The organism is Psychrobacter sp. NPDC077938 (assembly GCF_044542635.1).
GTDB lineage: Bacteria > Pseudomonadota > Gammaproteobacteria > Pseudomonadales > Moraxellaceae > Psychrobacter.
This window is the reverse complement of record NZ_JBITUW010000006.1, coordinates 115,343-230,685: the sequence shown is the minus strand read 5'-3', so window position 1 is coordinate 230,685 and position 115,343 is coordinate 115,343. Positions and strand designations below refer to the sequence as shown.

90 protein-coding genes and 1 tRNA gene (2 of these 91 running past the window's edge) are annotated in these 115,343 nt (G+C 42.9%); 64 read left to right on the top strand and 27 right to left on the bottom strand.

Annotated elements, in window-relative coordinates:
* A protein-coding gene (locus ACIGBM_RS11585) for a DUF1176 domain-containing protein (RefSeq protein WP_397477844.1) crosses the window boundary here: on the top strand, positions 1-1,079 show its 3' portion. Its footprint begins 49 nt before the window's first position; only the last 1,079 of its 1,128 coding nucleotides appear in the window; its start codon lies beyond the left edge, outside the window; the stop codon is at positions 1,077-1,079.
* 166 nt (positions 1,080-1,245) lie between these two features.
* Here ACIGBM_RS11585 and ACIGBM_RS11580 read toward each other — a convergent pair whose 3' ends face one another.
* Positions 1,246-1,464 (bottom strand): DUF2788 domain-containing protein, encoded by a 219-nt coding sequence (locus tag ACIGBM_RS11580; protein WP_101205310.1) that lies wholly within the window; start codon positions 1,462-1,464, stop codon positions 1,246-1,248.
* A 378-nt stretch (positions 1,465-1,842) separates the two neighbouring features.
* Here ACIGBM_RS11580 and argS point away from each other — a divergent pair, with 378 nt between their 5' ends.
* The 3 genes from argS to ACIGBM_RS11565 all read left to right on the top strand — a co-directional run bounded on the left by argS (position 1,843) and on the right by ACIGBM_RS11565 (position 5,786).
* Positions 1,843-3,672: an arginine--tRNA ligase gene (gene argS / locus ACIGBM_RS11575; protein WP_397477843.1), complete on the top strand. Its 1,830-nt coding sequence runs from the start codon at positions 1,843-1,845 to the stop codon at positions 3,670-3,672.
* Between the two features lie 87 nt (positions 3,673-3,759).
* Positions 3,760-4,566, top strand: a complete 807-nt coding sequence (locus ACIGBM_RS11570) for an SPOR domain-containing protein (protein WP_397477842.1) — start codon at positions 3,760-3,762, stop codon at positions 4,564-4,566.
* 125 nt (positions 4,567-4,691) lie between these two features.
* A complete protein-coding gene (locus ACIGBM_RS11565; RefSeq protein WP_397477841.1) occupies positions 4,692-5,786 on the top strand; it encodes a PTS transporter subunit IIC in 1,095 nt (364 codons plus the stop codon).
* Positions 5,787-5,947: 161 nt separating this feature from the next.
* Here ACIGBM_RS11565 and ACIGBM_RS11560 read toward each other — a convergent pair whose 3' ends face one another.
* The 3 genes from ACIGBM_RS11560 to clpP all read right to left on the bottom strand — a co-directional run bounded on the left by ACIGBM_RS11560 (position 5,948) and on the right by clpP (position 9,349).
* Positions 5,948-6,934: an SDR family NAD(P)-dependent oxidoreductase gene (locus ACIGBM_RS11560; protein WP_397477840.1), complete on the bottom strand. Its 987-nt coding sequence runs from the start codon at positions 6,932-6,934 to the stop codon at positions 5,948-5,950.
* Between the two features lie 327 nt (positions 6,935-7,261).
* Complete coding sequence (clpX, locus tag ACIGBM_RS11555; protein WP_057761822.1) at positions 7,262-8,536, bottom strand: ATP-dependent protease ATP-binding subunit ClpX; 1,275 nt, start codon at positions 8,534-8,536, stop codon at positions 7,262-7,264.
* 186 nt (positions 8,537-8,722) lie between these two features.
* Complete coding sequence (gene clpP / locus ACIGBM_RS11550) at positions 8,723-9,349, bottom strand: ATP-dependent Clp endopeptidase proteolytic subunit ClpP (protein WP_197411852.1); 627 nt, start codon at positions 9,347-9,349, stop codon at positions 8,723-8,725.
* A 925-nt stretch (positions 9,350-10,274) separates the two neighbouring features.
* Here clpP and ACIGBM_RS11545 point away from each other — a divergent pair.
* The 7 genes from ACIGBM_RS11545 (at position 10,275) to ACIGBM_RS11515 (ending at position 17,039) form a co-directional block, all read left to right on the top strand.
* A complete protein-coding gene (locus ACIGBM_RS11545) occupies positions 10,275-11,303 on the top strand; it encodes an urease accessory protein UreD (protein ID WP_397477839.1) in 1,029 nt (342 codons plus the stop codon).
* 118 nt (positions 11,304-11,421) lie between these two features.
* Positions 11,422-11,724 (top strand): urease subunit gamma, encoded by a 303-nt coding sequence (gene ureA / locus ACIGBM_RS11540; protein ID WP_057761815.1) that lies wholly within the window; start codon positions 11,422-11,424, stop codon positions 11,722-11,724.
* A gap of 56 nt (positions 11,725-11,780) precedes the next feature.
* On the top strand, positions 11,781-13,970 hold the full coding sequence (gene ureC, locus ACIGBM_RS11535) for an urease subunit alpha (protein ID WP_397477838.1): 2,190 nt from the start codon (positions 11,781-11,783) through the stop codon (positions 13,968-13,970).
* Between the two features lie 90 nt (positions 13,971-14,060).
* Positions 14,061-14,705: an urease accessory protein UreE gene (gene ureE / locus ACIGBM_RS11530; protein ID WP_397477837.1), complete on the top strand. Its 645-nt coding sequence runs from the start codon at positions 14,061-14,063 to the stop codon at positions 14,703-14,705.
* A complete protein-coding gene (locus ACIGBM_RS11525; RefSeq protein WP_397477836.1) occupies positions 14,695-15,489 on the top strand; it encodes an urease accessory protein UreF in 795 nt (264 codons plus the stop codon). The genes ureE and ACIGBM_RS11525 overlap by 11 nt, the downstream gene beginning before the upstream one ends.
* A 57-nt stretch (positions 15,490-15,546) precedes the next feature.
* Positions 15,547-16,236 carry an urease accessory protein UreG gene (gene ureG / locus ACIGBM_RS11520; RefSeq protein ID WP_397477835.1) on the top strand — a complete coding sequence of 230 codons (690 nt, stop codon included), beginning with the start codon at positions 15,547-15,549 and terminating at the stop codon, positions 16,234-16,236.
* Between the two features lie 50 nt (positions 16,237-16,286).
* Positions 16,287-17,039, top strand: coding sequence for a HupE/UreJ family protein (locus ACIGBM_RS11515; protein ID WP_397477834.1), 753 nt, complete (start codon positions 16,287-16,289; stop codon positions 17,037-17,039).
* Positions 17,040-17,237: 198 nt separating this feature from the next.
* Here ACIGBM_RS11515 and tig read toward each other — a convergent pair whose 3' ends face one another.
* Together tig and rdgB are read right to left on the bottom strand one after the other, a co-directional pair.
* On the bottom strand, positions 17,238-18,581 hold the full coding sequence (tig, locus tag ACIGBM_RS11510; RefSeq protein WP_201579833.1) for a trigger factor: 1,344 nt from the start codon (positions 18,579-18,581) through the stop codon (positions 17,238-17,240).
* 534 nt (positions 18,582-19,115) lie between these two features.
* Positions 19,116-19,769 (bottom strand): RdgB/HAM1 family non-canonical purine NTP pyrophosphatase, encoded by a 654-nt coding sequence (gene rdgB / locus ACIGBM_RS11505; protein WP_397477833.1) that lies wholly within the window; start codon positions 19,767-19,769, stop codon positions 19,116-19,118.
* 552 nt (positions 19,770-20,321) lie between these two features.
* Here rdgB and ACIGBM_RS11500 point away from each other — a divergent pair.
* A complete protein-coding gene (locus ACIGBM_RS11500; RefSeq protein WP_114701857.1) occupies positions 20,322-20,951 on the top strand; it encodes a superoxide dismutase in 630 nt (209 codons plus the stop codon).
* Between the two features lie 236 nt (positions 20,952-21,187).
* Here the strand turns inward: ACIGBM_RS11500 and ACIGBM_RS11495 are convergent, their stop codons facing one another.
* The 3 genes from ACIGBM_RS11495 to ACIGBM_RS11485 form a co-directional block, all read right to left on the bottom strand.
* The gene (locus ACIGBM_RS11495; RefSeq protein ID WP_397477832.1) at positions 21,188-23,974 is read right to left on the bottom strand and encodes a hypothetical protein; all 2,787 of its coding nucleotides are present in this window, start codon (positions 23,972-23,974) and stop codon (positions 21,188-21,190) included.
* Positions 23,975-24,144: 170 nt separating this feature from the next.
* The gene (locus ACIGBM_RS11490; protein WP_397477831.1) at positions 24,145-24,963 is read right to left on the bottom strand and encodes a DUF72 domain-containing protein; all 819 of its coding nucleotides are present in this window, start codon (positions 24,961-24,963) and stop codon (positions 24,145-24,147) included.
* Positions 24,964-25,034: 71 nt separating this feature from the next.
* Positions 25,035-26,102, bottom strand: a complete 1,068-nt coding sequence (locus ACIGBM_RS11485) for a polyprenyl synthetase family protein (RefSeq protein ID WP_397477830.1) — start codon at positions 26,100-26,102, stop codon at positions 25,035-25,037.
* A gap of 799 nt (positions 26,103-26,901) precedes the next feature.
* On the opposite strand from ACIGBM_RS11485, the gene fadB reads away from it, so the two are divergent.
* The 4 genes from fadB (at position 26,902) to ACIGBM_RS11465 (ending at position 32,188) form a co-directional block, all read left to right on the top strand.
* Entirely contained in the window at positions 26,902-29,061 is a 2,160-nt protein-coding gene (fadB, locus tag ACIGBM_RS11480) for a fatty acid oxidation complex subunit alpha FadB (protein WP_397477829.1), read from the top strand.
* A gap of 230 nt (positions 29,062-29,291) precedes the next feature.
* Positions 29,292-30,464 (top strand): acetyl-CoA C-acyltransferase FadA, encoded by a 1,173-nt coding sequence (gene fadA, locus ACIGBM_RS11475; RefSeq protein ID WP_057761795.1) that lies wholly within the window; start codon positions 29,292-29,294, stop codon positions 30,462-30,464.
* A 285-nt stretch (positions 30,465-30,749) separates the two neighbouring features.
* The gene (locus ACIGBM_RS11470; protein WP_101205330.1) at positions 30,750-31,325 is read left to right on the top strand and encodes an isochorismatase family protein; all 576 of its coding nucleotides are present in this window, start codon (positions 30,750-30,752) and stop codon (positions 31,323-31,325) included.
* A gap of 233 nt (positions 31,326-31,558) precedes the next feature.
* Entirely contained in the window at positions 31,559-32,188 is a 630-nt protein-coding gene (locus ACIGBM_RS11465; RefSeq protein ID WP_397477828.1) for an HD family hydrolase, read from the top strand.
* Between the two features lie 84 nt (positions 32,189-32,272).
* Here ACIGBM_RS11465 and asd read toward each other — a convergent pair whose 3' ends face one another.
* Positions 32,273-33,106, bottom strand: a complete 834-nt coding sequence (gene asd / locus ACIGBM_RS11460; protein WP_165597216.1) for an archaetidylserine decarboxylase — start codon at positions 33,104-33,106, stop codon at positions 32,273-32,275.
* 274 nt (positions 33,107-33,380) lie between these two features.
* Here asd and dtd point away from each other — a divergent pair, with 274 nt between their 5' ends.
* The 3 genes from dtd (at position 33,381) to phoR (ending at position 35,800) form a co-directional block, all read left to right on the top strand.
* Entirely contained in the window at positions 33,381-33,833 is a 453-nt protein-coding gene (gene dtd, locus ACIGBM_RS11455) for a D-aminoacyl-tRNA deacylase (protein WP_397477827.1), read from the top strand.
* A gap of 112 nt (positions 33,834-33,945) precedes the next feature.
* Positions 33,946-34,650, top strand: a complete 705-nt coding sequence (gene phoB, locus ACIGBM_RS11450) for a phosphate regulon transcriptional regulator PhoB (protein WP_057761786.1) — start codon at positions 33,946-33,948, stop codon at positions 34,648-34,650.
* Between the two features lie 58 nt (positions 34,651-34,708).
* Positions 34,709-35,800 (top strand): phosphate regulon sensor histidine kinase PhoR, encoded by a 1,092-nt coding sequence (gene phoR, locus ACIGBM_RS11445; RefSeq protein ID WP_191114286.1) that lies wholly within the window; start codon positions 34,709-34,711, stop codon positions 35,798-35,800.
* A gap of 107 nt (positions 35,801-35,907) precedes the next feature.
* Here phoR and ACIGBM_RS11440 read toward each other — a convergent pair whose 3' ends face one another.
* Positions 35,908-36,498: a M23 family metallopeptidase gene (locus ACIGBM_RS11440; RefSeq protein ID WP_397477826.1), complete on the bottom strand. Its 591-nt coding sequence runs from the start codon at positions 36,496-36,498 to the stop codon at positions 35,908-35,910.
* Between the two features lie 197 nt (positions 36,499-36,695).
* On the opposite strand from ACIGBM_RS11440, the gene ACIGBM_RS11435 reads away from it, so the two are divergent.
* Positions 36,696-37,418, top strand: a complete 723-nt coding sequence (locus ACIGBM_RS11435) for a putative quorum-sensing-regulated virulence factor (RefSeq protein ID WP_397477825.1) — start codon at positions 36,696-36,698, stop codon at positions 37,416-37,418.
* Between the two features lie 48 nt (positions 37,419-37,466).
* Here the strand turns inward: ACIGBM_RS11435 and ACIGBM_RS11430 are convergent, their stop codons facing one another.
* A complete protein-coding gene (locus ACIGBM_RS11430) occupies positions 37,467-38,354 on the bottom strand; it encodes an alpha/beta fold hydrolase (RefSeq protein ID WP_397477857.1) in 888 nt (295 codons plus the stop codon).
* Positions 38,355-38,735: 381 nt separating this feature from the next.
* Here ACIGBM_RS11430 and ACIGBM_RS11425 point away from each other — a divergent pair, with 381 nt between their 5' ends.
* Positions 38,736-39,419: a TIGR00730 family Rossman fold protein gene (locus tag ACIGBM_RS11425; protein ID WP_397477824.1), complete on the top strand. Its 684-nt coding sequence runs from the start codon at positions 38,736-38,738 to the stop codon at positions 39,417-39,419.
* A 131-nt stretch (positions 39,420-39,550) separates the two neighbouring features.
* Here ACIGBM_RS11425 and ACIGBM_RS11420 read toward each other — a convergent pair whose 3' ends face one another.
* Entirely contained in the window at positions 39,551-41,170 is a 1,620-nt protein-coding gene (locus ACIGBM_RS11420; RefSeq protein WP_397477823.1) for an FAD-dependent oxidoreductase, read from the bottom strand.
* 557 nt (positions 41,171-41,727) lie between these two features.
* Here ACIGBM_RS11420 and ACIGBM_RS11415 point away from each other — a divergent pair.
* Positions 41,728-42,165 carry a hypothetical protein gene (locus tag ACIGBM_RS11415; RefSeq protein WP_397477822.1) on the top strand — a complete coding sequence of 146 codons (438 nt, stop codon included), beginning with the start codon at positions 41,728-41,730 and terminating at the stop codon, positions 42,163-42,165.
* A gap of 154 nt (positions 42,166-42,319) precedes the next feature.
* Here the strand turns inward: ACIGBM_RS11415 and ACIGBM_RS11410 are convergent, their stop codons facing one another.
* Together ACIGBM_RS11410 and ACIGBM_RS11405 are read right to left on the bottom strand one after the other, a co-directional pair.
* On the bottom strand, positions 42,320-43,411 hold the full coding sequence (locus ACIGBM_RS11410) for a GNAT family N-acetyltransferase (RefSeq protein ID WP_397477821.1): 1,092 nt from the start codon (positions 43,409-43,411) through the stop codon (positions 42,320-42,322).
* A 224-nt stretch (positions 43,412-43,635) separates the two neighbouring features.
* On the bottom strand, positions 43,636-44,241 hold the full coding sequence (locus tag ACIGBM_RS11405; protein ID WP_397477820.1) for a YceI family protein: 606 nt from the start codon (positions 44,239-44,241) through the stop codon (positions 43,636-43,638).
* Between the two features lie 503 nt (positions 44,242-44,744).
* On the opposite strand from ACIGBM_RS11405, the gene ACIGBM_RS11400 reads away from it, so the two are divergent.
* Positions 44,745-45,023, top strand: a complete 279-nt coding sequence (locus tag ACIGBM_RS11400) for a type B 50S ribosomal protein L31 (RefSeq protein ID WP_057761772.1) — start codon at positions 44,745-44,747, stop codon at positions 45,021-45,023.
* A gap of 111 nt (positions 45,024-45,134) precedes the next feature.
* Here the strand turns inward: ACIGBM_RS11400 and ACIGBM_RS11395 are convergent, their stop codons facing one another.
* From ACIGBM_RS11395 to ACIGBM_RS11380, 4 genes are all read right to left on the bottom strand, one after another.
* Positions 45,135-45,995 carry an SGNH/GDSL hydrolase family protein gene (locus tag ACIGBM_RS11395; RefSeq protein WP_397477819.1) on the bottom strand — a complete coding sequence of 287 codons (861 nt, stop codon included), beginning with the start codon at positions 45,993-45,995 and terminating at the stop codon, positions 45,135-45,137.
* The gene (locus ACIGBM_RS11390) at positions 45,989-47,386 is read right to left on the bottom strand and encodes a nicotinate phosphoribosyltransferase (RefSeq protein ID WP_397477818.1); all 1,398 of its coding nucleotides are present in this window, start codon (positions 47,384-47,386) and stop codon (positions 45,989-45,991) included. Before ACIGBM_RS11390 ends, ACIGBM_RS11395 begins: the two co-directional genes overlap by 7 nt.
* A gap of 198 nt (positions 47,387-47,584) precedes the next feature.
* Entirely contained in the window at positions 47,585-48,652 is a 1,068-nt protein-coding gene (locus ACIGBM_RS11385) for a bifunctional nicotinamide-nucleotide adenylyltransferase/Nudix hydroxylase (protein WP_397477817.1), read from the bottom strand.
* Between the two features lie 139 nt (positions 48,653-48,791).
* Entirely contained in the window at positions 48,792-49,781 is a 990-nt protein-coding gene (locus tag ACIGBM_RS11380; protein WP_397477816.1) for an alpha/beta fold hydrolase, read from the bottom strand.
* A 583-nt stretch (positions 49,782-50,364) separates the two neighbouring features.
* On the opposite strand from ACIGBM_RS11380, the gene nfuA reads away from it, so the two are divergent.
* Both nfuA and ACIGBM_RS11370 read left to right on the top strand, forming a co-directional pair.
* A complete protein-coding gene (gene nfuA, locus ACIGBM_RS11375; protein ID WP_057761762.1) occupies positions 50,365-51,048 on the top strand; it encodes a Fe-S biogenesis protein NfuA in 684 nt (227 codons plus the stop codon).
* A gap of 256 nt (positions 51,049-51,304) precedes the next feature.
* A complete protein-coding gene (locus ACIGBM_RS11370) occupies positions 51,305-52,627 on the top strand; it encodes an O-acetylhomoserine aminocarboxypropyltransferase/cysteine synthase family protein (protein ID WP_397477815.1) in 1,323 nt (440 codons plus the stop codon).
* Between the two features lie 116 nt (positions 52,628-52,743).
* Here the strand turns inward: ACIGBM_RS11370 and ACIGBM_RS11365 are convergent, their stop codons facing one another.
* Together ACIGBM_RS11365 and rsmI are read right to left on the bottom strand one after the other, a co-directional pair.
* Entirely contained in the window at positions 52,744-53,763 is a 1,020-nt protein-coding gene (locus ACIGBM_RS11365) for an adenosine kinase (RefSeq protein ID WP_397477814.1), read from the bottom strand.
* A 53-nt stretch (positions 53,764-53,816) separates the two neighbouring features.
* Entirely contained in the window at positions 53,817-54,773 is a 957-nt protein-coding gene (rsmI, locus tag ACIGBM_RS11360; RefSeq protein ID WP_397477813.1) for a 16S rRNA (cytidine(1402)-2'-O)-methyltransferase, read from the bottom strand.
* Between the two features lie 143 nt (positions 54,774-54,916).
* Here rsmI and ACIGBM_RS11355 point away from each other — a divergent pair, with 143 nt between their 5' ends.
* The 8 genes from ACIGBM_RS11355 to hisC all read left to right on the top strand — a co-directional run bounded on the left by ACIGBM_RS11355 (position 54,917) and on the right by hisC (position 62,986).
* Entirely contained in the window at positions 54,917-55,402 is a 486-nt protein-coding gene (locus ACIGBM_RS11355) for a YraN family protein (RefSeq protein WP_397477812.1), read from the top strand.
* A 213-nt stretch (positions 55,403-55,615) separates the two neighbouring features.
* Entirely contained in the window at positions 55,616-56,416 is an 801-nt protein-coding gene (locus ACIGBM_RS11350) for a BON domain-containing protein (protein ID WP_397477811.1), read from the top strand.
* Positions 56,417-56,653: 237 nt separating this feature from the next.
* Positions 56,654-57,649, top strand: a complete 996-nt coding sequence (locus ACIGBM_RS11345) for an alpha/beta hydrolase (protein WP_397477810.1) — start codon at positions 56,654-56,656, stop codon at positions 57,647-57,649.
* A 164-nt stretch (positions 57,650-57,813) separates the two neighbouring features.
* Positions 57,814-58,065 (top strand): BolA family protein, encoded by a 252-nt coding sequence (locus ACIGBM_RS11340; protein WP_102091608.1) that lies wholly within the window; start codon positions 57,814-57,816, stop codon positions 58,063-58,065.
* Positions 58,066-58,176: 111 nt separating this feature from the next.
* Positions 58,177-59,445: a UDP-N-acetylglucosamine 1-carboxyvinyltransferase gene (gene murA / locus ACIGBM_RS11335; protein ID WP_114701832.1), complete on the top strand. Its 1,269-nt coding sequence runs from the start codon at positions 58,177-58,179 to the stop codon at positions 59,443-59,445.
* Between the two features lie 94 nt (positions 59,446-59,539).
* Positions 59,540-60,232 carry an ATP phosphoribosyltransferase gene (gene hisG, locus ACIGBM_RS11330; protein ID WP_057761746.1) on the top strand — a complete coding sequence of 231 codons (693 nt, stop codon included), beginning with the start codon at positions 59,540-59,542 and terminating at the stop codon, positions 60,230-60,232.
* 250 nt (positions 60,233-60,482) lie between these two features.
* Entirely contained in the window at positions 60,483-61,778 is a 1,296-nt protein-coding gene (gene hisD / locus ACIGBM_RS11325; protein ID WP_191114270.1) for a histidinol dehydrogenase, read from the top strand.
* Between the two features lie 74 nt (positions 61,779-61,852).
* Positions 61,853-62,986 carry a histidinol-phosphate transaminase gene (hisC, locus tag ACIGBM_RS11320; RefSeq protein ID WP_397477809.1) on the top strand — a complete coding sequence of 378 codons (1,134 nt, stop codon included), beginning with the start codon at positions 61,853-61,855 and terminating at the stop codon, positions 62,984-62,986.
* Between the two features lie 155 nt (positions 62,987-63,141).
* On the opposite strand, the gene ACIGBM_RS11315 is transcribed toward hisC, so the two are convergent.
* Together ACIGBM_RS11315 and ACIGBM_RS11310 are read right to left on the bottom strand one after the other, a co-directional pair.
* The gene (locus ACIGBM_RS11315) at positions 63,142-64,875 is read right to left on the bottom strand and encodes an anthranilate synthase component I family protein (RefSeq protein ID WP_397477808.1); all 1,734 of its coding nucleotides are present in this window, start codon (positions 64,873-64,875) and stop codon (positions 63,142-63,144) included.
* Positions 64,876-64,878: 3 nt separating this feature from the next.
* Positions 64,879-66,114, bottom strand: coding sequence for a beta-ketoacyl-ACP synthase II (locus ACIGBM_RS11310; RefSeq protein WP_102091614.1), 1,236 nt, complete (start codon positions 66,112-66,114; stop codon positions 64,879-64,881).
* 499 nt (positions 66,115-66,613) lie between these two features.
* Between ACIGBM_RS11310 and ACIGBM_RS11305 the strand changes: the two genes are divergently transcribed.
* The 15 genes from ACIGBM_RS11305 to ACIGBM_RS11235 all read left to right on the top strand — a co-directional run bounded on the left by ACIGBM_RS11305 (position 66,614) and on the right by ACIGBM_RS11235 (position 87,285).
* Complete coding sequence (locus tag ACIGBM_RS11305) at positions 66,614-67,735, top strand: EcsC family protein (protein ID WP_397477807.1); 1,122 nt, start codon at positions 66,614-66,616, stop codon at positions 67,733-67,735.
* A gap of 411 nt (positions 67,736-68,146) precedes the next feature.
* On the top strand, positions 68,147-68,521 hold the full coding sequence (gene rpsL / locus ACIGBM_RS11300) for a 30S ribosomal protein S12 (protein ID WP_011281154.1): 375 nt from the start codon (positions 68,147-68,149) through the stop codon (positions 68,519-68,521).
* A gap of 218 nt (positions 68,522-68,739) precedes the next feature.
* Positions 68,740-69,213, top strand: a complete 474-nt coding sequence (gene rpsG / locus ACIGBM_RS11295; protein ID WP_057761735.1) for a 30S ribosomal protein S7 — start codon at positions 68,740-68,742, stop codon at positions 69,211-69,213.
* 343 nt (positions 69,214-69,556) lie between these two features.
* Positions 69,557-71,683 (top strand): elongation factor G, encoded by a 2,127-nt coding sequence (gene fusA, locus ACIGBM_RS11290; protein WP_057761733.1) that lies wholly within the window; start codon positions 69,557-69,559, stop codon positions 71,681-71,683.
* A 223-nt stretch (positions 71,684-71,906) separates the two neighbouring features.
* Entirely contained in the window at positions 71,907-73,097 is a 1,191-nt protein-coding gene (gene tuf, locus ACIGBM_RS11285; protein ID WP_057758488.1) for an elongation factor Tu, read from the top strand.
* Positions 73,098-73,427: 330 nt separating this feature from the next.
* Positions 73,428-73,503 (top strand) — tRNA-Trp (locus ACIGBM_RS11280).
* 51 nt (positions 73,504-73,554) lie between these two features.
* Positions 73,555-74,040: a preprotein translocase subunit SecE gene (gene secE, locus ACIGBM_RS11275; RefSeq protein WP_057761731.1), complete on the top strand. Its 486-nt coding sequence runs from the start codon at positions 73,555-73,557 to the stop codon at positions 74,038-74,040.
* A 71-nt stretch (positions 74,041-74,111) separates the two neighbouring features.
* Positions 74,112-74,642: a transcription termination/antitermination protein NusG gene (nusG, locus tag ACIGBM_RS11270; protein ID WP_057761729.1), complete on the top strand. Its 531-nt coding sequence runs from the start codon at positions 74,112-74,114 to the stop codon at positions 74,640-74,642.
* Between the two features lie 90 nt (positions 74,643-74,732).
* Entirely contained in the window at positions 74,733-75,164 is a 432-nt protein-coding gene (gene rplK / locus ACIGBM_RS11265; RefSeq protein ID WP_057761727.1) for a 50S ribosomal protein L11, read from the top strand.
* Complete coding sequence (gene rplA, locus ACIGBM_RS11260; protein WP_397477806.1) at positions 75,164-75,865, top strand: 50S ribosomal protein L1; 702 nt, start codon at positions 75,164-75,166, stop codon at positions 75,863-75,865. Before rplK ends, rplA begins: the two co-directional genes overlap by 1 nt.
* 457 nt (positions 75,866-76,322) lie before the next feature.
* Complete coding sequence (gene rplJ / locus ACIGBM_RS11255; protein ID WP_057761724.1) at positions 76,323-76,850, top strand: 50S ribosomal protein L10; 528 nt, start codon at positions 76,323-76,325, stop codon at positions 76,848-76,850.
* Between the two features lie 120 nt (positions 76,851-76,970).
* A complete protein-coding gene (rplL, locus tag ACIGBM_RS11250) occupies positions 76,971-77,342 on the top strand; it encodes a 50S ribosomal protein L7/L12 (protein WP_057761722.1) in 372 nt (123 codons plus the stop codon).
* 764 nt (positions 77,343-78,106) lie between these two features.
* Complete coding sequence (gene rpoB, locus ACIGBM_RS11245; RefSeq protein ID WP_201568644.1) at positions 78,107-82,225, top strand: DNA-directed RNA polymerase subunit beta; 4,119 nt, start codon at positions 78,107-78,109, stop codon at positions 82,223-82,225.
* 151 nt (positions 82,226-82,376) lie between these two features.
* Complete coding sequence (gene rpoC / locus ACIGBM_RS11240) at positions 82,377-86,594, top strand: DNA-directed RNA polymerase subunit beta' (RefSeq protein ID WP_057761718.1); 4,218 nt, start codon at positions 82,377-82,379, stop codon at positions 86,592-86,594.
* Between the two features lie 166 nt (positions 86,595-86,760).
* On the top strand, positions 86,761-87,285 hold the full coding sequence (locus tag ACIGBM_RS11235; protein ID WP_296208234.1) for a DUF6586 family protein: 525 nt from the start codon (positions 86,761-86,763) through the stop codon (positions 87,283-87,285).
* Positions 87,286-87,443: 158 nt separating this feature from the next.
* Here the strand turns inward: ACIGBM_RS11235 and ACIGBM_RS11230 are convergent, their stop codons facing one another.
* On the bottom strand, positions 87,444-90,080 hold the full coding sequence (locus ACIGBM_RS11230; RefSeq protein WP_397477805.1) for a penicillin-binding protein 1A: 2,637 nt from the start codon (positions 90,078-90,080) through the stop codon (positions 87,444-87,446).
* Positions 90,081-90,273: 193 nt separating this feature from the next.
* Here ACIGBM_RS11230 and pilM point away from each other — a divergent pair, with 193 nt between their 5' ends.
* The 11 genes from pilM (at position 90,274) to ACIGBM_RS11175 (ending at position 107,249) form a co-directional block, all read left to right on the top strand.
* A complete protein-coding gene (pilM, locus tag ACIGBM_RS11225; protein ID WP_394124751.1) occupies positions 90,274-91,329 on the top strand; it encodes a type IV pilus assembly protein PilM in 1,056 nt (351 codons plus the stop codon).
* Positions 91,329-91,988 carry a PilN domain-containing protein gene (locus ACIGBM_RS11220; protein ID WP_397477804.1) on the top strand — a complete coding sequence of 220 codons (660 nt, stop codon included), beginning with the start codon at positions 91,329-91,331 and terminating at the stop codon, positions 91,986-91,988. Before pilM ends, ACIGBM_RS11220 begins: the two co-directional genes overlap by 1 nt.
* Positions 91,985-92,704 (top strand): type 4a pilus biogenesis protein PilO, encoded by a 720-nt coding sequence (locus ACIGBM_RS11215; protein WP_296208228.1) that lies wholly within the window; start codon positions 91,985-91,987, stop codon positions 92,702-92,704. The genes ACIGBM_RS11220 and ACIGBM_RS11215 overlap by 4 nt, the downstream gene beginning before the upstream one ends.
* On the top strand, positions 92,704-93,237 hold the full coding sequence (locus ACIGBM_RS11210; RefSeq protein WP_296208227.1) for a pilus assembly protein PilP: 534 nt from the start codon (positions 92,704-92,706) through the stop codon (positions 93,235-93,237). Before ACIGBM_RS11215 ends, ACIGBM_RS11210 begins: the two co-directional genes overlap by 1 nt.
* A gap of 27 nt (positions 93,238-93,264) precedes the next feature.
* Positions 93,265-95,616, top strand: coding sequence for a type IV pilus secretin PilQ (pilQ, locus tag ACIGBM_RS11205; protein ID WP_397477803.1), 2,352 nt, complete (start codon positions 93,265-93,267; stop codon positions 95,614-95,616).
* A gap of 203 nt (positions 95,617-95,819) precedes the next feature.
* Positions 95,820-96,383, top strand: a complete 564-nt coding sequence (gene aroK, locus ACIGBM_RS11200) for a shikimate kinase AroK (protein ID WP_341610504.1) — start codon at positions 95,820-95,822, stop codon at positions 96,381-96,383.
* A 72-nt stretch (positions 96,384-96,455) separates the two neighbouring features.
* Positions 96,456-97,562 (top strand): 3-dehydroquinate synthase, encoded by a 1,107-nt coding sequence (aroB, locus tag ACIGBM_RS11195; RefSeq protein ID WP_394124752.1) that lies wholly within the window; start codon positions 96,456-96,458, stop codon positions 97,560-97,562.
* A gap of 129 nt (positions 97,563-97,691) precedes the next feature.
* Positions 97,692-98,780: a hypothetical protein gene (locus tag ACIGBM_RS11190; protein ID WP_397477802.1), complete on the top strand. Its 1,089-nt coding sequence runs from the start codon at positions 97,692-97,694 to the stop codon at positions 98,778-98,780.
* Between the two features lie 864 nt (positions 98,781-99,644).
* Positions 99,645-104,108 (top strand): glutamate synthase large subunit, encoded by a 4,464-nt coding sequence (gene gltB / locus ACIGBM_RS11185; RefSeq protein WP_397477801.1) that lies wholly within the window; start codon positions 99,645-99,647, stop codon positions 104,106-104,108.
* A 218-nt stretch (positions 104,109-104,326) separates the two neighbouring features.
* Positions 104,327-105,748 (top strand): glutamate synthase subunit beta, encoded by a 1,422-nt coding sequence (locus tag ACIGBM_RS11180; RefSeq protein WP_057761694.1) that lies wholly within the window; start codon positions 104,327-104,329, stop codon positions 105,746-105,748.
* Positions 105,749-106,037: 289 nt separating this feature from the next.
* On the top strand, positions 106,038-107,249 hold the full coding sequence (locus tag ACIGBM_RS11175; RefSeq protein WP_397477800.1) for an FUSC family protein: 1,212 nt from the start codon (positions 106,038-106,040) through the stop codon (positions 107,247-107,249).
* Between the two features lie 83 nt (positions 107,250-107,332).
* On the opposite strand, the gene ACIGBM_RS11170 is transcribed toward ACIGBM_RS11175, so the two are convergent.
* Positions 107,333-108,466 (bottom strand): PotD/PotF family extracellular solute-binding protein, encoded by a 1,134-nt coding sequence (locus ACIGBM_RS11170; protein WP_397477799.1) that lies wholly within the window; start codon positions 108,464-108,466, stop codon positions 107,333-107,335.
* 374 nt (positions 108,467-108,840) lie between these two features.
* Here ACIGBM_RS11170 and ACIGBM_RS11165 point away from each other — a divergent pair, with 374 nt between their 5' ends.
* The gene (locus tag ACIGBM_RS11165; RefSeq protein WP_397477798.1) at positions 108,841-109,668 is read left to right on the top strand and encodes a 3-oxoacyl-ACP reductase; all 828 of its coding nucleotides are present in this window, start codon (positions 108,841-108,843) and stop codon (positions 109,666-109,668) included.
* A 223-nt stretch (positions 109,669-109,891) separates the two neighbouring features.
* Here ACIGBM_RS11165 and ACIGBM_RS11160 read toward each other — a convergent pair whose 3' ends face one another.
* Entirely contained in the window at positions 109,892-110,722 is an 831-nt protein-coding gene (locus tag ACIGBM_RS11160) for a Cof-type HAD-IIB family hydrolase (RefSeq protein ID WP_397477797.1), read from the bottom strand.
* Positions 110,723-111,021: 299 nt separating this feature from the next.
* Between ACIGBM_RS11160 and ACIGBM_RS11155 the strand changes: the two genes are divergently transcribed.
* The 4 genes from ACIGBM_RS11155 (at position 111,022) to ACIGBM_RS11140 (ending at position 113,895) form a co-directional block, all read left to right on the top strand.
* Positions 111,022-111,528, top strand: coding sequence for a hypothetical protein (locus ACIGBM_RS11155; RefSeq protein ID WP_394124759.1), 507 nt, complete (start codon positions 111,022-111,024; stop codon positions 111,526-111,528).
* Positions 111,529-111,981: 453 nt separating this feature from the next.
* The gene (locus ACIGBM_RS11150; RefSeq protein ID WP_397477796.1) at positions 111,982-112,455 is read left to right on the top strand and encodes a BLUF domain-containing protein; all 474 of its coding nucleotides are present in this window, start codon (positions 111,982-111,984) and stop codon (positions 112,453-112,455) included.
* Between the two features lie 373 nt (positions 112,456-112,828).
* Positions 112,829-113,308, top strand: coding sequence for a BLUF domain-containing protein (locus tag ACIGBM_RS11145; RefSeq protein ID WP_397477795.1), 480 nt, complete (start codon positions 112,829-112,831; stop codon positions 113,306-113,308).
* 107 nt (positions 113,309-113,415) lie between these two features.
* Positions 113,416-113,895 carry a BLUF domain-containing protein gene (locus tag ACIGBM_RS11140; protein WP_397477794.1) on the top strand — a complete coding sequence of 160 codons (480 nt, stop codon included), beginning with the start codon at positions 113,416-113,418 and terminating at the stop codon, positions 113,893-113,895.
* A gap of 127 nt (positions 113,896-114,022) precedes the next feature.
* On the opposite strand, the gene parC is transcribed toward ACIGBM_RS11140, so the two are convergent.
* A protein-coding gene (parC, locus tag ACIGBM_RS11135; RefSeq protein WP_397477793.1) for a DNA topoisomerase IV subunit A crosses the window boundary here: on the bottom strand, positions 114,023-115,343 show its 3' portion. 986 nt of this gene lie beyond the right edge of the window; the window shows 1,321 of its 2,307 coding nt (coding positions 987-2,307); its start codon lies beyond the right edge, outside the window; it ends in the stop codon at positions 114,023-114,025.

Below are 115,343 nucleotides of genomic sequence, written 5' to 3'. Positions count from 1 at the left end.
TACCTGCTATGGCAGGTTATGGGGATGTATCCGAAGGCTGGGGCTTTGTACAAGACGACTGGCAAGTGGTTTGTGATAATACGCGCACTTGTCGAGCTGCTGGATACGCTAGTGAAGCACTCATAGATGAGCCTGCCTCAATATTGCTCACAGCATTGCCAAAAGTAGCTCTACCAAAAGCGCAAATTCAGTTTGTCTCAGAAGTGCCGCTAGATGATCTTAAGCCTGCTGAGCTTTGGCTAAACAATAAAAACTATGGACTGCTGCAACCCAATAAAGAAGACAGTCTACTATACGACTTGTCAGCCAAGCAGACCCAAGCACTGCTTGATCATGCTCGTATAGCGACCAAGATAGCGATTAGAGCGGGCGACAACCACTGGCAGATCAGCGATAAAGGCATGTCGGCAGTATTGCTCAAACTAGACGATGTACAAGGTCGAGTAGGGACGCCGATAGCATTGGTCAGTAAGCATAATCTAAATCGTCAACGTCCTAAAGTAGCTTTGCCAAAACCAATCATTCAAAAAGCATTTGCATATTCAGCAAAAGACAACAAAACACTTGCTCCATCAAAGCTGGCGTATTTTCAGAAAAATATTGATAACTGGGTCGATATTAACGATGAGCAGCTTATAGGGTCCAAAGACATAATGGGCGACTGTGAGCTAATCAACCCAAAAACTGAAACATATCAGCGAATGTCAGAGTATGGCTCTACGATGCTTGGTTGGGATTTTATACCGGTTGATGATAGCTATACGTTAGCCGCGCATAGTTGCTGGCTAGGCGCTTACAATTCCAGTAACGGCTATTGGCTCATTGATAATGCAAAACCTAGCAAACCTACGCTTATCACGACAGCAGGAAATGATTATTTTGATGGTGAGATTTCCGCTACTCACAAAGACCGAGGTATCGGTGACTGCTGGAATCGTACTACATGGACGTGGAATGGTGAAACGTTTGCTAAGAGCGAAGAGTCTAGTACGGGCATGTGCCGAGGTTTTGCTGGTGGAGCGTGGGACCTACCAACGTATGTGAGTCAGGTCATAAAAAATAATACTAAGGCTCAGTAGCTTCTTTTATTTAGAAGACTTTGATTTGAGGGGCTTTGATTCAAAAGACTTTGATTTAAATGACTGACACCTTATCAAGCGCAGCAGTCATAGGCTGTATATTACGTTTTTAGTTTTGCTACTTATGTCCTAAGCGATATCAAAGGATAGTGATAAAAATGGCCAATTAGATTAACCATTTTTTGAAAGCGACTTCCATGACTATCTTAAGGATAAAACCAACAGAACCTGCGCCTAGGGCTAAGAATATCCAAAAAGTACCAGCGCGCCCAGCTTCAGACGTTTTAGAGATATCCCACATAATAAAAAACAAGAAAGCGATGAATATCGGCAACAAGACGTACAGTCCCCAACTGGTGACAGTACTGGCGGCAATAGCAAACATGGCGTAATCCTATAATAGAGTAGTAACGCGTCTTCTATATCTTAGAAGAGCCGTACAAACCATTATTATAACGTGGAAGCAGTCAGGTATAAACGACTGCCCAGTATTGAGCAACAGTAACGCTACAATTCCTGTTATGAGTTATTTATCAGTTTTGGATCATTGATATTAGTCAGCCCAAATCCTGATAACGGTAAGATTTTAGTGCTAATTTTGGCGCAAATGGTGCAATAAAGCGCAAAGATTGTTATATTTACAGGTTACTTATCTTTTTACATTATTCTATCCCTGCAATGTCGGTCGCTATTATAATAAGCCGTTATCGATTGCTCGCATTCGCACCGTTTTTGTTGTTTATTTAATTGAGTTCAAATTCTTATGTCACAAGCCCAAATTGATACGCTTGCATCCCTATTTAACGATGCAATTCAAACCCTACAAGCAGATGGTACGCTACCAAGCGATTGGCAAAACAACAGTCAAATTACCCGTACGAAAGATTTAAGTCACGGTGATTTTGCCAGTAATATCGCACTAACGGCAGCGAAAGCAGCCAAGGCCAATCCGCGTCAACTTGCTGAAAAAATCGTCAGCGCATTGCCTGACAATCAAGACATTCGCCAAGTAGAAATCGCAGGACCAGGATTTATCAATGTATTTTTAAACTCGGAAGCTAAGTTTTCTGTATTGGACGATATTTTCACGTTGCAAGATCGCTTTGGCTTGAGTAATCAGTTTGACGGTCAAAAAGTTCAAGTTGAATTCGTTTCTGCCAATCCAACGTCAAGTCTGCACGTCGGTCACGGTCGCGGTGCTGCATTTGGCATGAGCGTCGCTAACTTGTTAGAAGCTATTGGCTATGACGTCACGCGTGAATATTATGTCAATGACGCTGGTCGTCAAATGGACATCTTAGCCACCAGTACATATTTGCGCTATCTACAGCTAAATGGTGAAGAGATAACTTTCCCAGTCAACGCCTATCAGGGTGATTATGTCAGTGACATCGCACAGACGCTAAAAACCCAGCATGGCGATAGCTACGTACATAGTTTCGCAGACGTTGCCAAAGATGTGTCAGAAGACGCTAAGTTTGAGATTAATGCTGATGGCGAAAAAACCGTTATCTCAGGTGATAAAGAAGCACACATTGATGGCTTGATTGCCAATAGTAAGTCTTTGTTAGGTGACAGCTACGCGTTATTTTTAAACGCGGCATTGAGCAGTATTTTGGCAGATATCAAAGACGACTTAAATGACTTTGGTGTGAGCTACGAGTGCTGGTTTAGCGAAAGATCTATCGATAGCGAGATTGAGCCTGTCCTACAGATACTAGATGACAAAGGCTACCTATACGAAAAAGATGGCAATATCTGGTTTAAATCGACTGATTTCGGCGATGAAAAAGACCGTGTGGTACGCCGTGCCAATGGCCAGTCGACGTATTTTGCCTCTGACATCGCTTATCATAAAAATAAGTTCGATCGCGGCTTTGATAAAGTCATTAACGTTTGGGGCGCAGACCATCATGGTTATGTCCCACGCGTAAAAGCAGCGCTACTGGCTCTTGGTATCGATGCAGAACGTCTAGATGTAGTGCTTGTACAGTTTGTCGCGTTATGGCGCGGTAGTGAAAAAGTACAAATGTCTTCGCGTTCTGGTCAGTTTGTGACCTTGCGTGAGCTACGTGCAGAAGTCGGTAACGATGCTGCACGATTCTACTATGTAGCGCGTAAGCCTGAAGTGCATGTAGATTTTGACTTAGAACTTGCCAAATCACAAAGCAAAGACAATCAAGTGTATTATATTCAGTACGCTCATGCGCGCGTTTGCCGCGTGTTAGAAAAATTGGCAACCTACGATTTGACCGTAGATGATGCCATTGGTTTGGCACATCAAGACTTGCTAAGTGCGCCAAACGAAGACGAGCTGATTAAACTGTTAGCAGGATATCCAGCGACGTTACTTCGTGCAGCGACTGGTTATGAACCGCACGTCTTGACCAACTACCTAAAAGAGCTGGCGGCATTGTTCCATGGTTGGTATGACACCAATCGTATCTTGCCAATGAGCTTGACGTCAGGTGAAACGCCAAGTCAGGATGAGCTAGACTTAATGCAAGCACGTTTGCGTCTGTCAAAAGCCGTTAGACAGGTATTGGCAAATGGCCTTAGTCTGCTAGGCTTGTCTGCACCGTCTAGCATGTAGTACTTTTCTAAAATGTGACATGAGTATAGACAGCTGATAGCATTAATTCGATGATGATAGTTAAATCCAGTAGGGAGAACGAGATCCATGCTAGCCAAAAAACCTAAAGGCGCAACAGAAAAGCGCAAATCAAGTAGCGTATCAGGCTTATTGTGGATGTTTGTTGGGGCCGTATTGACCCTTATGATCGGGGTGTTTATCTACCTCTCACCATTATTCAATTTCAGCCCCGCTGATGGTAGTGCTGAGAATGACCCTGATCGCCAAGTACAGCCACGTGTGGATACTGATACCGACAATGGCGATTATGAGTTCTACGATATTTTGCCAAATCAAGAGATGGCAACCATCCCTGATGAAGATATCGCTGATATTGATAATGATCAAATAGGCGATATCGGTGCGTTTGAACCAGACGTCGTCGTTACTCAACCAGAGAGCAATGCAGGCAGTACAGAAACCGGCAGCTTCGGTAGTTCGGAAAATGCGACTGTCGAACCTGCTGGTAGTAATAATGCTGGGTCTAGTGAGGATATCGTTGTCGTTGAAGAAGATGCAACTTATGATGGTACGCCGCCTGCTACTAGCAACGCTACAACCCGCAATAATAATAATACAGCAGCAGGTACGGCCAGCATCCAAGCTGCCAAACCTGCAGCGACCTATATCTTGCAGATTAATAGCTTTAGTGATGCAGATGAAGCGGATCGTCGCCGTGCGCAAGTACTGATGGCAGGTGTCGATGCTCGCGTGGTCAAAAACACAACGGGTAATGGCTTGCCAATTTATCAAGTCATCTCGCGTCCTTTGAATAACCGTCAAGCAGTGACGACGGCACAGCAGCGCCTACAAAACAATGGTATAGATTCTATTATCGTTGAACAGCGTCGCTAGGTTCAGTCGTTTACAGTTATTGTATTTATTAAAAAAGCGTCGTAGTGACGCTTTTTTTATCTCTTTATTTTATCAAAAGCTTTCTAGCTGTTTTATCCTATTAAATATCCATTAAGAGTATGGTTATGACCGTATCTAACTCAGTAACACCGCAAGCAAGCATTATTAAAGCGTTCTTTCAAAAGTACTTTATCGATGCTTTTACTGGTATGGCTTTAGGGCTATTCGTCACGTTGATTGCAGGTCTGATTATCTCGCAAATCGGTGGCTGGTTAGATTTGCCAGCATTAGTCGCGGTCGGGAAGCTTGCCTCGATATTGATGGGTGCTGGCATCGGTGTAGGTATCGCTTACTATCTCAAAGCGCCAACGCTAGTGATGCTCAGCTGCCTTGTGGCAGGTATGCTTGGTGCCCATTCCGAAGCACTAATGGCAGGCACGCTTTTTACGCCGCAAGTGGGTGGGCCTGCAACTTTTGTAGCACTGCCGGGCAATCCAATTGGCGCTTATCTGACTTCTGTGTTTGCTTATCGTGCTGGCACTTGGGTCGCTGGTAAGACGAAGCTTGATATTTTATTGGTACCATTGGTTGTATGCGGTATTGCTCTCTTAATTTGCGCACTGCTTAATCCGCCTATCGTAGCAGGGGTCGCAGCTATCGGTCAGGGTATTCATGCCGCTACTGAATTACAGCCACTGCTAATGGGTATCGTCATTGCCGTAGTGGTTGGTATTTTATTGACCCTACCAACGTCGAGTGCAGCCATTTGTATTGCTATTGGGCTTGGTGGATTGGCGGGCGGGGCAGCAGTGGTAGGATGTGCAGCGCATATGGTTGGTTTTGCTGTCGCAAGTTTTAAAGACAATGGCGTTAGTGGCGTCATCTCTCAAGGATTGGGTACCAGTATGCTGCAAATCCCTAACGTGCTCAAAAAGCCTATCGTTCTGCTACCTGCTGTCATTGCTAGCGCTATCGTCGGGCCTATCGCAACCGTTGGTTTTGGATTGGCTTGTACCGCGACAGGTGCGGGTATGGGTACTGCTGGTTTGGTTGGTGTGTTTGGGGTGATTGAAGCGTCACAAGAGATTATGAGCACTAGTCAGCTGTGGACAGCGATTATTCTATTGATGTTTGTATTGCCTGCGATGATTGCAGGGTTAGTGGCTTATATCATGCGCCGTATGGGCTGGTTGGTCGCTGGTGATATGAAACTGCCTTAATCTTTGAAGTATTGAACTGAAATATCATCAATAGTCTCAAAATTCAGTCTTATCCTTAATCAGCAACAACAACGCTTAAAAGAGCCCAGCTACAACTATAGCTGGGCTTTTTATATATAAATTCATCAATTTCCCATGAAATAGGGAGTGTTTATAAAATATTATTCGACCGTCTTTAGCTTCTTATGACGACGTGGTTTTAGTTTGCGGGACAGTTGATGGAAGTCGTTCAGCACTTGGCTATAGTGTGATGGAAATACCCGCTGAATGGCATCAATCATCTTGGCATCGTTACCAATTAAACAACGCTGCTGGTTGGTCGCTGCTGCCTGTAGGATAATCCAAGCCGCTTCATTGGCATCGAATTTTAAGAACTTATTAAAACTTCTGATGGCTTTGGGCCCAGTGCTCATGCCAATATCATGGATGCTCTCATTACCGCGCGCGCTGTTGGCAATATTGGTTTTGATGCCGCCCGGATGGATACAAGTTGCTGATACCCCGCAGTTCTGAATGTTTAGCTCTTGGCGTAAGCTCTCCGTGAAGCCGCGTACGGCAAATTTGCTAGAGTTATAGGCTGACTGTGATGGTTGAGCGGTCAAACCAAACAGACTTGAGATATTAATAATATGTCCGTGCTCGCCAAACTGGCTCTGTTTAACGCTGTTTCTGATTAACGGTAAAAATGCCTTAGTACCATAAACCACGCCCCAAAAATTAATGTTCATTACCCATTCAAGCTCACTAATACTACTGCCTTCGACGGTAGAGTAGAGTGCGACACCTGCATTGTTAAAGATGAAATTTACTTTGCCATGATCGCTCATCACACTATCAGCCCATGCTTCCACGGCTTTATTGTCTGATACATCGAGTACGGTCATAGTGACGTTGACATCATAATTGGCAAGTAACTGTTTGGTCGCTGCTAGCTGTTCAGGATTGATGTCCGATAGTGCAACATGACAGCCCATTTTCGCTAAATGAATGGCCAGCTCACGTCCCATACCAGAGCCTCCGCCTGTAATGGCAGCGACATGGTTGCGATAGTAGGATGCAACGTCCGAGTCATCCAACGAGGTACGGTTAGAAGAAAACGGTAGATGTTGGCGCAATGAAGTCGCCATAGCGGTCACATGGTTGAGCATAATAAACAATCCTTTGTCTTATTAATCATATGAGTTTACGGACTATATATAGTGGTATATAGAAATAAAGTATAAAGGTCAAGACAGACTATCTACATTAGCATGGTTTGCACTGATGCTTACTCGCGATTGATAAACGCTACTGTCATTTCGGAGCAGGTGTAATGAAAGTCGCCAATTTTCAGTAGGCAAGTTATCTAGTAGGCAAGCTATCTAACAGATAAATTGGTTAAATAATAGGCATAAAAAAAAGCGCCTGAGCTTATTCAGCCAGACGCTTTTTTAGTAGTCCGTTAATAATAACGGAATATTCATATCAATTATAAATTAAGCAATTTTAGGCACTTTACCTTCATTGATAACGTCCGCATCAACCATTACAGTTTTAGCATTTTCCATAGAAGGTAGCTCATACATAGTCTCAAGCAGGGCGTTTTCTACGATAGAACGTAGACCACGTGCACCAGTTTTACGCTCCATTGCTTTTTTGGCGATGGCATCTAGAGCTTCTTGAGTAAAGCTAATCTCAGCACCTTCCATATCGAACAAGTACTTGTACTGTTTTACCAGTGCGTTCTTAGGTTCAGTCAGGATTTGTACTAGGGCTGCTTCATCTAGCTCTTGCAGTGCCGCAAGTACTGGCAGACGACCGATTAGCTCAGGAATCAGACCAAACTTGATCAAATCTTCTGGCTCGACTTCTTGTAGCAAGTCTGAGCTGCGACGGCTATCGTCTTTTGAGCTGACATCAGCGTTAAAGCCGATACCGCCTTTTTCGGTACGTTGCTGAATGACTTTATCAAGTCCAGCAAATGCACCACCAACGATGATTAGGATATTGCTAGTATCAACCTGTATCAGCTCTTGCTGCGGGTGCTTACGGCCACCGTGCGGCGGGATAGCAGCCACAGTGCCTTCGATTAGCTTTAGCAACGCTTGCTGTACGCCTTCACCTGACACATCACGAGTGATAGATGGGTTGTCACCTTTTTTACTGATTTTGTCGATTTCATCAATGTAGATGATACCTTGCTCAGCTTTGGCTACATCATAGTCAGAAGCTTGGAGGAGCTTTTGTACGATGTTTTCAACGTCTTCACCAACATAACCAGCTTCGGTTAAGGTCGTGGCATCAGCCATCGCAAAAGGTACATCTAACAGACGAGCCAAGGTTTGCGCAAGTAGCGTCTTACCAGAACCAGTTGGACCGATTAGCAAGATATTACTCTTAGCCAATTCTACCATTGCATCGTCAGCGCCAATTTTAGCTTTTTTGCTGTCGTTGGCTAGCGTCTGGCTAACTTTTAGGCGTTTATAATGGTTATAGACGGCCACAGCCAATGCTTTTTTGGCAGCGTCCTGACCGATGACGTATTCATCAAGCTTGGCACGCAGCTCTTTTGGCGTTGGTAATTTTTTATTGACCCAAGAAGTATCTACTTCGCTATCGTCATCACCGTGCTCTGCGCTGTCTGCGATTAAGTCAGTACATAGCTCGATACATTCATTACAGATGTTGGCATCGTCAGCAGCAATCAGTTGCTGTACATCGCTTTTGGCTTTACCGCAAAACGAACACTGCGGGGTATTATCTTCTGCCATAAAAGGCGCTCCTAAAATTTAAAACTGGTTAGTTTATTTGTAGTATGTCGATTATCGTATTTATTCAATAGTCATACCTTCTAATGGTCAGGTATGACATTGATAACGGTTTACTGTACGGCAAATAAACTATAAAAGGTCTTATGATTGCACTCTTAATTAAGAGGCATCACGTTAATGCTTAGATTACAAAGATTCAGGGCGACGCTCTAATACTTCGTCAACCAAACCATACTCTTTGGCTTCTTGTGCATCTAACCAATAATCACGCTCAACGTCTTTTTCGATTTTCTCTACTGGCTGACCAGTGCGCTCAGCTAAGATACTATTTAGACGTGCACGAGTTTTAAGGATTTCACGAGCGTTGATTTCGATATCTGTTGCTTGACCCTGCGCGCCGCCTGAAGGCTGATGAATCATAACGCGAGCATTAGCCAGTGAATAGCGCTTGCCTTTTTGACCAGCAGCCAATAGGAATGAACCCATGCTGTAAGCACCGCCCATACAGATAGTAGACACTTCAGGTTTGATGAAGTTCATGGTATCAAAAATAGCCAAGCCAGCGCTTACTGAGCCGCCTGGTGAGTTGATATACAAATGGATATCTTTGTCAGGATTTTCAGCTTCTAAGAATAGCAACTGGGCAACGATAAGGTTAGCCATATTGTCTTCGACTTGACCGGTCAAAAAGATAACGCGCTCACGTAATAGACGTGAAAAAATATCAAACGAGCGTTCACCGCGTGAGGACTGTTCAACCACCATAGGTACTAAAGCCGCTTGCGTGGTCTGTACTTCTTTGTGTGCACTCATCAGCATATCAAAATGCGGGTTGGCAGTGATGCGATCATAATCTGTCATAGAAAAGTCCTATCGATAAATGTATAAAATAAAAATGGATTGAATGATTTTATTGTCTAGTAGTTTTTGACTAATGGGTTGTTTATAAGGGGGCTGCGCTCACTATTCAAGCCTATAAAACGGGTTTGTGCATAAAATAGCTGAAAAAGTGACCCTCCGATATGTCTAGGACTCATTGCTTATATTGAAACTTGCACTAAAAATACGTCTAAAAGTAGATAAATACTATCTTATCTATTATCAAGTCGGACGGATATTGATAGTATCTGTATCGACAGTATCTGTCTTGATACAAATAGCGTAAATCATGTTTGACCTGACTTTTTAACATAGAATACCTGATTAATAGCCCTACAATCTACCTATCTTACTGACTAAGCCTGCAAATAGTTATGCGTTTAGTATTTTTGCTTATCTAAAATCTTCATAAAGTATTGCGCTAACAATAACGCTAAAAAATGCACTATTATGGACAAAATGTACTGTTTTGGTGCAAATATCTGCTGATTTTATAAATAGATAAGGCTCAAAAAACGTTTAGAAAATAGTTGGAAATATACGGTTATTTTTATCGTCTAATCCAAAAAAGAAAAAGCGCAGACAAATCAAAGTTTTGAGTTGGTAAGGTTGTCTATTTGATTATCTGCTATCAAGGGTTGGCACAATGCTTGTATCAATAAAAATATTGACGCTTTGATTTATCATGGTGCGCTAGGCACGATAAATGGTGTAGGCTATATCCCTCCGTTATTATTCTGATATTACTGTCGCTAATGAACTGTAATTAACGATTGGCAATAGAGTTCTTAACACATAGCAAATGATAGCTGCCACATAAAACACTGAAACATATTTAATTGGTAAATGAGTATATAAAATGAGTTGGGCCTCTTCTTTAGCATTAAGCTTTGACACTGTTAGCAGTACAAGTACGGCCAAAGAAGGTACGGCTGATAACTCAAAAACGCGGCTTTATCATCGTAAGCACACGGGTGCCTTGATGGTACAGCGTGCTCTGTATCCTGAGCCAAGCGTGCAGCAGGGTATTTGTCACATACTGATGTTGTACCCGCCAGCCGGTATCGCAGGCGGTGATACGCTGACCATAGACCTAAACTTAGATAGTGGTAGCCATGCTGTTATCACCACACCAGGGGCAGGTAAATGGTACGGCAAAGACAGTGTTAGTCAAAAACATAAAGCTCCGTTGAGCGACAACGACACTCACCAAAGTATGAGTCAAGACGAGATAGCTGATTATGCTAGTCAACATGTACAAGCCAACCTCGCAGCAGATACCCGTTTAGAATGGCTGCCGCAAGAGAGTATCATTTATAACGAAGCCAATATGCATGCAGTGAGCCGTTTCGATTTGACGGATTCATCTAGTCTACTGACATGGGAGATTAGCGTATTTGGGCGGCAAGCTTACGACGAGCAGTTTTTGCAAGGGCGTTATCATACTGGATTGAATATTTATCGAGATAGTAAGGTTATCGTTGCTGAGCGAGTGGCACAGGCAGCACAAAATCGCTGGTTTACCTCAAATTTAGGATTAGCGAACCAGCACATTTATGGATCGTTTTGGGCAGTCCCAAGCTTGAGCGACGTCCATGACAATCTTGCACTCTCTGCATCACAAACCACGCAATCGACCGAAACGGCCCAAGCAACTATCAAACAGTCATTAACCCGCTATCTAGACAATACCGTAGCAGCATTGCGCCAAGTCATTGCTCAAGCACAACTGCCTGTCTACTGCACTCATAATTGCCAAGCGATCAATATCCGCTACATCGGCTCAGATGTACGTGGTTGTTTTGAGGCGTTTTATCAGCTGAGAGAAGTCTTACGAGACCATTGGTGGCAACTTGAGCCCTGTCGCCCACGTATTTGGGACACTTAATACGGCCACCTTAAATAATGAAACTAAGATATATTGCGACTATTTTTAATCGATATCAAATGCTTTGAAAGCCTCTAATCTGCTATAAATATAATGATAAGTACAACAAGGAACAGTCATGCACCTGACCCCAACAGAAAAAGATAAACTCATGCTATTTACGGCTGGTATGGTAGCAGAGCGCCGCAAAAACCGCGGTGTTAAGCTTAACTATCCTGAAGCTATTGCCTATATCAGTATGTTGCTGATGGAAGGCGCACGAGATGGCAAAAGAGTTGCCGAATTAATGAGTGAAGGTGCTACGTATTTGTCTGCTGATGATGTCATGGAAGGTGTTGCAGAGATGGTAGATGAAGTGCAAATTGAGGCGACCTTTCCTGATGGCACCAAACTGGTCACGGTACATAATCCCATCGTGTAACGCTGTATACCATTGTTATAGCACTGAAATGCTCACTATAAAATAAGGCGGCTACCATGCAAGCAGGCGAATACCATATCCAAGATGGCGATATTATCTTAAACCAAGGTCGACAGGTGCAGACTATCAGTGTCAGTAATACTGGTGATAGACCTATCCAAATCGGCTCGCATTATCACTTTTATGAAGTCAATGATGCCTTGAGTTTTGAGAGAGAGCAGACTCGAGGTTTTCGCCTGAATATTATCTCTGGGACTGCCGTACGTTTTGAACCTGGTCAATCGCGAGAAGTCGAATTGGTAGCATACGCTGGCAAGCAAGATGTATATGGTTTTGCTGGGCGCGTCATGGGCGCCGCTCATCCAGACAAAATATCAGAGAGCACTACTGATAAAAAGGCAACTGCTACTTCGCAGAAGCGAGTCAGTCGTCGCATTTATGCTGAGCATTTTGGTCCTACCACAGGTGATAAAGTCCGTCTTGCCGATACCGAGCTTTGGCTACAGGTTGAAGCAGATTTAACCAGTCATAAAGATACTGCTGTTGACCAAGCGAATACGTCACAAAGTAGTGAAAGTAGCAGCAAGCCTATTGAAATCAAAGGTGAAGAAGTTAAATTTGGCGGTGGTAAAGTCATCCGTGATGGTATGGGACAAGGACAGTTACTAGGCGCGGAAGTTGCCGATACAGTTATTACCAATGCATTGGTCGTTGACTATACAGGCATCTATAAAGCGGATATCGGTATCAAAGATGGTCGCATCAGTGCCATTGGCAAAGCGGGCAATCCTGATATCCAGCCTGCTATTGATATTCCTATTGGCGGTGCTACCGAAATCATTTCTGGCGAAGGCAAAATCCTCACAGCAGGTGGCGTCGATAGTCATATTCATTTTATCGCGCCTCAGCAGTGTGAGACGGCGCTTATGTCAGGGGTAACTACAATGCTGGGCGGCGGCACAGGGCCAGCTCAAGGTACGCTTGCCACCACCTGTACACCAGGGGCATATCATATTGCCTCAATGCTAAAGTCTACTGATAGCATCCCTATGAATATTGGACTACTGGGTAAAGGCAATGTGAGTGTACCAGAACCCATTGCTGAACAAATCGAAGCAGGTGCCGTGGGGCTAAAGCTACATGAAGATTGGGGTACAACGCCGCAAGCCATCGATAACTGTTTGAGCGTCGCTGACGACTATGATGTGCAAGTGGCCATTCATACCGATACTTTAAATGAAAGTGGCTATCTCGAAAGTACGCTCGCTGCTTTTAAAAACCGCTGTATCCATACTTTTCATACTGAAGGGGCAGGCGGTGGCCATGCGCCCGATATTCTAAAGGCTATTGGCGAGTCGCATGTTTTGCCATCTTCGACTAACCCAACGCGCCCATACACTGTAAATACCATTGATGAGCATCTCGATATGCTGATGGTTTGTCATCACCTGAGTCCTGCTATTGCTGAAGACGTGGCCTTTGCTGAAAGCCGTATTCGTCAAGAAACCATCGCTGCAGAAGATATCTTGCATGATTTGGGCGCAATTTCGATGATGAGTAGTGATTCGCAAGCGATGGGACGGGTGGGTGAAGTGGTTATTCGTACTTGGCAAACCGCGCACAAAATGAAAGTGCAACGTGGCCATCTAGCACCAGATGCAACAGCGACCATTGAAGATGAGCAACAGTACATCACTTTGACAGACTATGACCAAAGCGCGGACAACGATAACTTCCGTATCAAACGTTATATCGCAAAATATACAATAAATCCTGCGATTACTCACGGTATTGGCGATATGGTCGGCTCACTCGAAGTGGGAAAATGGGCAGATATGGTGCTATGGTCGCCCAAGTTTTTCGGGGTAAAACCTGAGTGCATTATAAAAGGCGGGCTTATCGCTGCGGTACCGATGGGCGATATTAATGCCTCTATTCCCACCCCTCAGCCTGTGCATTATCGTCCTATGTTTGCTACATATCCAAAATCAGTCGCTCAAACTAGCATTACCTTTATGTCGCAAGCAGCGATCGACAAACAAGTGGATAAGCAGCTTGGATTGACCAAATTCATTCAGCCAGTACACGGCATCCGTAAAATTCGTAAAAGTGATATGCGTTTTAACAGCTACTGCCCAGATATGGATATCAATCCTGAGACCTATGAAGTACGTGCGGATGGTAAGACACTCACCTGTGAACCAGCTGATGTACTACCCATGGCGCAGCGTTACTTTTTATTCTAAACACTTTGTTATTCTAAGTGTTTTAGTATTCTAAAATTTTAAGTTTTATACCTTAATAGTTTGAGCAACAGTAAACAGAGCCTTATCTTTATGAAAATATTTAATACCCGTCTAAGTACGCCTAGCGATGTCCAAAAAACACAATTGGCAGAACAGTATAAAGCCGACGATTACCTGCTATTGGATTTTGATACTCGTCAGCATTCCCGCTTTAGAGCCATTACTGTCTCAGGTGAGGCAGTTGGTGTTGACCTGCCTCGTACAGGCGTATTGAAAGGCGATGATGTCCTTATCAATGAATCAGGGGAGTTGATGCAAGTCATCGCCAAGTCGCAAGCGGTGACCAAAGTGACTGCTGACAATGACTTTCTACTAATGAAAGGCGCTTATCATTTGGGCAATCGTCATGTGCCATTGATGTTTGACCACAGTTTTGCTCAGGGTGAGGCAGGCTATGCGCTATATTTTGAAAACGATCATGTGCTGGCACAAATGTTAGAAAATCTTGGTTTACATATCGAGTCTACCTCAGTGCCATTTGAGCCTGAAACAGGCGCTTATCAAACGGGCCAAGGGCATGCGCATGGACACTCTCACTCCCATGCACACTCGCATAGTGACTCTCATAGTCATAAGGAAAGTCATGACCATAGCCATGATAAAAGCCACAGCCACGGACATCAACATAGCCATAGTCATCATGATGCGCCTGTAGGTCGTTCAAATGATGGTTGATACCAGTGCTCAGCCTACTCAGTCTGCCCAACTTGGACAGCTACTGATGCTGGCATCGAGCAATTTGCCGATTGGTAGCTATACCTATTCGCAAGGTGTGGAGTCAGCGATTGAGTCAGGGGTTGTCTCTGATGAAGCTAGTACGCTTACATTTATGCAGGACTACCTAGCGCTTGCGGTTGTTGGCTACGAGCTGCCTGTATTAGGGCTGATAATGTGCGCACTCAGCCAAGGTCATGAAGCGCTAGCAGCAAATTTAGCACATGATTATCACGCTGGTCTCGAGAGTAAAGAGTTTGTACTGGAGTCGCAGCAGTTGGCACAGGCGATGGTGTCTTGGCTCAACGAAGTGCTGAGTCTTGGTATACCTCCCGAAATACCTGAAAATGGATTTTTGCCGCTATTTGCTCATGTTGCTCAGCATTGGCAGCTGCCATTAGCGCAGTCGATGACTACCTATGGATTTGCTCAACTAGAGAATATGGTGCTTGCTGCTGTCAAGACCGTACCGCTAGGACAAATGGCAGGTCAGCGTATCTTATGGCAATTGCAAAGCGATTTGGGTGCTCAGGTTGATGCTCTAAGCGATGATGTACAACAGGCCTTTGATGCTCTAGTTATGTCGATAAACACTACCAATACTGTAGATAAAAGTGAAGAACCAGACTGTCAGCAGTTATGCCAAGACCTCTATGAATCGCTTAATATCTCGAATAACTTGCCCAATTTGGCTATTCTTTCGAGCATGCACGAGGAGCAATACAGTCGGTTGTTCCGCTCATAAATGTACCTTTATTTCTATTTATACTTATTAATATACAAACTGTTTTAGGAAATTAATATGTCTCTAACTCCGCTTAAACTACAAAACTCTCACGCTGCGTCAGACGTGCAGACTGATAGCGACAGCCAGAAACCATCTTCTGCCTTATCGTGCTTACGCCTTGGTATTGGTGGGCCTGTTGGTAGTGGTAAAACTGCTTTGACATTAAGACTATGCCAAAACCTGCGCGATACGGTCAATATGGCAGTGGTGACCAATGACATCTATACCAAAGAAGATTCAGAGTTTCTGACCCGCAATGATGCCATGCCTGCTGAGCGTATCCGCGGCGTAGAGACGGGTGGCTGTCCGCATACAGCTATCCGCGAAGATGCTTCTATTAATCTGACTGCGATTGCTGAGCTACAATCGACTTTTGAAGGTTTGGAGTTGATTATCATTGAGTCAGGTGGCGACAATCTAGCCGCGACATTTAGCCCGGAGTTGTCTGATTTGACCTTGTACGTCATTGATGTCTCTGCAGGCGATAAGATACCTCGTAAAGGTGGCCCCGGCATTACCAAGTCTGATTTGTTGATTATTAATAAGACCGACCTTGCACCAATGGTTGGTGCTTCGCTTGAAGTGATGGAACGCGATGCCAAAAAAATGCGTGGCGACAAACCTTTTGTTTTCAGCAATATGAAAACAGGTGATGGGCTAGACGAGATTATCGCCTTTATTAAAGAACATGGCATGCTTGCCTAAAGAGCAAATAAGCTTTTACCATTAAAATATAAAGAATAAGGAAAAACCGCATGACACAGTATACAAAAGGTCTTCACACCCAAAATTCTCGCTTCTCACAAGTGCTCTCAGCTCGTCATATCATGTCTGGTTCGGCTGTGATGATGACATCACTAATGCTACCGTCATTGGCACAAGCACACTCAGGTCATATTCACTCGACTACCGCGCAAGCGTCATCATTTTTAGGTACGTTGCAAGCAGGACTGATGCATCCAGTGACTGGCTTTGATCATCTGTTTTTGGCAGTAGGCATGGGCATGTTGTTTTATGGGCTACAAAAGCAGCGCTTAGGCATGATGTCATTGACGGCAGGGTTGTCATTAGGCGCGATATTGGGCACGGCTGGCGTTCTAATTGGCGGTATCGCATTTGCTGCATCATCTGGGCTAATTGAAGTGGCGATATCACTGTCGGTGGTTGTATTGGCTATGGTCTTAATGAGCCAAAAAAGCAGACAAGAGGCATTCTCTGCGCAGACTCATACAGCATGCACGCCAAGCATTCAGCAGCTATCGTTATTTGGCTTTGGTGGTCTGGCGGTGTTTCATGGCATGGCACACGCGATGGAAGTACCAGCGAATGTCGGTGTGAGCGGTCAGCTGGGATTTTACGCAGGGATGATGGTCACGATGCTAGCGCTATATGCAGTTGGTACGCTGGTTAGTCAGCAGTTGCAGCAACGCTTTAGTGATAGCTTGTGGTTACAGCGCGGGCTAGTGCTGCTAGGATTGAGTGCTGTATTTGCGCCTGTTTTGGTGTAAAACGTGCTTTATATTACAAGTACGATGCTTGTAGATTCGATGTTTATAGGTTCGATGTTTGTAGAGTCGATAATTGTAGCTGATTTTATTTAGTTAACGAACGCCATAAAAAATGCGCCCCCGATCAAAAGGTCGGGGGCGCATTTTAGTTTTGATAACCGACTACAGCATATCTAAAAAGATAGCCTGTCGTATCAATTACATTGCTTGCTGCTGTTGTTGCTGAGCCGCTAGCAAGTCTTGGTAGCTAACTTCTTTATCAGTTACTTTGCCTTGTGCGATCAAGTAATCTACTACTTGGTCTTCTAGTACAACAGACTCAATGTTAGCGCGCTGCTGCTTGTCATTGGTGTAGTACTCGATAACTTCTGCTGGATCTTCGTAGTTTTCAGCGGCTTCTTTGATGAAGGTTTCTACACGCTCTTGATCTACTTCTAAGCCTTTAGTGTCGATAACACGGGCAACGATGATGCCAAGACGGGCAGCACGTAGTGCTTGCTCTTCAAATAGCTCATTTGGCAGCATGTCTTTATCGAAGCTATCAGCATTCGCGCCGAACTGCTGAGAAAAACGTTGCATCATCATGTTGCGTTGACGCTCGATTTCTTGCTCTAGCATCGCGTTTGGTACGTCAAACTCGTTCTTTTCTAGCAATGCGTCAAAAGTCGCTTGCTTAACTTGGCTACGTGCAGCGTTTTTGATTTCGCGTTCCATGTTTTTGCGCACGTCTTCTTTCAACTTCTCAACGCCGCCTTCTTTTACGCCGAATAGCTCAAGGAACTCTTCGTTGATTTCAGGTAGCTTAGATTTTTCAACCAATTTTACGTTGATTTTGAACTGAGCTTCTTTACCAGCTAGGTTCTCAGCTTGGTAATCTTCTGGGAAAGTTACGTCGATGATTTTTTCTTCGCCAGCTTTCATGCCTTTGATACCCGCTTCAAAGCCAGGAATCATTTGGTTGCTACCGATAACTAGTTTAAAGTCTTCAGCAGAGCCGCCTTCGAATTTTTCGCCGTCGATAGAGCCTTCAAAGTCAAAAGTCACTTGGTTGTCTTTCGCAGCCATGCCCTTTTTCTCAACGAACTCTTCACGTTGCTTTTGTAGATTTTCGATCATAGTGTCAACGTCTTCTTCACTAACTTGTGCAGTGTGACGCTCAACTTCGATCTCATCGATACCTTGTACATCTACTTCTGGGAAGATTTCAACAGTGGCTTGATATACCAAGAAATCGTCTTCAAGTTTTACGTCGTCGATGTTAGGCATGCCAACAGCACGGATGTCTTCAGATTTGATCGCTTCAAATACAGTATCACGGATGACATCGTTGATAACTTCTTGTTGAATGCCAGCACCGTACTGAGAGCGGATGTGTGACATAGGGACGTTACCTTTACGGAAACCGTCAATCTTGGCAGTTTTCGCAACTTGGCGAATACGGCCTTCAACTTTGTTTTGAATTTTTTCAACGGGCACTTTAACCGTTAGCTGGGTTTCTTTATTAGATAGCTTGTTGGTTGTGACTTGTAAATCTGTAGCCATGTTAATTACACCTTTAGGATTAAGTAGTACGTTTGATTAATGAAATAGTACTTAGGGTTAAATTGTAATAGACAGACCGCGCCTCAAATTACGGGCATGTACGACGGGCTGCCGTTGAAATAAATAGGGAATAGCGATAGCGCACAACGTCAAATTCAGTGCCAGTAGCAATCGCCGCTGATACCAAAAGGTGAACCTGCTGAGGTTGTCCATGCTATCAAATATCGATAATAAACCGTTAATGCACCGCATAATAACGCTTTTTGGTGAATTATACAGCCAAATAACGGATTTCAACAAAATTTTAAAAGTAGAACAGTATAATCTATCTGTTTATTAAAGTAAAAATTATCTCTTTGACAGCATGTTTCCTTATGTTGCTTGCTCTTATATAGCTTAATTTTATATAAGGGGTTAGCCATATTCGTATTCAATAAATCAGATAATGGATAAAAAACAGCGATAAGGTTGTAAGCGCACTATGAGCATTAAGCGCACTTACGGATAGTTATGGATAGAACCGCTATAAAATACTTATAAAGGTAGCTGCGCCAATAGCTGCTGGATTGCCTGACCACGATGGCTGATGCTGTTTTTATCAGCAGCGCTCAGACTAGCCGCACTGGCTTGCAAGTCAGGTAACCAAAACAATGGATCATAACCAAAACCACCGTCACCATGTAGCGTATCCAAGATTTCGCCATGCCATAATCTTTGGGCGACAATCGGTAGCGGGTCATCGGCATGACGCACCATTGCCAGTACGCAAACGAACATACCTTTAATAGGAACATCTGGCTTCGCTGCGCGGATAGGCTGCAAGTCGGCGATGAGCTTGGCGTTGTTTTTACTATCGTTACCGTGCTCACCAGCGTAGCGAGCAGAGTAAATCCCCGGTGCATTACCTAGTACAGGCACGCACAGTCCTGAATCATCCGCAATCGCAGGCAGTCCACTGATACGGCTCGCATGGCGGGCTTTGATAATGGCGTTTTCTACAAAGCTTAAACCATCCTCGATGGCGTCTTCAATATCGAGCTGACCTTGCGGGACAATCGTCACGTCCAAGTTCGCTTCGGCAAATAGCCGTTTAAACTCAGCCAATTTGCCTTTATTGTTGCTGGCCAGTACCCATTGGTTACCAGATGTCGGATGGGTAGCAGTTAACGAGGTATCAGTGGTGCTCATAGAGTCAGTCCGTTATATGAAAATGATGAAAAATTATTATTCGAGTGAGCTTTATTTATCTTCTGTAGCGTTAATTGATAAATTGTTTGTCGATTGAAGTAGTTATACTAATCATGATAGCGCATGAGTTTAGAGTGAATGCAGTTACCGTTTAATAAATAACCAATCGCTATACAGATTGTACGGGCTATAACATTTGGTAACTGATATTATTGGTCACTATTGCTATAATAGATACCAAGCTACAGTGAATTATATCTTATAGCTTGTGAATATTAAGTTAATAAAAGTCTATAAAGTCAGAGACTTGACTTTTTGGCGAAGAATAATAGCAATAAGTAACCGCTAGGTTAATTTTGGATTCATAATGATACGTGATATTGTATTGAGCAGTACCGTGTATCAAGCGATAAAGTTCATTTCAAACAATAAACTCAGCCAATTTAGTCCGCTATTTTATAGTGTTTTTTGCGGTGTAAAAATAGCGTAAAATTCAGTTTCTATAAGCAAGTTTTTATAAACTAACGGCTAAACAGCAAGGATAAAATAATTATGTCAAACATTACTTTACCAGACCTACCATATGCAAAAGATGCACTAGAGCCACATATCAGTGCCGAAACGCTAGAGTATCATCATGACAAGCATCATGCTGCTTATGTAAACAAGCTAAAAGACATGTTGCCAGGTTCTGGTCTAGAAGACAAAACATTGCCAGAAATCATCGTAGCGACTGCTAAAGATGACAGCAAGCAAGGTATGTTCAACCAAGCAGCTCAAGTATGGAACCACACGTTCTACTGGAACTGCATGACGCCAACGAACGGCGGCGGCGAACCTACTGGCGATCTAAAAGCAAAAATCGAAGAAGATTTCGGTAGCTACGATAAATTCCGTGAAGAGTTCAAAAACGCAGCATTGACTCAGTTTGGTTCAGGTTGGGCATGGCTAGTTGCTGATAAAGTCGGTGGCAAATTGTCAATCGCCAAAACTGCTAACGCTGACACCCCACTTGCACATGACCAAGTAGCGGTATTGACTTGTGATGTATGGGAACACGCGTACTATGTAGATTACCGTAACCGTCGTCCTGACTATGTTGACACGTTCCTAGACAAGCTAGTGAACTGGGACTACGCAAACGCAAAATATAAAGGTCAAGATGCTGGCGTTGAAGCATAATATTCAATAGCTAAGTATTTGATTAATAAAAAAGGACACCGAGAGGTGTCCTTTTTTTATTCTACAATATCTAGAATAAAGTTACAGTATAATGGTGAAGCTGATTTACTGTAGATAAGTATAATCATTTTGAGTAAAAACTACTTGTTCTCTTTGTACCTTTAACTCAAAAAACAATCCATACTCATTAGTGAACTATACCGACGCTGAATAATATCTCCATTTGAAATTGGTTGTTAGCAACTAGCTTGCCAACTTAAAATTTTACTTTCCCAAGCTTTTTTTGTTTTAATATTATTTTGTTTATCTATTGCGTCAGTGAGTACTTCTATAGCTTTTTCTATATTTCCTTTATATAATATTTCTGCTTTATCATTTAAAAAGCTAGATAAAAACCAATCACCACACTCTCTGCGTCTAAGGCCTTCAATTGCACTGTCAATTGCTTCAAGAGCACTTTCAGTATCACCACATCCTTTCAGTTGTTTTGCACGATTTTGATAATAAAAAGGGTCTTTCTTTTCTATCTTTAGTAGGTACTCCTCCGCTTTGCCAAATTTACCTAATTCATTATAAAATTTTGCTACTTTAAGGTTATCAAAGTCATTAGTTGGTTGAGAATCAACATAGTATTTTTCTGCTAAATAGGAGGTTTCACTTAGCTTCTTATCTTTGTACTCATAGTTATTATATTTGTATAAGCGATATAGCGCCATCTGAATATCAGCATATGACATCATAAGCTTATTATTTTGGCTACCATTATCAGGGGTCGGTAAATTTGTACAGAGTGACACGAACGCATCTGGCAAGTTATAACCAAGATGGCCTGACAAAGAGCTTAATACTCTATAGGGATGGTCAAATGAAGAAAGCAGTGTTACAGAGATATCTGATATAAATTCTTCAATCCTATTATCTATATACTTCTCTCTAGAGGTTTTGTATTTAGAATTAGATATCAAGTCGTAAAAAGAAAGAATTATAGAGTGAGATGACTCAGCTCTGATATTACCTAAGACTTCGTCTATGTATTTTTCAGCTTCCTTATACTGTTTTTTATTATCCGCAATCCTTGCAAGTTGTAGCATGCATTGCTCGCTATTTGGGAATTTTGAAAGTAGTTCATTAAATAGTCTCTCAGAAGTAGAAATATCTCCTTTCCAATAGTAAATCTTTGCAATATGATGCTCAATAAGCAATTTGATGTTGTTTTCTTCTTTAACTTCTAAATTGATTCTTTGAAGCTCTTCAACTGCTTTAGTTGATTCTATCTGATATCGTCTTTCATCAGTTTTTCTATCTATTGATATTAGTTCTAATTCAAACTTTTCAATTAGTAACAGAAGATCCTCTAGAGTGTTCCTACTTAAATCAAAGCTCTCTACCTCACTAATAAGATTTGCTTTGAAGACCAAATTATCTGTGGTTTGAATAATTGCATACAATAGAGCTTTGCGATAATTAGCACTCAAATCATCTTGATATAGGTCATTTAAGAGCTTATTGTGCGTTACGCAAAAGTTGTAATATCCAGATTTTTTGTATTCATTTTCAACTAAAAGAAGGTTGCAAATATTTTCTTTTAGCTCTTTTATTGTAGGGTTTTTTCCAATCAAATTATTGATAGAAAGCAACACAATCGAATGGATGTTTGAATGATATAACCCTGAACGAACTATGAGGGAGGCTTTTTCAAGATTCCTAATCGCTTTCATTCCAAGAAGTTTATTGAATATATAGTTACTAATTAGCTCTGAATCGATTAGTGATATGAGAGAGAACTCTTTTTGGAATTTATCTACGTACTTTCCGATGATTAAATCTGATATAGTTTGAGACTTTCCACGAACTATTTCATTTGGAATATCTTGAATTTCTTGGAGAAATTGCTGCATTTCGGACTCGTTGTACTTTTCATCTCTAATTATTTGGCATACAAGTTCCAAGCATAGAGGGTGCCCACCTATATGAGCAATAATTTTATTCACATACCTACTATCGATATCTATTCGTTTATTTATAACTTCCTTAGATTCATCAGCACTCATTTCAGAAAGATGAATGCAGCTTGCCCCTTCAGTAGATTTGTCTAATGAAGTAATTAAAACTCTGCTGTCATCCTGTGCAAATAATTTGAATTCATCTTCAATGTCAGTTACGTTTCCAAAAAAATTATCTAATATAATTAAGGTTTTATACGTTGCGCAAAGATTTGCTACATTTAAATTTTTATCAAAATCACTAACTTTAACCGAGCTAAAGTTGAATTCCTTTTGCTCATTCAAGCCAACCCAGATTATCGAATCAAATTCACTCGTTAGTTTATGAGCAATACCAAGGACTATTTTACTTTTCCCTATACCACTGACTCCATGAACAACAGAGACTTTATTCTTGCTTATCATTTCAATAATAGAAGGTTCCTCTTTTCTAACCACAAAGTCAGAGGGCAATGGCGGAAGTTTATTATGCATTGAAATTGCTGAGTAAACTGTACTAGCCGTAGGGAGATAGTCAATTAGTGATAGAATGAATTTTTGGTTGGAGATATTATCAACAATGATGTTAGCAATGCTTTCAGAGTCAACAACAATAACTTCCTGTTTGATATCTAAGTACCTAATTACTTTATTTATATTATCTAGCCGCCCAGCCTTTGCTTCTTGATTGGCAAATAGAATGATTTTTGAGCATTGATCACTATTTTTTAACGTAGAATATATATCCTTTACTGGCTTCGTATTTTCTAGCTTTAATTTTAAAAGCTCATCATATTTTTTGCTAAATACATCGAAGTAATCATTATCTGTCCCACATTGCCCAACAGTTTCAAAATTATTAGTTGAAAAGTCAACTGTTCTACTGATCGGTTTCGCATAAAGGTTACTTCCTTTATGAATAGATACTTCGTTAACAATTAAATCAAATATTGGTTTACAAAAATACTCGAACTCGGTTCCATTTAACGAAATGAGATCATCTACAACTTTTTTTATAAATGCTCTTTTTAAGAAATCCATATTAGTTACTATCCTTCTTAGTTTATCGAAAAATTTATACTATAAATATTATTTGGTTGATAGCAGGTATTGAATAGATCTTGCAGAGATATGCAATAAAAAAGTGATTTTTGATTACAGAGTAAATGAAAAGGAACAGATGGGTTTTTCTCATGGAATCATAAATAAGTTTACCGTACCTCAAACCCAAATCTACCCAACGCTTCTCGCAGCATCGCAATATTATAATAAGCGTGTGCATTGACGGTGTTTTGAAAGAAAATATAGAGCGTATCAAAGTGCTGACGCTGATTAGCAATCGCTTGCGCCCAGTCCTGCATCTCCGACTCACTATAGCGATAATCATGGCGATCAGCCGCGCTCATCGCATCCCACCAGTTTAGATTATTGCCGTGCATACGTAGATAGCCAGTGCGCTCAGTGAATATCAATCGTGATGGTGGCAGTCCGCTAATCTTGGGATAATCGACGCTGCACCAAATCAAACCTTGCTGCCGAAAGCTATCAACCACTTGCGGTGTGTGCCAGCCGTTATGACGAAATTCAATGGCGAGCGGATAGTCTTGAAACCAGCTAACGAGGTTTGCTAAATAGAGACGATGTTCACGAGTACGGTCAAAGCCGTGTGGGAATTGGAGCAATAATAGCGCTAAAGCATTTGCTTCGATAAGTGGAGATAAGGCGTTTAGAAATGCCTGTGCGTGCTCGGCAGTGCCTTTGCGTGCATGAGTGAAATCTTGGTGCAGTTTGACGGCGAACTTCAACTGACTGTCTGCTTGTACATAAGCTTTATCAACCATCCCAGCAAAGGCTTTTTGTCCGATGGGCGCATAAAATGTACTGTTGATTTCGACTGCGCCGTATTGTTTGGCGTATTCACGTAAGAAGTCGGTTTTTTTGGTACCGGTGGGATAAAGCGTACCGAGCAAATCGGTATCGCTATAGCCACCAGTGCCAAGATAAATGCGCGGGGTAGGGGAACTGTCCATGTTGACCACTCACTGCCGTTTTGGGTAATAAAATTTACTACGATATCTGTTATCGGCTGCTATTCGACAAGCTACTTTTTACGCGACCAGAGCCATTCAATCAGTGCCAGTAGCGCATCATTAGCTGTGCCAATGTTATCTTCATTGTCGCTAAGCTCACGACTATTTAGTTCATGAGAAATGGCTGCACGTCCCTCATTAAATAGTGATTGCGCATAGCTGGTCGCGTCATCGACACCCATTAGTTTTACATAGGTAGATTTGTCTAGTTTTTCATCGCTACCTGCAGGCTTACCAAGTGTATCAGTCGTCATCGTGACGTCTAGTACATCGTCTTGAACTTGAAATGCCAGACCAATATGCTGCGCGCACTCTTGCAATGCCATGCGTTGTGGAGCCGTTGCACCAGCACAGATACCGCCCATGAGCATTGCCGCTTCAATCAACGCTCCTGTTTTATCACGATGGATGGCTTCCAAATCATCCTGCGCAATACTGGTACTGGCTTCGGCATTGAGGTCTAGCATTTGACCCGACACCATGCGTCTGGCGCGCGGCGCAAATATTGCCATAAGCTGACTTGCGATATTTGCATTAAATGGCGCAAAAGTTGGCATCTCCGCGGTTAGGACTTCAAAGGCTAGCGTCTGCAATACATCTCCTGCCAGTAGTGCCGTCGATTCATCAAAGGCGATATGCGCAGTCGGCTGCCCACGGCGCAGCTCATCATCATCCATACACGGCAGGTCATCATGCACCAATGAGTAGGTATGTAGCAGCTCTACCGCCAATGCAGCACGGCGCGACATATCGTAGTCTGAGTCGTTTTCTAGTAGTGCGTCTAGATCAGCATCAATGTCGTCATTAGGCTCGTCTGTACGTGCATTATTACTGCTATTAATACTGGCAAAAGCGCTGGCAACCATCAGTGGGCGTACCAATTTACCTTGTCCAGTCATGACATAGCGGCAAGCATCTACTAGCGGGCTAGGGAGCTTGGCATAATCAAACAACACCTCAATATCTTGCGCCAATTGCTCGCGCACAGCACCATGAAACTGCTCAGTGCTTTGAAAAGAGACAAAGTTAGAAGGGATGAAGCCAGTAGAGGTAGTGCTAGAAGTAAGGGAAACAGTCATAATCCAACCATTTATCAGGGATACAGTAAAACTTATTAGGGATAAGGAAAAAACGCTATTAGTGTAGCATGATAGGTCATATCGCTTATGTGACACACCGTATCAATTGATTGTTTTTTGCATTTTTCTACCGAAGTTTATTTAAAAGTAGAGCAATCTTAGCTGCAATATAACGACAAGATTTCGTTACCGATGGATGATGTCACTCTCTGGTTGAATATGTTCTGATAAAAGAGCAAGCTAAGCGGGGTGCATTAATCGTATCGCATCAACGGCCTATCATCTTTGAGGCGGTAGGCATGAAAATGAGCAACACGAAATAAATCTAAAATAACAATTCAGTATACATTTATTCACTAAAACACTTTTATCGTAAGGTAAATGCCTGTAAGTGATTTAAGAGTGACTTGCGAGTATGGTATTAGCTTGTGACAGTTAGGGGCATAATCCCCTACACTAATTGACGTGAAAATGGTCTGATGGTGACCCTACTGGGTTTTTTCTCAGGATGTTCAATCGTCGATACCGAGTGTTAGACCAAGTCTCAGTCAATATTTTGAACATCAGTACCTGCAACAGCAGTACATAAATGAAGCGTCATATGATGTCATGCAAGAGATGCAAAATACGTGCATCATGATGAACGCTGGATAATAAAGACATCTTCACTTGTGAGCTGGTTATATGTTTGTCTTTATAACATGACAAGCGCACAGTGCTATTACCCATTTTACTAACAGTAACTGGCTATTTATTTTAATTCAAAACGTAGCTTTCGTTATATAGAAAGGAGTTTCAAATGGTATACCAAGGAAATCGCATCACGGTGACAATGCTAGAGGATGGCATCGCCAACATGCAGTACAACGCCGAAAATGAGAGCGTGAACAAATTTGATGCCGAAACCAACAAGCAGTTCGGTGAAGCAGTTAGTGCGTTAGAAAAAGCCGACAACGTAAAAGGTCTTATCGTTACTTCAGCCAAAGGCGTGTTTATCGCTGGTGCTGATATCACAGAATTCGTCGGTTCTTTCAAAAAATCAGAAAGCGAGATCAAAGATTGGGTCGTTCATGTTAATGACGCTTTCAATCGTTTTGAAGACCTACCATTCCCTAAAGTTGCGGCTATCAATGGCGCGGCGATGGGCGGCGGTTGTGAAATGACTTTGGTTTGTGAATACCGTGTCATGAGTGACAAAGCCATCATCGGTCTGCCAGAAACTCAGCTAGGTATCTTCCCAGGTTTTGGCGGTACAGTTCGTAGTACGCGTATTATCGGTATCGATAACGCACTTGAGCTGATCGCGACTGGTAGCCCAAAGAAAGCATTGGCAGCATTGAAGCTAGGCTTGGTTGACGCGACTGTACCTGCTGACGACTTACAAGATGCAGCAATTGATCTAGTCAAAAAATGTATCTCAGGTGAGCTTGATTGGAAAGCAAAACGTGAAGAAAAACTGGCTCCAGTTAAGCTAAACCAACTTGAGCAAGCAATGGCGTTTAACAGTGCTAAAGGTGCTATTTTCGCTAAAGCCAATCCTAAGCAGTATCCAGCACCAGCGCTAGCAATCGAAGCCATTGAAAAACACGTTAACCTACCACGTGACAAAGCGATCGAAGTAGAAGCGGCTGGTTTTGCAAAAGCGGCTAAAACCCCACAAGCAGAAAGCTTGGTTGGTTTGTTCTTAAACGATCAATTGGTTAAAAAGTTAGCGAAACAGCATAGCAAATTAGCACATGAAATCAATGAAGCCGCCGTACTAGGTGCTGGCATCATGGGTGGCGGTATCGCTTATCAGGCAGCCAGCAAAGGCTTGCCAATCATCATGAAAGACATCAAGTCTGAGCAATTAGACCTTGGTATGGGTGAAGCCAGCAAGCTACTTGGCAAAATGGTTGATCGCGGCAAGATGACCCCAGCAAAAATGGGTGAAACCTTAAGCCGTATCCGTCCTACTTTGAACTATGGTGATTTTGCTGAGACTGATATCGTTATCGAAGCGGTCGTAGAAAATCCAAACGTGAAGCGTGCGGTACTTAAAGAAGTAGAAGGTCTAGTAAAAGACGACTGTATCCTAGCGTCAAACACCTCGACTATCTCTATTACGTTCCTAGCAGAAGCGCTTGAGCGTCCAGAAAACTTCGTTGGTATGCATTTCTTTAACCCAGTACACCGTATGCCATTGGTAGAAGTTATCCGCGGTGAGAAATCATCTGAAGAAGCCATCGCGACTACCGTTGCACTTGCTTCTAAAATGGGTAAAGTGCCAGTAGTGGTTAACGATTGCCCAGGTTTCTTAGTTAACCGTGTATTGTTCCCATACTTTGGCGCTTTTGACTTGCTACTGAAGCAAGGTGCTGACTTTGCTCATGTTGATAAAGTTATGGAAAAATTCGGCTGGCCGATGGGTCCTGCATACCTAATCGACGTAGTCGGTCTAGATACAGGTGTACATGGCGCAGCAGTGATGGCTGATGGTTTCCCTGATCGCATGAAGCCGGACTATAAAGGTGCTATCCAGCATCTATATGACAATGAGCGTCTGGGTCAGAAAAACGGTATCGGTTTCTATAAGTACGAAATGGACAAGCGCGGTAAGCCGAAGAAAGTTGCTGATGAAGCCACTTACGAGCTGCTAAAAGCCACGACCGATAGCGAAAAGCAAACGTTTGATGATCAAGCAATCATCGATCGCACTATGATTGCCTTCTGCAACGAAACCGTTCGCTGCCTAGAAGACAACATCGTAAGCACCCCAAGCGAGGCCGATATGGCGATGATTATGGGCGTAGGTTTCCCTCCATTCCGTGGTGGCCCATGCCGTTATGTCGACCAAATGGGTCTAGATAACTACTTGGCACTATGTGAAAAATACGCACATCTTGGCAAAGCTTATGAAGCGCCACAAAAGATTCGCGACATGGCAGCCGCAGGCGAGACTTTTTACGCAACAGCGTAATAGTCAGTCATTACTAGGATGAAGTGCAGTACGTTTGCTATTTTGCATGAAAGCAATTGAGACATGAACCGTCTCCAATAGCGAACGTACGATTATAGTTGGTTCGGTTTAACGCTAGTACGAGGGAATCAAGCACAAATGTACCTATTGTACTTTGAGCGGGATTGACAAGGTAATAGGCGTAAATTGGGCTGACTACACTGACAATAAAAATTGAAAAGGAATATGGTATGACAACTTTAAGTCCAAAAGATGTGGTCATCGTAGATGGCGTACGCTCGGCAATGGGCAAGACCAAAAACGGTATGTTCCGTCATGTACGTGCTGATAGCATGTCAGCGGAACTAGTACGTGCGCTAGTAGAACGTAATGACTTTGACACCAATGATATCGAAGACATTATCTGGGGTTGCGTCAACCAGACGCTAGAGCAAGGTTTGAACATCGGTCGTAACATCGGTTTGCTAGCTGGTATCCCAAAGACTGCTGGTGGCCAAACGGTTAACCGTCTATGTGGTTCTTCTATGCAGGCGCTACATACTGCTGCTGCACAAATCATGACCAACCAAGGTGATGTATTCATCATCGGTGGTGTTGAGCACATGGGTCACGTAGGCATGATGCACGGTGTTGATTTGAACCCTGCTGCTTCTAAGCATTATGCAAAAGCGTCAAACATGATGGGCTTGACTGCTGAAATGCTAGGTCGTATGAACAACATCACGCGTGAAGAGCAAGACGCGTTTGGTCTTGAGTCACATCGCCGTGCATGGGCAGCAACCACTGAAGGTCGTTTCGACAATGAAATCATCGGTATCGAAGGTCATGATGCTGCTGGTCGTCTGCAACTATGTACGGTTGATGAAGTGATTCGTCCAGACGCAACGATGGAGCAAATGCAAAAGCTACGTCCAGCGTTTGATCCAAAAGGCGGTACAGTAACAGCGGCAACCTCATCTGCATTATCCGACGGTGCTTCAGCGATGCTAGTAATGAGTGCACAAAAAGCCAAAGATCTAGGTCTAAAGCCACGTGCCCGTATTCGTAGTATGGCTGTTGCTGGTTGTGATGCCGCTATCATGGGTTATGGTCCTGTACCTGCTACCCAAAAAGCATTGAAGCGTGCTGGCATGAGCATCGATGACATGCAAACCATCGAGCTAAACGAAGCATTTGCTGCTCAAGGTCTATCAGTATTGAAAGGTCTAAACCTATCTGATAAGCAAGACATTGTTAACATCAACGGTGGTGCCATTGCTCTAGGTCATCCACTAGGATGTTCAGGTGCTCGTATCACAGTGACATTGCTAAACGCGATGGAGCAGTCAGATACTGAAATCGGTCTAGCGACCATGTGTATTGGTCTTGGCCAAGGTATCGCTACTATTATTGAGCGTGTTTAATCTTATTGATACAAACAAGTTTATTTGAACACTCAATAAACAGCTACTCGCTAACGGAAAACCTCTAGTCATAACGGCTAGAGGTTTTTTTATGGGTTAAATTAATAGTTAGCCAGTTAGTAAATCACAGAGTCGAAAAACACAGTATTACGGCGATTAAAAATTATCTCCATTGACGCATTCATGAAACTATGACTAAATAAGAGAAAGATGAACCATGGCACTGTTTATGATAATTCTAAAATAGTTTTTAGTTGCAACTGTCAGCCGTACAAGGAGTGTACTATGTCTACTATGATTAATGATCGCACCTATCGAATCGCTCGTGAGAATACCCAAGCGATGATTGTTGATGTGCAAGAGCGCTTAACGCCGCATATCTATGACCACGAAAATATCGTCAAAAAAACCGTTACCTTGATTAAAGGGCTGCAAGCGCTCAATATTCCAATCATGCTCAATGAACAATATAAAAAAGGCTTGGGCGATACCTTACCAGAGCTGCGCGACGTACTTGAAGGAGATAATGCCAAGAGCTTTGAAAAGGTTACCTTTAGTGCCTGCGATAATAATGATTCATGGCACCATCTAGCGCAGCAGAACCGTAGTACTGTTCTGCTTTTTGGTGCTGAAGCTCATGTCTGTATTATGCAGACGGCACTGGATTTATTGGATAATGGTATGCAGCCTGTCATTATTGGGGATGCGGTGGGTTCTCGTTTTCCTTATGACAAAAAGCAAGCAATTCGCCGTATTCGCCGTGCAGGTGGGGTGATTAGTACTGTCGAATCAATCTTATTTGAACTGTGCCGTAGCAGCGAAGATCCTGCGTTTAAAACCATTATTAATTTGATTAAGTAGGTGGTTAAGCTTTAGTTGCTTAAAGACTTGGATAAATGTCAATTTAACCATTTATCTTCTAATTTATAATAGATAGCGCTTGGTAAAATAAGCGCTATTTTTTTGATAACGGTAATAGTCTTTTAATCATTGCTAGATATCAAACTAACCATAATACCTTGAGCAATGAAATTTAAAATCGCCAGAAATTATAAGTATTAAAACCAATAACTAGAGAAAGCCAGAGAAAATCAATGTCGCAAGCCAGCTCTATATCACTCACTCATTCCGAATCTACTTCATCTATCGATATCGATGATGTCACTCACTTCTTATTGGAGTTAGATGCGCTCAAACGCGTGAATCGCCGCAGCTATGTGACACAGACCACTCGCAAAGAAAACTCTGCCGAACACTCTTGGCATTTAGCGATGGCCTGTTGGTCGATTGCTGAATTATTTGCGCTAGACGTCAATCATGAAAAGTTGCTGAAGATGGCATTAGTCCATGATTTGGGTGAGATTGATGCTGGAGATACTTTTTTGTATGCTGATACGCGTACTGATGCACACGTCGAAGAGCGTGCAGGCATTGCCAGATTGCAACGTGAGCGAGGCAATGGCATTAGTGATTTGAGTGAGGTTTGGGAAGCGCAAGAAACAGGAAGTAGCAAAGAGAGTCAGTTACTCAAAGTGGTCGATCGCTTATTGCCGTTTTTACTCAATCTAAATACCAACGGTAAAACGTGGATTGAGCTTGGCGTTACGCGCTCGCAAGTGGCGGATGCGCATGCATTTATCAAAGACAGCTTTCCTCCTATTCATGATTGGCTCTCACATAATATTGCATACGCAACTCAGAAAGGCTGGTTAATTGACGCGTAAGTCTGCATAAAAAAAGCCCAATTAAGCATGATAATTTACGCTTAACTGGGCTGATATTTTAAGTGCTTTTATACAAGCATGTTATTAAGCGTTTGCCATTCCTAGCAATTGACCCATTTGCACGACGCTATTGGCTTGCATACCATCTAGCCAGTCAGCCTTTGCTGCTTTTGGTAATACTACGATAGCCGTTGAGCCTAGATAGAAGCGTCCGAGCTCTTCGCCTGCTGCAAACTGCATATCATGATCAGACTCGAATATGTCGTCAGTACGAGCAATCTTGCCTGTCGCGACGGTTTCGATACCAGCGACAATCATAGCACCAACCATCACAACAGCTGCTTTGCCATACTTGGTATCAAACATACAGACCAGACGTTCATTACGCGCAAACAAGTCTGGCACGTTAGCCGCCGTAGTATTGTTGACCGAAAACAGGGTGCCAGGCACATAGCGAGTCTTGGTCAATGTGCCAGTAAACGGCATATGCACACGGTGATAATTGCTAGGTGCTAAGTAGATAGTTGCAAAACTACCATCAGCGAAATAACTGCCATCTTCACTATCAGCAAGTAATTGGCCGACATCATAGTGACGACCTTTTGCCTGTAGTAGTTTGTGGTCTTCGATTTGTCCTAGCTGAGAGATAATACCGTCTGCAGGGCTCACGATACCATTTGCAGTGGCGTCGATAGTACGAGCATCTTCTTTTAACTCGCGGGTAAAAAAGTCATTAAAACTTTCATAAGCGTTGAGGCTTTGGCGTTCGTACTCGTCTAAGCTGATATTATAAGCTTTGGCGAAGCTACGGATAAAGGTGCGTTTGACATAAGGATGACGACTGGCGGCCAAACGTCCAGCGACTTTACTGAGCTTTTGCTGCGGCACAAGCTGTTGTAAGGTGGTAAATACATTCATAATAAGGCTACCAAAATAAGGTGTAATGTAATAGGGGCGTGTTGGAAATTCGACCATGGCACTGACAGTGGATAAAATTGCGCCATACTACGTTGTAAATCTAGATAAGGCATGAGCATTATCGTCGTTTTACACCTTGTCTGGAACAGTTTTAGCGATCCGCAGTACCTATTTGTGAATATCAAACACGCCCTAATAATAGTTAAGTTAATGACGGTATTTTATCATGGACAGCATATTATTGTATGGCCATAATCTGTTAAGGAATTAGTAAATGAAAGCACTCATACAACGGGTGAAGCAGGCTAGTGTGGTCGTCGATCAGCAGTGTATTGGCGAGATTGAACATGGGGTGTTGGCATATATTGGCTTAGGGCACGAAGACGATTTTGCCACTGCCCAGCGTATGATTGACAAAATACTGACTTATCGCATTTTTGAAAATGACGATGATCCGGCCAAATTTGGTAAACTGGATAAAAACGTTCAGCAGGTTGCTGGTGGGTTGCTTTTAGTTTCACAATTTACCCTAATGGCAAAAACAGACAAAGGGCGCCGACCAGACTTTGGTGGAGCGATGGCACCTGCTGCGGCGCAAGCGTTATTTGAAAAACTGGTCGACTATGCCAAAACGAAACACCCGAACGTGGCAACTGGTCAGTTTGGTGCTGATATGCAAGTGTCGAGCGTCAATGATGGGCCGCTTAATTTTTTACTAGAAATCTGATTTTAGAGTGTCATCAAGCTGTCATAATTAATCCGTTTAATAGGTAGAGACTGGTGAGTATATATCGCCTTTTTACATGCTAGATTTTGTCCGCTAACACCGAGAATGTCCTATGTATAATGAGCAAATTTTGATTGTTGAAGATGAGCCTGCGATTCGTGAAATGGTTGTCATGACGCTAGAGATGGCTGGGTTTGATAGCTTGCAAGCGGCTGACGTATCAGAGGCGCATCAGCAAGTGGTCGATCATAGACCGTCACTGATACTGTTAGATTGGATGTTGCCGGGTGACAAGAGCGGTGTGGATTTTTGTCGTATGCTCAAAAACGATGAGCTACTCTCTGAAATACCAGTCATTATGCTAACAGCAAAAAGTGAAGAAGACAGTAAGGTGCATGGTCTTGATGCAGGCGCAGATGATTATATGACCAAGCCTTTTTCGACTCGTGAGCTGATTTCTAGAATCAAAGCCGTACTACGCCGCAGTAGCGCGATGAGCAGCGACAAACCTATCGAAATTGGACAGTTAAGTCTAGATACTAAGAGTCAGCGCGTGACAGCTGCAGGTAAAATCGTTGATGTTGGGCCCACAGAGTATCGTCTATTGGCATTTTTTATGAGTCACCCTGAGCGCGCCTATACACGCACGCAGCTGCTCGATCAGGTATGGGGCGGCAATGTATATATCGAAGACCGAACCATTGATGTGCATATCAAACGTCTACGTAAATTACTGCGACCTTATGACTGTGATACATTGATACAGACGGTACGTGGAACAGGCTACCGATTTTCTAGCCTGATTGAGCCAAGTTAATCTTGTACAAATAATGCCGCAGCAATATTGAGGCAGCGGATAGTGGTAAGGATAAAAAATGGACAAGATAGCGCCAGCACAAAGTGAGCAATCAGCTCTACTAGAGCAAATATCTACTCAAAGTACAGCGGAGCAACTCAAAAAAATCGGCAGTGCACTACGAGCCCTGCGTGATGCAGTGATTTTGCTCAATAATACTGACGGTTTAGAGTGGTGGAATCAGGCAGCACAAGACTTATTGCTGCTACAGCCAGAGGACAAAGGTCAAAATATTTTTGACTTTATTACTGTACCTGAGTTCCGCCAGTACTATGAAGGTACAACGATACCCAACGATGGCGTCCATATAGAATCATGGCGAGATCCTAGTCGCTACTTAAAGTGCGAATTGACCCCTTTTGGCGATGAAAAATTGCTGTTTGTATATGACGTGACTCGCCTGCGGCACTTAGAGCAAATGCGTCAGGATTTTGTGGCGAATGTCTCGCATGAGCTTAGAACACCGTTAACTGTGATGATGGGCTATCTGGAAAATTTCTCCGATCAGCCAGATATGCCGCCGCAATGGCGTCGCGGTTTTGAGCTGATGACCCAGCAAACTGCCCGTATGAACAGAATTGTGAACGACTTGCTGCTACTGTCTAAGATCGAAATCGAAGAGTCACACGAGCTGCATTATATAGATATGACTAAGCTACTGACCAATATCTACGACGATGCACAGGCCTACAATCAAGCGTACAAACATATTATTCATTTGCATATAGATACGTATGATGGGCTGTACGGATCAGAGATGTACTTGAATAGTGCGCTATCCAATTTGGTAATCAATGCAATCAAATATACACCAAAGGGTGGCAATATTACTATTAGCTGGACAAGGACGTCTGATGGCTGCCGTTTCGCGGTCGAAGATGATGGGATCGGTATTGCGTCAGAGCATATCGCCCGTTTGACAGAGCGTTTCTATCGTATCGACAAAGGTCGTAGCCGTGCGACAGGTGGTACGGGGTTGGGATTAGCGATTGTAAAACACGTGTTGCACCAGCACGAAGCGCAATTGCAAATCGATTCAGTAGAAGGGGAAGGGTCGACATTCAGTGTGGTATTTCCCTCAAACTATGTCAGATCCGTCACAGCCAATTAATATGATTTCTAGTCTGTATTAGCGTTCGTTTTTCGGCTTCAGTTTTGTGATTAATATAAACCTAGCATGACTTCAAATTAGGATAACGACATACTTTTCTATATTCGTTAATCCTTTTGCAAAAGCGGATAAGGGTTGACCGCACTGCCATTAATATAGATACCATAATGTACATGTGTCGGTGTACCTTTTGCATTACCGCTATCACCTACATAACCTATCACATCGCCCTGATTGACCCAGTCATTGGGGGAGATGTCAGCATAGTCTTCTAGATGAGCGTAGTAATGTCCTGCGCCACCAGGCCCTACCACCACGACTACGCGTCCACCCAAGGTGTTTTCACCAACCTTGCTTACTACGCCTTGCGTGGTCGACTGCACGGGAGTGTTGCGCGGCGCAAAGATATCGATACCTTCGTGGGAGCGGCCTTGACTACGTGCCGCGCCCCAAGTGTCTGTCAGGTTTCGTTCTGGTAGTGGACTGGGCAAGCTGTTTTCGGTCGGCAGTTCTTGTTGCAATAGACTCAATTGTTGCCATTTGGCAACCACAAATGACTGCGTTTGTTGACTTATACTGGGTAGTAGCTTATCGAAGACAAATAACAGTGCTAGCAATACAACAGCCTTAATCAATAGGCTTATTAAACGACTGAAAAAAGAAGGTCTGGGAGGCTGGTTATTTCCATCTGCTAGCATTGATGTCTCATATATATTTGATGTCATTTGAGTTTTTATTATAAAAGCTTCGTTTGATAACGTATGTATCGCATTGTTATCTATCGTTTTTACCCCCATAGATATTCTTATGGTTAAGGATATAGACAGCAAATACAGTTTTATCTACTTAACATTTCTGCTGAGCATAGATAGTTGCTACTGATGGTTAATACTTTATGAATGATGCTTTTAAGCCTGCTGATATTTCTACCATGCGCGAAACGGCGCTGGTTATCGATACCGAAACAGATCAGGGCAGTGATCCTAGACCTATCCAAGTTGCTACTATCAATGTAGCAACTGGTTTTGAGTGGATGAAATACTTTAACAGTGGTCGATCTATTTCACCTATTGTCATAAAGGTGCATGGTATTACCGATAATGACGTAGCCGGTCTAGAACGTTTTGAGCTAGAACAGTTTGAATTACCAGAGTACTTGATTGGTCATAACGTACGTTTTGATTGGCGAGTGATTGGCAGTCCTTCTGCTAAGCTGATTTGTACGGTGAGACTTGCGCGGGCAGCTTTTCCAGAATGGCGTGCTTACGGTCAGTCCAAATGTATCGAGCAGCTGTTGGGCAAGGGTGAGGCGAGTGCAATGACGATTGCCGCTCATGATGCGCTTGGCGATGCTCGGATGTGCTATCTGCTGTATCAAGCATGCTGCGAGCGTCTAGAAATTGCGCCGACAAATTTTGCAGCGGCACATGCTATCTCCAATAAGGCGACTCCTGTGAACAAGATGCCGTTTGGTAAGCATAAAGGCAAGCCGATCAAGGATGTGCCTATCAGCTATGTTAAATGGATGATAGGCAATATTCATAACATGCAACCTTCGCTGTATTCGGCACTGACTAAGCGCTTAAAACTGGAAGAAGCAGAAAACGCGAAAAAGTAATCTAAAGTATCATGGGTCTGCTATGTAAGGTGCGACATGCTGCTAAGCTTATGGTTGGTCGTGCAACCATGTCACCGCCATCTGCCATAGCTGCGGCGCTTTCATATTGGTCTTACTGCTAAAATAGCGCATATGACCGATATGATTTAGTCCAAAATCTTCAGGGTCCAAGAAACGCTTTTCGACAGGCATTTTTGTAAATACCCTTATCATATCGTCCATGTTTTCACTGTTGGCGATATCGTCATCGCTAAAGCCAAGCCATAGTGCTGGCATGCTGAGCTCATCATAGAAATGCGTATGTATGCTTTTGCCAAATGCGGTTTTGATATAGCCTGCGCCATTGCACCATTCACGCCATTGACGAGCCACACCGCGTGGCAGCGGCTCACCCATACCGATTTTGTCTGATGGCGTATAGCCCAGTGTTAAATTAGTGAATGGAATAAACGCATCCATAAATCCCATGGCTTTGAGCTTATATGGCATGCCCATGTTTTTGATACGTCCTGACGAGCAAGCGACATTGAACACTGAGCCAATCGCCTGATAGTTGGGCATCAAGCCGATGAGTTGACCACCTGCGCTATGACCGATGAGATGATAAGTCGTATCAGGAAACTCATCTTGTAAGGCATCAAGTACAGCCGGCATGTCATGGCGACCCCAACTGATCAAGGAAGCGCTACATTTTGCCAGATCGGTCGATAGTGACTCACCGATTCCTTCGTTATCAAAGGTCAGCACCCCGAAGCCGCTTTCTGCTAGGTAGGTCGCAAAATTATGATAAAAGTGGCGCTTAATACCTGTGGCGGGTGCCATCATGATAGCTTTTTTTGTCGCACCTTTAGGGCGATAGACAGTGGCTGCCAATGCTTGGTTGCGATCGGTCATGATGCTTAATGAGTAAGTATCAATATTGCTCGCGTCATTCATATTACTTTTATTAGTGAGAGTGCCATTAAGCACAGAGCTTGATAGCTCGGCAGTGGGAGAGGCGTTGTGATTATCCATGGGTATACCTTAGTATTTTTATTAGTAGATAATGAATATCGGGCTATGATGAACAATAAATGCGCACCTTGAAATTGTAGTCGTTGCGTAGTGATAAATCGTTGTGACTATGTGGTAGCATTGCTTATGTTAAGATAAATGCTAGCAAGACAGTTGCTCAAATATGACTTCCAAGTTTCGTATAGCTTGGTTGAGTTTGTCTTATGAATCATGTGCATGACAATATAAATGATAGGTGTCGGTATGCAGCCTTCACTAATAACAAGCACTCAATAAAAACTGACAGGTAATTAAGGAAGCTATATGCAAATGAAAATCAACGATGATACTTATGACGTAATCACAAGCAAAGACATTACAAATATTGAAAAAGCAGTCGACAAATCTGCCTTGTCCATGCCGCTCGTGGCTGTGTATTGCGGTTCGCGCTTGGGCAACGGTGACGTATACGAACAGGCAGCACGCGAGCTCGGTAGCGCCTTGGCAAACAATGGTATGGGGCTAGTATATGGTGGCGCTAGTATCGGTCTGATGGGCGCAGTTGCGGATGAAGTAATTAATGGCGGCGCGCAAGCAGTGGGCGTGATTCCAACCTTTATGCTTAAGCACGAAATCGCTCACGAGCAGCTGACTCGCTTGCATTTGACTGACACTATGCACACGCGTAAGACCGTCATGGCAGAGTATGCCGATGCCTTTATCACGCTACCGGGCGGGCTAGGCACGTTAGAAGAAATTATGGAAATCGCCACGTGGCGTCAATTGTACCAACACGAAAAACCAATGATTATTTTGAACATCAATGGTTTTTATGACCGTATGATTGAGCATTTGAAATATACCACTGAGCAAGGCTTTATGAAGCAGGAAGATTTAGATCGTCTAGTGGTGTGCAATACCATCAGTGAAGCGATCGATATGCTACAAACAGTAGTGACCATAGATGATTCTGTGGATACGGAGAAAATGGCTGGTAGTAATAGTTAGGCCGTATAGCTATTCATACACAGCAAATGCTTAAATATTAAAAGCTATTGCAAAAAAGGAGCAGATAACCAAATCTCGGTTATCTGCTCCTTTGTTATATGTATTAACAACCTATCAGAGACTCATGCCGACTAAGCATCAGCAGGCGTGAGATCGTCCAATGCTACTTCACGAATACTATGATTGACATGAGCCATAGCGATTGGAAATCCACGTTGTTCAGCGAGCTCACGTGCGACTTCATCAACAGCGAGACTATCGTTATGGACAAGGTACGACCATTCATGGGCATAGCGACTACGATTCAGAGGTGTATCATTATCTATCAAACCTAGATCTGTCAGCTCATTAACTATTTGATCAGCGGCAATCAAGGTCGAAGATGCTTTGACGTTTTCTGCACGGGCATAGCGTATATTAGAGTATAAGCTCACATCAGCGACTCGCAGTGTATCATCCTGTCCAGGAATCTGCTGTCCACCATATAGCGCGTTACCAACAGTACGTGCGCTGTTAAATGTCGGTACAAACTCCGCCACATACTCAATCGCTTGCTGACTACGCGCCTGTAGGGGTACTTTATCCCAACCGTCTTCAATATAGTGCACATATTGCTGTGGCAGTTTAGGCTGCGCACTGTCTTCACTTGATGCGACAAGACCATCATCAAACAAAGTAATGGCTTTACTCATACCATGAATCTGAAAATATCCACCAGGGTAGGGAGTAAGCTGCGCCATGCCTTCTGGCGTACCTCGTTGACCATAGACGATAATTTCTGGTATCTGTCCACCAGCATCGCCCCAATGGGTCACATAAGACGATTTGAACTCAACCATACGCGTAACTTCGACACCGACCATATCGTCAATAACACCCGTACGGAACCCGCAAGCGTTAACTAGGTAATCAACTTCGATAGACTCAGGCTGAGAGGCATGTTCTTGACTATTGATTTGTTGATAGTCGATACGCCACTTGGTGACATGATGGTCAGCGTTGGTACAGTTTTCACAATCTACCGGCACGACTTTTTGTACAGCAGTTTCGGTAAACACGTGCGCATTGTCGTACTCTTCGAGCGCAAGCTTGGCAGAAGCGGCTAAACGAAAAATGTTCCAACCATACTCTTGAACGACAATTAACGGAAATTTAACTTTGTTCAAATCTAAGTATCTAGCGACTGGAATCATCCACTCATCAACCGTACTTGGTACAGCAACTTGCTCACGTTCAGACAGCTCAATCAATTGCTCATGGCTATAAAGTTGGTAGTAATCTTCAGGCTCACCCAATACTTTATTATTAGCATCTTGCTCGATCAGTTCTTGATAAGCATCGGTCAAAATATCTAAACGCGGTAGTAAGTCTTCAGGCAACCCTTCATCACGTGTCGGTACAGCAAACACAGTAGGACGAACGTCAATAGTATGCGGATATAAGCGCAAAATATCGATACATTGCTTGAGCAGTGCTACGCAATCCTCGTCCGGTATTTCACGGTACAAGTTACCACCTGCATGCAAATGACACATAGGTGGTCCATCAATGAGAGATTTTTTCTTCTCAAATAAGTAGGTCTCTAATCCTAACGCAGCAAGTCGAATCGCAATCGTCGATCCCGCAGTACCGCCACCCAAAATGCCAACACGTTTTTTAGGTTGAGTGTTTTGCGCCCCGTAAGATAACACCCCAGAATGAGCGTCACGATTAAAGGATTGAGCGTAGTTTTTATCAAAAGACTGAGTCATTGTCGTCGTTGTATCCTTAATAGCATCTGTATTAGGCCGTGTTCGGTATATTTATTCAATGTTCTATATTTCTTGATATGCGTGTGAAGGTAATTAAGTTCAACACACAAATCTGAACTTCAATAGTCATCTTTTCTATTGTTTAGCCATTCTTCATCTCTATAGGTTTATTTTACGAAGAACTACAGACAATATGATGGGAAATACGTAAGAAGATGCATGAGTTTTGTCAACGAGTCGCTATATGTGTGAAGTTTTTCAGACAAACGAGCCTGTCTAAAAATAGAGTAAACGAGAGAAGTGGCAAACTTGTGAAATCGGAAATCAGCTCGTTTTATTGTTTTGTAAAATTCGACCACTTTTGTAAGCGTGGATATTGATTACCAAGATAACTCAAGAGCATATGCTATATTTATTTTGCTTAACAAGAAGCGTAGGTTCTGTTTTGATGACTGTTCAAAATTACAAATATCAGAATTAACAAAAGGGACAGTCGATAAAGTAAACAACCACAAGCTTATCGCTATAAAAAATACGACTAAAATTACAAGGAAGTTATGATGAAAAATATAATGATGTTATCGGCACTAACAGGTGTGTTGGCACTATCTGGGTGTACTACTTTAAAAAACGTAGTCGGTAATGATATGTCGGGTATGCATGAAGTACAGGCAACGAGCAATAATACAGCACCAGTCACTAGCAAGAATGGGGTGTTGGTAGATGCTACCAACCATATGACGTTATATACGTTTGATAAAGACTCTATGAACCAGTCAGATTGCGGTGCAGCCTGCCAAGTTGTGTGGCCAATTTTCAAAGCACCTAGTGATGCTAAAGCCTCAGGTCAGTTTGCTGCATTTAAGCATGAAGATGGTAAATATCAATGGGCAATGAACGGTAAGCCTTTATACTTCTATGCTAATGACACAAAAGTTGGTGACAAAGACGGTGATGATAAACTTGGCGTTTGGCACGTTATCCCAAGTAAATAGCAGGTGTTAGATATAAACTGAATCGAAAATGTTAAGATAAAAAAGCAGCCTGTCCTCAATCATAGAGGTAGGCTACTTTTTATTTGCTTGGGGTTACTCTTTATTGTATCAATAGTAGCGTTCATATATTCTCTAGTATTAGATGCAATCTGTACTATGTCACATTTGCTAAAGGCTCAACCGGAATGGTCTCTAACACTTCTTCTTTGCTAGGCTCTTTTCTATATAAAGGAAAAAAGTCTGAGAGCAGATCACTTTCCATGAACCAGATATCAGCTACTAATTCTGTATATTTCACTGCATTAACAACGAGTCTATAAGTCTTAAATAGTAACTCTTGTGAGCTAAAGCCTTTTTTATACTCATATAAAGAATCTAAATTGGAGCCAACGCCGCCACCAAGATGTAGCACTTCATAACGGTTCTCTCGTCCCCAATTGCGAGCAACGTGAGTGATAAGTTTAGAAGGTTGTAGATGTGTATAAGCGTTCAGCGTGCCGCCAAGATGAAACTGCATAATGCCAGACTCTTGGCAGAGCGTATATATAGAAGACCCAATCGCTTTATCGTCTTGATAGGCAGTTATCAGCAGTATTTTTTCTTGAAGGTTCTCAAGCAAATTGAAGAAATAATCATCATCAAAGAAGTAGTAATCACTGGCCTTGACATGTCGCATCGTCTCTTTATAAATGTCTGAGAACACCATCGCATTCTGCCTAGTCAAGAATTCTGTTTTTGTCACGACATCCATCTTTATGGCTTTTTTGATACCGCGGCGATGTCGATTTTGTGTTTCGCTCCAATGCTCTTCTTCTGACTTACTCAAATCAGACATCAAGGTCAGCCCGTGAGTCAGTGCTTTGCCAACTGTAGGTATCCATTCTTTATTAATAATCGGGTGTAACCGCATAAATAAAGACACGCAGCCTCTCTCGCAAAGAAAAGCTCTTATCTCATCTAGTACGACGTCTAACTCGGCATCAGTGAGGGTTTTGTCCATCAACGGGCCACCGTAGCCATAAGTGGAAGTAGCATCCCAGTGCTCTGAGTCAATGTCTCTAATTATAATGGGTAACAATACTTCTTTATTTTTATAATGAGCGATGATGCCTTGAGGTTTGCCCTTGTCGATAACAGCTGAGGCCGCAATCCAACCAGATAAGTGATATATATCAAAATGATGATTTGATACCTTCTTATCCCACTCAGCATCTATCGCTATGTAATCAACTTGTACTGTATCCACGTTGCTGCTCCCTCAGTGTTGCGTTATATATTCGTAAATCCGTATATACGAATATAACAACAAAGTATGAAGCCTTCAAGTATATAAAAACCTTTTATGTAAAATAATGAATATATAATTAGAGCGTAGAAGAATCTATAGAAAATAAAAAAGCAGCCTGCCTCTATAAATGAGGGTAGGCTGCTTTTCTCGTTTTTGTCGAAAGCTATTAGAGAGCTATAAGCTTACTTTGATTTTTTTTCTACTAGCTCGCCATCGATTTGGATAGGAACGTTGGTCGTGATACCGTCAGCGTAAGCGGTCATACCATAAGCAGCGCGATCAAGTGTACCAGTGGCACGGAAACCAACGACTGGCTCTTTGGTAAGAGGGCTATTAGCGATTTTGTTTAACGTGACATCTAAGGTTAGTGGTTTGGTTTGACCAAGTAAAGTAAAGTCACCCGTTACTTTAGCCTGCTGCGGATTGATGAATTTGACCTGAGTAGATTTGAAAGTCATGGTTGGATATTTTACAACATTAAAAAACTCATCTGTCTTTAAGTGTTTGTCACGAGCATCCCAATTGGTATCGATACTGTCAGTCGCAATGGTAAAGTTCATGCTGGTTTGATTTGGGGCTTTCATATCATAATTCACCATACCCTCGACATCATTGAAGTGGCCCATGGTGGTTGAGAATCCCATATGACTCACAGAAAATCCGACGCGAGTATGTGAGTCGTCTAATTCCCACTGAGTTGGTAGTGCAGCGCTTGCCATGGTAGTAACTGCTAATGCTGAGCCAATAAATAGTGCTTTGGTAGCCGTGCTTATTTTAGTATTTATCATTAAATGATCCTTATTTAATCTAATTAAGTTATGGGTGATTGAGAAGTAAATGAGTTGCTAGTAGCGATGTTTAAATGGAGTTTGTATCGCGTAGCTGTACCCTTTAAGCATACTATGTATAATTAATAGCTAAGGTTGTATTTAGTTAGATTATCTACAATAGTGGATATCATTGATTAATTTAACTAACTTTATTACTGTACTAAAATCAATCATCTATCTCAACACTCTCGACCTTTCAGTGACAACTTATCACATATCTCTATCACAACTGCTCCTTGCGTCTTACGTCAAAAACCGTTAAAATCGCGGTTTAATTTTCCCGCTGGGGAAAGGCTAAGCGAACAGAAGGGTGGTGTTGGGTGCTGGAATAAGCCAGTGACGCAGTTGCCATACTTGTAATGTCCTTAGTGCCTCAGTTACGTATGTCATTATTTGTTTGATACATCATCGATGATGCTGTATTTAGACGTTGTACATACATCGGACCTAGAGAGTATATTATGCGTAAAGATATCCATCCTAATTACCAAGAAGTTTTATTCCACGACACTAACGCTGACGTGTTCTTTTTGACTCGCTCAACTGCTAAGACTAAAGCGACTCGTGAATACGAAGGTAAAGAATACCCATACTACCCACTTGATATCTCAAGTGCGTCGCATCCATTCTATACTGGTGAGCAACGTAAAACTTCTACTGAAGGTCGTGTTGCAAGCTTCAACAAACGCTTTGGCGCATTTGGTGGCCGTAGCAAGAAAGCTGCAGACGCTGCTGAATAATTTACACTTATGGTGTAAATATATTTCGCTAAGCAATAAAAAACCGCTGATTATTCAGCGGTTTTTTTTGGTTTAATTTTTTATGATCTAAAAATAAAGCTAACAGTCTATTTAGCGCTCAAATTCAGTAGTCGATGAGTCCGATAACTGAATGGAATCTAGTAACTGAATAATAGTCTCTACGATTTGCTGTGCCCAATAGCCGTACATCAGACTGCTAGGATGAAATCCATCACTGGCAAACATCACATTGATATCGATAGCCGAGCCATTTGCATGCTCTTCTAACATCCGTGTAAAGTCGGTTGCCATATAGGTGACACCAGCATGAGCCGCACAAACCTGCTGTAATATCTCATCCAGTACCGACGCTTTTGCACCTACAAAGTTATTGAGCGGGGCAGGGATTGCAGGCATTTGCGCCATCGGCGGCAAACTTAAAAAAACCAATTTTCGTACGCCAAATTTGCGCTGTGCAATATTGATAATGTCTTCAATTTGCTGTTGCCATTTGTGCACAGAGACATTGGACGTCGTGTCATTGACCCCTACGCTCAGTAACATCACATCGATAGGCCGCTCAGGAGCAGGTAAGACATATAACCTGCGTAGAATATCAAAGCTGGTATGACCTGTTGTCGCTTGCAATGACCAATTGAGTCGAGCAAAGTTTGCTTGGATAGTTTCGTTTTGTTCCAGTATCGGGATAAGCTTACCGACCAACGCTTCCTGTTGCGTTTGGCTACCCACACCTGCTGCTGCCGAATCACCGACGACCATGAGGTTAAATGTCTTAGCGTCTCGCGTTGATACCTTATTATTTGCTTGAGGCAGCTCAATTACGCCGTGCCTTTCGCCATGTGGTTCAGGCAAGCGGACTGTATCACGCTTGATTTTGCGACCTTGATAGAGGTAGACAGGGGCAAGTAAAACGTCCTTTGCGACCGATGTCAGCTTACTAGTATCTACCATCCTGCACGTTCCCTAATAGTCGTGAGACTGTCTTCAATTAACAATTGACCATCGACGTAGACATCACGTAATAGATTGTCAGTTGGGTCAATCATCTCATTTTCTTTTATGGTTGTTAGCTGGCCACTGTCGTCTTTTACCAGTGCCAATCGCCCTTTTTTCGAGCGTTTTGAGCGGCTGGTGACAGGATCTTTATAAATATCCTTCCATGCACCATCGATAGAGATAGCGCTAGATTTCATTGCCCAACTCATGGTGTCGCGATTGACTTGCTGCAATAGACCACCGCCCATACCAAACGTCACGTTTTCTATGCTAAAGCCTGCTTTGATTACTACATCAATAATTTTGCTTAAGCTTTGCGAGCTGATGCCATCACCTTGGATGATGCGTACGTAGTCGGGCAGCACTTTATAGCCTTTGCTGTTTACCGTCGTACCGAACTTCACTGCCAAGCGCTCCAACGCTTCGCGGACGACTTTGGTAGGCTCTCCACTATCTGGTCGAATGACCAAGGTACCGCCCATATTTTTGACTTCATCCTTTAAGGCATCGCCCCAGATATTGTCGATTGCATTCCATAAATCATAACTATCTGAAACGACCGAAAAGGCTTTGTCTTTACCGCCAAACTGCTCGATCATATTATGAAAAGCAGCAGTCTCGCCATCACGTCCCCAAGCTGTCATCGTACTGTGCTCGGCTGCTGGAATAGAAAATGCCGGCATATCATCACCCATCTGATACCAGCGACTAGCAGCGATAAGCGCTGTCATCGAGTCAGTACCAGCAAAGTTGACCAAATGCGCTAAGCTACCGAGTGCAACTGTTTCTTGGCTCGATGCACCGCGCGCGCCAAAGTCATGCAAGCGAAAAGGCAGGGATTCTGTATTGTCCGCTGATTTTTCTAACGCTTGACGGATAATGTCTTTGCAATAGTGAGAAACACTAGCGACCGTGGATGGATACCAAATCGCACGCAATAGCGCTGTTTCGATATAGCTGGGTAGCCAGTAAAACTCAGGATCGGTATTGATCACTTGGCAGACTACATTGGACACAGGCACGATGCTGCCTTCGGGTACGGCTTGGATACGCAGTGGCAAATAGCCGTCATGTTTTTCGATTAAATGTTCCCAGCCAGCACGATTGAAGGTCAGGCCATGCGCTTGAATGACCTTTTCGGCTTCATCGATATCTTGATGAGTAATAGGCGTACTTAAGTACTCTTTGATAAAGGCTTGTAAACCAAAGAACACCACATCGTAGTCTCCTTTACGGGCTTCAATGTAGCTTGACAGATACTCGCTACCGCTCGGGTATTGGACCCAATGTGAGGTTTTATAGCTGTCGCTATTTAAGATTAAGTTGTTTAAATTACTGGTATACATCACAGAACTCCTCTGCTTTGAAATGCCGCAGCTGCTTTAATAAAAGAACAGTGGCGGCGGTTGATTGCCGTCTATCGGCGTTGGTATCAAATCATTAGTGCATTATTTAGGGATAGCTGTTATTGATGATAATTTGCTCAAGTAGCTATTATAAAAAGCTACTAAAGAAAGCTACTAGAAAAAGCGATCAGCAGCGAACTATAAGCCAACCATTTTAGTAATAATTGCATAGTGATCTTCAAACATCATTTTGGCATCGAGCTCAGCTAAGGGTAGCCAAAATGCTTTGGTCGCATCGTCGCCGCCTTTTACTTTTGGCAAACCTTTCGGATCGTTTTTGAGTTGAAAATAAAACGCTTGAGTAATGGTGCGACCACGCGCTGAGCGATATGGGTCATCAAAGGTATGTTGGCTATGGCAAGAGCCGCGCAATACTGGCTCAGGCACCTTGAGGCGAGTTTCTTCGCGCAGTTCACGGATACAAGCATCAAACAGCGTCTCTTTTGGATTTAGAAATCCACCTGGCAGCGCCCAGAGTCCACGACCTGGCATACTGCGTCGCTCAACCAGTAGGATATGGCCCGACTGCACAATCAATGCATCGGCTGTCATAAAGGTAGGCGGGTATGGTGCTGATTCCCACTGTCTTTTGTATTTATCAATGAAGTCTGCTTCTTCATGTAGTTGATGGTAATCGTCAGTTTGTTTGAATGCATCGAGGACGTTGCGCGTCGACTCAGGCGTACGCTCAGGTGTCGGCGTGGCACCCATCAGATAGCTGTCACGAATAGGCGTGGCTGATAAATTATGATAATTGGGCACTGACACAGAGTCCCAGTTGGGGAATAGTGACAGATAGTAAGATGAGCTGTCTTTTGAATGACCAATCAAGCCAATATCCGTCTGCAAGTCACCAGTGACAGATTTTACACCTGCCTGCACATACTGTAGCCAGCGGGTGTCATTGTAGAGTGCGTCATCTAAGCCAACACAGTGAATGCGTTCGGCTTCTTCTTCAGAGTAAGCACCTTTAATCATTGCGGCACGCTCAGCGACGCTAAATGGATTGCGTAAGCTACGTGGCAAGTTGGCTGAGCCGATCAGCATAATTACTTCGTCTGAGCGTTTTAGTGCCTCATCGATGACGGCTTTGTGGCCAGCATGAAACGGCTGAAAGCGTCCGATAAAGACCAGATAACGATAGTGTTTACTGCTTTTCTGATCTAGGTTTTGCTTATCTGACTGTTGCTCTGATAATTCACTCATAGACGCCAACTTCCTACGACTTATTTTTATTGATTAAAAATTAATGACGCTAATACTGACACAGCCCATGACTTTCTGACAAGTATAAAGATGTTTAGGGGTGTGTCATTATCGAAATCGTCCAAACGACATCTCTACTTTAACGGGCATGCTTCTCTATCCATGCCGTCACTGTTGGCCAAATCTCTGTGGCTGCGTTACGACTGATCATGATGCGACTGTGTGTATAGTCATCTAAATCGCCGTTACTGAGCGAATACTCTCGAAAGACATTGGTTGAGTTGTTAAAGCCATCAAAAAACAAACGACAGCCGCGAGTAGGGGAGATGAAGGTATCGCCTTTTGCGCTAATAGAATAAACAGGAATGGTAATCTGTGGCATATGCTGTCGATAGTCAACAAAATCATCACCAGTACTTTTCTGCTGATTAATGCTTTCGTTCACTTCATCTGTATTCGTCCTGCCTTTATCAAAATGAGCCCTATTCAAAAAGCTGCTTTGAAAGTTTTTACGCAAATTCCAGTCGTACCACTGGGTCATCGTATAGTAGCTTTCGTTAAAAGGGCCTACCTTGAACTGCTTAGCGGGTATAAAGCCGACCAGTCGAGTAACTATCTTGGCCGTAAGGATTTTTGCGTAGCTGGTCGAGTCTTGCGCCGCCCCAAAAGCTTGGCAGGCAAACATACTGATGCTATTGACCTTATCGATATAGCTTGGGTTTTGGACGAGAAACATGGTCAAACCAACACCGCCACCACTATGAGTGACGCAATGTAGGTTATCGATCTTTAATTCTTCAAAGAAATAACGAAAAGTCGCTTCATAGTCGTAAGTGGCGACGGTCTCAAAGTTGAATTTTTCTTTCGGTAGCGAACTATCACCATGCCCACGCCATTCCATGATGTAGCAATGATGACCAAGCCCCGCAAAATATTCGGCGATTTTGAGGCAAGTTTGCTTGTCAGAAAACGTACCATGCGTCAAAAATATGTTTTGCGGTGTGATGTCAGGCAGGCTGTTTTCTGACGTGTTAGCTATCGTATCTTTGTCTGGATTATCGGCTACTTTCCAAACGGCAATTTTCTCATCGTCCTTGGTGGTTACTAGGTGTAACGTCCGTGTCATCATAAAATGATCCTATCCAAAAAATACGTAATCTTTATACAAGTCGATATTTATACAAGCTGATAGTTATACAAGGCAATTAAAAGCTACCATGCTCATAACGCTAATGCACAAAATCATTCAAATTATTAATACTACGTCAAAACCAGATGACTTGCTCGGACTAGATGTGAACGGTATGGCATATCGAAAATGCTGAGTGCGCTTGATAAATGGTACCGCTGTCTTTATATAGAGAATAACTTGGCAGCCAACATAATCATTTAGCGTGTTTATCTGTCATGGTTTAAATATTGAGTTACTTTGCCATCTGTTAGCATCATTAAAAAAACCAATGACGACCATTTACAATAGCCTCGGTTCAATTCACAGTAGCGTGGTCGGAATTGATGCTTGATTCAGGTATAATGACTGCTATAGACGGATTAAACTTTATACTCATGTCGACCAATGTCATACAATAATAAATACCAATCATTGCCAGTCTGCATGTCTTATATGAATCGTAAACATTTTAAAAATCCAAATTCACGACACAGTAGCCATAATAGATATAGCGTTTGTGTCATAACGCATAGGAAACATTATGAGTGAGCAAAACCAAGCTGATAACCAACTAGACCAAACTGCTGGCTATGAATCAGCTCTAGATACCGAGCAAGTCGAAGCGAAAAGTAACATCACTATCACTGAGTCAGCTCAAGGCTACTTGGCAGATTTGTTATCTAAGCAAGATACTGATGGTATCGGTGTGCGTATCTTTGTTGAGCATCCTGGTACGCCGCGTGCAGAGTGTTGCATGGCTTATAACCAGCCGGGCGAAGAAGACAGCGCTGACTTGCGTTTTACGTATGAAAACTTCTCTGCCTTTATTGAGGCGGCGTCAGTACCTTATCTAGAAGACGCGGTCATCGACTATAATAAAGACCGTTTCGGTGGTCAGCTGACTTTCCGCGCGCCAAACTCTAAAGTACCTAAAGTAGGTGCTGATGCTAGTGTTGAAGAGCGTATCAACTATGTATTGCAGTCAGAGATTAATCCTGGCTTGGCAGCGCATGGCGGTGACGTACAGTTGCTTGAACTGATTGATGAAGAAGGTATTGGTCTAACCGCTGTATTGAAATTTGGCGGTGGTTGCCAAGGGTGTTCAGCGGTTGATATGACTCTACGTCAAGGCGTTGAAGTGCAGCTAAAACAGCAAATTCCAGAATTGACCCAAGTGGTTGACGAGACTGACCATACTCGTACAGAGAATGCTTACTACAAATAAAATAAAAAATAGTTAAAAGCAATTGGCAGCTATAAATGTGACCATTACCTTTAATATAGATATGCCTGTTTGGTTTGCTGCTTATGAATATTTGTCATGAAGAGATGAGTGTTTTGCTATTCTTTTAATAAAGAAGCTGAGTTATGATGAACTCAGCTTTTTTTTATTGCTATGATTTAGAAGGCAGCTTTTTAAGGTGATTTTTGAGCGATACGTCGTCAACAAATCATCTTTTATCAAAATAAAGGAATGTACTATGAGTGACGGATCAGCAGACCAGCAAACAGCCCAACAACCAGAAACCCCTCAACGTCTTGAGACCTTAGCGATTCATGCCGGCTATAGTGTAGAGCCAACGACCAAAGCAGTCGCCGTGCCTATTTATCATACCAGTTCATATGCGTTTGATAATACTCAGCATGGTGCAGATCTGTTTGATTTAAAAGTCGCAGGCAATATCTATACTCGTATCATGAATCCGACCAACGCGGTGCTAGAAGAGCGAGTCGCAGCACTAGAGGGCGGTATTGGGGCGCTTGCCGTAGCCTCTGGTATGGCTGCCATTACTTATGCGATTCAGACTATTTGCGAAGCAGGCGACAATATCGTCGCTGTATCAACGCTATATGGCGGTACTTACAATTTATTTGCTCATGCATTGCCGCGTCAAGGTATCGAAGTGCGCTTCTTCGATCATAAAGACCCAGAAGCCATTCGTGACTTGATTGATGACAAGACCAAAATGGTGTTTGCAGAGAGTATCGGTAACCCGCTAGGTAATATCGTCGATATTCAAGCGCTCAGTGATGTCGCTCATGAATACGGCGTACCTGTCGTGATTGATAATACGGTGGCGACGCCTGCGATATGTCGTCCATTTGAGTTCGGTGCAGATATCGTAGTTCACTCATTGACCAAGTATATGAGCGGAACGGGTACTTCAATCGGTGGTGCGATTGTCGATAGTGGCAAGTTTGCTTGGGGTGATTACCCTGAGCGTTTCCCACTGTTGAATACGCCAGATCATAGCTATCATGGGGTAAATTTCGTAAAAGACGTAGGCGCGCCAGCCTTTATTGCCCGTGCCCGCGTTGCGCCACTACGTAACACTGGCGCAGCACTTAGCCCGCTAAATGCCTTTGGTATCTTGCAAGGTATGGAAACGCTAAGTCTGCGTATGGAGCGTCACGTGCAAAACGCACAAGCCGTCGCAGAATATCTGCGTGACCATGATAAAGTTGCTTGGGTGAAATACGCAGGTCTGTCTGACCATCCTGAGCACGAGCTTGCCAAAAAATATATGAAAGGCACGCCTTCTGCTATCTTGACCTTTGGCGTCAAAGGTGGACTAGAAGCTGGTGCGCGCTTTATCGATGCGCTGCAACTGATTACTCGTTTGGTAAACATCGGTGATGCAAAATCATTGGCCTGTCATCCAGCGACGACGACCCATCGTCAGTTAAATGAGCAAGAGCTAGAAAATGCAGGCGTTAGTACGGATATGGTAAGACTGTCGATTGGTATCGAACATATCGAAGACATCAAAGCCGATCTCGCGCAAGCATTAGCTACTGCTTAATACAAAGAGCTTATTAAATTGAGCAAACTGTTTGAACAAGTCTGAATGATATAAAAAAAGCCCATATCGATTTGATATGGGCTTTTTGTTTTGTGTCCAACAGATGTGTTTAACAATTAAGCAGAAAGTACACGCTGCGCGATATCTCGATAATCCTGCGAGGCAAGACGCGGTCCAAACTGCTGAATAACTTGTGCTGATATTTCGCTGGCAAGACGACCGCATTCTGGCAGACTATACTGCTGCGATAGCGCATATAAGAAAGCACCAGCGTAGTTATCGCCTGCGCCATTGGTGTCAATGACATCGGCCACTACTGGCGTTGCAACGTCATGGACTTCAATTTCTGCTTCGTCATTAGGCTGGTGGGCGATGACTGCACCGTTGGCACCATCAGTGACGACGGCAATTTGGCAGTATTCAAGCAGGGCACGCGCTGCTGCTTTGACTTGTTTTTTATCGGTGAATAGCTTGGCTTCTTCGCTATTACAGAATATCACTGCGACTTTGTTGCCGAGCATATTGAGCAAGCCATCTTTGGCAAATTTTACTACCGCAGGGTCAGCAAAGCTCACCGCGATTTTTGCATTATGAATGCCAGCTTGTTGACGTAATTGAGTCATCGCTGGTTGGATGCTCTCAGACATCGCCAGATAGCCTTCGATATATAGCCAATCTGCTTGCGTCAACGCGTCAAAATCAACATTGTCAGCGGCAATCTCACTTGAGGTGCCAAGATAGGTCTGCATGGTGCGTTCGCCATCTTCAGTAACGGCAACCACACATGAGCCGGTCACGCCGCCTGCATGGATAGACTTGTCTGAGGTTGCGACACCTGCTTCGTGCAAGTCTCTAAGGTAAAACGCCCCTTGATCATCATCACCGACGCGGCAAGCATAAAAAGGCTTACCGCCTAAGCTGGCAAAGGTAAACATCGTATTGGCTGCTGATCCGCCGCCTGCTTGTTTTGATGGCTCAATCTCAGCCAGTTTAAAATAAGCCAGTAGTTGCTGCTGCTCTTCAATATCAGCCAGCGTCATATTACCTTTGGTCAGCTCGGTCTCTTCTAGTGCCGCATCTGATAGCACATACTCGTGATCAACCAACGCATTGCCTATTGCCATTACATCGTACATTGCTTATCTCTCCTCAATTCATTTATAAATGGTTATCTTTTTATTATTAAAAACTAGTCAGCTTGCAACTCTAGCAGACGCTGATAAAGCGCATTTTTCTTCACACCAGTGATATCAGAGGCCAGTGCGGCTGCTTTTTTGACTGACAAATCCTCTAGCAAACGCTGTAGCAATTTATCATGCGTACTGATGTCGTCCGTATCTTTTGCCACACCGACGCCAGCGACAACTACAACTATCTCACCGCGTTGCTGATTGTCATCTGCTTTGACAAACTCAACCAACTCGCCAAGGGTGCTCTTATGTACCGTCTCAAACGTCTTGGTCAATTCACGGCAAAAAGTCACTGCACGGTCTGCACCAAATATCGTTGCCATGTCTTCTAGACTAGATACGATACGATGCGGCGCTTCATAAAAGATTAAAGTTTCGGTACGTGCGATTAGATCGCTCAGCTGTTTTTGACGACCATGCGTTTTGGCGGGCAAGAACCCAATAAAGCTAAATCGATCAGAGGGTAACCCTGCTACTGACAATGCGCCAATTGCAGCAGAAGCCCCAACGATAGGTGATACGGTCACGCCAGCTTCATGCGCGGCTTGTACCAGTTGATAACCTGGATCGCTGACTAGAGGTGTACCCGCATCACTAATCAAGGCAACTGAATGACCTTGCTCAATCATTTCAATAATTTTGGGCGTTTGAATGGCGCTATTATGCTCGTGATAGGCCCATAGTTTATTGTGACCTTTTTGCTTTGTCGTCGTGTCATCATTTTCGATACTGCTTTTGGCAGGACGAGTCTCTGAGTCTTTTGTCTCGTCAGCCTTACTGCCTTTGGTATCGATGCCAAAATGTGACAGTAGTTTACCTGAGGTGCGGGTGTCTTCGCAGGCAATGATGGCGACCTGCTTTAAGACATCAATTGCGTGCGTTGTCATGTCGGACATATTGCCAATCGGCGTGGCAACGATATAGAGACAAGCTGGCATCGCAGTAGGGGTAGACATGAAAACCTCGGGTCGTTAAAAAGACGTTAGAAAATGATAGTGCGCTAGTATGTACAGTCGTTATCTATGGTTTTTCAGTCAAATAATAAGTGAGGGAGCCGATAGATTTTGAGAGTAGAATGCGCAGAAGTGGCTAGTTTAGCATGTTGTGCTATGATAATTCTCAAATGTTAATCAGACCAATCAACCTTATGCCGAACCATAAGCCTTTAATCTTAACCTCACCAAAACAACGCCAAGGTAGTCGGTTTGAGCAGCAGGCGTGTGAGTATTTACAAACGCAAGGGTTGAGGCTGGTCGCACAAAATTGGCAACAGCCAAAGATAGGTGAGCTGGATCTGGTCATGATTGAGACAAGTTCAGCATGGTCAACACTGGTATTTATTGAAGTTCGTCAGCGCAAGTCCTCGAATTATGGCGATGCAGCACTCAGCGTGACAGCAAGCAAACAGCGCAAAGTTATTAAGACAGCGCAGTCCTTTTTGCAGCAGCATCCTGAGTATGCCCATTATGATTGCCGATTTGATGTCATTGCTTACAACACGATGAGTAAGTCAAATTCAAGAAATGAGCAGTTAGACCATCAACCAGAATGGATTCAAAATGCTTTTATAGCCAGTGCTTGGTAATAGAATAAGTGAGATAGATGCTGCCAAATGAAGCATCTAACCATATCTGACAAGTAAGGTTCGTTACTAAAAAGCTAACCGCTGATGGTCAAAATTAAGTAAAGTAGCGGTTATAGTCAACTCTCTATAAATCAGATACAGTATTATCTTACCGCTACGTTTAGCTCGTCACTACTTATAAAATTGTCACAACCATGTTCTAAGAGGTAAATAATGACACGGATGCATTTGCGCACTGCTATTTTTGGTTCATCACGCCGTATTACGACTGGCATTATGATTACTGCCTGCGTTGTCAGTACAGGTTGTGCCACCAACTATCTGACCAACAGTACAGAAGGGACTTACGGCGTGCCAATGACTGAGCGCACGATTCCGCAGCGTCTGCTCGATCGTAGTATTGAACATACTGCCAAAATCAATGTATACGGGCTAAAAGAAGACCTGCAGCAAACCAGCCGTATGGGTATCGATAGCTTCAATAGCGAAGTACTGCTTACAGGTGAAGTACCAACTGAAACGCTCAAAGCAGAAGTAGAAAAAGTCGTTAGCTCTATGCCAGATGTACGCCGTGTTTATAATGAGATGGAAGTCAGTGCGTCAAAAGGGTATAGCTCAACAGTTCATGATGGTTATATCACTTCAAAACTACTGGCGAAAATAGCCGCTAGCGATGGTGTGAGTGCGTCACAAATTAAAGCCGTTACCAATAATGGTGTGGTCTATATTATGGGCCGTATGACACCCACTCAGCAGAGCCATTTGATTGATATCGCCAATGGCACTGTTGGGGTCACCGAGTTGGTATTGCTGACAACTGTCGTCGACGATAGAGGTGTCAAAATAAATAATGATGACATCATGTATGAGAATAATTTGGTAAATCCTGCAGCAGCGCCAGCTGCCCAAGATACTACTATCAGCACGGCAACGCCTATTGTCATAACGGAAGAAGAGGCCACTACTACGCAGCCGTCTTCAAGCCCTTATATTGACCTTTATCAGAACCAGTAAGCATCCTTAGTTCGCTAAGCGATAAATAGTGTTAATCACAATAAGCCTAAATAGTGATAACAGTAAAGGCACGAGAAATCTTTGACCAGTGGTTACTATATCAATAGTAAAAGGTAGCAGAGTCAGCGCATTAGCCAACGATACTAATATCAAAAATATCATTGGCTAGTGGATAACACATTATCGCTGTTAGGCTGTTACTACTGATTGATAAATAAATATAATAGGATACTGGTCATGAAGGATTCACAGGCAAATATACAACCAAATGAAGAGAAAAGTGCCATTGGTAATGTAGGCATACACAATAAACCTGTTCATAAGAAAACACGAACATTGAGATTTGGTGGTGCGGCAATATTGGCATTGGGCAGTATCGCGTTAGCTACGCAAAACGCACAGGCACTATCACCGTTAGCTATCGTCAATGGGATTACTTCCAGTGGTGGCGTTGGGGTGAGTAAGGATATCTTATATGGTGATCAGCCTTCACAAGACCTAGATATCTATTATCCAAAACCGCTAGCACAAGCTATGAAATCTCAGAGTGCTATTAATACTAGCTATCCTATGGTGGTATTTGTCCATGGTGGTTCATGGGAGAGCGGTAATAAAGAACAATATGCCTTTGTCGGTCAGAGCTTAGCCAAAGCAGGGTATGTCACTGCAGTAATTAATTACCGTAAAGCGCCTGAACACGTCTATCCTGATTATGTCAAAGATGCGGCTCAAGCAATTGCTTGGAGTATTGAAAATGCGACCAGTCTCCATGCAGATCCGTCACGCCTAGCGGTGATGGGGCATTCTGCTGGCGCGTTTAATGCCGTTGCAGCCGTTGCCAACGAAGACTTTTTGGCACCTTATGGTATTAAGCCAACAGATATTGCAGCCGTTATCGGAATTGCGGGTCCTTATAGCTATGATTTCCGCAAGTTCAGTAGTGCAACGGCGTTTGGCCCCAATGCCACACCTGATGAGGTGATGCCAGATCGTCAGATTAAAGGCGCGCAGCCACCGTATTTATTATTAACCGCAGAAACCGACAAAATTGTACATGTGACTAATACAATCAAAATGACAGAAGCGTTTAAAAAAGCAGGCGTAACCGTTGAAACGGGCGAAATCGAAGGAGCCAGTCATGCAACCAGTATTGGCGCGATGGCACCGCCGCTGCGCTGGGTCAATGATGTGCGTGCGCAAGTGTTGACGTACTTGGATAAAACACTCAAATAGCTTATCACTATGCATATCTATAATTTTTGATCATTTAATTGATAGCACTGTCTCAATGCTTAAACACACTTGAGTAAGACAGTACTGTAAGATATGCAAACTCTTGTTATAATGTCATCACTTTAAATCTATACCCTATTCTAAACTTTAAGGCAGACTATTCTATGAGCATGAACGCTGACGATTTGATCGCATTTTTACAGACTCACTTCCCAGACGCTTTTATTCAAGCTGCCAACCAAGGTAATAAGTTTGACGTACGCGTGGTCGATGCCAGCTTTGAAGGCAAACGCGCGGTTCAACGTCAGCAAGCAGTATATGCGTTAGTTAATGACAAGATTGCGAGTGGCGATATTCACGCACTCAATATCCAAGCGCTGACGCCTGCTGAGTGGGACGTTCAATCAAAAGGCTAATCAAATAGCTGTCTATATGACTGGATATTACTGAATCGGCCATATATATGGTTGAGTGCTGTAACTCTGGTTTTCATAATTTTCTATACTCATCGCTAGGTTGTCACCTTTATGGATCAATTTTTAATCACTGGTAGTAGTCGTATCGCAGGGGAAGTCACCATCTCAGGCGCCAAAAATGCCGCTTTGCCGTTACTCGCAGCTATGATATTGGCTGAGACTCCAACGACACTGCATAACGTGCCGTCACTACAAGACGTGCGAACGTTGATTGAATTGATCGGTGGCATGGGTATCAAAATCCAGAAGCAAGATGATACGGTCACTTGCGATACCAAGAGTATCGATAACTTTTATGCCCCGTATGATTTGGTAAAAACCATGCGCGCGTCAATCTTGGTGCTAGGGCCGCTACTTGCACGTTTTGGCGAAGCTGAAGTCTCATTGCCAGGTGGTTGTGCGATTGGTTCACGCCCTGTTGATCAGCATCTAAAAGCTTTTGAAGCGATGGGTGCCGAAATCAGTGTAGAGAATGGCTATGTAAAAGCTCAAGCACCAAAAGGTGGCAAGCTATTAGGCTGTAATTTCTCATTTGATATGATCACTGTTGGCGGTACTGAAAACGTCATCATGGCAGCAGCGTTGGCCAAAGGCACAACTGTCTTAGGCAACTGTGCGTTAGAGCCAGAAGTGGTAGATTTGGCCAATATGTTGGTTGCAATGGGTGCCAAAATAAGCGGTATCGGTACATCAACGATGACTATCGAAGGGGTAGAGCGTCTACACGGCTGTGAGTACTCAGTCGTCCCTGACCGTATCGAAACAGGCTCATACCTTGCTGGCGCCTTAATGACGCGTGGCGACGTATTGACCAAAAAAACATCTGCTCTATTATTGACGCCAGTGCTAGAGAAGTTCGAAGACATGGGTGCAACTATCACGAGCGGTGATGACTGGATTCGCGCGCAAATGAAAGGCCGCCCGAAGGCGGTTGATATCCGTACTCAGCCACATCCTGGTTTCCCAACGGATATGCAAGCTCAGCTAATGGCGATTGCTTGCTTAGCGGATGGTACAAGTACTTTCATCGAAAACATCTTCGAAAACCGCTATATGCATGTACCAGAGCTCAATCGTTTGGGCGCGTCTATTCAGGTTGATGGTCATACTGCGGTAGTAAGAGGTGTCGAAAACTTTACCGCAGCACCAGTGATGGCGACGGATTTACGTGCGTCTATGTCGTTGGTAATGGCAGCGGCGACTGCTGAAGGCGAGAGCCTGATTGACCGTATCTACCACATCGATCGTGGTTATGAGCATGTTGAAGACAAGCTGCGTAGCTTAGGCGTGAACATTGAACGTATTAATACCAACGCTTAATATTGATTGACTCAATATCGACTGTTACCCATATTACGTTATAAATTAAAAACTCCCCTTTCAATAGGGGACTGCACATGGACACGATGTCATTATGACTGAGACAAGCAAATCTTTACCAGCCAGCGGTTTATTAAACGAAGTAAACGATGAGTTTTCAGGTCTAACCTTGGCTTTATCAAAAGGCCGCATTCTAGAAGAGACCATGCCATTGCTACGTGCAGCTGGCGTTGATCTTTTAGAAGATCCTGAAGCGTCACGTAAACTTATTTTTCCAACCTCAAATCCAAATGTGCGTGTATTGATTTTGCGTGCCAGTGACGTGCCGACCTATGTCGAACATGGCGCTGCTGACTTTGGGGTGGCGGGTAAAGATGTGCTGCTTGAGCATGGTGCCAATCATGTTTATGAATTGCTCGATTTGCAGATTGCTCAGTGTAAACTGATGACTGCGGGTGTGAAAGATGCACCGCTGCCAAATCGTCGCCTGCGTATCGCGACCAAATATGTCAATGTCGCTCGTGCTTATTTTGCAAGCCAAGGTCAACAAGTCGATGTCATCAAACTTTACGGCTCGATGGAGCTTGCGCCATTGGTCGGCTTGGGAGATTTGATCGTCGACGTGGTCGACACCGGTAACACATTGCGCGCCAATGGACTTGAAGCACGCGATCATATTTGTGATGTTTCCTCACGTCTGATCGTCAATCAGGTCAGCTATAAGCGCAAATTTGCATTACTAGAACCAATCTTAGATAGCTTTAAAAATAGTATCGCCAATGGCTAACTATCCAGTGCAAGTCATTGGTAATATAAAGCATGGTTATACAAATTTTTAAACCAGTTTAGCAGGCTATGAGTGACGTAGCGTGCTAAACTGGTTTTGTTGTCTTAGCTTGCGAAAACATAAAATCACCGTAAAGTTCAGACAAGAAGACATCGAATAAGTCGCAATATTTTGAAAGATAAACCTACTTTACTCAGTTCCAAACCGTTCATTTTTAGCACTACTTTACGCTCAGATATAGGATTAGGTCATGCGCCAGTTAAGTACCCAAGATGCCGATTTTGATAGTCAATTGACACAATTGCTTGCCTTTGAAACAGTCAATGATGCTGAACTATTACATACCGTCGATAATATCATCGCCCAAGTACGTGCTGATGGTGATAGCGTCGTATTGGCATTGACTCAGCAGTTTGACCAGCATCCAGCAACGTCGATGCAAGAGTTAGAGTTGTCTAAAGAAGCGCTTGCTGAAGCGTTTGCCAATCTTGATGAAAAAGTGAAGACAGCGTTGACCACAGCAGCGACTCGGGTACAGACATTCCATGAGCGCCAAGTACAAGAAACCTGGCAGTATGAGGATGAGCTAGGCAACCGATTGGGTCAGAAAGTCACGCCACTTGATCGCGTTGGGATTTATGTACCAGGCGGTTTGGCTTCTTATCCATCGTCAGTATTGATGAATGCTATTCCTGCTAAGGTAGCTGGCGTCACTGAAGTTATCATGGTCGTACCAGCCCCTAAAGGCGTGCTCAATCCGTTAGTATTAGCAGCGGCTCATTTGGCCCAAGTCGATCGCGTCTTCACTATTGGTGGCGCTCAAGCAGTAGCAGCTTTAGCTTACGGCACTGAAACGATTCCAGCCGTGGACAAAATCACAGGACCAGGCAACAAATATGTCGCTGCAGCCAAACGCGCAGTATTTGGTCAAGTTGGTATCGATATGATTGCTGGACCTTCAGAAGTATTGGTATATGCAGAAGGCGAAGCACAAGATAGAGCGGACTGGCTAGCGATGGATCTATTGTCTCAAGCTGAACATGATCGTATTGCACAAGCTATCTTTGTGACGACTAGCGAAGAGCAGCTCACCGAAGTCGCACTTGAGATAGAAAAAGCATTGGCTGAGCTACCAAAAGCAGACATCGCACGTGACTCATTACAGAACCGCGGTGCACTGATTTTGGTAAAAGATCGTAGCGAAGGTATGGCACTTATCAATCGTATCGCTCCTGAGCATTTAGAGTTATCCGTTGATAATCCTGATGCACTGTTGAATGATATTCGTCATGCCGGCGCTATTTTTATGGGTCGTCATACGCCCGAAGCTATTGGGGATTACTGTGCAGGGCCAAATCATGTACTGCCAACATCAGGCACAGCGCGCTTTTCTTCTCCGTTAGGTGTGTACGATTTTCAAAAGAAATCATCTATCATTTATTGCAGTGAATCCGGTAGTAAGCCTTTGGCTGAGACAGCTGATATTTTAGCGCAGCGTGAGGACTTAGAAGCCCATGCGCGTTCAGCTCGTTATCGTTATCAGTAGTTGATTTTGAATTTTTAGCTTTTACTTTTGATATTTATTTTTAATAGTCTTTGTGGCTAATAGTAGGATAATTTATGAGTGAGTCAAAGATAGACACCAGACTATGGTCGTCTAAAGCGCGCAACTTGTCACCTTATGTTCCAGGTGAGCAGCCGCAACACGACAATCTATGCAAACTAAATACCAATGAAAACCCATTTCCACCCTCGCCAAAAGTAGGGGAGGCTATTGCCAAGGTTTTGGAACAGCAAGCTGATGAGTTACGTTTGTATCCTGCTCCTGAATCTAATGACCTACGTGCTGCATTGGCACAGTCATACAACCTTGATATCAATCAAGTATTTGTCGGTAATGGTTCGGACGAAGTCTTGGCGTTAGTATTTGCGAGCTTCTTTTTAAAAGAGCGTCCGCTGTTATCACCTGATATTGGTTACAGTTTTTATCCAGTATATGCGCAGACGTTCGGTGTAGAGCTTGTACAGATTCCTCTAGAGGAAGATTTTAGCATTGACCCTGATGCTTATCGTCAGCCTTGTAGCGGCATTATCATCGCCAACCCTAATGCGCCAACGGGCTTACTGCTGTCGCTTGCTGATATTCGTAAACTTGCGAGTGAGCATTCTAATGCGGTCATTGTTATTGACGAAGCGTATATCGATTTTGCTCAGATGGATGAAAGCAATGCAGACGTGCCAGTCTCAGCGGTGAGTTTAATCAATGAGTGTGATAACGTTATCGTGACTCAAACCTTCTCAAAATCACGTTCGCTTGCTGGATTGCGGGTTGGTATGGCTTTTGGTAATGCATCATTGATTGAAGCATTAACACGGATGAAAAATAGCTTTAACAGCTATCCGCTGGATAAGTTGGCTCAGGCTGGGGCGACTGCGAGTGTGTTAGATACTGAGTATTTTGAGCAAACCCGTCAGCAAGTCATTGATTTACGTACGTCGCTAACAGCAGAGTTGACGACATTGGGCTATAAGGTCCTACCGTCACATGCCAACTTCGTATTCGCTCGTCCAAAAGATGGCAATGCAAGTGCTGTCGCGAGTGCATTACGCGAGCAAGGCATTATCGTTCGCCATTTTGATAAGCCGCGTATTGCAGAGTACTTGCGTATTACTATCGGTACAGCAGAGCAGAATAACCGTTTGATTGATGCGCTAAAAGCCTTGCAAGTCGATGCTAGCGTTGTTGCTGAATAAATTTATATTGATAGCTTAATGTAGAATGTGAATAGGTTAGTCCCTTTACTCATCACGTAAAGCTCTATCGATAAGTCTTAAAAATAAAGCCTGCTAACGTAACGTTGGCAGGCTTTTTAAATTTTAAATTAGCAATAATATTTGAGTTCGCTATCTTAGGTTTTTTGAGCAAGTACTGATAATAAATTACCTACTTTATCTAAGCATTCTTGGTATTCAGCATCACAATCGGACGCGACCGTAATACCGCCACCTGCCCACAGGTTAACGTGTCTTTCTTTATTACAGTCATCATTCGACAAAGCGTTGGCTTGCAAAGTGCGAATGAGCACATTCCATTGACCACTACCATCAAAGTTCATATAACCCATAGTACCACAGTACGCACCGCGCGGCGTAGACTCCAACTCAGCGATGATTTCGACAGCGCGTTTTTTTGGTGTGCCAGTGATAGAGCCAGCAGGCAGACTACCAAACAATACAGCCAACGGATGAGTATCAGTTTTTAGCTCAGCGGTAATAGTACTGACCATATGATGCACGTTACTAAAGCTCTCAATTGCAAATAACTGTGGTACTTTCACACTGCCAATTTTGGCGTATTTGCCCAAATCATTACGCAGTAAATCCACAATCATGACATTTTCGGCACGGTCTTTTTCGCTATTGACCAGTTGCTGCTTATACAGATCATCTTGCTCGTCAGTAGTACCTCGCGGCATCGTTCCCTTGATAGGCTTTGTGCGAATAGAGTGTTTGCCAGTGTCATTTTCTCTAGTGAATGTAAAAAACAACTCAGGTGAGCAGCTTAACAATTCAAAATGATTACTATCTGCGTTAAAGCTGCTGCTTCTATTTAGGTAATCACCATCATTGCCCTTAACGCTCATATATCCTGCAAAAGGCGCTTTTGTATTGCGATATAGCGCAGGCAAATAGTCAATAAGCGAAAAGGCTGATTGAACATCGTTATTTTTACACGCTAAACTGCCAGACCATTTCTGTGTCAGGTTTATCTGATAGCAGTCACCTTGCTGTAGATAATCTTGTGTGCGATTAAATGCTTGTTGATAATCAAGCTTACTCCATCGCGGACTTAAAACTAGAGGAGTGATGTTTGATACATCTTTAAACTGTGGTTGATTGAGATGTTTATCAGACAGTTTTTGATCCAGTTCATCTAGGTAAGAGGTAAGAGTATTTATAAGAATATCGTTTGTCTCATGACCAATATTCTCATAAGTGTCATCGTTAGTTAGATGAGTTTTTAACGTCCAACCTATATCAGCATGTGCCGTAGGTGTTAGATAAATATCATAATGTGCCAACGAAGCACACGGCTGCATTGCCAATTCAATCCTATCGGCAGGACTTAGTTCGAGAGCTGCAATATCATAACCAATAAAACCGATTAGCCCATGATGATAACTGGGTTTTGGGCTTTCTTCGTTATTGATATATGAGGTGTCATGATTAACTTTTTGAGCATTGCTATAAGCGATTAGCTCTTCTTGCCACTCTAGATAGCTTATATAAGCTGTCGTACTAGCATAACTATTATCAACGCTATTTACATTAGTATCGCGACTCAAGTCAGTATTGCGACAACTCTTAATCACCTTATAAATATTGGGTGAACTATTAAGAGCTTGCTTATCATTGGGATATACAGACCAGCTGAATTTTGGGAGTAAGCCGATTACTGGTCGACCATCGTTATTAAGCCAAACAAGTTGCCAGTTTGCTTTAATATCTTGGTCGAGCAAGTGACGCTGTAGCTGCGGCATCAGCTCTGCAGCAGACAAATCACCAAAACGCCAGCTAGGTTTGCTAGCTGGCGATGGCGCAGAATCTGTCTGCTCAGTTGTATTGTGATTTGATACAAGCATGGGTTAAGCGTCAAACTTTTTGATAATTAGCGTAGCGTTAGTACCACCAAAGCCAAAGCTATTACTCATCAAGGTTTCAAGATTTGCTTCACGCATTTCGGTGACGATATCGAAACCTTCAGCAGCAGGATCTAAGTTATCAACATTGATACTTGGAGCGATAAAGCCGTCCTGTAGCATTAGCAGACAGTAAATCAGCTCTTGTGCGCCAACAGCACCCAAGCTATGGCCTGTCATTGATTTGGTTGAGCTGATAGCAGGTACTTTACTGACGTCATTATCAAATACTTTAGCAATCGCTTTAAGCTCAGTAATATCGCCCAGTGGTGTACTAGTACCATGACTATTGATGTAATCAACACTTTCTAGACCCGCTTCGGCCAAGGCTTGTTGCATACAGCGAACAGCACCTTCACCACTTGGCGCAACCATTTCTGCACCATCAGAGCTGGCACCATAGCCAACAATTTCAGCCAAAATATTGGCACCGCGTGCTTGAGCATGTTCCAGACTCTCTACAACCACCATCGCGCCACCAGCAGCAATCACAAAACCGTCACGGTCTTTGTCATAGGCTCTTGAGGCAAGTTTTGGTGTGTCGTTATACTGAGTACTAACTGCGCCCATTGCATCAAACATACAAGACTGCGTCCAATGCTCAGCTTCACTACCACCAGCCAATATCACATCCGCTTTACCCAGTTGGATAAGCTCAGCAGCATGACCGATACAGTGTGTTGAAGTCGCGCAAGCAGAGGCGAGCGAGTAGGAGACGCCTTGGATTTTTAGACCAGTTGCTAAAGCGGCTGATACCGAGCTGCCCATTGTCTTTGGTACTGCCATTGCGCCGACACCGCGTAGACCTTTTTCGCGCATAGCATCGATAGCATTGACGATATTTTCTGTTGATGCACCGCCCGAGCTTGCCACTACACCCACTCGTGGGTTGTTATTGATAGTATCAAGCGATAGTCCTGAGTGCTCAATCGCATTTAGCGCACTGACGTAAGCATAGAGACTGGCGTCACTAAAGAACCTTTTCAGCTTACGGTCGATACCACTGGTATCAAGTTCTGATTGATTGATGCTACCGCTCACGTGTGATTTAAACTCGTGCTCAGCATAAGAATCGTTAAATGTGATGCCAGACTGACCTTCTTTGAGGGCAGTGGTGACAGTATCTAAATCATGTCCAATACAAGAGACAATCCCTGCTCCAGTAATAACGACGCGGCGCATATGCTATTCCTTATAAGTAACGACTTGCTAGCAGTTGGTTGCAATAATCGTGGTAAATCTATATATGATGTTTAACTATGAGTTAATTCGAGCATTATAATGAAAAAATAGTCTATGTAGATAACGATAGCATGAATTTAGGTAACGAAATTCTGTTAACGGTCTATCAGAGGCAATATAAATTCAGTGTACAATTATGCTCTCAGTTATGGCACATGATAACGTATCAAGCACTGAAAATCTTTGGACAAGTGTAAAATAACGACAAAATAACACTTATGACTGAGTTTTGAGTAAAGAGATGAGACGTAAGCCTAGCTACTGGCTATGGACGGAATTATACTTTAGATACAAAATTTGTGATTCTAATAACATTGTTCGCACTGACACCAGTTACGATAACTGGCTAAAATAATAGATTCATTATTATTAATAATTAACTATCATATTAAAATACAATTATATTAAAAAACCAACTGATCATATTAAGGACATCACGATGGCAAAGCGTAGTACTCTTTCTAAAAGCATCAATACTATTGGCTCTTTTACTCGAAACAATCTAGAGCGCGTAGGGGCGATGATTGACAGCGTAAACGCTAAAACAGGCAAGCCGCGTCAATACAAAGCCGTAGACCTAGGCGATGAAGACTACCAACAAGATTTGTTTCGTGAGCAAACACTAAAGGCTACGCAGCAACTATTAGGACCACGTTTTGCTACTTATGGTAAATATGCCAAGAAAGTCGTGCCGAATAGCTTTTTTCAATCGACAGTTGACGGCGCATTTGCCCAAGTTGCCAACCTCGCCGCCAACTGGAGTCAACTAGACTTACCTAATGAACATCGCTTTGCCAATATTGCTACTTTAGATGACGAAGAGCGTTATGCGCTAGCTACTGATATTGCTAATCAAAACCGCGCGCTTGCAATGATGGGTGGTTTGACGGGTTTAGCAGGTCTACCAGGTTTGCTCGCTGATACACTATGGCTATTACTGGTTTCATTACGTACGGTTTATCAGATTGCTGCTGTATATAATAAGCCGCTGACAGGTAAGCAAGGCGTCAAGATGGCGTACGAACTACTATCAAACGCTGATCTGAGCAAGATGCAAGAAAAACAAGCGCTACTAGCTGGTCTAGGTATTGGTAAAGGTTTGCTTGATAACGCTCAGAGCAACGGATTGCATAGTGAACTTAAAAATCTTGGTTTAAAAAATAAAAATGTAAATTTCTATGCTGCGCAAATAGACAAAGTCGCCAGTCAAGTAGGTGTAGATTTAGATCAGATCAACTTATCATGGATTCGTCGTTTTATTCCTGTCACCGCAGTAGCGATCGGCATGCACTATAACAGCCAATTGATTGATGAAGTTATTGGTGTTGCTCAAGCGACCTTTGCACCAGAAGCAAAATTGGCCAATCGTGCTATTACTGATGACAGCAGTAGTGAGGCTAAAGTAAAAAGGGCTAATACTGATGAGGCGAAGCAAGACACAGAGCGCCAAGAAAAAAGCAGTGATTCAGAAAAAGTCACTGATAAAAAAGAAACTAGTAAAGAAGAAACTAGCAGTAAAAAAGACGCAGACAAGCAAACGTCTGATAAAAAAGCCAAGTAACAGACATATAATTTGCTAATTGAGTTATATATTTATAAGCACAACGGTATTTATCTTAGTTTGATTGAACGATACAACTTGAAAATTAGGATAAATACCACCACTTAGTTACTATCAAGTACCATTTCAATGTTAAACATCTTTTCTTAATGATGCTTGAGCTCGCTTTGTTTACTTTATTTCTTACGCTATTTTTCGGCGAAAAATCTATAAAGTGATACAATGAGAGGCTGAATGCATATCTATCAAATGTTGTAAAGCGAAACCATTCATAAGTGGTTGAAATAGCAGCAACAACTCTTTATAATACACTGTCCTAAAAATGGGTGCCCCGAAATCTGCAATTATTGTCAGATAGATGGTGCATTGGCCCATTTTTTTGTTTTATACCAAACGGGAGAAGGATGCCTTATGGCAACAACTAACCAATTGATTCGTAAAGGTCGCAAAACCATCAAGGAAAAGTCAAAAGTTCCTGCGTTGGAAGCGTGCCCACAGCGTCGCGGTGTATGTACTCGTGTATATACTACCACGCCAAAAAAACCTAACTCTGCCATGCGTAAAGTATGTCGTGTACGTTTGACTTCAGGCTATGAAGTATCAAGCTACATCGGCGGCGAAGGTCATAACCTACAAGAGCACAGTGTTGTTCTAATCCGTGGTGGTCGTGTAAAAGATCTACCAGGTGTACGTTATCACACTGTTCGCGGTGCATTAGATTGCGCAGGCGTTAAAGACCGTAAGCAAGGTCGCTCTAAGTACGGTGCTAAGAAGCCTAAAGTTTAATAACTAAACGTTATTAGATAAGCTTTTTGCACTACCCAATAACTGTGCATGGGTTTGGTGTCAGTAGTAATATCGCTTTTATATAAATATATATCTGGGATTTACTCTTAAAACATACCACCATGCAGTAAGGCTAACTGATAACTCACTGCTATATCCTAATGATAAGTAGTCGATGTTGTGAATGTTAGACACTCCTGAAGATAAGGAAATTTATTATGCCAAGACGTCGCGTCGTTGCTGCCCGTGAGATCCTACCGGATCCTAAGTTTGGTAGCCAAACTGTTGCAAAATTTATCAACCATGTAATGAGTGATGGTAAAAAATCTACTGCTGAGCGTATCGTTTACGGTGCACTTGAGACAGTAAGTGAGAAGCGTAAAGTTGAAGATCCAGTATCTTTCTTCGAAGAAGTGCTAGAAAATGTACGCCCAATGGTAGAAGTAAAAGCTCGCCGCGTTGGCGGTGCAACCTATCAAGTACCAATGGAAGTACGCCCCTCCCGTCGTACTGCATTGGCTATGCGTTGGTTAGCTGAAGCTGCTGCTAAGCGTTCTGAAAAATCAATGGCTTTGCGTTTAGCTGGCGAATTGAATGATGCTGCTGATGGCAAAGGCGCTGCTATGAAAAAGCGTGACGAAGTTCACCGCATGGCAGATGCTAACAAAGCATTCTCTCATTACCGTTTCTAAGCTACTTTTTAATAGTAGCTTGAGATTAGTGGCTCATGCCATTTAATCTTACATTGTTGTTTATTCTATTGATTGCCGCCATCATCATTCGGTCATATATAAATGTTATTTATTGATGACTGAGGTGGCGGACATCTATCCAGATGTCTCTCTTAACAAATACAGTTTTTGCTGGAGAGCATCCCAAATTTGATGCCGCACTATTCTTAGTATTTGCTCTTTTTTTGTCCGTATTAGGCTCAATAATCAGTAAGTAATATTACGAAGCTGAACGCTTTGTCATAGAGTATGAGGTAGAGACACAATACATTATTATATACACGACTTTTCCTAGGAAAACACTATGGCTCGTAAAACTCCCCTAAAACGCTATCGCAATATTGGTATCTCAGCGCACATCGATGCTGGTAAGACAACCACTACAGAGCGTGTTTTATTCTATACCGGTGTTAGCCACAAAATTGGCGAAGTACATGATGGCGCAGCCACTATGGACTGGATGGAGCAAGAACAAGAGCGTGGTATTACTATTACCTCAGCGGCAACAACTTGTTTTTGGTCAGGTATGGCTAAACAGTTTGACGAACACCGTATTAACATCATCGATACCCCAGGTCACGTTGACTTCACGATCGAAGTTGAACGTTCTATGCGTGTACTTGATGGCGCTTGCATGGTTTACTGTGCAGTAGGCGGCGTTCAGCCACAGTCTGAGACCGTATGGCGTCAGGCGAACAAATATAAAGTACCACGTCTTGCATTTGTAAACAAAATGGACCGTGTTGGTGCTGATTTCTATCGTGTTATCGAACAGATCAAAACTCGCTTAGGCGGTAACCCTGTACCATTGGTTATCCCAATCGGTAAAGAAGATGACTTCGAAGGCGTTGTTGATCTAGTAACCATGAAAGCTATCTATTGGGACGAAGCGTCTCAAGGTATGCAATATGATGAGCGCGAAATCCCAACTGAACTACAAGAAAAAGCAGCAGAATACCGCGAGCACCTTGTAGAAAGCGCTGCTGAAGCAAACGAAGAGTTGATGAACGAATACTTAGAAAATGGTGAGTTGACTGTAGAACAAATTCACGGTGCTATTCGTCAGTTAACTATCGATAACGAAATCATCCCGCTTCTTTGTGGTACTGCCTTTAAGAACAAAGGTGTACAGAAGATGCTAGATGCCGTTATTCAGTATCTACCTGCACCAATCGACGTACCTGCTATTAAAGGTATTCTTGATGACAAAGACGAAAGCGAAGGCAGCCGTGAAGCATCAGATGAAGCACCTTTCTCAGCACTAGCGTTCAAAATCATGAATGACAAATTCGTTGGTAACTTAACCTTCGTGCGTGTTTATTCTGGTGTAATGAAGCAGGGTAGCAGTGTTTATAACCCAGTTAAAATGAAGCGTGAGCGTGTTGGCCGTATCGTACAGATGATGGCAAACTCTCAAGAAGAGCTTGCAGAGATTCGTACTGGTGATATCGCAGCTCTAGTCGGCATGAAAGATGTGACTACTGGTGATACGCTATGTGATGAAGACAACGTGATCACTCTTGAGCGTATGGAATTCCCAGATCCAGTTATCTCTCTAGCTGTTGAGCCAAAAACCAAAGCTGACCAAGAAAAAATGTCAATCGCTCTTGGCCGTTTGGCAAAAGAAGATCCATCGTTCCGTGTACACACTGACGAAGAATCTGGTCAGACAATCATCAGTGGTATGGGTGAGCTACATCTAGAGATTCTTGTTGACCGTATGAAGCGTGAATTCAACGTTGAAGCAAACATCGGTGCACCTCAGGTTGCTTATCGTGAGACGATTCGTAACACTGTTGAACAAGAAGGCAAATTCGTACGTCAAACAGGTGGTCGTGGTAAGTTTGGTCACGTTTGGTTACGTCTTGAGCCACTTGATCCAGCTGGCGACACTGAATATGAATTCGCTGAAGAAGTTGTTGGTGGTACTGTACCAAAAGAATTCCACGGTGCTGTTGACAAAGGTATCCAAGAGCGCATGAAAAACGGCGTACTTGCAGGCTACCCAGTAGTTGGCGTAAAAGCGACCTTGTATGATGGTTCTTATCATGACGTTGACTCTGATGAATTGTCATTTAAGATGGCTGGTTCTATGGCCTTCAGAAAAGGTTTCTTAGCAGCTGATCCAGCGCTACTTGAGCCAGTAATGAAAGTAGAAGTTGAAACACCTGAAGACTACATGGGCGACATCATGGGCGATCTTAACCGTCGTCGTGGTTTGGTACAGGGTATGGAAGATCTACCTGGCGGTACTAAACAGATTCGTGCTGAAGTACCATTAGCGGAAATGTTTGGTTATGCCACTCAAATGCGCTCTATGTCACAAGGCCGTGCAACTTACTCAATGGAATTCCAAAAGTACGCTGAGATTCCAAAATCAGTTGCTGCTGAAATCATCTCTAAGTTCAACTCTAAAGATGATGACGAGTAAATAAAGCTTACTGAAAGTGACAATATAGAGTGCGTCTGTGTATTGTCACTAAAGAATACGCCAATAACTTGTTAAAAGACTTGTTATTGGCCGCGATTTTCTTATAATATCTGCACATTAGTATGTGCAACCTTTTAACAATTATCTTAATGTGGTCAAAATCGTCTTAATAATCATATTTATATGAGTTAAGTCTTGAACCCCAAAAAAAGAGGAAATACCCATGGCAAAGGCCAAGTTTGAACGTAACAAGCCACACGTCAACGTCGGTACAATCGGACACGTTGACCATGGTAAAACAACCCTTACCGCTGCAATCGCAACCGTAGCTGCAATCACCTCTGGTGGCGAAGCCAAAGACTACGCGTCTATTGACTCAGCACCAGAAGAAAAAGCACGTGGTATCACAATCAACACCTCACACGTAGAATATGACACAGACAGCCGTCACTACGCACACGTAGATTGCCCAGGTCACGCCGATTATGTTAAAAACATGATCACTGGTGCTGCCCAGATGGACGGCGCAATCCTAGTAGTATCTGCAACTGACGGCCCAATGCCACAGACTCGTGAGCACATCTTGCTTTCACGTCAGGTTGGCGTACCGTACATCATCGTATTCATGAACAAATGTGACATGGTAGATGACGAAGAATTGTTAGAGCTAGTAGAAATGGAAGTTCGTGAACTATTGAACGACTATGACTTCCCAGGCGACGACACGCCTATCGTTAAAGGTTCTGCTACTGAAGCCCTAAAAGGCTCAGAAGAAAAATACGGCCAACCAGCTGTTGTAGAACTACTAAACGTACTAGACACTTATATCCCAGAGCCAGAGCGTGACATCGACAAAGCATTCCTAATGCCAATCGAAGACGTATTCTCAATCTCAGGTCGTGGTACTGTAGTAACAGGCCGTGTTGAATCTGGTATCGTTAAAGTTGGCGACGAGATCGAAATCGTTGGTATCCGTGACACTCAAAAAACCACCTGTACTGGTGTAGAGATGTTCCGTAAACTGCTTGACGAAGGTCGTGCAGGCGAAAACTGTGGCGTACTACTACGTGGTACTAAGCGTGAAGACGTACAACGTGGCCAAGTACTAGCTAAACCAGGTTCAATCACTCCTCATACCAAGTTTGACGCTGAAGTATATGTATTGTCAAAAGAAGAGGGTGGTCGTCACACACCATTCCTAAACGGCTATCGTCCACAGTTCTACTTCCGTACTACTGACGTAACTGGCGCAATCCAATTACAAGATGGTACTGAAATGGTAATGCCTGGTGATAACGTTGAGATGGGCGTAGAGCTTATCCACCCAATCGCTATGGACAAAGGTCTTCGCTTCGCTATTCGTGAAGGCGGCCGTACTGTAGGCGCTGGTGTTGTTGCTAACGTATTGAACTAAGACTTAAGTCTCAGCAATGAGCTTATGAATTAGTCATAAAAAAGGCCATCCTATTTAGGGTGGCCTTTTTTTATTGAGGATAGTGAAGCACGTTCAAAAATAGAATTAGGCTTAGCGCGTATCAATAGATTTGCAATATCCATGACAGAGACAATTATTTGTTAGATAGCATATTGTAATCTACGGCATAGCTTGTTATATTATCGCTGCACTTAACGCTAGCAGCTGTTTTAGATTGCAGCAGTGCAAAATCAGGTAAAATTAATAATTTTACCGTCAAGGGCTTGCATTCTATGCTAAATATTGTATAATGCTGTCCTTTACACCCATAGGCGATTGGCTCAATTGGTAGAGCATCGGTCTCCAAAACCGAGGGTTGTAGGTTCGAGTCCTACATCGCCTGCCATCTTCTTATCACATCTTTGTTGTACCCCACCATCTCCGAAGCGAGTTCTTTATGAGCAATGATCAAGATAACCTCGAGACTAAGTTATCTGATGCCAAGGCGGTTGCTGGTGGAATGCTGTCTAAAAATAAGCATGTTTCAGCTAGCGGTACTACTGCTGTTGAAGTGGCTAAGACTGGCTCAATAAAAGATTTGATTTTGTGGCTACTTGCCGCAGCTGTATTAATCGGTGCGACTTTAGTAAATCAATATTTACCAGGCTATTGGCAACCTGCCAACGACGTCTGGGTACGTATTGGTATTATTGTCGCACTTGTTGTATTTGCATTAGTCTGTTTGGCGTTAACGCATCAAGGCCGTGCTTTTAAAATATTGCTAAAAGACGCTGCCGTTGAGCTTCGCCGAGTGACATGGCCAGGTAAAGACGAAACCTTTCAGTACACATGGCAAGTAATTGTTGTGATTGCGATTGCTGGTTTCTTTATTTGGTTATTGGATAACTTTTTTAATTGGTTCGTTGGTATCTTTATCGGTTGATGGCACGTATTAGTGACTATTAGCGAGACATTTACTTATAACGACTTATTTATAATGATCAGGAGCGTGATATGCGTTGGTATATTGTCCAAGCGTTTTCAGGATATGAAAAACAAGTACAACGTTCATTAACTGATCGTATTAATCGTAGTGACTTTGCTGAGTCATTCGGTGATGTATTGGTTCCTACTGAAGAAGTCGTCGAAATGAAAGACGGCAAAAAACGTAAGAGTGAGCGTAAGTTCTTTCCTGGATATGTATTGATCCAAATGGAAATGAACGACAATACTTGGCACATCGTAAAAGACTGCCCTCGTATTATGGGCTTCATCGGTGGTACGCCTGAGATGCCTGCACCGATTACGCAAGTAGAAGCTGATCGCATTTTAAACCGTTTGAACCAGACTGAAACTGACCCACGTCCTAAGACTCTATTTGAGCCAGGCGAAGAGTTGTTGGTTATCGATGGTCCATTTACTGACTTTAAAGGGTTGGTAGAAAAAGTGGATTATGAGAAGTCTAAGCTACATCTAACGGTAAACGTATTTAATCGACCTACACAGGTTGAGCTTGAATTTAGTAAAGTTGAAAAACTAGACTAAATTAGCAAAAAATTCATCAACCGGGGAGCTGTTAGTCAATTAGGTATATACCACGTTGATTTGGCGCTATTACCCATTTAGGAGAGTATCATGGCTAAGAAGATTGATGGTTACATCAAACTGCAAGTGCCTGCAGGCAAAGCAAATCCTTCACCACCTATTGGTCCAGCTTTGGGTCAAAAAGGCGTGAACATCATGGCGTTCTGTAAAGAATTTAACGCTGCGACCTCAGGCCAAGAGCCAGGTCTACCGATCCCAACTGAGATCACAGTATACAGCGATAAGTCTTTTACCTTCATCATGAAGTCACCACCAGCTGCATACTTGCTACGTAAGGCTGCTGGTATTGCTAAAGGTTCAGGTACACCGAACACTGCTAAAGTTGGTAAAGTTGACCGTGCACAACTAGAAGACATCGTTAAGACTAAGAATGCAGACTTAACTGCAGCTGATCTTGACGCTGCTGTCCGTACCATCGCTGGTACTGCACGTTCAATGGGTATTACCGTGGAGGGTGTATAATGTCTAAGCTAACCAAACGTCAAAAAGAAATTCAAAGCCGTATTGATAACGAAAAACAGTACACTATTGAAGAAGCGGTTCAAATCCTAAACGATTTGCCAACGCTAAAATTCAAAGAGTCTATCGATATCGCAGTAAACTTGGGCGTTGACCCACGTAAATCTGATCAAGTAGTTCGTGGTGCAACCAACCTACCTGCGGGTACTGGTAAAACCAAACGCGTTGCTGTATTTGCTCAAGGCGCTGCTGCTGAAGCCGCTAAAGAAGCTGGTGCAGACATCGTTGGTTTTGAAGACCTAGCAGAGCAAATCAAAGCCGGTAACATGGACTTTGATGTTGTTATCGCAGCTCCAGATGCTATGCGTGTTGTTGGTCAGTTAGGTACTATCCTAGGCCCACGTGGTCTAATGCCTAACCCTAAAGTTGGTACAGTAACGCCGAACGTTGCTGAAGCTGTGACTAATGCGAAAGCTGGTCAGGCTCAGTACCGTGTTGATAAAGCTGGTATCATCCATGCAACTATCGGCCAAGTTGGTTTCACTGCTGATCAAATCGAGCAAAACGCGCAAGCGATTCTTTCTGATCTAAAGCGTGCTAAGCCTGCTACTTCTAAAGGTACTTTCATTAAGAAAATTACCTTGTCTAGCACGATGGGTCCAGGTCTAACGATCGACGCTGTTCCTTATCGTACTGCTAAATAATTAAAGTTTTTATCTTCAAATATTTTGAGTGATAAATACAAACAGTTTTTAAAGAATTAGGTCAGCGTAGTATTTGCTACGCTGTCTAAGACCGTAGGTAGAGAGTAGTTTAGAGTCATAGTTAGCGATCTTCGGATAGTTGTTTATGATGATAAGTCACTTTTGTTAATCGACGACAGATGAAAATCTTAGTTGTCCTACGCAGACGGTGGCCCACACAGTTTAAGACACGAGCGAATAGGGCGATAGGGTTATTTATAATCTTCAAACTATTACTCAACGTCATTCTGATAACGGTGCCGTAATCAGTCGTTACCAGTAGATGCTTTTATTAGTAATTGAATCCACTGGTAATGTGTCGTATCAAGTCAGTCTTAGCTTACAGTTTGAGCGCATAAAAACCTTGTTTTTGGCACTTTTATTATAAGTCGATTGATAAGATTAAAGGAGTCAACTTATGGCATTAACGCTAGAACAAAAACAACAAGTTGTGGCTGAAGTGTCTGAAGTTGCTGCTAATGCTTACTCAGCAGTAGCTGCCGAATATCACGGTATTGGTGTTGCACAGCTTACTAAGCTGCGCGAACAAGCTCGTGATAAAGGCGTTGTTTTGAAAGTGGTAAAAAATACACTAGCAAAACGCGCTTTCGAAGGCACTAAGTTTGAGAGCATGTCAGACCGTATGACTGGTCCACTACTTTTGGCTTTCTCTATGGAAGATTTGGGATCTGCTGCTCGAGTCGTTTTCGACTTCAGCAAAGATAACAAAGCTTTAGAGACCAAATTAGTATCAGTCGGTGGTGAAGTTTATGGTCCAGAAGAGCTAGAGCGCGTATCGAAGCTACCAACTCGCGACGAAGCAATCTCTATCTTGATGGCTACTATGAATGCACCAGTGACCAAGCTTGTCCAGACTATGAACGCTGTTCCTGGCAAGTTCGTTCGCACTGTAGCGGCAATCAAAGACGCAAAAGAAGCTGCTTAATTGCTTGTTTTAACGTAACTTTAACATCGCTAATTTTGGTTGCACTTTATTGTCACATTAGGCAAGCAATCAAGGCGATATTAGAATCAATTAATTTTTATCAGATAACGGAGAGTTCTCATGGCACTATCTAAAGATGACGTGTTAAATGCAATCGCTGAAATGTCAGTAATGGATATCGTTGAGTTAATCAGCGACATGGAAGAAAAATTCGGCGTAACAGCTGCTGTTGCTGCTGCACCTGCTGCTGCTGGTCCTGCTGCTGCTGCTGCTGAAGAAAAAGACGAGTTTGACGTAGTTCTTGCTAGCTTTGGCGAGAAGAAAGTTGGCGTAATTAAAGCCGTACGTGAAGCTACTGGTCTTGGCCTAAAAGAAGCGAAAGATTTGGTTGAAAGCGCTCCAGCTCCAATCAAAGAAGGCGCATCTAAAGCTGAAGCTGAAGAGTTGAAAAAGAAACTTGAAGAAGCTGGTGCAACTGTTGAACTAAAATAAGTTTAACACTGTACGAAAAAAAGCTGGTAATGCCTTGCATTGCCAGCTTTTTTTTACTATAATTCGTAGCTTGACCTTTTGTGTCTGCCAACATACGTATGCAACATCACGGTGGATACCCATCAAAAGGACAGACGATATACATGCAAGCACACATGCCAGTTTTTGAAATCAGTTAATATGAGCTAAACGTCTGTAGATGTTTGGCATTTTTTTGTGTCTGCATGCTTTCCTATCAACACTATAGTTTATACTGATTCTAAAAGTTATAGTTACCCCGATTATTAATCCTGAAAAAAGCGGTATTCTTAAAAAAGCTGTTGATCATAAGTTGCCTACTTGGTGTGGCATGACTGTCGATATTCAGTCCCATAGACAGTTTGTATGTGTAGGGAACATAGTTCGGTAATAAGTAGTCTAGATGGCAGGTAGTATGGATGCAATCTTAATAGACATTATTTCCCAGCAATGTATTTGTAAAGTAAGCCTGATAGGCAATGCGTTATAGATTATATAATATTGAATTTTTTGGTTGCAACAGTCATATAGACTGATTCACTTACCATGAATTTAGCAAGCAATGACGAGATTAAGTGAAGTGTGCTAGGTAAGCACTGAAGAGTAAAGTAGTAATTGACAGAAAAGACATGAACTGAACACGAAGACCCGTTTTATATTATCGTTTACGTCGCCACGTTTGTATCGTATTTATGCATACTGGCCACGCTTTTAATTTGTTTCCACGTTTACTGTAAGGACTCTCGATGGCATATTCTTATACTGAAAAAAAGCGTATTCGCAAAAGTTTTGCTGAATTGCCCACTGTAATGGACATTCCCTATTTACTGTCTATTCAAGTAGATTCTTACGAGCAATTTTTGCAAGAGCACAAAAAGCCGAAAGCTCGTGAGAATACTGGTTTGCAAGCTGCGTATTCCTCTATTTTCCCAATTGAGAGTCACTCTGGTAACGCAGAGCTACAATTTGTTGAGTACTATTTAGGCACGCCTGAATTTGATGAGCGTGAGTGTATCTTACGTGGTTCAACGTTTGCTGCGCCTATGCGTGTCAAAATCCGTTTGATCATCAAAGACAAAGACAGCAAAGACAAAGATAGCAAAGCTGCTATCAAAGATATCCGTGAGCAAAGCGTTTACATGGGCGAGATGCCTTTGATGACGGCTAACGGTACTTTCATTATCAATGGTACTGAGCGTGTTATCGTATCTCAGCTACATCGTTCACCTGGTGTGTTCTTTGATCATGATAAAGGTAAGTCGCATTCAAGTGGTAAAGTGCTTTATAACGCACGTATCATTCCTTACCGTGGTTCATGGTTAGACTTTGAATTTGATGCAAAAGACTTAGTATTTGCTCGTATTGACCGTCGCCGTAAACTACTTGCATCAATCATCCTACGTGCACTTGGTCTAACGACTTCTGAAATCTTAGATTTGTTCTTTGATAAAGTTGCTGTTTATAAAGGCGAAGAGCAGTTTGAGATTGATTTAGTTGCTGATCGTCTACGTGGCGAAATGGCTCAGTTTGATATCGTATCACCTGAAGGTGATGTTATCGTAGAGCAAGGCAAACGCATCAACGCACGTCGCATCCGTCAGCTTGAAGAAGCAGGTATGACGAAAATTGCTGTGCCTGATGAATATTTATATGAGCGTATCTTAGCAGAAGACATCGTTGTTAATGACGAAATCATCGCTAAAGCAAACACGCCAATCGACCATGAATTATTGGTTAAATTGAGCGCGTTTGAAGCCAGTGAATCTATCAAAGAATTCAGCATTCTATTCACGAACGATATCGACCAAGGTAGTTATATTGCCGATACGCTACGTGCTGATAGTACCTCAAGCCGTGAAGAAGCGTTGATCGAAATTTATAAAGTAATGCGTCCAGGTGAGCCACCAACGGTCGAAACTGCTGAAAAACTATTTGAGAGCATGTTCTTTAACGCAGATCGTTATGATTTATCAAACGTCGGTCGTATGAAGTTCAACCGTCGTCTTGGTTTAGAATTTGACAATACTGATGATCCTGATATCCAGCGCGAACGCAGTGTATTGACTAACGATGATATCGTTAACGTTCTAAAAGAACTTATCGAGATTCGTAATGGTCGCGGCGATGTCGATGATATTGACCATCTTGGTAACCGTCGTATTCGTTCAGTAGGCGAAATGGCAGAAAACCAATTCCGTGTTGGTCTAGTACGTGTTGAGCGTGCTGTAAAAGAGCGTTTAAGCTCAGCAGAATCAGACAACTTGTCACCACAAGATTTGATTAACTCTAAGCCAGTAGCGGCTGCGGTTAAAGAATTCTTTGGTTCAAGCCAATTGTCACAGTTTATGGATCAGAACAACCCGTTGTCTGAAGTTACCCATAAGCGCCGTGTATCAGCGTTAGGACCTGGTGGACTAACTCGTGAACGTGCAGGCTTTGAAGTACGTGACGTACATGATACCCATTATGGCCGTGTATGTCCTATTGAGACTCCTGAAGGTCCAAACATTGGTCTAATCAACTCACTAGCGACCTTTGCTAAAACCAACAGCTTTGGCTTCTTAGAAACGCCATATCGCCGTGTGGTTGATGGTAAAGTGACTGACGTTATTGAGTATCTATCAGCAATCGAAGAAGTAGGTACTGTCATTGCACAGGCTGACTCTCCGATGACTGAAGATGGCGCGTTATCTGACGAGATGGTCAGTGTACGTAGCTATGGTGAATTTGTTCGTATGCCACCAGAAAAAGTGACGCATATGGATGTATCACCAAGTCAGGTAGTATCGGTTGCAGCAGGTTTGATTCCGTTCCTAGAGCATGATGATGCTAACCGTGCCTTGATGGGCTCGAACATGCAGCGTCAGGCTGTTCCTACGCTACGTGCTGATAAGCCGTTAGTAGGTACTGGTATGGAGCGTCACGTTGCTCGTGACTCTGGTGTTTGTGTGATCGCTAAGCGTGGCGGTGTGATTGAAGATGTTGATGCATCACGTATCGTTGTTCGTGTAAACGAAGACGAGATGACTGCTGGTGAAGCGGGTATCGATATCTATAACTTGATCAAATATACGCGCTCTAACCAAAACACTTGTATCAACCAACGTATCATCGTTAACCAAGGTGACGAGATTGCTTTGGGTGATATTTTGGCTGATGGTCCATCAACGGATCTTGGTGAGCTAGCACTAGGCCAGAACATCCGCATCGCATTTATGCCGTGGAATGGTTACAACTTTGAAGATTCAATCTTGCTATCTGAGAAAGTAGTTAAAGAAGATCGCTTCACTACGATTCATATCCAAGAATTGACTTGTGTGGCTCGTGATACCAAGCTAGGTACAGAAGAAATCACTGCTGATATTCCAAACGTTGGTGAAGCAGCATTATCAAGTCTTGATGAAGCAGGTATCGTTTATATCGGTGCTGAAGTTGACGCTGGCGATATCTTAGTTGGTAAAGTAACGCCAAAAGGTGAAACACAACTAACGCCAGAAGAGAAACTACTACGGGCTATCTTTGGCGAAAAAGCGGCTGATGTGAAAGACACTTCACTACGCGTACCGACTTCAAGTAAAGGTACGGTTATTGATGTACAGGTCTTCACCCGTGATGGCGTTGAAAAAGACGCACGCGCAAGAGCGATTGAAAAATCGCAGCTTGATAGCTATCGTAAAGATTTGAAAGAAGAGCTACGTATCTTTGAAGAAGCAGCACGTGGTCGTATTGGTAATCTATTAGATGGCCAAAAAGTCAGCGGCGGTGCTGGTCTAAAAGCTGGTACGGTTATGGCCTTGGCTGATATGAAAGATATGAGCCTTGAGACCTTGCTTGATATCCAACCAGTAGAAGAAGAAATCTCTGAGCGTCTAACGCAAATCGCTGATTATTTAGTTGATAAGCAAAAAGACATCGATGTGAAGTTTGCTGAGAAAAAACGCAAATTGACTGCTGGTGATGACTTACAACATGGCGTACAAAAAATCGTTAAAGTATATCTAGCGGTTAAGCGTCGTATTCAGCCTGGTGATAAGATGGCTGGTCGTCATGGTAACAAAGGTGTTGTATCGCGCATCATGCCAGTTGAAGACATGCCTTATGATGAAAATGGTAATACCGTTGACATCGTATTGAACCCACTTGGTGTACCATCTCGTATGAACATCGGTCAGGTTCTAGAGACGCATTTGGGTATGGCAGCGAAAGGGTTGGGCGAGAAGATTGACGGTATGCTCAAATCTCAAGCAGCGATCAAAGAGCTACGTGACTTCTTGGACAAAATCTATAACCAAGTAGGCGGTGAGCAAGTTGATCTTGATAGCTTAAGTGATGATGACATCATGGCGTTAGCAGACAACTTACGTGGCGGTGTACCGATGGGCACAGCAGTATTTGACGGCGCAAGAGAAAGCCAAGTTAAAGACTTGCTCGAGCTTGCTGGTATGGATCGCGATGGTCAGCAGACGTTATATGATGGTCGTACAGGTCAGAAGTTTGACCGTAAAGTAACTGTCGGCTACATGTACATGCTCAAGCTTAACCATTTGGTTGATGACAAAATGCATGCGCGTTCAACAGGTTCTTATTCTCTAGTGACGCAGCAGCCATTGGGTGGTAAAGCTCAGTTTGGTGGTCAGCGCTTCGGTGAGATGGAAGTATGGGCACTAGAAGCATACGGCGCGACTTACACGTTGCAAGAAATGCTAACGGTGAAGTCGGATGACGTTGAAGGCCGTACTCGTATGTACAAAAACATCGTTGATGGTGAGCAGTATATGGATCCAGGCATGCCTGAGTCGTTTAACGTACTGACCAAAGAAATCAAATCACTGGGTATTAATATTGAGTTAAAACAAAGCAACTAGCCCGTTGTTTAACTTAGTTGTCCACTAAAGGCAGTCTGCTTTATTGCTGCTGCTTTTAGTGATTTGTCTCAACCCTATTCATTGCCTTCATTCATCTTATCTGCGTCAATGGTACGCTGTCAGATGATTATAAAGATAACGGAGAAGCAACTTGAAAGATTTACTCGATATCATGCAAAGCCCTACCGGCAACGGTAACCAAGAGTTTGATAGCATTCAAATTACTTTAGCCTCACCTGACGTCATCAAGTCATGGTCGCACGGCGAAGTGAAAAAGCCTGAAACCATCAACTATCGCACGTTCAAGCCTGAGCGTGATGGTCTTTTTTGTGCCAAAATCTTTGGCCCAGTAAAAGACTTCGAATGTTTATGTGGTAAATATAAGCGCCGTAAGTTCCAAGGCGTTATCTGTGAAAAATGTGGTGTTGAAGTTACCACTGCTAAAGTTCGTCGTGATCGCATGGGTCATATCGACCTAGCCAGTCCTGTGGCGCATATTTGGTTCCTAAAATCATTACCAAGCCGCATTGGTCTATTATTAGACATGACGCTACGTGATATCGAGCGCGTTCTATATTTCGAAAGCTATATCGTTACTGAGCCTGGGCTAACTAGCTTAGAAAAGTACCAGTTGCTTGATGATGAAGATTATTACAAAGCGCTTGAAGAGTTTGGTGACGAATTCACAGCTAAGATGGGTGCTGAAGCCGTTCAAGACCTATTAAAAGACATCGATATCGATCTCGAAATTGATGAGCTACGTGAAGCGATTCCACAAACTGGTTCTGAGACTAAGCTTAAGAAGATGTCTAAGCGTCTCAAATTATTAGAAGCATTCCGTGATTCTAATAACAAGCCTGAGTGGATGGTAATGAACATCTTGCCAGTACTACCACCAGATTTGCGTCCTCTAGTACCGCTAGAAGGCGGCCGTTTTGCGACGTCAGATCTAAACGATCTATATCGCCGCGTGATCAACCGTAACAACCGTCTTAAGCGTCTGCTTGAGCTAAGCGCACCTGACATCATCGTACGTAACGAAAAACGTATGTTGCAAGAGTCAGTAGATGCGTTGCTTGATAACGGTCGTCGCGGTCGTGCCATCACTGGTAGTAACAAGCGTCCATTGAAATCTTTGGCAGATATGATCAAAGGTAAGCAAGGTCGTTTCCGTCAGAACTTACTTGGTAAGCGTGTCGATTACTCTGGTCGTTCGGTTATCGTTGTAGGTCCAACACTACGTCTACATCAGTGTGGTCTACCTAAGAAAATGGCACTAGAATTGTTCAAGCCATTTACTTATAACAAACTATTGTCTCATGGTTTAGCGACTACGATTAAAGCTGCCAAAAAGATGGTAGAGCGTGAAGAGCCACAAGTGTGGGATATGCTGGCCATGGTTATCCGTGAGCATCCAGTACTTCTTAACCGTGCACCAACACTTCACCGTCTGGGTCTACAGGCATTTGAGCCAGTATTGATCGAAGGTAAAGCTATCCAGTTGCATCCGCTTGTTTGTACTGCATTCAACGCCGATTTCGATGGTGACCAAATGGCCGTTCACGTGCCATTGACGCTAGAAGCGCAGCTTGAATCACGTGCCTTGATGATGTCTACCAACAACATCTTGTCACCTGCGAACGGTGATCCGATCATCGTACCATCTCAGGATGTTGTACTAGGTCTATATTACATCAGTCGCTCGTCGATCAATGCCAAAGGCGAGAGCATGATTTTTGCTACCGTTAATGAAGCATTGCGTGCAATTGGTTCAAACGATCTACATGTAAACGCTAAGATCAAAGTGCGTGTTACTGAGACGCAAATTGACGAAGACGGTAACGAGACCAAAGAAATCAGTATCAAAGATACGGTTGCTGGTCGTCTACTTATCTGGAACATTATGCCTAAAGGTATGACGTTTGATGAGTGTAACCAAGAGATGACGAAGAAAAACATCTCTCGTTTGATTAACTCTTGCTACCGTAAAGTTGGCGTCAAAGAAAGTGTTATGTTTGCTGACCAATTGATGTACCTTGGTTTTGCTCAAGCAACATTATCTGGCGTGTCTATCGGTATCGACGACATGGTCATTCCACCACTTAAAAAGCAAATCATCGAAGTGGCAGAAGGCGAAGTTCGCGAAATCGAAGATCAGTTCGAGCAAGGCTTTGTAACTGCTGGTGAGCGCTATAACAAAGTCGTTGATATCTGGTCACGTACCAATGACAAAGTCGCTAAAGCGATGATGGACAACTTGGCAACAGATAAAGTTATCAATGCACAAGGTGAAGAAGACGAGCAGAAGTCATTCAACTCTATCTTTATCATGTCAGATTCTGGTGCTCGTGGTAGTGCGGCACAGATTCGTCAGTTGGCAGGTATGCGTGGTTTGATGGCGAAACCAGATGGCTCAATTATTGAGACACCGATTAAAGCTAACTTCCGTGAAGGTTTGACCGTACTACAGTACTTCATCTCAACTCACGGTGCACGTAAAGGTCTAGCGGATACAGCACTGAAAACCGCTAACTCGGGTTACCTAACTCGTCGTCTAGTTGATGTGGCACAAGATTTGGTTATCACTAGCGATGATTGTGGTACTGAAGAAGGCTTACTCATGAAACCACATATCCAAGGTGGTGAAATCATTGAGAAGCTAGGTGAGCTAGTACTGGGTCGTGTGACTGCTCGTGACGTTACTTATAATGACGATGCTGATAAAGTATTGATTCCAGCTGGTACATTGATCGATGAGTACTGGGTTAACGTCCTTGATAACAACGCAATCGATGATATCTGGGTACGTTCAGTAATTACGTGTGATATCGAACATGGCGTATGTTCACAGTGTTATGGTCGTGACCTTGCACGTGGTCATAAAGTGAATATCGGCGAATCAGTCGGTGTTATGGCAGCTCAGTCTATCGGTGAGCCGGGTACTCAGTTAACCATGCGTACGTTCCACGTGGGCGGGGCAGCGAGCTCAGCCTCTGTAGACAACAGCATCTCTGTACGTAATGCTGGTCAAGCGCACTTTGAAAACATGAAAACAGTACAGCATACCGATGGTCACTTAGTCATTGTATCGCGTTCAGCTGAAATCGCATTGACCGATGAGCTTGGCCGTGAGCGTGAGCGCTATAAAGTACCGTACGGTTCAAGCGTACTTGTGAAAGACGAAGAGCAGGTTGAAGGCGGTCAAACTATCGCTAAATGGGATCCGCATACGCATCCAATCATCACAGAATTTGCTGGTACGGCACGCTTCAGTGACATCACTGACGGTATGACTGCAACAGTAAAAGTTGATGATGCGACTGGTATGAGCTCATTTGAGATTCTAGCTACTCGTGACCGTTCAAGTTCAGCAAAAGACTTACGTCCTGCGATTATCTTGAACACTGACGAAGGCAAAGAAGTGGTTTACTTCTTACCAGCTGAAACTATCATCCGCGTGAGCGATGGTGAAAAAGTAGCAGCAGGTTCGATTCTAGGCCGTGTACCACAAGCGTCTTCTGGTACAAAAGATATTACCGGTGGTCTACCACGTGTTGCTGACTTGTTCGAAGCACGTCGTCCAAAAGATCACGCCATTATGGCAGAAATGACTGGTGTGGTTAGCTTTGGTAAAGAGACTAAAGGTAAGAACCGCTTCATTATTACTAATGAAGATGGTGAAGTACATGAAGAGCTAATCCCGAAATGGCGTCAAATCAACGTCTTTGAAAACGAGACGGTAGCACGTGGTGAAGTGATCGCTGATGGTCCACAGAACCCACATGATATCTTACGTTTGAAAGGTCAGACTGCACTTGCTGATTATATCGTCAACGAAGTACAGGACGTTTATCGCTTGCAGGGTGTAAAAATCAACGACAAGCACATCGAAGTTATCATTCGTCAGATGTTGCGTAAAGTTGAAATCACTGACGGCGGCGATTCAAGTCACTTCAAAGGTGATCAGGTCGAGTATGCAGATATCAAAGCATTGAATGCTAAGCTAGAAGCGGAAGATAAATTCCCAGTACAGTTTGAGCGTCAATTACTAGGTATCACCAAAGCAAGTCTAGCAACTGAAAGCTTTATTTCAGCGGCTTCTTTCCAGGAAACAACCCGTGTACTAACTGCGGCTGCTGTGACTGGTAAAGTAGATGAGCTACGTGGTCTGAAAGAAAACGTGGTTGTTGGTCGCTTGATTCCTGCAGGTACTGGTCTTGCTTATCATAAAGCACGTAAAGAAAAAGCAGATCAGAAACTACAAGATAAAGATTTGAATGCAGCGTTTGATATGACTGCAAGCACTGATAGCAAAGACTTTGCAAGCTTCGACGAAGCATTTGCTCAAGAGTTAAATCAAGATAATTAATCGTATTAAGTATTTTGATTCATTCTTAATTTGATAAAAAAGCCAGCCTAAGTTGCTGGCTTTTTTGTGCGTATAAAAAACTGAGAAAGGCATGGTGCTATTATCTAAAAAAATAGTACACTGGAAATATGCTCTAATTCACTATTCATAAAAGGATAATTAGCAAATGGCAGGTAAAACTCGCGTCGCCAAATATCAAGCAGATCGGACCAATCAAAAGTTATATTTTTGTCGTTTATCTTGCCAATCTGCAGGAAGTACCAATGATAAGCAGTTATACCAAGCACACTGTGAGACTGCTATTTTTCACTTGCATGGTGCTTTGCTAGCATTTATTCAGGAGCTCGGTCATTTCTATAGCCTAAATATGACGGCGCCAACTTTGCTCGATATTGAGCAAGCACTGAGCGAGCGTACCCAAGTATCTCCTGAGATTCAGCGTTTGCAGCAATTACAGCAGCAAGGTTTTATTGCCAATATAGAACGTGCTTATCAGCGTTGTCTTTATGCAGTACCGCCAGATACTATCGTCGATGAAGCGCCAAGCAGCCATTTAGCGTCGCCAGACTTGATTGTCAATGTCGTCACTTTATCTAACCAATGGCTGCCTGATGAGACCACAATACGAGAATGGCGTAATCAGCTTTTAGAGTTGATTGAACAACTGCGTGCAGGTATGGTTGAATTCTAATAGGAAGTAAACTAGCAAATTTATTCTTGATAGCTATTTATTGAACAATTTGAAAGTATGATTAAGTAGGGTAGGCCATAGTCTAAAGCACATAAAAAAGGCTTATTCAGTCATTACTGAATAAGCCTTTTTTTATTGATTAAGAATTGTCTTGTTTGTTACTCTGGCATCGGTGGCATACTTTCAACGGGCGTCACTGTCAATGGATTTTCCGGTACGCTATCATCACTACGATTGTTGCTTGGTTTCGTTGATGGTGGAGTACGGGTATTTTCAGTAGGCTCTGGAGCCGAAGGCTTACGCTGCTGAGTTTGAGTCTTAACTGGCTTGGCTGATTTCTTGGCGTCATCATCAACTAAGATGCCATCATCAGTCATCTCTATGATACTTTGCTGTTGCTTTCTGGATTTTGAGCGGTTATTGATAGATACCCATTGGCTTGGCGTGTCTTTTAGCTGAGCTTTCATAAAGTCCATCCAGACTGGCAGCGCTGCCACACCACCATATTCACGGCGACCCATAGTCGCTGGTTGATCAAAGCCCATCCATACTACTGTCGCATTGGTAGGGTGAAAGCCTGCAAACCAAGCATCTTTAGCTTTATTGGTGGTACCAGTTTTTCCGCCAATATCATCACGGCCCAACGCTTTTGCTCTCCGCGCAGTCCCAAGCTGTACAACATCTTGTAATATATCTGCCATCTCAAAAGCCACTCTAGGTTGCAGTATACGCGGTGCTTGTTTGGCTCTTACATATTGTACGGCAGGTGCTTTCAGGCGGTCTGATTGTGGACCTGCGTTATATACCTTTAAATCAAGCTCTTTATCTGTTGTTTCGCTATCATCATTACTTTTCGATGATGAATTATCGGTAGTTATTTCATTAGTGCCATCATCAAGCGCTTCAATTGACTTCTCATACTCTTCAACTAAGCTGCTATTAACCTTTTCAAGCTTTTCGTTAAAGCATAGTGCACATGCTTGACGTGGATTTGCCTGAAACAACAGCTCGTTTTTATAATTGTAAATTTGTTCAATAAAGTAAGGTTGGACACGATGACCACCATTCGCGAAGGTTGAGTAAGCCGTGGCCATTTGTAATGGTGTGGCTTGTCCTGCTCCAAGTGCTAATGACAAGGTTGTTGGTAGCTTTTCTTTATCAAGACCGAATTCATCTAATAGGTTGCGCGTACTTGAGATACCGATAGCTTGTAACAAGCGAATAGATACGAGGTTACGGGATAAATATAAACCACGACGTAAAGTGATATCACCTAAGAAACGTTCATCAGAGTTTTTAGGTTTCCAGTCACCTACTTGGATAGCTTTATCAGACACTATGGTATCTGGGCGATAACCTTTCTCTAAAGCAGCGGTATAAACAAGTGGCTTAATGATAGAGCCAGGTTGACGCCATCCTTGCAAGGCACGGTTGAATTTACTGTGGTTAAAATCAAAGCCACCAACCAATGCATTTACAGCACCAGTCTCTGGATTCAACGAGACCAAACTGCCTTGAATTTTAGGTATTTGACCTAATTGCCAGTTGCCATTTGAAGTAGGTATCACACGAACGATATCATTTTTCTTAACAACTTGACTGGCATGGCTAGGGTAATAACCAATACGGTCAGCAGAAATATATTTACGTGCCCATTTCATACCAGACCAATTAACGGTCACTTCTTCACCAGATTGTAGAACCGCATTAAAACTACGAGAATTGACTTTAGTCACCTTGGCAGGAGACATATTGCTGTAGCGTCGGAAGTTTTCGAGAGGCTCATCGTTTGCTTCAGCCCCACGCCAACCATGGCGATGCTCGTAGGCAATCAATCCTGTTACTACTGCTGCTTCTGCATCTGTTTGCGCTTTACTATCTACTGTGAGACGTACGCGCCAGCCACCGTGCATGACTTGATCGCCGTAACGTTCGACTAAAGAAGCTCGAGTCATTTCTGCCAAATAAGGCATATTTACATCGAGCTTTTCTTTATATAGGTTGATACCTATAGGAGAGTTGACCGCTTCATCGTACTGAGCTTTGGTAATATAGCCAAGCTCATGCATGCGTCCAACAATCCAGTTACGGCGAGTCAATGCGCGGCTAGGATTGGCAACAGGGTTATACTTAGAAGGGGCTTTTGGTAGACCGGCTAACATCGCCATTTCAGCAATAGTTAGATTGTCTAATGACTTACTATAATATTTTTTGGCCGCAGCGCGGATGCCATAGGCGCCTTCACCCAGATAAATTTTATTGACATATAGTGTCAAAATGTCATTTTTGCTCAGCTCGTCTTCGATCTTCCGCGCCAAAAACAACTCTGTTAGTTTGCGGTTTAAAGTACGTTCTGGACTTAAGAAATAGTTTTTAGCGACCTGCATCGTAATGGTAGAGCCACCGGTTTGGCCATCGTCATCAGTGACTGCTTCGGTGACAGCGCGACCAAGACCTTTAACACTAATTCCGCTATGCTGAAAGAAAGAAGCATCTTCGGCTGCTAAAAAGGCATGAGTTAAATCTTCAGGAATCTCATCAAAACTAACTGGTAACGATAAACGATTGCCATATTGGCCGATTAATTTATCATCACTACTATAAATCTGTAATGGCATTTCTAGTTTGGCTGTTTTAATTTCTTGCGTACTAGGTAGGGTTGGTGACAAATACATTGCCATCCCATAGAAACCAATAGGTACAGCAAGTGCTAGAACAACTGCCAATGCTAGGCAAGCGATAAAAAGTCCCACTAAAAAACGAATGAGACGAGCGGTAGCATTTTTCTTGGCCATAATAAGACTTATTAGTTAGAATTTGTAGCAGACAATATTATTATACCTTGAACAAAATGAGCAGGTAATAATAAATGTGTAAGTTAGCCTTAATATATTTTTAAATGCTTGAATCTATCAATTAAGTAAAGTATTGTATTCAATTATTACAAATAACTATCAGATTGTACACTTAATATAAGGTATAGAGTTTGTGAGGCTATTTACTTCGAAAAGTCGACATTTGATTGGTGTGGATATTTGTGCCACCTCAGTAAAGTTGGTTGACATACAGCGCCAACAAGGCATGTTCCACCTAAAATCTTATGGTATTGAAAGGCTACCAGAAGGTGTCGTCATTGATAAGCTTCTAGCAGATACAGAGGCCGTTGGCAACATTATAATGAGTTTGGCAAAACGTTGCCAAGTATCGGGTAGTAGTGCTGCAACTGCGGTCTCAGGGTCTGCAGTGATCACTAAAATCATTGATATGGATATGGCACTTAGCGATGTTGAGCGTGAGGCTCAGATACGTCTAGATGCTGACCAATATGTGCCTTATCCATTAGAAGATGTCAACTTAGACTTTGAAGTATTAGGACCATCTTTAGTTAGCGAAGATATGGTTCAGGTATTGCTTGCTGCTTCTCGCTCGGAAAATGTTGACCAACGTGTAGATGCTTTAGCGTTCGGTGGGATGCAAACGAAAGTCATGGATATCGAATCGCATGCAATTGAGCGTGCGTTTGGATTGATGGTGGATAGTCTCCCAAATGTACCAGAACTGGTGGCTTTGATAGACATAGGTCATAATCAAACTACCTTATATATCGCCAAAAATGGTGAGTTTATCTATAGTCGGGAACAGTTATTTGGAGGTGTTCAATTAACAGAAGCCATACAAAACCGCTATGGCTTATCGGCAGAAGAGGCGACGCTGAGTAAGCGCGAACGTACCTTACCTGATGATTATTATCCTGAAGTTTTGACACCCTTTATAGAAAACACTATTCAGCAAATCACTCGCTCTCTACAGTTTTACTTCTCATCAAGCCAATATAGCAGCATCGATCATGTGGTGCTCGCAGGGGGAAGTAGTTCCATTGCAGGTCTCGCTGGTATGGCACAACAAAAGCTAGGTGTAACTGTCAGTGTTGCTAATCCATTTACTAATATGACTATTGCACCAAATATTGATAATGAGCAATTGGCTATTGATGCTCCAAGTTTGATGGCTGCATGCGGTCTTGCGTTGAGGAGCTTTGACTAATGGCTCGTATTAACCTTTTACCTTGGCGACAAGAAGAACGTGAACGTCGCAACAAAGAGTTCATCACTTTAGTAGTTGCAGTTACATTGCTAACTTTATTGGCAGCCTTTGCTTCATGGAGTTATTTTAACAATGAGCTTGATGAACAGCTTGATGCCAACGCTTTGATCGAACAAGAAAACACTCGCTTAGACACCGCATTGACTGAAATTGATAGTTTAGAACAGCGTCGTGACGATATTATTTCACGCATGCAAGTTATTCAAGATTTACAAGGTCGACGTCCTGTCCCTGTACGCCTATGGGATGATCTTGCTAAAGCTATTCCACCAGCGCTATATCTAAATAACCTTAAACGTGAAGGCGATGTCTTAACTTTAACAGGTTTAGCAGATAATCCAAATATTGTATCAAGCTTAATCCGTAACCTTGATAGTAGCAAATGGATGGGTAACTCAGCAGTAAGTAACATTCAACAGAATATTACTGCTTATCAAGCTGCACCAGCTCTCAATAATACAGTTGAGACAGGTGAACAGCCACGTTCTGTGTATCCTGAAGACAGTTACGTACAGTTTATAGTGACGACTAAAGTCCAGTCAGAGACACCTAACCCTGATGACGCTGATACTAGTGCTAGTCTTGGAGGTGAGTTATGAAGCTTATCCGTAAAAAAAGCCTCACTAAAACCAAAAAATCTGCTTTAAAACCGAAAAAGCAATTTGATTTAAATGAGTTTCGCCGTAGCTTTGAGTCGTTAGATTCAGAAAATTATGGCAGTTGGCCATTACCAGTAAAAGTGACAGTAATTGGCCTTATTATTATCTTTATCGCAGCTTTGTCATGGGCCTTACCGATTAGCAGCAAAATTGATGCAATTAATGCTGCTGAGGCTCAACAACGAACCTTACTTGATAGCTATCGTGAAAAAGAGTCGCGCGCTCGTCATTTAAAAGCTTATCAGGCGCAAGTGGTTCAAATGGAAACTGAGTTTAATACTTTATTAGATCAGTTGCCAAAAGATACTCGTGTGTCAGAATTGGTAGAAGGCATAAACATGACAGGCGTTGGTAGTAATATCCGTTTTCAAGATATTTCAGTAGAGCCTGAGATTGAAAATGAATTCTTTATTGAGCAACCAATACGTATTGCTGCGTTAGGTGAATATCATCAGTTTGGCAGCTTTATTAGTGGTCTTGCCGCACTTCCTCGAATTATTACGATGCATGATTTTGAAGTCAGTAACCCGCAGCCTACTTTGGATGTTTTACCAGAGCTTAACTTAGTCTTGCAAACTAAGACTTATCGCTCTAAAGAAGCGGCTCCTGAAGGTGATGAAGCCGTTGCTACTGATGCAAACGCAGGAGGCAACTAATGAGTATTCAAAAAATGCCCATGCTATTGGCTTTAAGTATTGCTGTTTTATCTATGACAGGGTGTAGTGACCGTATAGGTATGGCAGAGCAGTCAATGACTGATATCCGTAATCAGCCTGCACAGCCTATTGAGCCGCCACCCAAAGCTGAACTAGTAGAGGATTTTGTTTATAGCGCTAGTTCGCAGCGTAGTCCTTTTTTACCGCCAAGCTTGGTCAGTGTGCAAGGGGCTAGAACCTCTATTGAAGGTGTACGTCCTGATATTAACAGAATAAAAGAACCACTTGAGCAGTACGAACTGTCGCAACTGATTTTTCGAGGTGTAGTAATTTCGCCTGAAGGTCAGCGATATGCGTTAGTACAACGTCCCGACGGTTCAGTTGCCAGTGTTAAAGTAGGCGATTATCTTGGAATGAACGACGGCCGTATTGTTGAAATCACGCCGACCCAGATTAACTTGATTGAAATTGTGCCAGATAGCCGCGCAGGGTTTGTAGAAAAACCCCAGTCGCTGGTATCCCCTATAAGCTAAGTCGGCAGATTTTTTGAGGAATAAATAATGACAGTACGCAATAACAAGGTAATGATGATGAGCAACCGCGTTTCTTCTGCTTTTGCTATTTCAGCACTGGCAGTCAGTATGGTGGCTGTGACTAATAGTGCTTATGCTGCACAGCGCATTGATAGTGTTTCTGTAGTACAGACTGCACCTGCAGTGACTCAAATGCGTTTGGGATTTACAGGATTGCCAGTATTGCCTGCAGCCTATCAGCTTGATGATCCTAGTCGCTTAGTCCTAGATTTCGAACAAGTACAGAATGGGCTTGCTAGCCGCTTCAACGAATATAACGTCGGTGCAATCAATGATGTGACTACGCTAAGTAGCGATAGTACCACACGTCTCATTGTCGGTTTAAAAGAGTCAGGAAACTATACGACAGCGATTGAAGGCAATGATTTATTACTGACAATTACTGATCCTAATCGTCCAGTTATTACTAGCGACCCGATTCAAGATGTACTTAATAATAATAGTATGACAACGACCGCAGTCGTTACGCCTATTGTTGAGACCTCTACTGTACCAGTGGCACCTGTACGTACTACGAGCAAGGCAGTAGTAAAAAATGAAGTGCCAGCTGATACGATGGTAGTGAGAGTAAACCCACTATTAAATCCGCAACTCGCTGCTTCACAGGTAAGCAAACAGTATAGCTATGATGGACTAAGTGCAGTCAATTTTTCGGCAGGTAGTGATGGAGGTGGCAATGTAAGTGTTGTACTTGCTAACGAAGCCATCCCAGTAGATGTACAGCGCCAAGGTAAAAAGCTTGTCATACGTTTAACTGGTAGCACAGTTCCGAGAAATTTATTACGTCGTTTGAATATTAATAGTGGTCTTGTTGATAGTGTTGATACTAAGAATCAGGGTCAAAACGGTGTCGTCACCATCAATATGACGGATGACTACGAGTATCAGGCTTATCAATCAGGTAACCAGTTAAATATCAGTATCAAGAAACCTGAATTGTTACGTGAGCCAACGCTTGAAGAAAGAGTCTATAGTGGCGAACCCTTATCGATGGAGTTCCAAGATGTTGAGATCCGTAGTGTCTTAGATATTTTGGCACAGTTTACTGAGATGAATATCGTTGCGAGTGATTCTGTTGCTGGCAACATCACTTTGCGTTTGATCAATGTTCCTTGGGATCAAGCGCTTGATATTATCTTGAAAAGTAAAAATCTTGGCAAACGTGAAAATGGTAATGTGATTTTGGTTGCGCCTTCTACTGAACTTGCTGAGCAAGAGGCTCGCGAGCTTGAAGCGCAGCAAGCTGTTGATTCGTATGCGCCTTTACGCAATGAATATATTCGTCTGAACTACGCGAAAGCACAAGATGTATTGACTCTTATTTCTCAAGGCAGTGGATCATCTAGTAATAGCGGCAATAACTCCAACAGTGCTGACGATAACAATACGTTATTATCTAATCGTGGTACGGTAACGATTGATGAACGTACCAATACTTTGATTATTAAAGACGTGGCTGACAGCATTGAAAATATCCACAAACTAATCAGTAAAATTGATATTCCTGTTCGCCAAGTTATGATCGAAGCACGTATCGTTAGCGCGTCTGATACCTTTAGTAAAGAAATTGGTGTACGTTGGGGTATATTATCAAACGGTGCAGCCAACAACCGTAGTTTATTGGTTGGTGGTAGCGATCAAACCCTATGGGATCTAAAAGATTTCGATGTAGAAACAACGACGGTCAATGGTCAAACAGTTTCTTATCCTTCGTATGACATTAGTCGTCCTGATAACTTAAACGTCGACTTAGGCGTTTCCAACCCAGCAGGTAGTATCGCTTTTGGTTTGCTCAGTATGTCTGATGTAATGCTTGATCTTGAGTTGTCAGCGCTACAAGCGGATAACCGTGGTGAAGTTATTTCTACACCAAAGATTCTGACCGCGGATAAGCAGACAGCGAAGGTTTCTTCTGGTACTCAGATTGCTTATCAAGAAGCCTCAGCAAGTGGTGCAACAACGACTAGCTTCAAAGAGGCTGCGTTAAGTTTAGAGGCTACACCAAATATAACGCCAGATGGTAAAATTGGTTTAAAGTTGGTAATCACAAATGGTACTCCGACTATTATTAATAGTCAGGTTGCAATTTCTCAGGATTCTATTTCAACCAACGTCATTATTGAAGATGGTCAAACTGTCGTGTTAGGTGGAGTTTTCAAGAACCGTACCAATAACGAAGTAACTAAGGTCCCTTTCTTAGGTGATTTGCCTTATATCGGTCGTGCCTTCCGTAAAGATGTACGAAGCAACACTAAAGAAGAGCTACTTATCTTTGTGACTCCAAAGCTTATTAATGATGGTACTAGCCGTATTAACTGATTTAGTTTTTTTAATCTTTCATTGAAAAAGCAAGCCATAGTGCTTGCTTTTTTTATGCGCGAAATTAGTGGTTTTAGCGTTGCAATATTTATGTAGGCACTGATGAATGGTGTGCTCTAAATTTTACTCACAATAATCACGGCTCATTACTAGCCAGAATAACAATGACGTTGTATCATACCTAATTTAGCTGAGTAAGTATTATGGGGCAGGAATTACCGTCGGTGTTTTTAGTGGGTCCGATGGGAGCAGGGAAGACGACAATCGGAAAACTGCTTGCCAAGCAGTTAGGTCGCACTTTTGTAGACAGTGATTGGTATATTGAATCGCAGACGGGTGCCGACATTGCTTGGATATTTGCCAAAGAAGGTGAGGCAGGTTTCCGTGAGCGTGAAACGCGTGCCATTGATGAATTGACCCAAAACTCTCAAATCGTATTAGCGACCGGTGGCGGTGCAGTCATGTGTGCTGAAAACCGAGAGTTCCTAAAACAGCGTGGCATCGTCGTTTATCTTAATGCACCTGTCGAGGTGCAGCTGGCACGTACCTCTAAAGACAAGTCTCGACCATTATTACAGCAGCCTAATCCTAGAAAAATATTGCAAGAGTTATACAGTGCGCGCGATCCACTCTATCGCCAAGTCGCCCATATTATTATGCCTACTGGTCACACGTACCCACGCCATATGGTCAATCAATTGATGCAGCAGCTAGAATCATTCGTCGATTGCACTACGGACTCATCGGCGCACCAAGAAGACGAGTAATAGACTGGCAACTACGATTGATATGCAGACTCAATTACTTTTACCTCATTAGAAATGCTTTAGGAGTATCACATGGTAATGCCGTTTCATGATGGCCTAATAGTTCATACGCAAAGTCATGATTACCCTATTGTCATTACTGAAAAATCTACGACTGAACATAGCAGTATGGCGAAGCAAATCGCGCCTTATGTCAGTGGTCGTCAGGTTTTGATCGTCACTAATGACACTGTGGCACCTTTATACTTAAAAGTATTAGAAGATGAGCTAGCAGAGCAGTTTGTGGTAAAGGTGTGCGTACTGCCAGATGGAGAACAATACAAAAATCAGGCAAGTATTGATCAGATTTATGATGCGCTAATGACAGAACACTTCAATCGTGATGTGACACTTATTGCCCTTGGCGGTGGTGTAATCGGAGATATGACTGGCTTTGCTGCTGCCAGTTTTATGCGCGGTGTCAATTTTATTCAAATTCCAACGACGCTACTGTCACAAGTAGATTCTAGTGTTGGTGGTAAAACGGGTATCAATCATCCGCAAGGTAAAAATATGATTGGTGCTTTTTGGCAGCCGCAAATGGTGCTTGCTGATATGAGTACGCTTAAGACACTGCCTGCACGTGAGCTATCGGCTGGAGTGGCTGAGATTATTAAATATGCCCTTATCATGGATGAGGCGTTTCTAACGTGGCTTGAGGCAAACTTGCCTGCAATGATGGCGCTTGATTTGGCAGTACTTGGTGAAGCTGTAAAGCGCTGCTGTCAATACAAAGCCGATGTAGTGGCACAAGACGAAAGAGAGTCAGGTGTGCGCGCGTTATTGAACTTTGGTCATACTTTTGGTCATGTGATTGAAACGCATGAAGGCTATGGCAATTGGTTGCATGGCGAAGCAGTGGCGGCTGGTATGGTACAAGCAGCTGAGCTATCGCAAAAAATTGGCTGGTTAACTGATGATGAAGTTGTACGTATTAAACGTGTTTTAGAATTGGCAAACTTACCTATTACGCCACCAGCTATCGATGTATACACTGCTTTAGATTTAATGGGACACGATAAAAAAGTGAAACACGGACAAATCCGCCTAATTTTGTTAAAATCAATAGGCGATGCGGTAATGACTAATGAGTTTGACGGCGAACTATTGCATGAAGTTTTGTCAAAACATAGCGCGTAATATCTCATAAATTATCGCTTATATATTTATACTAAGATTTCGTACTTATAGCCGACTGGTTAGCTGTACCTCTGTTTGAATAAGCATTTATATCATGCTGTAAAACATGTGTTTACCAAGGACCGCCTCATGGCAACATCAAAAACAAAAACGCGTACTGCTAGCCAATCATACAGTCGTCAAGCACTGATTTGGCTAATAGTGACTCTACTTTTAGGGGTAGTCACAGCGTTAGTATGGATGTTTAGTCAAACGCCAGCCATGGGTGCCAAAATTGAGAATGCACCAATATCAGCGCCAGAGATTTTGAATGAAGAGTTTGAGCAACCACTAAAAGTTGAATCGCTGCATGAGTTAGATACGGATGTGCAACCGATTAATTTTGATGCAACGATTCGAGATTTGCGCGATTATCCGGACGAGTTCAAAGACAAGCGTTATCTGCTAGCTAATAAAGGCAAGTGGACTGTTCAAGTAATGAATGTCGCTGAAAATGATGTGATTGTTAGTTACTTAGAAGGCCGTCAAGATCGTGATAAATTTGCTTATTTCCGTTATCTTGATGATGAAAAACAAGTCCGTTATATGCTGACTTATGGGATTATGAGTAGCCCGCAAGAAGCAGTAGGAGCCGCAAAGCTAATAGACTTTAAGTTACCTACAAACGTACGTGTACTGCCAGAAGAGATTAATCGGTATGTCAGTATCATTGATAATTATGAGCGTCCTGATCCAGTAAAAGATTTGAGTACAAAACGTACACGTGCCGTCGATTTAAAACCTACCAAGCGTGAAGTGCCTGCTCGTTTGCAAGAAGAAGCTGATGACGCCGCTGCTCAAGCAGCTAGTGCTAACAGTAATCGAGGTAACCAAGAAAGCGCTAATGGTAGCAGTCCTCAAGAGAGTATTCGTCAGTCGGTAGATACCTCTGCCACGTTATCTGTTAGCGAAGAGCGTACAGTTGGTGGTGAGACGCAGACAATATCTGAAGCATCGCCAAAAGACGAAAACAACGCAAATAAGCCCGCGCCAGAAAACAAAAAGCCTGCGGCACCGGCGGAGAACGCTACTAGTAAGAAGCCACCAGTCGTGCCAACGCCTAAGCCCCCTAGTAGCATAAACAACAATTCAAATGCTAATGGCAAAAGTGCTAACGCTAATCCTCCCAAAAATAATAGCGACAGTATAAAAGCGCTAATAGAAGACAAGAGTAATTAGTTTTTGTCTGATTAATTTAACCCACTAGCTATTTGGTTAGTGGGTTTTTTTAGCACTATACAAAATAGTTTTATCGTCACAGTAAGCGGCAAGCTACTATTGCGAGGTATTATCAAAGCCTTTTGCTAAATGTCATTTATATGGTTTACATTAAAATTTTAATAATAGTTTTATTTGTTTCATAACCAATAGTAATAAGTCCTCTTACAATTTATGGCTGATGAATCGATAGAAAAGACTAGATTTTTCGACAATCATTAACTAATATAACTGTGGGCGACGTTCTGTATAGTTATCGTAAAAAATGTCTATTTAACAACTATTTAGTGGTTTTTTCTTAGTTTTTAGAGTTCTTTACTAAATATTATTGTCTCAAGCGCGGTTACTTACTATCCATAATAAGGTTATCGTAAGTGACGCAACCTCTCTTATTGTCACTCTTTTTAGGGTAAACAAAGTGCTTGAATACAGAGCGTCAGATATTCAAGATAAACAAGTGCACCGTTATTAAGTTGTTGTATGCTTAGCTCTAAATGCTAGACATGACAACATAACAAATAATGCTTAAATGAATGGCATTAGATATCACTGATTGAGTAACTGGCATTTAGGGGTGTAGATTCTCCCGTTGCCAAGGGCTGCTACTTACTATCTTTTGATACACGGACCATATGTCAAGACATCAGCTAATGACCAGGAGGGTCAAGGGTTTCACTTTCTCTTAGAGTATGATGTCTATCGAGCATTGCACTATTTGCCAATTCGAACACACGAATATCCACTATCAGCCCGTTCTGCTTACGGGTACCAACTTATACTCCGCATTGGAAATGTAAGTTGCCCGTCTACTTAAAAGGACAAGCTATGTCAATGATTTCCTCACAAACACACCTGGCTACGCCAGATGATTTTTCTGATAATTGCGGTTTTGGCCTAATTGCCCATATTGAGGGTGAAGCAAGCCATGATTTGGTGAAAACTGCCATTCATAGTTTAAGTTGTATGACACATCGCGGCGGTGTTGCTGCTGACGGTAGAACTGGTGATGGTTGTGGCTTACTATTAGCGACGCCTACCGATTTCTTTAAACAGATTGCTGACGAGCAGCAATTTGCCATTACGGACAACTTTGCTGTCGGTATGGTGTTCGTGAATTTAGATAGCGATAAAGCCAAGCATAGCCAGCAAGTATTAAGTGATGAGATTACAGCCCAAGGATTAGAAGTGGCTGGCTGGCGTGATGTACCACTTGACTTGAGTATTGTTGGTGAGATTGGTCGTGAGACATTGCCAGACTTTAAGCAAGTGTTCGTTAATGCGCCAGATGATCTAGCTGCTGATGATTTCAACCGTAAGCTGTTTGTTGCACGTAAAAAAGCAGAGCAGCGTTTGACGGATGATGAGCTATTTTACGTCTGTTCATTGAGTTGTCAGACCATTATTTATAAAGGCTTGGTAATGCCTTCAGATTTACCAGCGTTTTTCTTGGATTTGCAAGATGAGCGTTTGGCCTCACATATCGTAGTATTCCATCAGCGTTTCTCAACCAATACGTTACCGCGCTGGCCACTGGCACAGCCATTCCGTTATCTTGCGCACAACGGTGAGTTAAATACCATTACAGGAAACCGCAACTGGTCTAAAGCCCGTACGCCAAAGCTAAAATCAGACAAACTGCCTAACTTGAATGAGCTGACACCACTTGTAAATAGTACAGGTTCAGATTCATCTAGCTTAGATAACATGCTCGAAGTGCTTATGTCTGGCGGTATGAACCTGTTCCATGCAATGTCTATCTTGGTACCACCAGCGTGGCAGAATGTTGATAGCATGGATATGGATTTGCGTGCATTCTATGAGTTTTACTCACAGCATATGGAAGCGTGGGACGGTCCAGCAGGTCTAGTCATTCAAGATGGACGCTATGCGGTCTGTATGCTCGATAGAAACGGTCTGCGCCCATCACGTTGGGTAACCACTAAGAACGGCTATATTACTGTTGCATCAGAAGTAGGCGTTTGGGATTACGAGCCGCAAGATGTATTGGCAAAAGGTCGCGTTGGACCTGGTCAAATGCTGGTTATTGATACGTTGACTGGTCAAATTTTAGATACGACAGCTATTGCAACTTTACTAAAAACGGCGCATCCATATCGTAAATGGTTGCGTGAAGAAGCGACGCGTGTCCGTGATGATGAGCGTCTAGAAGAAACGTTGGCGACGCAAGCGTGCCGCGGTGATAAGCTCAAAGCGCTACAAAAGATGTATCACATCACCAATGAAGAGCGCACAGAAATCATTCGCCCTAATGCTGAAAATGGTCAAGAACCAGTCGGCTCAATGGGTGACGATACGCCAATGGCTGTACTATCGCAGCAAATTCGCCATGTCGGTGACTTCTTCCGTCAGCAGTTTGCACAGGTGACCAATCCGCCAATCGATCCATTACGTGAATCAATCGTGATGTCGTTGCAGACTTGTTTAGGCGCTGAGACTAATGTATTCGCACCATCTGCGAGAGATGCTCATCGTATTATTTTGTCATCGCCAGTATTGTCAGCTAGCAAAATGCAGCAGCTTGAAACCTTGGATGATCCAGCGTTCAAGATGGCTCGTATTGATCTGAACTATGACCGTACTCTAGAGCTATCTGATGCTATCGTCGCTATTTGTGAGCAAGTGGCAGACAACATTCGCTTAGGTAATACGTTGATTGTCTTGTCTGATAAAGATATCGATGCAGACAAAGTACCGGCCAACGCCATTATGGTTACTGGTGCTGTGCATCATTATCTAATCGCGCAAGGTATCCGTACCGATGCTAACTTAATCATTGAGACAGGTCTTGCTCGTGACTCGCATCAAATAGCGGTATTGATTGGCTTCGGTGCAACTTGTGTATATCCATATCTGGCATATGATGTCATTGATGATTTGGTCGCGACTGGTGAGCTACTTGGTGATCCGATTCAAGCCCGTGTTAATTTCCGCAAAGGCTTAGATAAAGGTTTGCTAAAAATCTTATCAAAAATGGGTATCTCTACCATTGTTTCTTATCGCGGTGCGCAGTTGTTTGAAGCGGTTGGCCTATCAGAAGAAGTCGTCAGTTTATGCTTTAAAGGCGTACAAAGCCGTATCAAAGGCGCTACCTTTGCAGACCTTGCTGCTGATCAAGCGCAACTGGCTGCCAATGCGTTTAAGCGTCGTGCCCCTCTAGATCAAGGCGGTCTGCTTAAGTTCGTCTTCAACAAAGAGTACCATGCCTTTAACCCTGATGTGATTAACAGCCTGCATACTGCGGTACGTACAGGTGATTACGATAATTACCGTAATTATGCTGATCTAGTTAATAGCCGTCCGGTCGCGACCTTACGTGATTTGTTGCAACTGAAAACCGACAACAGTATCGATGTCAATGAAGTAGAAGATATCTCTAAAATCTTGACGCGTTTTGACTCAGCTGGCATGTCATTAGGGGCGCTATCTCCTGAAGCGCATGAGTCAATTGCGATGGCTATGAATACCATCGGTGGTCGCTCAAACTCTGGTGAGGGCGGTGAAGATCCTGCGCGTTATGGCACATTGCGCAACTCAAAGATCAAGCAAGTTGCCTCTGGTCGTTTTGGGGTCACACCTGCCTACCTTCGTTCCGCTGAAGTCATGCAGATTAAAGTAGCTCAAGGTGCCAAGCCTGGTGAAGGTGGACAGCTACCTGGTGGTAAAGTCAATGCGCTGATTGCACGTTTGCGTTATTCAGTGCCAGGTGTGACTTTGATTTCACCGCCGCCGCATCATGATATTTATTCTATCGAAGATTTGGCACAGCTGATTTTTGATTTGAAGCAAGTCAATCCAGATGCACTGGTATCGGTTAAGTTGGTTTCACGTCCAGGTGTCGGTACGATCGCGACAGGCGTTGCAAAAGCCTATGCCGATCTAATTACTATCTCAGGCTATGATGGGGGTACAGCAGCGTCTCCGCTATCGTCTATCCATCATGCAGGCTCGCCATGGGAGTTAGGTTTGGCTGAGACTCATCAGTCTCTACGAGTGAATGGATTACGTGATAAGGTACGTGTCCAGACTGACGGTGGTCTAAAAACAGGGCTAGATGTAGTAAAAGCTGCTATCTTGGGTGCAGAGAGCTTTGGCTTTGGTACCACGCCAATGATTGCAGTTGGTTGTAAGTACCTACGTATTTGCCATTTAAACAACTGTCCAACAGGTGTTGCTACTCAAAAAGCCAAGCTGCGTGATGAGCATTTCATTGGCGAAGCAGAAATGTTGATTAACTTCTTTAAGTTTGTCGCAACCGAGACGCGTGAGTGGTTGGCAGCGCTAGGGGTTCGTAGTATGGAAGAGCTGGTCGGTCGTACTGACTTGCTTGATATTCTAGAAGGCAATACGGACAAGCAGCGTCATCTTGATTTAACGCCATTGCTATTTAGTCACCCAGCCAGTGTGGGCAAAGCACAAACTTGTCAGGTTGAGCGTAATGAACCGTTTGATAAAGGTTTGCTTGCTGAGCAGATGATTAGCGATATGCTTGTGAACATTCGCAAAGGGGCGGGCGGCGACTATAGCTATTTCGTTGGTAACTGTGACCGCTCTATCGGTGCTCGTATTTCTGGTGAGATTGCGCAAGTCTGGGGCAACCTTGGCATGAGCGATATGCCAATTAAGCTTTGTCTAACTGGTACGGCAGGGCAAAGTCTAGGCGTATGGAATGCTGGCGGCCTAAATATCGAGCTTGAAGGCGATGCCAACGACTATGTAGGTAAAGGCATGGCAGGCGGTGAGATTGTTATTTATCCGCCAAAAGACTCAAACTTTGTAGCACAAGAGACGGCCATCATTGGTAATACCTGTCTCTATGGTGCAACTGGCGGTAAGTTATATGCTGCTGGTACTGCAGGTGAGCGTTTTGGCGTCCGTAACTCTGGCGCACATGCAGTCATCGAAGGCACAGGCGACCATTGCTGTGAATATATGACGGGCGGTATCGTTACGATTCTTGGTCGTACTGGACTCAACTTCGGGGCTGGTATGACGGGTGGTTTTGCGTATGTACTCGATATGGAAGGCGACTTCTTTGACCGTTGCAACCATGAGCTAATCGATCTAAACCGTATTTCGAGCGAGCAAACAGAAGAGCATCGCATTCATTTGCAACAAGTGATAGAAGCTCATGTAGATAAAACAGGCAGTGCATGGGGTCAGACAATTCTGAACGACTTTGAGCACTATGTTCGTAAGTTCTATTTGGTTAAGCCAAAAGCGGCGAACATTGCAAGCCTTCTTAAAACTACCATGGCCGACCCACAATAGCCGATACATGACTGCCTATCGTATCAATGGATTGCATTGATGGATCGGCAGTCGCTTTAATCAGGTTAGCCAGCGTTCCGTTTTTAGAGACGTTTTAACTCACAGGTTTTCAGCAGGTACGTAACAGCAGCGATATATGTCTTAAATTTTAGATAAACCAAACATCGCTGACTGTCGCCACCCACTGCAAAAGAGCCTTATATAAAAGAGATAGCACCATGGCAAAACGCTTAGAAAATAACTTCCAGTTTTTAGATGTACCAAGATTTGATCCAACCAAAAAAGACATTGCAACGCGTTCAACAGAGTTTGTTGAAATTTATAAACCTTTCGAAAACGAAGCTGTTGCTCAGCAAGCGCATCGTTGTCTTGAGTGTGGTAACCCGTACTGCGAGTGGAAATGTCCAGTACATAACTATATCCCTAACTGGCTAAAGTTGGCGACAGAAGGTCAGATATTTCAGGCAGCTGAATTGTGCCACCGTACCAATACCTTGCCTGAAGTGTGCGGACGAGTTTGCCCACAAGATCGTCTGTGTGAAGGCGCTTGTACGTTAAATGATGGTTTTGGTGCAGTGACGATTGGTAATGTTGAAAAATATATCAACGACACTGCCTTTGCCCTTGGCTGGCGCCCAGATATGTCTGAAGTCGTTTGGACAGATAAAAAAGTCGCTATCATTGGTGCAGGGCCAGCAGGTCTGGGTTGCGCAGATATTTTGGTCAGAAATGGTGTCAAGCCAGTTGTCTTTGATAAGCGTCCTGAGATTGGTGGCTTACTGACCTTTGGTATTCCTGAGTTCAAAATGGAAAAAGACGTCATGCGCAACCGCCGTGTGATCTTTGAAGACATGGGTATCGAATTTCGCTTAGAGACAGAGATTGGCACAGACGTCACTATCGATGAGCTATTGGCTGACTATGACGCGGTATTTATGGGTATGGGTACTTACACCTATATGCGCGGTGGCTTTGCTGGTGAAGAGCTGACAGGCGTCTATGATGCACTAGATTACCTGATTGCCAACGTGAACCGTTGCAATGATTGGGAAAAAGACGCTGAAGAGTACATCGACTTTAAAGGTAAAAAGGTGGTGGTACTTGGTGGCGGCGATACAGCAATGGACTGTAACCGTACCAGTATCCGTCAAGGCGCCGAAAAAGTGGTTTGTGCTTATCGCCGTGACGAAGAAAACATGCCGGGTTCACGCCGTGAAGTGGTCAATGCTCGTGAGGAAGGTGTTGAGTTCCTATTCAACCGACAGCCAACCGAAATCATCGGCTTAAACGGTAAAGTTAACGGCGTAAAAGTTGTTACTACTCAGTTAGGCGCACCAGACAACCGTGGTCGTCAACGCCCTGAGCCAATCCCTAATTCTGAAGAGATCATCCCATGTGATGCAGTCATCATGGCCTTTGGTTTTAGACCAAGTCCTGCTGATTGGTTTGAGTCTCAGCAAGTGGGTATGGACAGCTCTGGTCGCGTATTAGCAGCCGAAAAGCAAACCTTCAAATTCCAGACTCAAAATCCTAAAATCTTCGCTGGTGGCGATATGGTGCGCGGTTCTGACTTGGTTGTGACCGCGATTTGGGAAGGTCGTGAAGCTGCGGAAGGTATTTTAGACTACCTAGAAGTATAATACGCTAGCGCAATAGACTATTACTCATTCACACTGATGCAGTTCTCAATGAACAATTTGTTGAGTCATTTGATAAATAATCTTCAATAGCGTAGATTTCAATATAGTGTGCTAGGATATTTTTTATAACGCCTTTTACCTGTGAATAATAGGTAAAAGGCGTTATTTTTTGCCCGTCATTTTGCTGATAGAATATTAACTTATACTTACCGCTAGTTATTGAGATATTTTAATAATACTTTATTAGAATGTCTCACCTAAACATTCCACCCAAAAAGAGTAGCCTTGCGTGAAACCCACCCTTTATCAGCGTATCACTGCTCCATTTGTCGAACCCTATGTTCGCTACCAACATGCAGATATCCTACATGCCACCCGACTAGGTACGGCTGTGATACTGGCTTTATTGGTCAATAAAGTCACCAATCTTCCGCACGGTGAATGGACGACTATTACCGTATTTATCATTCTAGGGTTATTGCAATACCAAGGCGCTATTTATACCAAGGCTAAAGAGCGCGTAATCGGTACTTTATTAGGTATTGGTACTGCGCTTGGGGTGTTATGGTTTAATCAGAACGCAGGCGCATGGCTGTGGGTGGACTATGCGCTCATTGGTCTGCTCAGTGGCATTATTGGCTATCTAGCCGTCAGACAGCTCGGGTATACAGGACTGTTAACGGGTATCACTATGTTGATGATTGTCTCTGATTTAGGCAATAATAGCATTGGTCAAGACGGCATCTACCGCGCGCTAAATATCCTACTGGGGACAGGCGTTTCGGTAGCAGTGACGCTGATTTTACCGCTAAAGTCGACCTTGATGTGGCGGTTCTTATTGAGTAGCAACCTTGACGCTTGTAGTAGCCTCTACGCGGGCGTAGGTCATCATATTGACGCAACGGATGGAGTAGTGGACGATTCTGTTCAAAAGTTAAACCCCGTGGCTTTTCCTGCTAAGGAAGTACCCGTTGATAGAGCGTTGGTCACAGCGTTACAACAGATCAATAAACGCTTGCTGGCTGTGCGTCCCCATATCGCGGCGACTGCCAGTGAGTCAGGAATCGAAAAGGAAACGCTAGAGACGATTCAACGTACCCACCGTAATATTATTGGGACGATTGATTTATTGTTAAGTGCGGCTCCGCGCTTAGCGAATATCGAAATTGATGAAGAAAATCATGTTTTATTGGTACATTATCAGCATGAGCTAACCCAAGCGATGCAGCATATGGCAGCGGTATTACGTAGTCCAAGTGACGAAGTATTCCGGCCCATTACCCGTATTGCTGTCTCGGAGTATCCAAGCGTACAGCACCTAGCATTTGAGTGGCAGGGCTATTTTTGGTTGACACAAACCTTGCAGACTCAGTTGCAGCAGCTGAGTGATTTATTACAAACATCGAAGCCGCATTGGTTTGCTGCATCTGGTCTAGGCTATCAGCGCCGCGAGCAGCGCCGGATGAAAGAGCAGGGCGGCGAAACAGATTTACATTTATAACGAACAAAAAAACGCTGACCATTTAGGATCAGCGTTTTTACTTTAGAAGACTACTTTAATTTTAAAGTACTAAATCAAAACTATTAACGACCAGTCTTTAGCTTATCCCAATACTGTTGATACACTTGCAACGCTTCGTCGCCCACATCTTCTTGGAACTCAGCTTTTGCCAGTACTTCTTTGGAAGGATAAATCGTTGGGTTGTTTTGGACACTCTCATCCATCAGCTCACGCGCTGCTATATTTGGTGATGCGTAGCCGATCTCTTCGCTGACAATTTTTGCATTTTCAGGACGTAATAAGTAATCAATAAATTTATGTGCTGCATCAACTTGCTTGGCATTTTTTGGAATGACAAAGTTGTCCATCCATAAGATAGCGCCTTCGGTTGGATACTTATAAACCAAGCTAGTCAAACCTTCGTCATTGGCCATGACTGCTTCGCCATTCCATGTCATACCAAGCGCAGTCTCACCTTCGATATATGGCATACGTGTCGCATCAGAGTTAAAAGTTTTGACGTTTGGCATCAACGTGGTGAGCTTATCATAAGCGGCTTCGATTTCGTCAGGATTGCTGCTATTGCCTGAGTAGCCAAGAGTCAGCAGTGCCATACCAAAGACTTCACGCACGTCATTAGTCAGCATCACCTGACCTTTATACTTAGGATCCCATAGGTCATTCCAGCTATTGACAGTTTTCGGATCGACACTGTCACCGTTAATGGCTAGACCGGTGCTGCCCCACATATAAGGGATAGAGTATTTGTTATCAGGATCGACTTTAGTATTGGTAAATGAGGTATCAAGGTTTTTGAAATTGCTTAATTTAGACTTGTCTAGCTCTTGTAGTAGTCCTTCTTTCGCCATCTTTTCGACGTAATAAGTCGATGGAATGGCTAAGTCATACTGACTAGAATCATCGAGTAGTTTGAGCTTGGCATACATCGCTTCGTTAGAGTCAAATGTGGTGTAATTAACTGAGATGCCAGTTTCTTCTTCAAAACCATCTAAAATCTCTTGCGGCATATATTCTGACCAGTTGTAAAGGTTCAGCGTCTCATTGCTCGCCGCAGCACTGCCATCCGCTGTATTATCAGAGTTGCTACAGCTGGCAAGCACCAAGCCGACAGCCGCTGCTAATAATGCTTTTGGCACTATACGACCGACACTAGCCGAGGTGTGAGTAGTTGGATGGGACGATGATAAATGGGTCAAAATATCTCTCCTAAATAAAGATAATGCAAATCAGAAAAATCCAATAAAAAGCCAAAAAGATATAAGCCTGACATGGCTAATAAAACTATTATGGTCATTAGTTTATACAATTTAAAGGGTTATTATTAAGGCAGTGCTTAACAATACTAATAAAAATAGCCAGTTGGGCTAATGAAATGAGTAGCAAAACTAACTTAATGACAGGTGATTCTGAGTAGAATTGCTAGCGAGCTGCTAACGTTGAATCGAAAAAGCATAGTATATAACCATGCTATGATTGGCGCAGGCCGAAGTATGACGAACATCATCTAAGCAGATATCAGCCTTTGGCTCTAAGATACCAACCATACCATAATAATAAAGGATGCAGCGCAATGACCGAAAGTACCTCAACTCAAAACACCTTGAATAAAAACCACTCAGTTATACCAGCATTGCTTACGGATAAAGTCGCCATAGTCACTGGTGCCAGTCGTGGGCTTGGTGCACAGATTGCACAGCAAATGGCAGCAGCAGGCGCTATCGTTTGCGTCAACTACCTCAATAGTAAACAGGCTGCTGAGGCGGTAGTGGCTGATATCATTGCGACAGGTGGCCAAGCATTTGCTTATCAGGCGGATGTCACCGATCTTGAGCAAGTACAAGCCATGGCAGCTGAAGTCATCACTTGTCATGGTCGTATCGATATCTTGATCAATAATGCTTTGCCGAATTATCAGTTCAATCCAAGTGCTGCGTACACCAGTATTGAAACAGTAAAGTGGTCGCATTTTTCGCAACAAATGGACGGTATCGTCAAAGGCGCAGTCAATATGGTGCAAGCGGTGCTGCCGCAAATGAAAGCGCAGCAAGTAGGCAAAATCATCAATATCTCGACCAATCTTGTCTACAACCCAGTGGTTACCTATTACGATTACACCACGGCTAAATCAGCATTGATTGGACTGACCCGCAACCTAGCAAGCGAGCTTGGTAAATATGGTATTCGGGTGAATTTGCTAGCAGGTGGCTTATTAAAAACTACCGATGCAAGTAGCTTAACCACTGAAGAGGTATTCGATTATATCGCGACTACAACGCCGCTGCGCCAAGCAACCTCGGTAGCTGACTTTGCCAATTCAGTATTGCTCATGGCGTCTGATTTGAGTATGGCTATTACTGGACAATCTATCGCCGTCGATGGTGGTTTGACGATGCCTTAACTCGCGCCTTAACTCACGCCTTAACTGATGCCTTAACTGATGCCTTAACGCTATATTAAATTTGTGGAAGAAAAAATGATCGTCAAGGTATTAGAGTCATCACCGCTCCAGCTTTCATTTGTATTTTCTATATAAAACTAGCCCATAACAAAAAGCCCTTACTAGTGAGCTAGCAAGGGCTTTTTATTAATACACACTAGTGGTTTTATTTACTTGAATAATCTTATGACTTCATTGCTAACTGATTAAGCACGGTTTGAATACCATACTCTTCAATCGTCCCAGTGACAAAGTCAGCGCGTTCTATTAAAGCTGGCTGTGCATCTCCCATGGCTACAGCAAACCCAACCAAGTCGAACATTTCTAAGTCATTCATACCATCACCAAATGCCATACATTCGCTTGCATCTACTGCATAGTACTCGCACATATCTTTGATGCCGCGAGCTTTTGACGCATCTGCTGGCAATATATCAGCACCAATCTGATGCCAATGTACCAGCTTTAAATCATACTGGGCAAAGTCAATATCCTGCATCTTTTCTTGCTGATTATTAAAAAATACTGAGCACTGATAGACAGTATTTGTTTTGTAGTACTCAGGGTCAAGGATCGAGTTGGGCGTGACCGCATTGAACTCGCGTAAACGTTCATTTTCACCTGACCAAGCGATATGAGTGGCAGAGTCAAACTTATGAATCAAATCACTCTGCTGGCACAGGCGCACGATTTTATCTGTCTGTTCAGCAGTTAATGGATAATGGCTGATTCGGCCGCTTTTATCAAAACTATATTGTCCATTCATACAAATAATGGCGTCCAATATATCTGCATCAAGCAACGCTAAAATGTCTTCAGGTAATATGGCTTTAGAACGGCCAGTCGAAATCACTAGTTTAATATCGGTATCTGCAAGCTGCTCAAGCGTCGCTTTATTGTGTTCAGCGATGATGCCGTTACGGCTTAAGGTATCATCGATGTCAAAAAAGATGATTTTGGGGGTCGAAATCTTAGTAGTCATACTTTCTTTGGCAATCTTATCTTCGATAAACATGTTGATCCTATTATTTTTAGTCGTGTAGATACAATGATTCAGATACTACTACAACATACCCAATCAGATAAATACCTATCGAGTAACCTACGATGCTACAAATACGCTTATTGAGACAGTATTTGCATGTAGCCTGTAGAACCGCTCATTGCTTGTCCAGAGGATTAACAAAAATGCTAAACGATATGATTAACTTAACCGTGTTTATTTATTATAAAGTTATATTCAATTATCAAAACTAATCTACGAAATAAGATGGACTATCGTTATTAATGCATCAGCTATCTAAAGGAACAAGTATGAACTTTTTCACCTTAAAATCGGTTACAGTTTTGGCAACAGTAGCTTTATCTGCTAACGCTTTTGCAATGGATGTTAAATTTAATGATGCTGCTTGGGATGGCAAGAAAATACCTGAGGGGCAGCAATGTCTGAATTATGAGGGTAAAAGCCCAGCCACACCTAGCATGACTGTTTCAAACATTCCGGCAGGCGCGGAAAGCTTGGTGCTCGTCTACAACGATGTAAGCAACAAACGTATGCAACATGGTGGACATGGTATCGTGGAGTTCGCATTACCAGAGGGTGCTACGAGCGCAGAAGTGCCAAGAGTGTTTGGTCATACTTACGAAGTACCAGTAGGTATTGAGATGGTCGCAGAATACCGTAACCGTAAAGGCGAGGCGGGCGGTGCATATAAGCCACCTTGTTCTGGCGGCAAAAACCATCTGTATACGGTAGATGTACAAGCATGGCAAGGCGATTCGGTACTTGCTGAAACAACAGTTGAGATGGGACGGTATTGATACGTTAGCTATTCAATTAATATGCAACAATTAGCATGCAACGAAGCCGTCTATACAAAACTGTTTATACATAGCGTAGACGGCTTTTTATTGAAGGTAAGTTGTGTTTTATATACCTATAAATACGCTAACTTAATAAACATGATAGACCCTGATAAATGCTTGTAGAGTTTAGTCTATAAGTAAACATGACTTAGTCATATAAGTGCGTTGAGGCAGGGCTATAGGAGAATATAGATTAGGCTTGTTAACTATTGGAATAATGCCAAGATACTGAACGTGACAACTTTGTAGTATAATTTTACTACTATGGATATTGGTATGCTATATCATTGAAACTTCTATGTTATAAATCTAAAAAAATCATAGCAAATGATAAAAAAAGTTATTAATTATACTTTATCTTAAAGTATACCTTGATTTGAATGAATTATTTTATAAATAAGGTTTCTTATGAACATAACGACAAGCCAACCTTCAGAAGATAGAAAAAGGCACGGCGAGCATATTCTTATCCACATGACATATATCGCCAAAAATGTCGATCTAGATTCTGGGATTGAGCTGACTCGCGCACTTGAGTACTGGCGCAGATATTTTGAAGAAAACGATATCGTTTCAGCTTTAGTCATTAGTGAAGGTTATTTCGTTCAAAGTTTTCAAGGAACAAGGCCTGCTATCAATACTGCCTTGGAAAAAATACTTGACGAGCATTCCACCATTGTCCCTAATATTGTGAATATAGAGGAAATCGAATCGCGTCAATGGAAAGGGTTTTTAGTTAAACATCTAACCTCAAGCGTTGAAGATGAAGAGCATGCTCTAAAGAACTTTTCAGCAGGCTCTGACTACAATCCTTATTTAATGAAAAGCTCTCAGATTGAAAGCTTTTTAAAGGCGATATTTGAAGATGCGGAATCTAATTAGTTTTAAATGAGTGGCGTTTATTTCTTTAATATTTGCCTCTTAGAGTTGTTAGTAGTCACTTGTCCTATCTAAAATATAAAAGCCGTCTATACCTGTGTATAGGCGGCTTTTTGTTGAAAGCAAGTTAGCAGTATCGTTACAGGATGTTTTCTTAGCAATTGGACAGAATATTGGCGGATGTTCATAAGTGACTATTCATACCTGACTCTTGCAGGATTTAACTACTAAAAATTACCTAGTGATATCTGTTTTGGTCATGTTATTTTAAAGTATGAATGATAAGAAACTGGTCAATTCCCAAGAGTTTTATTGATTATACTTTATGATAAAGTGTATATTAATTTATATACCTACTATATAAATGGATTTTCTTATGCATATAACGACCAGTCAAACTTCAGAAAATAGGAAAAGACATGGCGAGCATTTGCTGATTAGCCTAACGTATATCGGTAAAAACATCGAAATGAAAACAGGTATAGAGTTGACTCGTGCTCTTGAGCAGTGGCGAAGATACTTTGAGGAAAGTGGGTTAGTTGCAGCGCTTGTGATCAATGACGGTTACTTTGTTCAAAACATTCAAGGCTCAAGACCAGCGGTCAACGCTGCTCTAGCGAAGATAATTGATGAGCATTTCAAGATTATTCCTAATGTTGTCAAGGTGGAAGAGATAGAAGCGCTTCGATGGGATGGGTTTGTAACCAAACACCTGACGGAAAGTGCCGAAGATGAAGAGTATGCCTTAAAAAGTTTCTCAGCAGGTTTTGATTTCAATCCTTATCTAATGAAAAGTACTCAGATTGAAAGCTTTCTAACAGCGATATTTGAAGGTGCTGAATCCGATAGGTTTTAGATGAGTAGCATTTACATATCATAAGAGTCATCTATTTTAATTGGCGTAAAAAAGCCGTCTATAAAGTATCTTTTGATTTAGACAATTTTTTATAAATAAGGTTTCTTATGCGTATCACTACCAGCCAACCTTTAGAAGATAGAAAAAGACATGGTGAGCATATTACGCTAAGCCTAACGTATATTGGTAGAAATAGTGACAGTAATAATGGGATAGGGTTGGCTCGTCTGCTTGAGCAATGGCGAAGGAATAATGAAAAAAGTGGTGTAACCTCAGCACTTGTCGTGAATGACAATTACTTTATTCAAAATATTGAAGGTCCAAGACCTCTTATCAATGAAATACTAGTAAAATTAATCAATGAGTACTCTTACCTAGTACCCCACCTCAGTGAGATTGAGGAAATAGAAGAACGTAGGTGGGATGGGTTTTTAATAAAATATTTAACATCAAGTGCAGAAGACGAAGCATATACCCTAAAAAGCTTCTCGGCTGGTGCTGACTTTAATCCGTATCTAATGAAAAGTACTCAGATTACAAGCTTCCTGAAAGTGATCTTTGAGGATGCTGTATCTAATAATTCTTAAATAATTTCTCTATTTTGAGTAGCGTAGAAAAGCCGCCTATACTGTGTATGGGCGGCTTTTTGATAGGAGCTATTTAATTTTATCAGCTAAATTTTGAACTAGGATTTCCAAAATTTAACTAGTCAAACTACCCAACTTCAACACTCGTCACATTCTGAAAGCCTCTTGGCAATTGACCACCACGATTACCACGAACACCCGTATAGTTAGCCAGATCATTTGGCTTGAGTGTCACATGGCGTTTGCCAGCGGTAATGACAAGACTGTCTTGCTGACTAAGTGGTGTGATAGCAAGTACCTCTTCGCCATCTTTTAGTTTGATTAGTTTATTACCTTTACCGCGAGCTTGTTCAGGCAAATCATCAAGGGCAAATATCAGTAGATATCCTGCATTGGTCGCAACGGCAACATGATCAGGTGTCACACGCACATTGCTATTTTCACCTTCTGTATTAGCGGCCGTCTCTACTAGTACGTCGATACGTGCAACAGGGAGCAAGCGACTATCAGTTGCTAGGTTAATGACGTTTTTACCAGCTTTCTGATTGCTATCGAGGTTGCCAATGGTATTGATAAAACCATAACCTGCCGAGCTGGCAAGAATAATGCGTTGATCGTTATCACCCGTTAGTAGCTGCTCAAAGCTAGCGCCTGCTGGCGGCTTTAACACACTGGTTAGCGGATCACCTTGACCACGTGCAGATGCTAAGTTATGCGCATCGATACTATAGCTGCGTCCCGTACTATCGAGTACGTAAATCCTTTCGTTTGATTTGCCGCGCACGTGCGCTTGATAGCTGTCACCTGAGCGGTAACTCATGCCAGCAGCATCGACATCATGACCTTTGGCAGCACGAATCCAACCTGCCTTTGATAAGATGGCAGTGACCGGCTCACTCGGTACGAGATCTGACTCTTTTAGTGCTTGCGCTTCTTCGCGCTCTGCCAATGGCGATACACGCTCATTGCCATGTTCTTTCATATCGGCAGTAAGCTCGTCAATCATCAGATTGGTTAAACTGTCTGGATTGTCTAAGTACTCTTGAATGATGGCACGTTCGGCAGCAAGTTCATCTTGCTCGCGGCGCAGCTCAATCTCTTCTAATTTTGCCAACTGACGCAAACGAATATCCAAGATAGCATTGGCTTGAATGTCAGTCAGGTCATAGTCCTGCATCAAGGTTGCTTTCGGATCATCCTCTTCACGAATGATGCGAATCACTTCATCAATATTCAGATAAGCAATCAGCAAGCCCGCCAAGATATGCAAGCGTTTATCGATTTTATCGAGGCGATATTGCAAGCGTCGCGTGACCACCGAGCGGCGACAGATTAACCATTCTTCCAAGACTTCCTTTAGGTTTTTCACCTGAGGCTTACCATTTAAGCCAATCATATTCATATTGACGCGGTAATTGCTTTCTAGGTCAGTACTGGCAAACAGGTGA

Coding starts and splice junctions, on each gene's coding strand:
- dtd (WP_397477827.1), top strand. CDS start 33,381: ATGAAAGCACTCATACAACGGGTGAAGCAGGCTAGTGTGGTCGTCGAT.
- ACIGBM_RS11355 (WP_397477812.1), top strand. CDS start 54,917: ATGTTGTGCTATGATAATTCTCAAATGTTAATCAGACCAATCAACCTT.
- ACIGBM_RS11210 (WP_296208227.1), top strand. CDS start 92,704: ATGAGTATTCAAAAAATGCCCATGCTATTGGCTTTAAGTATTGCTGTT.
- ACIGBM_RS11430 (WP_397477857.1), bottom strand. CDS start 38,354: ATGAATGACGCGAGCAATATTGATACTTACTCATTAAGCATCATGACC.
- ACIGBM_RS11465 (WP_397477828.1), top strand. CDS start 31,559: ATGTCGCAAGCCAGCTCTATATCACTCACTCATTCCGAATCTACTTCA.
- fadA (WP_057761795.1), top strand. CDS start 29,292: ATGACAACTTTAAGTCCAAAAGATGTGGTCATCGTAGATGGCGTACGC.
- ACIGBM_RS11545 (WP_397477839.1), top strand. CDS start 10,275: ATGAGTTGGGCCTCTTCTTTAGCATTAAGCTTTGACACTGTTAGCAGT.
- ACIGBM_RS11435 (WP_397477825.1), top strand. CDS start 36,696: ATGAATGATGCTTTTAAGCCTGCTGATATTTCTACCATGCGCGAAACG.
- rplJ (WP_057761724.1), top strand. CDS start 76,323: ATGGCATTAACGCTAGAACAAAAACAACAAGTTGTGGCTGAAGTGTCT.
- gltB (WP_397477801.1), top strand. CDS start 99,645: ATGTCAATGATTTCCTCACAAACACACCTGGCTACGCCAGATGATTTT.
- ACIGBM_RS11390 (WP_397477818.1), bottom strand. CDS start 47,386: ATGTATACCAGTAATTTAAACAACTTAATCTTAAATAGCGACAGCTAT.
- ACIGBM_RS11525 (WP_397477836.1), top strand. CDS start 14,695: ATGATGGTTGATACCAGTGCTCAGCCTACTCAGTCTGCCCAACTTGGA.
- ureC (WP_397477838.1), top strand. CDS start 11,781: ATGCAAGCAGGCGAATACCATATCCAAGATGGCGATATTATCTTAAAC.
- ureA (WP_057761815.1), top strand. CDS start 11,422: ATGCACCTGACCCCAACAGAAAAAGATAAACTCATGCTATTTACGGCT.
- ACIGBM_RS11420 (WP_397477823.1), bottom strand. CDS start 41,170: ATGACTCAGTCTTTTGATAAAAACTACGCTCAATCCTTTAATCGTGAC.
- ACIGBM_RS11180 (WP_057761694.1), top strand. CDS start 104,327: ATGGCAAAACGCTTAGAAAATAACTTCCAGTTTTTAGATGTACCAAGA.
- rdgB (WP_397477833.1), bottom strand. CDS start 19,769: ATGAGCACCACTGATACCTCGTTAACTGCTACCCATCCGACATCTGGT.
- rpoB (WP_201568644.1), top strand. CDS start 78,107: ATGGCATATTCTTATACTGAAAAAAAGCGTATTCGCAAAAGTTTTGCT.
- phoR (WP_191114286.1), top strand. CDS start 34,709: ATGGACAAGATAGCGCCAGCACAAAGTGAGCAATCAGCTCTACTAGAG.
- ACIGBM_RS11580 (WP_101205310.1), bottom strand. CDS start 1,464: ATGTTTGCTATTGCCGCCAGTACTGTCACCAGTTGGGGACTGTACGTC.
- ACIGBM_RS11140 (WP_397477794.1), top strand. CDS start 113,416: ATGCGTATCACTACCAGCCAACCTTTAGAAGATAGAAAAAGACATGGT.
- ACIGBM_RS11380 (WP_397477816.1), bottom strand. CDS start 49,781: ATGATGACACGGACGTTACACCTAGTAACCACCAAGGACGATGAGAAA.
- hisC (WP_397477809.1), top strand. CDS start 61,853: ATGAGTGAGTCAAAGATAGACACCAGACTATGGTCGTCTAAAGCGCGC.
- hisG (WP_057761746.1), top strand. CDS start 59,540: ATGACTGAGACAAGCAAATCTTTACCAGCCAGCGGTTTATTAAACGAA.
- rsmI (WP_397477813.1), bottom strand. CDS start 54,773: ATGTCTACCCCTACTGCGATGCCAGCTTGTCTCTATATCGTTGCCACG.
- ACIGBM_RS11345 (WP_397477810.1), top strand. CDS start 56,654: ATGAAGGATTCACAGGCAAATATACAACCAAATGAAGAGAAAAGTGCC.
- argS (WP_397477843.1), top strand. CDS start 1,843: ATGTCACAAGCCCAAATTGATACGCTTGCATCCCTATTTAACGATGCA.
- clpP (WP_197411852.1), bottom strand. CDS start 9,349: ATGAGTGCACACAAAGAAGTACAGACCACGCAAGCGGCTTTAGTACCT.
- ACIGBM_RS11310 (WP_102091614.1), bottom strand. CDS start 66,114: ATGCGCCGCGTCGTTATTACTGGAGCAGGGATTGTCTCTTGTATTGGA.
- ACIGBM_RS11495 (WP_397477832.1), bottom strand. CDS start 23,974: ATGGATTTCTTAAAAAGAGCATTTATAAAAAAAGTTGTAGATGATCTC.
- tig (WP_201579833.1), bottom strand. CDS start 18,581: ATGGCTACAGATTTACAAGTCACAACCAACAAGCTATCTAATAAAGAA.
- ACIGBM_RS11385 (WP_397477817.1), bottom strand. CDS start 48,652: ATGAGTGAATTATCAGAGCAACAGTCAGATAAGCAAAACCTAGATCAG.
- ACIGBM_RS11405 (WP_397477820.1), bottom strand. CDS start 44,241: ATGATAAATACTAAAATAAGCACGGCTACCAAAGCACTATTTATTGGC.
- ACIGBM_RS11215 (WP_296208228.1), top strand. CDS start 91,985: ATGAAGCTTATCCGTAAAAAAAGCCTCACTAAAACCAAAAAATCTGCT.
- ACIGBM_RS11155 (WP_394124759.1), top strand. CDS start 111,022: ATGAACTTTTTCACCTTAAAATCGGTTACAGTTTTGGCAACAGTAGCT.
- ACIGBM_RS11485 (WP_397477830.1), bottom strand. CDS start 26,102: ATGACTGTTTCCCTTACTTCTAGCACTACCTCTACTGGCTTCATCCCT.
- rpsG (WP_057761735.1), top strand. CDS start 68,740: ATGCCAAGACGTCGCGTCGTTGCTGCCCGTGAGATCCTACCGGATCCT.
- hisD (WP_191114270.1), top strand. CDS start 60,483: ATGCGCCAGTTAAGTACCCAAGATGCCGATTTTGATAGTCAATTGACA.
- ACIGBM_RS11150 (WP_397477796.1), top strand. CDS start 111,982: ATGAACATAACGACAAGCCAACCTTCAGAAGATAGAAAAAGGCACGGC.
- fadB (WP_397477829.1), top strand. CDS start 26,902: ATGGTATACCAAGGAAATCGCATCACGGTGACAATGCTAGAGGATGGC.
- ACIGBM_RS11190 (WP_397477802.1), top strand. CDS start 97,692: ATGGCAACATCAAAAACAAAAACGCGTACTGCTAGCCAATCATACAGT.
- rplA (WP_397477806.1), top strand. CDS start 75,164: ATGTCTAAGCTAACCAAACGTCAAAAAGAAATTCAAAGCCGTATTGAT.
- ACIGBM_RS11570 (WP_397477842.1), top strand. CDS start 3,760: ATGCTAGCCAAAAAACCTAAAGGCGCAACAGAAAAGCGCAAATCAAGT.
- ACIGBM_RS11235 (WP_296208234.1), top strand. CDS start 86,761: ATGGCAGGTAAAACTCGCGTCGCCAAATATCAAGCAGATCGGACCAAT.
- ACIGBM_RS11425 (WP_397477824.1), top strand. CDS start 38,736: ATGCAAATGAAAATCAACGATGATACTTATGACGTAATCACAAGCAAA.
- ACIGBM_RS11490 (WP_397477831.1), bottom strand. CDS start 24,963: ATGGACAGTTCCCCTACCCCGCGCATTTATCTTGGCACTGGTGGCTAT.
- ACIGBM_RS11165 (WP_397477798.1), top strand. CDS start 108,841: ATGACCGAAAGTACCTCAACTCAAAACACCTTGAATAAAAACCACTCA.
- aroB (WP_394124752.1), top strand. CDS start 96,456: ATGGTAATGCCGTTTCATGATGGCCTAATAGTTCATACGCAAAGTCAT.
- rplK (WP_057761727.1), top strand. CDS start 74,733: ATGGCTAAGAAGATTGATGGTTACATCAAACTGCAAGTGCCTGCAGGC.
- ACIGBM_RS11395 (WP_397477819.1), bottom strand. CDS start 45,995: ATGGTAGATACTAGTAAGCTGACATCGGTCGCAAAGGACGTTTTACTT.
- ACIGBM_RS11565 (WP_397477841.1), top strand. CDS start 4,692: ATGACCGTATCTAACTCAGTAACACCGCAAGCAAGCATTATTAAAGCG.
- tuf (WP_057758488.1), top strand. CDS start 71,907: ATGGCAAAGGCCAAGTTTGAACGTAACAAGCCACACGTCAACGTCGGT.
- phoB (WP_057761786.1), top strand. CDS start 33,946: ATGTATAATGAGCAAATTTTGATTGTTGAAGATGAGCCTGCGATTCGT.
- fusA (WP_057761733.1), top strand. CDS start 69,557: ATGGCTCGTAAAACTCCCCTAAAACGCTATCGCAATATTGGTATCTCA.
- ureG (WP_397477835.1), top strand. CDS start 15,547: ATGTCTCTAACTCCGCTTAAACTACAAAACTCTCACGCTGCGTCAGAC.
- ACIGBM_RS11515 (WP_397477834.1), top strand. CDS start 16,287: ATGACACAGTATACAAAAGGTCTTCACACCCAAAATTCTCGCTTCTCA.
- secE (WP_057761731.1), top strand. CDS start 73,555: ATGAGCAATGATCAAGATAACCTCGAGACTAAGTTATCTGATGCCAAG.
- clpX (WP_057761822.1), bottom strand. CDS start 8,536: ATGGCAGAAGATAATACCCCGCAGTGTTCGTTTTGCGGTAAAGCCAAA.
- ACIGBM_RS11230 (WP_397477805.1), bottom strand. CDS start 90,080: ATGGCCAAGAAAAATGCTACCGCTCGTCTCATTCGTTTTTTAGTGGGA.
- ACIGBM_RS11315 (WP_397477808.1), bottom strand. CDS start 64,875: ATGCTTGTATCAAATCACAATACAACTGAGCAGACAGATTCTGCGCCA.
- ACIGBM_RS11470 (WP_101205330.1), top strand. CDS start 30,750: ATGTCTACTATGATTAATGATCGCACCTATCGAATCGCTCGTGAGAAT.
- nfuA (WP_057761762.1), top strand. CDS start 50,365: ATGAGTGAGCAAAACCAAGCTGATAACCAACTAGACCAAACTGCTGGC.
- nusG (WP_057761729.1), top strand. CDS start 74,112: ATGCGTTGGTATATTGTCCAAGCGTTTTCAGGATATGAAAAACAAGTA.
- aroK (WP_341610504.1), top strand. CDS start 95,820: ATGGGGCAGGAATTACCGTCGGTGTTTTTAGTGGGTCCGATGGGAGCA.
- ACIGBM_RS11500 (WP_114701857.1), top strand. CDS start 20,322: ATGTCAAACATTACTTTACCAGACCTACCATATGCAAAAGATGCACTA.
- ACIGBM_RS11415 (WP_397477822.1), top strand. CDS start 41,728: ATGATGAAAAATATAATGATGTTATCGGCACTAACAGGTGTGTTGGCA.
- ACIGBM_RS11440 (WP_397477826.1), bottom strand. CDS start 36,498: ATGCTAGCAGATGGAAATAACCAGCCTCCCAGACCTTCTTTTTTCAGT.
- ureE (WP_397477837.1), top strand. CDS start 14,061: ATGAAAATATTTAATACCCGTCTAAGTACGCCTAGCGATGTCCAAAAA.
- asd (WP_165597216.1), bottom strand. CDS start 33,106: ATGAATGTATTTACCACCTTACAACAGCTTGTGCCGCAGCAAAAGCTC.
- ACIGBM_RS11305 (WP_397477807.1), top strand. CDS start 66,614: ATGGCAAAGCGTAGTACTCTTTCTAAAAGCATCAATACTATTGGCTCT.
- rplL (WP_057761722.1), top strand. CDS start 76,971: ATGGCACTATCTAAAGATGACGTGTTAAATGCAATCGCTGAAATGTCA.
- ACIGBM_RS11560 (WP_397477840.1), bottom strand. CDS start 6,934: ATGCTCAACCATGTGACCGCTATGGCGACTTCATTGCGCCAACATCTA.
- ACIGBM_RS11220 (WP_397477804.1), top strand. CDS start 91,329: ATGGCTCGTATTAACCTTTTACCTTGGCGACAAGAAGAACGTGAACGT.
- ACIGBM_RS11145 (WP_397477795.1), top strand. CDS start 112,829: ATGCATATAACGACCAGTCAAACTTCAGAAAATAGGAAAAGACATGGC.
- rpsL (WP_011281154.1), top strand. CDS start 68,147: ATGGCAACAACTAACCAATTGATTCGTAAAGGTCGCAAAACCATCAAG.
- ACIGBM_RS11365 (WP_397477814.1), bottom strand. CDS start 53,763: ATGTACGATGTAATGGCAATAGGCAATGCGTTGGTTGATCACGAGTAT.
- ACIGBM_RS11370 (WP_397477815.1), top strand. CDS start 51,305: ATGAGTGACGGATCAGCAGACCAGCAAACAGCCCAACAACCAGAAACC.
- ACIGBM_RS11340 (WP_102091608.1), top strand. CDS start 57,814: ATGAGCATGAACGCTGACGATTTGATCGCATTTTTACAGACTCACTTC.
- ACIGBM_RS11400 (WP_057761772.1), top strand. CDS start 44,745: ATGCGTAAAGATATCCATCCTAATTACCAAGAAGTTTTATTCCACGAC.
- ACIGBM_RS11160 (WP_397477797.1), bottom strand. CDS start 110,722: ATGTTTATCGAAGATAAGATTGCCAAAGAAAGTATGACTACTAAGATT.
- ACIGBM_RS11350 (WP_397477811.1), top strand. CDS start 55,616: ATGACACGGATGCATTTGCGCACTGCTATTTTTGGTTCATCACGCCGT.
- murA (WP_114701832.1), top strand. CDS start 58,177: ATGGATCAATTTTTAATCACTGGTAGTAGTCGTATCGCAGGGGAAGTC.
- pilQ (WP_397477803.1), top strand. CDS start 93,265: ATGACAGTACGCAATAACAAGGTAATGATGATGAGCAACCGCGTTTCT.